Source organism: Streptomyces sp. NPDC045026 (genome assembly GCF_056432625.1).
Genome location: NZ_JBWKIS010000007.1, coordinates 56,454 through 171,796 on the forward strand (window position 1 = coordinate 56,454; position 115,343 = coordinate 171,796).

Genomic DNA, 115,343 nt, shown 5'->3' on the forward strand with positions numbered 1-115,343 from the left:
TCGTCGCGCATCTTCACGTTCGTGTCGATGGAGGACGCGTCGATGACGACATGCATCGCGGACCGCTCGACCCGCTCGGCGATGCGCAGCGCGCCCGCGAACGTGTTGAACCGGCCGTGGATCCGGGCCAGTCCGATGTGCCGCGCCGTGAACCCGACCGATGAGTGCATCGCCTCGATCTCCCAGTCCCCGGCGTCGGGCAGGGCCGGCGGCTGAGCGACCTGGAGCATCACGTCACCGAGCGAGGAGTGCGCGCTCTCGCCGACCGAGGCGTTCCCCCGGTACGGCGTGTAGCCCTCCGCCGTGACCGCGAGCCGGTAGTCGCCGGCGGGCACGGCCGCGACGAACGAACCGAACGGGTCCGCCCCGCCACTGACGACCTTGCGCCCCATGGCATCGCTCACCGCGAACTCGGCGCCGCGCACCGGCTCGTTGACGGGGTCGAGCACCCGGCAGCTGACGAATCCCGCACCGGGCGGCACGCTCACCCCCGCGAGGGGACTTGTTCGTTGAGCCCGGTTCGTACGGTTTCCCAGCCAGCGGCCGAACATGTGCGAGACACCCCAGTGAAGCTTGACACCACCATCAACGAAGATGCATTCGACCACCGTTAGGGCATTCGGGGCAACACGGGCCCACATCGCGGGAATGCCAGAGACTGTTACCCCTGGTACCGAGATGCCCGAATTAGTCGTCCCGCTTACCGTTTCGCCACCGCAGAGGCATTTCTACCGCACGGTAACCGTGCGCTCGACTCTGGAACGTGCACCCGTCATGAAACGTGCACCCGTCATGACCCGCCCGCCACCACCCCGAGCCCCGCCCCCTCCCCCTGACTTGAACGGTCCGCTCCGCGCCTGTCCCGCCCTGATCCGGTGACCGCCAACGCCCCGTCCCGGTCCGTCCGGAGGACCGCCGCTCCACCGGCCCGCAACTCCGCGACCGTGCGGGCCGACGGATGCCCGTACGGGTTGCCCTCGCCGCAGGAGATCAGGGCGAGGCGGGGCGCGACCCGGCGCAGGAGTACCGGATCCTGGTAGGCCGAGCCGTGGTGGGCGACCTTGAGGACGTCCACGGGTGGCAGCGCCGCCGCCACGGGGGATCTCAACAGGGCGCGCTGCGCCGGTGGTTCGAGGTCGCCCAGGAGCAGCAGTGTGAGACCCGCGGTGCGGACCAGCAGGGTGACGCTCGCGTCGTTCGGGCCGTCCGGGCCGGGGGCGGGCCGCGGCGGCGGCCACAGCACCTGCCATCCGAGCCGGCCCGTCCGCCGCTCCTCCCCCGCGACGGCTCGGGTCATCGTGATGTGCCGGGCAGCAGCCAAGCTTCGTACGAAACGGACCTGTTCAGGCGGCTCGTCGAATCCCGTCGTCTCGATCGCCCCCACCTCACGCCCCCGCAGCACCCCGGGCAGTCCCGCGACATGGTCCGCGTGAAAGTGGGTCAGCAGGACGAGCGGGACCCGGGTGATCCCGAGCGAACGCAGACAACGGTCGACCAGCACCGGATCCGGCCCCGCATCCACCACCACCCCGGCCCCCGCACCCGCCGCGAGCACCAAGGCATCGCCCTGCCCGACATCGCACATCACCATCCGCCATCCCGGCGGTGGCCACCCCGTGATCACCCGGGTCAGAGGCCGCGGCTGCATGACCACGAGGATCAGGAGCAGCACACATATCCCCATGGCCCACGAGGACTTGAGCACCTGACGACCCACGAGGACCACGCCTAAGGTGACCACGGCGAGCAGCAGCCCGCCTGACAGGCCACCGGGCCAGTCCACGCCTCCGCCGGGCAGTGCGGCACCCGCGCGCGCGATGTCCGCGATCCATCCGGCGGGCCAACTCGCGCACCATGCAAAGACTTTCGCGACCGGCATCGCCAGCGGCGCGGCGGCCAGCGCGGCGAATCCCAGCACCGTGGCCGGCGCGACCGCGAACTCCGCGAGCAGATTGCAGGGCACCGCCACCAGACTGACCCGGGACGCGATGACCGCAACGACCGGCGCACACACGGCCTGCGCCGCGGCGGCCGCAGCGAGCGCCTCCGCCAGGCGCGGCGGGCACCTCCGCCGACGCAGTGCCGCACTCCAGCGCGGGGCGAGGGTCAGCAGCGCACCCGTGGCCAGGACAGACAGCAGGAACCCGTAACTCCGGGCCAGCCAGGGGTCGTACAGCACCAGCAGCAGTACGACCGTCGCCAGCGCCGGGATCAGGGACCTGCGTCTACCGGTGCCGATGGCGAGCAGCGCGACGAGCCCGCAGGCCGCCGCCCTGAGCACGCTCGGCTCCGGCCTGCACACGATCACGAAGCCGAGCGTGAGCGCGCCGCCGAGCAGCGCGGTCGCCCGCAGCGGGACCCCGAGTCGCGGCGCGAGGCCACGGCGCTCGGACCGGTGCGCGGTGCCCGGCGGACCGATGAGCAGAGCGAGCAGGATCGTGAAGTTCGCCCCGCTGACCGCCGTCAGGTGCAACAGGTCGGTGGCCTCGAACGCCTCGTGCAGCTCGGGCGGGACCCGGGAGGTGTCCCCGACGACGAGCCCGGGAAGCAACGCACGCGCATCTGCCGGCAGCTCCTCGGTCGCCTCCCGCAGCCCGCTCCTCAGTTTCCCCGCGAACCGCTGAGCCGCGGAGGGCGCACCGACGACCCGCGGGTTCTCGTCCCGCCTGACACGGAGCAGGGCGGCGACGCGGCCTCCACCGGCCGACGCGGGCGCCAGCCCTCCGTGCACGACCAGCCGCGTACTGGGCAGGAGCGACAGCCATGGCGTCCTCCCCGCGGCGGCTCGGTCCACGTCGACGAGGACCAGGACCGGCGTACGCACCCGCGTCCCGGCGCCAGAGGACCCGCCGCCGCCCGCCGCCTCGCCGACTCTCAGCACGTCGGCGGCGATGACGACGGAGGAGGGAGCCGCGTGGTCCCCCTTCACCCGGGGGCGCGTCAGCCGCGGATCCGCCGTCACCTCCAACTCGACTGTCACCCGAGAGAATTGCCGGGCAAGCCCGGGAACGGGACCTCGCGTCAGATCCGCACCATGCAGGGCGGCGGAGGCCGCGGACGCGGCAACGCACAGCAGCACGGCGGCCACGGACATACGAGGCCAGAGCGAGAACACTCCACGGCGAGGGCGGGGTGACGGTGACCGTAATTCCGGGGACGGGGACGGGGGTGGAGATGAGGATGGGGACGCGGGGGCGGGCGCGGGCGATAGTGACGCTGAGGGTAGTGGCGCTGGGGGTCGTGGCGCTGGGGACAGCGGCTGAGACCGTGGCTCCGTCCTTCCGTCCCGCCCCCGCGTCGCCCCTCCCAGTAACAACACTCCGGCCACCGCCGCACAGGTCAGCGCCAGAGCCGTCGCCCAGGCCGCCGGAGCGTCCAGGGTCACCGCTGCGGTGGCCCATGCCGCGAGTGCCGGAGGGACGAGCCGGAGGTCCGCCGGTCCCTCCTGCCTGGGGTTCGCGTCGCCCAAGGACGGGTCCGAGGCCGGTGCAACTCGCGTGCGGCTCATGGACGTACGAGATTCTGGAGGTCGGAGAAACGCCGGTCGCCGATGCCGTTGACCTCACGCAGCTCGTCGACGGAACGGAAACCCCCGTGCTCGATGCGGTAGTCGATGATGTGCTGGGCCAGCACGGGTCCGACGCCCGGCAACGTGTCGAGCTGCTCGGCAGTAGCGGTGTTGAGTCCGATCGGCCCCACCGCCGGGGCCCCGGCGCCCGTGCCGGCAGAGCCCGCCGAACCCGCAGACCCCCCCGAGCCGACCCCTCCCGGTGCCGCCGGTGCGCCCACGACCACCTGCTCGCCGTCCGCCAGCAGTCGCGCCCGGTTGATTCCCCCGGGGTCCACTCCCGGACGGATCCCACCGGCGGCGCGCAACGCGTCGGCAACCCTGGATCCGGCCGGCAGCCGATGGATCCCGGGACTCCGCACCTTCCCGCTGACGTCCACGACGATCCCCGCCGCAGCCGCCCCGTCCGTACCCCCCGCAGCCGACGCACCGCCCGACGACGGCGCCAACGGCCCCGCGTCCGCCTCCTGCCCCGCGCCGGACGAACCCGCCGCCTCGTCGGGCGCCGCGGGACGCACCACCTCGGGCGCGCCCACCGGCTGAGCCCGTCCGGCCCAGAAGTGCTGGACGGCGAAGCCCGCCGCGGCGACCAGAACCACGACCAGAGCGATCACGCTTCGCCGCTCGAGCCCGCACCGCGTCTGCGCCCACAGCGGCAGCCGCTCCCGCACGGCAAGCCCAGCCCGCTCCCGCCACGAGGGCGAATCCCTCTCGGCCTCGCCCGCCGGTTCGTCCCGCTCCTCCGTGAACTCCCTGAACTCCCCCGGTGCCGCACCGACCACCCGGACCCCGCCGTCACCGGAATCGACGTAGCCGGAATCGGCGTCGTCGGAATCGGCGTCGTCGGAATCGGCGTCGTCGGAATCGGCGTCGACATCCGCCCGAGCCCAGCGAGGAGGACGTGAAGACACCGTCCCGGCCCACCCTGGTAGAGACGGCCGCACCCACTCAGGCGGATCCGGCGAACTCGGCACACCCGGTGGACCGGGCGAAAGACTCGGCGCGCCAGACCAACCCGGTGGCCCACCTCGCCCCTCCGCGAACAGCGCCTCTGCCCGCAGCCTCAACGCCTCGGCCGAAGCCTGCCGATAGCGCCGCCGCACACGCCTACGCCGCTGCCACGTCCCCGACGCTCCCCCCGGCGCCATATCTCCGGCAGCCGCCTCAAGCGTCTCCGTACGTACTGCTGTCTCTGAAAGTGCTGATCCAAGTGCCATGCCACGAACGCTAGGCACTCCGCCGAATCCGCGGTGATCTTGCTCAATTCCCGGGGACAACCCGCCAGTTGTGGATAACTCCGTCACTCACAAGAACCCCTAGGCTCAGGGCACCGCAAGGCACCGCACCTCAGGGCACCGCACCGCGAGACACCTCACCGCGGGGAGACAACCGCCCCCAGCAACCCCGGCCCCGTGTGCGCCCCGATCACCGCGCCGACCTCACTGACATGCAGGTCCATGAGCCCCGGCACCCGCTCCCGCAGCCGGTCCGCGAACGTCGCCGCCCTTTCCGGCGCGGCGAGATGGTGCACCGCGATGTCGACCTCGCTCGTTCCTGCGCGCTCGGCGACGATCTCCTGGAGACGGGCGATCGCCTTCGACGACGTGCGCACCTTCTCGAGCAACTCGATACGACCGCCTTCGAGCTGCAACAGCGGCTTCACGGCGAGCGCCGAGCCGAGGAGGGCCTGGGCGGCACCGATACGGCCACCGCGGCGGAGGTAGTCGAGGGTGTCGACGTAGAAGTAAGCGGAGGTGGCAGCGGCCCGTTTCTCCGCCGCGGTCACGGCCTCGTCGACCGTGCCGCCGCCGTCGGCCACCTCGGCGGCAGTGAGCGCGCAGAAGCCGAGGGCCATCGCCACCATCCCGGTGTCCACGACTCTGACGGGCACGGGCGCCTCGCGCGCAGCCAGTACCGCGGCGTCGTAGGTGCCGGAGAGTTCGGACGACAGATGGAGCGAGACGATGCTGGTCGCACCCTCTTCGGCCAGTTTGCGGTAGGTGGCGGCGAAGATCTCGGGGCTGGGCCGGGACGTGGTCACCGGCCGGCGCTTCTGAAGGGCTTCGGCGAGTGAGCGGGTGGAGATCTCGGCGCCCTCTTCCAGGGCCCGGTCGCCAAGGACCACGGTCAGGGGGACCGCGATGATGCCGTGGCGCTCCATCGTCCGCTGCGGCAGGTAGGCCGTTGAATCCGTGACGATCGCGACATGGCGGGACATGAGCTGGAGATTACCTGGCCGGGCCGGTGGACGGCAGCCCGGCCCCGGTGGCCCGAGCACGCGTCAAGTCGTGCTCTCCGGACGGGCATTCTTCTGCCAAGGATAGGCCGGGCGCGGGTCGGTGGGCGAGAGCGCGGGCCGGTCGGCCTCGGCCTGTCCGCCCTGCGGAGTCCCCGGCCAGGTCTGCTGCGCGGCAGGGCGCTCCGGGGCCGGGGCCTCGGGCCACGGGGGCGGCGCCTGCGCGGGCTCGGGCGAAGGTTCGGTCGTCCAGTGCCGCAGCGCCCCCGCCTCGATGTCGATCTGGGCGCTCAGGGAATCCAGGTCGTCGTCGGCGATCCGGTGGGCGCGGTCCCTGGCCGCCCGGCGCAGGGAGTCGGCCGACGCGGTGATCTGCTCCGTCCGCTTACGCAGATCGGGCAGGAGTTCGGCGAGGTGCGCCTTGTCCGGCTCACTCTCAAGACGCTTGAGGTCTTCGTCCAGCTCATGCCCGTGCACGCTGAGCCGCCCGAAGAGGTCCAGCGACTCCTTGAGCGAGGCGTCCTCGGCCACGCGCGCGTGGAGCGCGTCCTGCGTGGACCTCATCGACGTACGCAGCTTGAGCCGCAGTTGGGCGAGCTCGCCGGCCGCGCCCGGCTGCACGAACGTCCGCGCCTTGAGCGTGGTGTCCTCGACGGACCGGCGGGCCTGCGCGACCGTGCGGTCCACTCCCCGCTTGGCTGCGCCGACGACCTTCACCGTCACGTACGCGCCCAGGGCCAGGAACAGTACGAACATGAGCGCCACGATCGCGATCACGGCCTCTCCCATGACGCTCCTCCCGACAAGGTCGGCGGTCCGTCCGCCTCTTCCACCGTAAACGGAAAAGGCAGGCCGGAGGTTCCAGCGGAACCCCCAACCTGCCCGTAGGGAACAACCCTGACCCGGCTGAGCGGAGTGGTCGTCCCTCAGCCGTCCCTCAGTCGTCCCTCACCGATCGCCGCTCACGCGGGAACGATGTTCACCAGCTTCGGCGCCCGCACGATGACCTTGCGGATGCCGGCGCCGTCCAGCGCGGCGACGACCCGCTCGTCGGCCAGGGCGGCCTTCTCCAGCTCCTCGTCGGAGATCGACGGGGACACCTCCAGGCGCGCCTTGACCTTGCCCTTGATCTGCACGACGCAGGTCACGGACTCGTCCACGACGTACGCGGGGTCGGCGACGGGGAAGTCCTGGTGGACGACCGAGTCGGTGCGGCCCAGCTTGCGCCACAGCTCCTCCGCGACGTGCGGGGCCAGCGGCGCGACCAGCAGCACCAGGCGCTCGGCCACGCTGCGCGACAGCGGGCCGCCCACCTTGGTCAGGTGGTTGTTCAGCTCGGTGACCTTGGCGATGGCGGTGTTGAACCGCATGCCCTCCAGGTCCTGGCGGACGCCGTCGATCGCCTTGTGCAGGGCACGCAGCGTGGTCTCGTCGACGGCGGAGTCCTCGATGTCGACGACGGTCACCTCGCCGCTCGTCTCGTCGACGATGTTGCGCCACAGGCGCTGCAGCAGACGGAACTGGCCCACCACCGCGCGCGTGTCCCACGGCCGCGAGACGTCCAGGGGGCCCATCGCCATCTCGTACAGGCGCAGGGTGTCCGCGCCGTACTCGCCGCAGATCTCGTCCGGCGTGACGGCGTTCTTCAGGGACTTGCCCATCTTGCCCAGCAGACGGGAGACCTTCTCGCCCTCGTAGTAGTACGCGCCGTCGCGCTCCTCGACCTCGGCGGCAGGCACCGCGATGCCACGGCTGTCGCGGTACACATAGGCCTGGATCATGCCCTGGTTGTACAGCTTGTGGAACGGCTCGGCCGACGAGATGTGGCCCAGGTCGAACAGCATCTTCGACCAGAAGCGGGCGTACAGCAGGTGCAGCACGGCGTGTTCGGCGCCGCCCACGTACAGGTCGACGCCACCGGTCGGCTGGCCCTCGCGGGGGCCCATCCAGTACTGCTCGATGGCCGGGTCGACCAGCTTCTCGCTGTTGCGCGGGTCCAGGTAGCGCAGCTCGTACCAGCACGAGCCCGCCCAGTTGGGCATGGTGTTGGTCTCGCGACGGTACTTCTTGGGGCCGTCGCCCAGGTCCAGCGTGACGTGGACCCAGTCGTCGTTGCGCGACAGCGGGGTCTCGGGCCGGGTGTCGGCGTCGTCCGGGTCGAAGGTGCGGGGGCTGTAGTCGTCGACCTCCGGCAGCTCCAGCGGCAGCATCGACTCGGGCAGCGAGTGGGCGACGCCGTCCTCGTCGTAGACGATCGGGAAGGGCTCGCCCCAGTAACGCTGGCGGCTGAACAGCCAGTCGCGCAGGCGGAAGTTGACGGTGCCGCGGCCGATGCCCGTGCGCTCCAGCCACTCCGTCATGCGCGCCTTGGCGTCGGTGACGCCCAGGCCGTCCACGGAGATCTCGTCGCTCGCGGAGTTGACCAGCCGCGCCTCGTAGGAGGCGAACGCGTCGTCCCACGTGGAGGGGTCGGTGCCGCGGTCGTCCGAGGGCTCCACGACGCAGCGCATCGGCAGCTCGAAGGCGCGCGCGAACGCGAAGTCGCGGGTGTCGTGGGCGGGGACGGCCATGATCGCGCCGGTGCCGTAGCCCATCAGGACGTAGTCGGCGATGAAGACGGGGACCTTCTCGCCGCTGACCGGGTTGGTCGCGTACGCGCCGGTGAAGACGCCGGTCTTGTCCTTCGCCTCGGCCTGCCGCTCGACGTCGGACTTCGAGGCGGCCTGCTTGCGGTAGGCGGCGACGGCCTCGGCGGGGGTCGCGTGGCCGCCCGTCCAGACGTCGTGCGTGCCCTCGGGCCAGGCGGCGGGGACGATCCGGTCCACCAGGTCGTGCTCGGGCGCCAGGACCATGTACGTGGCGCCGAACAGGGTGTCCTGACGGGTCGTGAAAACGGTGATGGCCTCGTCGCCGACGGGGAAGTCGACGCGGGCACCTTCGGAGCGGCCGATCCAGTTCCGCTGCTGCAGCTTGATCGCCTCGGGCCAGTCCAGGGCGTCCAGATCGTCCAGCAGGCGGTCCGCGTAGGCGGTGATGCGCATGTTCCACTGGCGCAGCTTGGCCTTGAAGACGGGGTAGTTGCCGCGCTCGGAACGGCCGTCGGCGGTGACTTCCTCGTTGGCCAGGACGGTGCCCAGGCCGGGGCACCAGTTGACGGGCGCCTCGGAGGCGTACGCCAGCCTGTACTCGCTCAGTACGTCGGCCCGCTCGGCCGCGCTCAGCTCGTGCCACGCGCGCGTGGAGTGCGGTACGGCGCGCTCACCGCTCTCGAACTGCGCGATCAGCTGGTCGATCGGACGGGCCTTCTTCGCCTCGTCGTCGTACCAGGCGTTGAAGATCTGGACGAAGATCCACTGGGTCCACTTGTAGTACTCGGGGTCGATCGTGGCGAACGACCGGCGCTTGTCGTGGCCCAGACCCAGCCGGCGCAGCTGGGACTTCATGTTGACCATGTTGGCTTCGGTGGACGTGCGCGGGTGGGTGCCCGTCTGCACGGCGTACTGCTCGGCGGGCAGGCCGAAGGCGTCGAAGCCCAGGGTGTGCAGGACGTTGTGCCCGTTCATGCGCTGGAAGCGGGCGAAGACGTCCGTGGCGATGTAGCCCAGCGGGTGACCGACGTGCAGGCCCGCACCCGAGGGGTACGGGAACATGTCCATGACGAACTTCTTGGGCTTCGCGGCCAGCGCCCTGTCCGCCTCGGTGTCGCCCGCCAGGTCACCGCTCGGGTTCGGCGCCTCGTACGTGCCGTCGGCGTCCCAGAAGTCCTGCCAGCGCGCCTCGATGTCGGCGGCCATCGCCGCCGTGTAGCGGTGCGGCGCGGCCACCTCGGAAGCGGCAGCGGAATTCGTCTCGCTCATGATCCTCAAAGCTCCATCGATCGTCTCTGCTTACGGAACTGACCGCGCTGGCCAAACAAAAATGCCCCTCGCACAGGAGGGGGCGCCGCGCCGATTCCGATCCGCGAATCCTCAGCGGTCGGGACTGATCAGCGCGGCTCACTAAGCAGAAGGCGTACGGCACGCATGGCGTCAGGGTACCGCAGGGCCCACACAGGCCGCGACGGGCTTCCCGGGGAGGGCCGCGGGACAGCTGCGGGAGGGCTACGGGAGGGCCGAAGGAGGCCTTCGAAAGGTGCATGGGCCAAGGGTTACTCCGCGTACCGACCCCTATCGGGGCAACATAAAGTCCACACCTCCGATAGATAACAACGAGATAACTCAAACCTCGTACTGGCCGGTATGGGTCGACCTAGAGTGCGGCAGCGGGACCACTTTGCCGAACCATTCGGAGTCGCCCCCATGAACCCTCCACCGAACTCCCCGTTGAACTCCCCGACGAACGGGCAGCCGCTGAATCCGTTCCCCCAGTTTCGAAACACCAGGCGCCCCCGGCGCAGGATCCGCCCGTCCCCCGCCCCCAGCCGGACGACCCGAGGGGCCCTGTGCGCGGCGGCGCTGCTGCTGATACCCCTCGTGGTCATCGTCGGGAGCGACGCATTCCGCTCCGCGCTCGACTTCACCACCGGGGTGCTGTCCCTGGTCTCCCTGACGGCGTCCGTCGTCTGGGGCCTGGTCGCCTCCGACCGGCTGTTCCTGACCTCGCGCCAGCGCCTGCTCTCCCAGGGCGTGCACCGGGCCACGGCGGTCGCCTCGATCGGCTTCCTGCTGCTGCACGTCACCGTCAAGCTGGCCCTCGACCACGTGTCCGTGGTCGGCGCGCTGATCCCCTTCGGTCTTGGCGTGACCGGCAGCGCGGGCCTGATCGGCCTCGGCTCGCTCGCCGGGCTCCTGATGGTGACCACCGGCGTCACCGGCGCCCTGCGCAAGGCCTTCGCGTCGCCCGCCCAGATCGCCTCCCGCTGGCGCGCCCTGCACACGCTGGCCTACCCCGCCTGGTGCTCCGCGCTGATCCACGGCCTGTACGCGGGCCGGCAGCCGAAGACCTACGTGGTGGTCCTCTACTGCCTGTGCCTGATCGCGGTGGGCGGTGCGATCGCCCTGCGCGCGGCGCCCGGACCGGTCAAGCGCAAGGTCGCCGCCCGCGTCCTCGCGCTCCTGGACGGTGACGGCAGAACGCAGAACACCCGCCGCAGGGACGTCACCGGATCCCCGCTGCCCGGCGGCACCGGTCGCCCCGCACCGTCCGCACCCCGCTTCGACGTGAACCGCGAGCCCCCGCCGCGACCGCGCGACAACCCGCAACCGATGTCGTCCCCCGACATGCCACCGCGGTACGAGGCTCCGGCGCGCCCCGCGTTCGAGCCGCGCCCCGCGACCGCCGGCATCGGCTTCTCGGCCGCCTACCGCGCGGTCTCGGCCCCGGTGGACCCGCTCTTCGGCGCCCCGCCCCCCGGGGAGCCGCTGACCCTCCTGGACCTCCAGCCCACCGAGGCCCTCCCGTTCGTCGACCCCGAGCCCCCCGAGCGCTGGCCGGCCCCGTCCCCGCCGCCCCCCGCCCCGGCACCCCCCTCGGCGTACGACCCCACGCTCGACACCCCCTACGGCGGCATCCCGAGCTTCGAGGAAGAGTCCGCCACCGATACGCTGCCCGGCCCGTTCCAGGCCCCCTCCGCGGGTGAGCCCTGGAACACGCCGCCCGGAGGCATTCAGTGAACACCGCGCTGCCCGACGTCCCCGAAGTCCGCGTCGTCGGTCTCCCCCAGCTCACCTCGGGCTTCGACCTGGTCGAGCGACTCGATCTCGACATGCATCTGAAAGTGCACGGCCCGCTCGAACCGATGGGCGGCGAGCAACTGGCCGCGCTGGCCGAGCAGATATCCCTGCGCGGCCGGGGCGGCGCGGGGTTCCCCTTCGCCAAGAAGCTGCGCGCCGTCGCCCAGTCGGCGATACGCCGCGGGGTGCGCCCCGTCGTCGTGGTCAACGGCAGCGAGGACGAACCCGCCTGCCGCAAGGACACGGTCCTGATCAACCGTGCCCCGCACCTCATCCTCGACGGCGCGCTCCTGGTCGCCGAGGCGCTCGGCGCCCGCACCCTCGTGGTGGGCGTGACCCGCGACTCCACCGAGGCGTCCATGCAGGCCGCGCTCTTCGAGAGGGGCCTGTCCAACCGCCGTGGCGCCCCGCTACGCGCGCGCGTGCAGCGCAACCCCGTACGCATGGTCACCGGTGAGTCCTCCGCCCTGATCCGCTCGGCGGACGGCGGGCCTCCGGTACCTCCGGGACGCAAGGTGCGCGCCTCCGACTCCGGGGTGGGCGGCGCGCCCACGCTGCTGTCGAACGCCGAGACGTTCGCCCAGCTCGCCGTCGCCGCCCGCACGGGGCCCGAGCGCTACTGCCGCACGGGCCTGCGCGACGAGCCCGGCACGATCCTGCTGACCCTCTCCGGAGCCGTCACCCGCCCGATGGTCCTCGAGGTCCCGGCCGGGGTGCCCCTGCGGTACGTGCTCCAGCTCGCGGGCGCCCCGCCGATGCTCCAAGGCGTGCTCACGGGCGGGTACCACGGGAAGTGGCTCGACGCCTTCGCGGCGCAGGAGGCAGTGGTCTCCCGCGCCTCCCTGGAGGCCGCCGGGGGCGCGCTCGGCGCGGGCGCGATCCTGCCGATCGGCCCGGACACGTGCCCTCTCGGCGAGGCGCTCCGGGTGGCGCAGTGGCTGGCCTCGGAGAGCGCGGGCCAGTGCGGGCCCTGCTATCTGGGTCTGCCGGCGGCGGCGCGCGGCCTGGAGGACGTCCTGAACGGCGGCGGCCCCACCGCCCTGGAAGCCCTCCAGCAGGTCACCAGGGCGGTGAAGCGGCGCGGCGCGTGCAAGCACCCGGACGGGTCGGCGGCGTTCCTGGAGTCGACGATCTCGGCGTTCACGGACGATCTCGCCGCGCACGTCCTGGGCGGCGGCTGCGGGCGCCCGGTGCAGGGCGTGCTGCCCCTGCACACGCAGGCGCCGCAGGGCGAGTCCCCCAGCGGCCGGCGGCTCGCGGTGGACTGGACGCTGTGCGAAGGCCACGGCCTGTGTGCGGACATCATCCCGGAGCTGATCCAGCTGGGCCCCGACGGCTACCCCTCGGTGGCGGAGGCCCCGGTGGCGCGCTATTCGGAGGCGCGCGCCGTACGGGCCGTGCGCCGGTGCCCCGCGCTGGCGCTGCGTATCGAGGAGGACCCGGCGGCGGTTCCGGCCCGCCCGGCCCTGCCGCCCGCGCTCCCGCCGGGCCGCGGGCGCAGAGCTCTGGGCAGCGGGCGCGGCTGACCTCGCGAGCGCGCTCCGCGGGACGCCGTGACGGCATACGAAAGCGGGCCACCCTGTTCAGGTGGCCCGCTTTCCTGTCCATCTACTGTGGAGCTAAGGAGAATTGAACTCCTGACCTCCTGCATGCCATGCAGGCGCTCTACCAACTGAGCTATAGCCCCGCGTGTCCATGCGGTGGAGCCGCATGTTCACCGTGTCGCCCGGTTTCCCCGGCGGCGACGCCAACATTACCGGGCACCCGGTGCATCACCAAATCGTTTCCGCCGTGGTCCGATTTGCCCGAATTTACGCCACCCTCAGGCCGTGGCGAACGAATAGAACCGCTTGAGCGTGCAGTGCTCGTCGAGGAGCCGGCCATAGATCGGCTCGCCCTCCAGCTCCCGATACGTCTCGATCGGATCGCCTTTTATGATCAGCGCCCGCGCGCACTCCTCGCACCAGTATTGGTAGTCGGGGTTGACCGGCTCCATGTCCCTGACGATGGGCGTGCCACTGCCGCACCAGTCGCACTTCCTCCTGTGTGCACCCATCGATCAGCTCCAGCTGTGGCCGCAGGCCGTGCACACGTACGAGATCCCGCCGTTGTCGCCGAGCATCTGCGCGACGTGGAAGGAGCCGCAGGACGGACAGTCGAGGAAAGAGAAAGAAGACGGAGAAGAGGAGGGGGAAGGAACGTGCTGCCCAAAATGAGCTGCTTCGGCCGGTCTCACTGTCACGCCGAGGGGGCGGTCGGCCGCCTCGGTGATGCGCGCGGGCATCGCGTTCTCCCTCCCGTCGGGCCGTCTTCGTCGATCGGACGCGGCCCTCTACCGGCCGTCCGATTCTGCCACGGCCGGAGCGTCACGGTCAGCGACGCAGGCGTACCGGTCCGGACACGGCGCCGAGTCCGCCCGCTCCGGCCAGCAGTTACGCACACACCCACACACGAGGACCACATCCGCAGACCTATACGCCCCGGGACACCAAGCGCCTCAAGGCAGTTGGGAAAAGTGTGCCGGGTAACAAAAAATCCCGCCCTTACCCGGACGGGATCTTTGTGAAGCAGACGCTTCGACTGTGGAGCTAAGGAGAATTGAACTCCTGACCTCCTGCATGCCATGCAGGCGCTCTACCAACTGAGCTATAGCCCCTTGCGTTCTCCCCGCTCTGCGCGGCTGCGAACAAGAAGAACTTTAGCCTGCGACCTGCCGGAAAGTGAAATCCGGCCGTCCGGCCCCCGTCGCAGGCTCAGTCGTCGTCGCCGAGCACCGGCTCCGGGAGCGTGCCCGCGTTGTGCTCGAGCAGCCGCCAGCCGCGTGCCCCCTGACCGAGGACGGACCAGCAGCAGTTGGAGAGACCGCCGAGACCTTCCCAGTGGTGGGACTCGAGACCGAGGAGGCGCCCGATGGTGGTGCGGATCGTGCCGCCGTGGCTGACCACGACGAGCGTGCCGTCCTGCGGCAGCTTCTCCGCATGGCTCAGCACGACGGGAGCGGCCCGGTCGGCGACCTCCGTCTCGAGCTCGCCGCCCCCGCGGCGCACCGGCTCGCCGCGCTTCCACGCGGCGTACTGGTCGCCGTAACGGGCGATGATCTCGTCGTGGGTGAGGCCCTGCCACTCACCGGCGTACGTCTCGCGCAGGCCCTCGTCGTGCGTGACGTCGAGGCCCGTGAGCGCGGCCAGCTCGGCGGCCGTGGCGGAGGCCCTGCTGAGGTCGGACGCGACGATGGCGTCCGGCTTCAGCGAGGCGAGCAGCCGGGCGGCCCTGCGGGCCTGGGCGACGCCGGTCTCGGTCAGGCCGATGTCCGTGGAGCCCTGGAAGCGGCGCTCCAGGTTCCAGGCGGTCTGGCCGTGGCGCCACAGGATGACGCGCTGTCCGCGGGCCGGTCCCCCCGCCGGGCCGGCGCCGGCCCCCGCGGCGGTCAACGCAGCTCTCCGCCCAGTTCGCGAAGCTCCACGGCCTCCTCCGCGGCCTGCGTCTGCTGGGCGTGCTCCGCGGCCTTGCCGCGGGTGGCCTTGGCGTCCTGAGGAAGCTCCAGCTCGGGGCAGTCCTTCCACAGGCGCTCGAGGGCGTAGAAGACGCGCTCCTCGCTGTGCTGGACGTGGACGACGATGTCGACGTAGTCGAGGAGGATCCAGCGGGCGTCGCGGTCGCCCTCGCGGCGGACCGGCTTGGCGCCGAGCTCCTTGTTCAGGCGCTCCTCGATCTCGTCGACGATCGACTTGACCTGGCGGTCGTTGGGCGCGGAGGCCAGCAGGAAGGCGTCGGTGATCGACAGCACATCGCTGACGTCGTACGCGATGATGTCGTGCGCGAGCTTGTCGGCAGCCGCCTGTGCGGCGGTGGTGATGAGCTCGATGGAGCGGTCAGTGGCGGTCACTACAAGGCTTTCCGTCGGCGGGCAGTAATCCCCTGAAGGGATACCCCAAGGGTCTCACGGACCGCCGACGGCCCTTACTGGATTACCCGGCCGGACAGACGCGCCCCCGCGGCCGGACGCGCGCCTACTGTCCGCCCGTGTAGTTCTGGCCGAGGACCACGGACACGTCCGCGTTCGTCACGGTCTTCCCCTTGCGCACCGCGCTCGTCGGCAGGCCCAGGGTCTTGGCGACCTCGACGGCGTCCTGCTTGCGGTCGTCGTCCTGGTACGTGACCTGCGACGCGGCCTGGACCGCGGTGCCCGTCCCGGCGTCGACGAAGGTGTAGCCGCCGTTGACCAGCGTGACCCTGGCCTTCTCCGTGCGGGCCTTCACGCCGGTGGCGTTCTGGATGCCGACGCGTACGGAGGCGTCCTTTCCGGCGTTCTTCACCGTGCCGCCGAGGACGTCCTTGACGACGCTGCCGGTGGCCTGCTCGGACAGGGTGCCGTCCTGCTGCACGGGCAGGAGCGCGGTCTTGTAGTCGCCGCCCTTGGCCCGGTCGGCGAGCTTGGCGAGGAACGCGCCGAGGTCCTTCTCGCCCAGCGAGGGGTCGAGGATCTGGGCGAGGGACTGGACGGTGACGGTGGCGGCGTGCGGGTCGGACGACAGCTTGCGCAGCACGCCCTGCATGACCTGCCCGAACCGCATGAGCTGCGCCGTGTCGGACTCGCCGGGCGCGCGGTAGGTGGCGTACGCGACGGCCATGGGGCCGCTCAGCGTCTGCTGCTTGCCCTTCTTGACCAGCGGGGTCGTCGTCTTCTTCCCGGCCTTCCCGTCCTTCCCGGACTTGGCGGCCGGGTCGGGGACGTCGGCGTTGGTGTCGATGTCGATGTTGCCGACGAGTTCGACGAGGTTGTTGAGGTACGGGGTGTCGAGCCGCCATGTGCCCTCGACGTCCGTGCCGAGGACGGTGTCGATGGCGTCGCGCGTGCCGGAGGACCCGTCGTCGTCGACGGACTTGCCGAGCGTCGTCGTGCTGCCCTCGTCGTCCGTCAGGGCAAGGGAGTTGGGGAGCAGGACGGTGGTGCCCTGGTTGGTGGTGGTGTTGTTGACGAGGAGCGCCGTGGAGGTGCCGCCGCCCTTGGTGTTGTGCAGATGGACGACGATCACGTCGCGGTTCTGGGGGCCCGCGGTGTCGGCGGCGCCCTTGCCGGAGTCCGCGGAGCCGAAGCCGGGCAGCTTGCCCGCGTACCAGAGGTAGCCGACACCGCCGGTCACGCAGAGCACGAGGACGACGACGAGGGCGACGACGCGGCTGCGGCCGCGGCGGCGGGCCTCCTCGCGGCGCTCGGTGCGCGACTCGGTGAACTTCAGCCAGTCGATGACGTCTTCGGAGTTCTCGTCCGGCTCCTCGACGAAGGAGAACTGCTCGGTCCGGTACTCGGGCGCCCCGTCGCGCTCACGCGCCGCGGGCTCGGTCCGGGGCGCGGACTGCGCCGGGATGTGGGCGGTCGCGGTCTGCTCCTCGACCCGCTGCTGCTGCCCCGTTCCCGCGGCAGCCCCGTAGGGGTCGTAGGAGGTGGGCTGTCCCTGCTGTGGTCCCTGCTGCACGGGCGCACCCGCCCCGTAGGGGTCGTACGTGTCGTACGAGGGCACCGGCGGCTGCTGGCCTGTGGCGTACGGGTCGTAGCCGTAGCCCTGGCCCCCATGGCCGCCCTGGACCGGGGTCTGCTGCGGGTACTCGTACTGCGCAGGCTGCTGGGGCACCTGCCGGTACACGGGCTGCCCGTACTCGTCGTAGCCGACGAGCTCGTACTGGTCGGACGTGTTGGACGCGTCCCCCGAGTAACTGCCCGAGTAACCGTCGTATCGGTCGTTCACCGGTGCCCCTCTCGGCTCACTCGCCGCGGTACAGCTCGCGCTTGTCGATGTAGCGCACCACACCGTCCGGGACCATGTACCAGACGGGGTCTCCCTTGGCGACCCTCGCACGGCAGTCCGTGGACGAGATGGCGAGGGCCGGCACCTCGACGAGCGAGACACCGCCCTCCGGCAGACCGGGGTCGGTCAGCGGGTGGCCCGGCCGGGTGACCCCGATGAAGTGCGCCAGGGAGAACAGTTCTTCCGTGTACCGCCAGGTGAGGATCTGGCCCAGGGCGTCGGCGCCCGTGATGAAGAAGAGGTCCGTGTCGGGATTGAGCGCGCGCAGATCGCGCAGCGTGTCCGTGGTGTACGTCGGCCCGCCGCGGTCGATGTCGATGCGGCTCACCGCGAACTGCGGGTTCTCGGCGGTCGCGATGACCGTCATCAGATAGCGGTCCTCGGCCGGGGTGACCTGGCGGTCCGTCTTCTGCCACGGCTGCCCGGTGGGCACGAACACGACCTCGTCGAGGTGGAACTGCGCGGCGACCTCGCTGGCCGCCACCAGGTGTCCGTGATGGATCGGGTCAAACGTTCCGCCCATGACGCCGAGACGCCGCTTGGCGGTGCTGATCCGGGCCCGGTCCGGGCCGCCGGCCGGGCCGTTGACCGGGCCGGTAGGCATGTCCTGCTCTCCCATGCGTGCAGAGCCTACTGGCCCGGTCGGGGTGCCTTCGCCGTCAGGGGTCAGCGGTCCCGGTTGAAACGGGTGACGATCCACAGCATCAGCAGCAGGAGGAACAGGGCGCCGCCGCCGGTGAGGTAGGGGCTGAGGCTCGGGTGGTTGCCGCCGTGCTCGCCGCCCTCGGCGGCGAGGGTGGCCAGCTGGGCAGCGGTGCTGTGGAGGCTCATCGTCAGCAGGACCTATCCGGGTGAGACGGGATGGGGAGTCGGGATCTGGGTGGTGACATGAGGTCTGGATAAAGACTTCCCGCTCATCGTATGCGGGGGTGTCCTCGGCGATCACGCCGACTCTGCCGTATGCGCGTGTGCCCCACGGCCGCGTCAGTCGTCGCGCTTGTAGCCGCGCAGCAGGAACCAGCCCAGGAACACGCTGCCGAGGAAGCCCACGACGATGACGATGCGCAGCAGATTGCCCGCGCCCTGCTGGTCGGAGGCGGCGGCGCTGACGACCTGGGTGAGCCAGGCGGCGTCGGGTGTGTGCTCCATGGCGTTTCGCTCCTTCAGTGTGCTGCCCCGCCACGGTATCTCCGCCTACTGTGGAGACCTCCTCGGGGGCACAACCGAACACGACGGCACACGAACATGGGGGACGCATGCCCGACGTCAACGATGGCAACGACGACCGGCGCGAGCACGTACCGAGCAGGCAGCGCCGGCGCTTCGAGGGAATCTCCTCGCGGGCGTACGAGCACCCGGCGGACCGCTCGGCGCTGGTCGCACTGCGCAAGCTCACCGGTTTCGACACGGTGTTCAAGGCGCTCAGCGGGCTGCTGCCCGAGCGCAGCCTGCGCCTGCTGTTCCTGTCGGACTCGGTGCGGGTCTCCGACGACCAGTTCGCGCACCTCAACGACATGCTGCGGGACGCCTGTTACATCCTGGACCTGGAGAAGGTCCCGCCGATGTACGTCAACCAGGACCCCCAGCCGAACGCGATGTGCATCGGCCTGGACGAGCCGATCATCGTCGTCACGACCGGCCTGGTGGAGCTGCTCGACGAGGAGGAGATGCGGGCGGTCGTCGGCCACGAGGTGGGCCACGCGCTGTCCGGCCACTCGGTCTACCGGACGATACTGCTGTTCCTGACCAGCCTCGCGCTCCGCGTCGCGTGGATCCCGCTCGGCAACCTCGCGATCATGGCGATCGTCACGGCACTGCGCGAGTGGTTCCGCAAGTCGGAACTGTCGGCGGACCGCGCCGGCCTGCTGGTCGGCCAGGACCTCCAGGCGTCGATGCGCGGCCTGATGAAGATCGCGGGCGGCAACCATCTGCACGAGATGAACGTGGACGCGTTCCTCAAGCAGGCCGAGGAGTACGAAGCCGGGGGCGACCTGCGCGACTCCGTGCTGAAGATCCTCAACGTGATGCCGCGTACGCACCCCTTCACCACGGTCCGCGCGGCCGAGCTGAAGAAGTGGGCCGCGACCCGCGACTACCAGCGGATCATGGACGGCCACTACCCGCGCCGCACCGAGGACAAGGACACCTCGGTCACCGACTCGTTCCGCCAGTCGGCCTCGCACTATGCGGACAGCATGCGCAACTCCAAGGACCCGCTGATGAAGCTGGTCACGGACATCGCGGGCGGCGCGGGCGACCTGGGCGGCAAGCTGCGCGGGAAGTTCGGCGGCGGCAACGGCGGCGCGAACACCGGCAACCACGGGACGCCGGAGGACGGCGAGCAGGTCCCGTAGGTCCCGTGGGTCCCCCGGGGCTCAGAGCGAAGGCTGGGCGCTCGGCGCGAGGGCACCGCACAGCGAGGTGGTGCCGCCCGTGTCATACGGGTCGGTGCCGGCCGGGCCGCCCTCCTTCGGCGCCTGCCCCGCGAGCAGCGGGTGCAGATGGGCGGCCGAGTCGGCGGAGCAGGACAGCGGACCGGCCTGCACATAGCTGACGAGGACCTCGGCCTGGTGCATGCGCAGGTCGTCCCGGTTGAAGCGGAAGTGCAGCTCGCGGCGGACGGTGAACAGGGACGCCTTCGCGTCGGAGCCGGCGCCGGCCGGGCGCAGCGCGTAGACGAAGGTGTGGTCGGAGGCGACCTCCAGGGTGTCCGCGTCGGTCTCCGTGGCACGCAGGGTGCCCTGGACGCGGATCCCGGTGCCGGCGAGCTCGGCCTGCTTCGGGTCGAAGCGGACGAGCCAGCCGGTGGCCTCGTGCCGTCCGTCGGCGGCGGGCCGGTCGAAGCTCCGGTCGAACTGGTCGAGCTGCTGCGGGTCGAGCAGGATCCGCACGGGCCGCACGGTCTTCCCGGTGAGCACGTCGGGGTCGAGCGAGGACTCGACGAGATAGTCCTTGACGGTGGTCAGGGCGGCGTAGACCTGGCTCTCGGAGAAGTGCGCGGTGTGCTGCTCCGGGGGCAGGTTGATGCCTCCGGCGGCCGTCCTGAACTCGGCCGCGGGGCTGTGCTTGTAGAGCTGGGACACCGAGGCGGCGCCGGGCACCTTGCCCTGCGGCGAGAGCGGGATGACGGTCATCCGCAGCGGTTCGGGCCGGCGGGCGGCGGTGGCGCCCTGGTACGGGTTGCGCACGCCCATGTAGATCGCGGTGCCGAACGCGATGACGATCAGGATGACGAGGAGGACGGCCTGCCGGGTGAGGCCGCGGTGCAGTCCCGGGCGCCGGCGTACGGCGGGCGCGTGGTCAGTGATGCGCTCCTGAGCGGAGAACTCCTGGAGCCGGGCAGCACGGATGAACGACTCGTCGAAGACGACGGATCGGTACTCGTCCTCGCCACCACCGCCGGGAGCGCTCTCGGGGGTCCCCTCCGGTGGGTCTCCTGGCTCGCCCATACCTTCAGGGTAGGTCTGCTGGGGGTCCGGTAAACGCCCTGGTACACGACAACTTCCGACAGGTTCTCAACCCTGTGCTCACGGGGTGTGCCCGTCCGTGGTCAGGGGGTGCGGGGGGTCGCGGGGACCGGTGGCTGGGAGTAGTCGGCCGAGGCGCTGGGGGCGGACGGGAAGCCCTTCTCCAGCTCGGTCGTCGCGGGCGGCGGAACCCGGTCCTGGCGGCCGCCGGACGAGGCGCCGCGGTAGACGGCGGTGAAGGCGAGCGCGACCATGCCGACGCCCATGACGAGGGCGAGCAGCCAGGCGACAGGGCGGCGCCAGCGCACCTTCGCGGCGCCGGGGCGCGGGTAGCCGTCCTCGTCGACATCGGGGTCGTAGAGGTCGTCGGCGTCCGGGCCGTGGCCGTAGCCGACTCGCGGGTCGGATCCGTAGCCGTCGTCGTAGAGGTCGTCGTCGACCCCGGAGCCACGCGTGCGGGCCCTTCGTGCCTCGGCTTCCTGGGCCTCGGCGCGCGCCTGCGCCGCGGCGAGCAGCCGCTCGACCGCGGAGGGTTCATGGACCTCGGCGGCCTTCACGAAGTCCTCGTCGAAGACCACGGAGGCGAACTCTTCGTCCGCACTTCCGCGGTCGCGGTCGTCGTCGGGCTCCCAGCCGTCAGGGAACGGCGTGCCCCCCACGTCCTCCGGCACGCGTCCAGACTAGACCTGGGGGGTCGTTTTGGGCAGTCGGTGCGGGAATTCCCTTTGTACCCGTCCGCAGGCCCGCGACTACCGGGTGTGGCCGTCGCCCGTGACGATGTACTTGGTGCTCGTCAGCTCCGGAAGTCCCATGGGACCCCGGGCGTGCAGCTTCTGGGTGGAGATGCCGATCTCGGCGCCGAAGCCGAACTGGCCGCCGTCCGTGAAGCGCGTCGAGGCGTTCACGGCGACCGTCGTGGAGTCGACCAGTTGGGTGAAGCGGCGGGCCGCCTGCTGCGAGGTGGTGACGATGGCCTCGGTGTGACCGGACGACCAGAGGCGGATGTGCTCCACGGCCGCGTCCAGGGAGTGCACGACGGCGGCCGCGATGTCGTACGAGAGGTACTCGGTCTCCCAGTCCTCCGCGGTCGCCTCGACGACGGTGGCCTTGGATCCCTCGGCGTACGCGAGGACGCGCTCGTCGGCGTGCACGGTGACGCCGGCCTCGGCGAGGGCCGCGAGGGCGCGGGGCACGAAGGCGTCGGCGATGTCCTGGTGGACGAGGAGGGTCTCGGCGGCGTTGCAGACGCTGGGGCGCTGCGCCTTGGAGTTGATCAGGATGTCGACGGCCATGTCGAGGTCCGCGTGGGCGTCGACGTAGACGTGGCAGTTGCCGGTGCCGGTCTCGATGACGGGGACGATCGAGTTCTCGACGACGTTCTTGATGAGCGAGGCGCCGCCGCGCGGGATGAGGACGTCGACCAGGCCGCGCGCCCGCATCAGCTCGGTGACGGAGTCGCGGCCCTCGCCCGGCACGAGCTGGATGGCGTCCGCGGGGAGCCCGGAGCCGCCGACCGCGTCGCGCAGCACCCGCACGAGGGCGGTGTTGGACTCGTACGCGGACGAACTGCCGCGCAGGAGAACGGCGTTGCCCGACTTGAGGCAGAGGGCCGCGGCGTCCACGGTCACGTTCGGGCGGGCCTCGTAGATGATGCCGACGACGCCGAGCGGGACGCGGACCTGGCGCAGGTCGATGCCGTTCGGGAGGGTGTTGCCGCGGACGACCGTGCCGACCGGGTCGGGCAGGGCGACGACGTCGCGCACGTCGGCGGCGATGGCGCGGACCCGCTCGGGTGTCAGCGTCAGGCGGTCGATGACCGACTCGCTGGTGCCGGCCTCACGGGCGCGGGCGACGTCCTTGGCGTTCGCCTCGACGATTTCGGCCGTGCGCACTTCGAGGGCGTCGGCGATCGCGGCGAGCGCGTCGTCCTTCGCGGCCCGCGGCAGCGGGGCGATCACTCCGGCCGCGGACCTGGCGCGGTAGGCGGCCTGGGTGACGGGGGTCATCGAGTCGTACGGCGAGAGCGAGGTCATATCGGCAGGGTAATGGGCGCGCGAGGACCGTCCGGAGGCTGTTCCGAACCCTGAGATGTGACCTAAAACGGGTGTACGCCGACCGGGGTGGCCGGCAGGGGCCCGTAGCCCTCGGCTATGCGCTGGTGGTACGTGTCGCGGTCGATGACCTCCAGGCCGACGATCTCCCACGGCGGGAGCTGGGAACTCTGGCGGTGCTCGCCCCACAGGCGCAGCGCCACGGCGGCCGCGTCGTGCAGGTCGCGGGCCTCTTCCCAGTAGCGGATCTCGGCGTGGTCGACGGCGTACCGGCTCGTCAGCAGAAAGGGGTGGTCGTGCGCCAGCTGTTCGAGTCCCCGCCGCACCTCGGCGAGGGGCGCGTCGGCGCCGGAGACGCTGAGAGTGACATGCCAGAGGCGGGGGCCTTCCTCTGTCACGACGCTCTCCTCCTGCCCGCTGCCCTGGTACGACTCGCCGGCCGCGACGCTGGTCAGTGCCCGCTCCGCCGACCCTCGGGACGTCGCCCCTGGGCGCGCTCGTCTCACGACGGCCTCCTTTGCGCAATGGTCGTGCGGAACTTCCTGAAACAAAGTTGAGCAGGCCAAGCGCCCTCGTGGGGCGGTTTTGGGGAAGGTCCTCCGGCGGAGGCCCGGCTTTCGGCCGTTTACACGGTTTACGACCGGTGCGGACGCCGGATCTTCACGAGTGCGCCCGGCGGTCAGGCGTGCAGCAGCACCAGATCGTCCCGGTGGACGACCTCTCGCTCGTACGCGGGTCCCAGCTCGCGGGCCAGCTCGCGGGTGGAGCGGCCGATGAGCTGTGGGATCTCCTTGGCGTCGAAGTTCACCAGGCCGCGGGCGATCGCCCGCCCCGTGGTGTCGCGCAGCTCGACGGGGTCGCCCGCGCTGAACTCGCCCTCGACGGCCGCGATGCCCGCGGGAAGGAGCGACTTGCGGCCCTCGACGACCGCCGTCACCGCCCCGTCGTCCAGCGTGAGCGCGCCCTGCGGCGTGGAGGCGTGCTGAAGCCACAGGAGGCGGTCGGCGCTGCGCCGGCCCGTGCGGTGGAAGTACGTGCCCGTGTCGCGGGCGGCGAGCGCGTCGGCGGCGTGCACCGCGCTGGTGAGGACGACGGGGATGCCCGCGGCGGCGGCGATCCCGGCCGCCTCGACCTTGGTGACCATGCCGCCGGTTCCGACGCCCGCCTTGCCCGCGCTGCCGATCTTGACGTGCGCGATGTCGGCGGGGCCGCGGACCTCGGAGATCCGCGAGCTGCCGGGCTTGCTCGGGTCACCGTCGTAGAGGCCGTCGACGTCCGAGAGGAGGACGAGGAGGTCGGCGTGGACGAGGTGGGCGACGAGGGCGGCGAGCCGGTCGTTGTCGCCGAAGCGGATCTCGTCCGTGGCCACGGTGTCGTTCTCGTTGACGACGGGCAGGGCGCCCATCGCGAGGAGCTGGTCGAGGGTGCGCGACGCGTTGCGGTGGTGGGCGCGGCGGGCCATGTCGTCGCTGGTGAGCAGGACCTGGCCGACGCGGACGCCGTAGCGCGCGAGGGAGGCGGTGTAGCGGGCCACGAGGAGGCCCTGGCCGACGCTGGCGGCCGCCTGCTGGCGGGCGAGGTCCTTGGGGCGGCGGCGCAGGCCGAGCGGCGCGAGTCCGGCGGCGATGGCCCCGGACGAGACGAGCACGATCTCCTTCTCGCCACCGCTGCGGACCTTGGCGAGTACGTCGACGAGGGCGTCGACCCGGTCGGCGTCGAGGCCGCCCTCGGCGGTGGTGAGCGAGGAGGATCCGACCTTGACCACGATCCTGCGGGCTTCCGCCACGCCTTGCCTCATGTCCTGCCCTGCCGCTGACACGTGCGTTCCCCATCAGTGCTGACCGGCCGCGGGCCTCGTCCCGGCCACGGCCCTCGTCCTGCAATCTACGTGAGCGGTACGGCGCGGCGCCTCCGGGTTCCGAGGGGCGGACGGCAGGCTCGCGCGAGAGGAATTCCGCCGGAGTCCACGAGAGGAATTCCTGCCCAGAGGTTGCGGGGCCTTTGCCCCTTTATCCGGTGATTGCCGTCACGAAGGATTGCTAGCGAGGGCGCGAAAGTCATACGGTCAGTGGTCGGCCTTCGTCGAAGAACGCCGCGCACCCCCCGCAATTCATTCCCCCCGCCATCCGACCCCCCTGCCAGGAGCCCCGCCCAGTGCCCTCCGCCGGCCTTGCCTCCCGCCGCGTCGTGCAGCTCTCCGCGCTCTTCGCGATGTTCGCGCTCTACGCGGCCCAGCTCGTCAGCGCGCTGATTCCGTACGTCCCGGTGTTCGTCGCCGCGAGCGCCGCGGGTCTCGCGCTCGACACGTATCTCCAGTACAAGCAGCCCGGCCTGCTCTCACTCCTCGGCAAGATCCGCTTCGATGTCACCGTCCGACAGCTGCTGCGCGACATGCTGATCCTGGTCGGTCTCCTGCGCATCGACGGCATCGAGCCGCTGGCCGAGCAGTCCCCCCTCACCATCGCGCTGCTCGCCTTCTACGCCCTGCACTTCGTGTGCCAGGCCGTGGCCGTCCTGGTGCGCCGCACGCGCGCGCTGCCCATCGTGACGCGGAACATCGACGCGTCCGAGCTGCGGCTCTCCGCGGCCCCGCCGCGCATCCTGGCCCGCCGCCAGGGTCACCGCCTGCTCACCTTCGCCGCCCCCGGCACCATCGGCCTGCTGATCACGGCGGCCACCACCGACGCGCTCTGGGGCGGCATCGGCCTCGGCGTCTCGATCGTGCTGCTCGGCGGCGGCACGGGCTATCTCGCGACCTGGCTGCTCCCGAAGAAGCGCGCCCTCAGCGAGCAGAAGGTCATGGCCTGGCTCGACCGCTGGCTGGCCGACTACGAGCCGACCGTCGCGATGTACTTCTCGGGCGGCACGTCGTCCGCGTACCAGGCGAACATGTGGCTCTCCACGCTCTCCCAGGTCGACGGCAAGCCGCTGATCGTGCTACGCGAGCGGTTCATGGTCCAGAAGATCGACGCGACCGACGTGCCGATCATCTGCTTCCCGAAGGTCGCCACGATGTTCTCCCTGGAGAACTCGACGCTGAAGATGGTGCTGCACCCGGCGAACGCCGCGAAGACCTCCCAGGTCCTGCGCATCCCGACGATCAAGCACGCCTTCATCAACCACGGCGAGAGCGACAAGCTGTCCTCCTGCAACCCGTACGCGAAGGCGTACGACGAGGTGTGGGTGGCCGGGCCCGCGGCCCGCGAGCGCTACCAGCTCGCCGACATCGGCGTCGAGGACAAGGACGTCGTGGAGGTGGGCCGCCCGCAGCTGTCGCCCATCAAGCGCTCCACCGGCGCGCCCGCGGGCAAGTACACGACCGTCCTGTACGCCCCCACGTGGGAGGGCTGGGACGGCAACCCGGGCAACACGTCGGTGCCGCTCGCCGGCGAGAACATCGTCAGGAACCTGCTCGCCGACGACTCCGTGCGCCTCCTCTACAAGCCGCACCCGATGACCGGCTCGGTCGACCCGCGCGCGGGCGCCGCGAACGAGCGCATCAAGGCGATGGTCCGCGAGGCGGCCGCGAAGCGGTCCGGCGCGCGACCCGGCCCCGAGGCCGCCACCGAGCTGGCGCGCCGCGCCGCCGAGCTGGATCGGCTGACGTCCACCGCGTTCCGCTCCAGCGCGGACGAGATGGAGCGGATGCTGCTCCAGGGCACGCCCGACGGTGACCGGGAGGCCGCCGTCGCCGAGGCGACCGCCGCGTGGGAGGTCGCGTACTGGGCGTCCTTCCCGGAGTGGGAGCACCTGGTCATCACGGACGCCCGCCCGGCGATCTTCACCTGCTTCAACCAGGCCGACGTGCTCATCAGCGACGTCTCCTCGGTCGTCTCGGACTGGCTGACGAGCGAGAAGCCGTACGCCGTCGCGAACACCTCCGGCATGTCCGAGGGTGATTTCCGCGCCGGGTTCCCGACGGTGAGCGCGGCGACGATCCTGACGCCCGCAGCAACGGAGGTACCCGCCCTTCTCGCGGCCGTACGCGCCCCGGAGACGGATTCCCACGCGGAGGCCCGCGCAGAGCTCAAGGAGCACCTCCTGGGCCCCTCCGACCCGCCGTCCCTGGACCGCTTCAACGGCGCGGTGCGCGCGCTGTGCGCCCGGGCCGACGAGCGTCGCGTCCGCATGGAGTCCCGCCTCGCGACGGAGATCCCCGGCCAGCGCGACACGGACACGGCCGACGAGTTCGCCGAAACGCTGGAATCCGAGCCGGAGTCGGGCGACGCAGTCACGGCGTAGCGCTCCGCGCGCAGGCTGAACATGAAGAAGGCCCCCGGGAGATTCTCCCGGGGGCCTTCTTCATGAGCTGAGCCGGACTTCACGAGCTGGGCCAGACTTCACGGGCTGCGGCAGGACTAGAACGGCTTGAAGTCGCCGTACTCCTGCTCCGCGTCGTCCCGCTCCGCCTGGCTGTCGCGGCGGCGCTGCGCCGCGGGGCGCGAGGCCTCGAAGCGGTGGGCTGAACCTCCCCACGGCAGCCCTCACACCGCTCGGCCGCAAGCGGTCTCCCGGGCTTCGGGACAGCCACGCCGGACTCCGTCCGCCGACCCGGGCACCGCCGCCCGACAACCTGGAGCCGCCCGATGACCCAGGCCGCCTCGACGGGCTAGAACGGCTTGAAGTCGTCGTACTCCTGCTCCGCGTCGTCCCGCTCCGCCTGGCCGTCGCGGCGGCGCTGCGCCGCGGGGCGCGGGGCCTCGAAGCGGTGGTCCTCGCCGCGGCGGCCGAGCATCTCGGCGCCTGCCTTGACCGTGGGCTCCCAGTCGAAGACGACCGCGTTGTCCTCGGGGCCGATGGCCACGCCGTCGCCCGTGACCGCGCCGGCCTTCATCAGGGCGTCCTCGATGCCGAGGCGGTTGAAGCGGTCGGCGAGGTAGCCGACGGCCTCGTCGTTGTTGAAGTCGGTCTGGCGCACCCAGCGCTCCGGCTTCTCGCCGCGCACGCGGAAGAGGCCGTCCGCCTCCTGCACGACCGTGAAGCCCGAGTCGTCGACCGCCTTCGGACGGATGACGATGCGGGTCGCCTCCTCCTTGGGCTTGGCGGCGCGCGCCGCGGCGATCATCTCGGCGAGGGCGAAGGACAGCTCCTTGAGGCCCTTGTGGGCCACGGCCGACACCTCGAAGACGCGGTAGCCGCGGGCCTCCAGGTCGGGGCGGACCAGGTCCGCGAGGTCCTGGCCGTCCGGCACGTCGATCTTGTTGAGGACGACGATCCGCGGCCGGTTGTCGAGGCCGCCGTACTGCTTGAGCTCCTCCTCGATGATGTCGAGGTCGGAGACCGGGTCACGGTCCGATTCGAGGGTGGCCGTGTCGAGGACGTGGACCAGGACCGAGCAGCGCTCGACGTGACGCAGGAACTCCAGGCCGAGGCCCTTGCCCTGGCTGGCGCCCGGGATGAGGCCCGGCACGTCGGCGATGGTGTAGACGGTCGAGCCGGCCGTCACCACGCCGAGGTTCGGAACGAGCGTCGTGAACGGGTAGTCGGCGATCTTCGGCTTCGCGGCCGACAGGACCGAGATGAGGGACGACTTTCCGGCGCTCGGGTAGCCGACGAGCGCGATGTCCGCGACGGTCTTGAGCTCGAGGACGATGTCCTGGATGTCACCGGGCACACCGAGGAGCGCGAAGCCGGGCGCCTTGCGGCGGGCCGAGGCCAGCGCCGCGTTGCCGAGGCCCCCGCGGCCGCCCTGGGCGGCGACGTACGTGGTGCCCTGGCCGACCAGGTCGGCCAGCACGTTGCCCGCCTTGTCGAGGATGACGGTGCCGTCCGGCACGGGCAGGACGAGGTCCTGGCCTTCCTTGCCGGAGCGGTTCCCGCCCTCGCCCGGCTTGCCGTTCGTGGCCTTGCGGTGGGGTGAGTGGTGGTAGTCGAGGAGCGTCGTCACCGACTGGTCGACGACCAGGATGACGTCGCCGCCACGGCCGCCGTTGCCGCCGTCCGGGCCGCCGAGCGGCTTGAACTTCTCACGGTGAACGGAGGCACAGCCGTGGCCTCCGTTACCCGCGGCGACATGCAGTTCGACGCGGTCCACGAAGGTGGTCATGGTTCAGTGCCTCCTGGGGGTTCCCCCGGCGGGAGGGCCGGGAGAGTACGAAATGTCTTTGCTCTGCGTTTATTAGAAACACGCGAAGGGCGGACCTGCTTCCCGATCCGGAAGCCGAAGCTTCTGGCCGGGCAAGCAAGGTCCGCCCTCGCGAAAACGCTCTACGGAGCCTGAGTCCTAGGAACTAGGGGTTTCAGGCGACCGGAACGATGTTCACGACCTTGCGGCCGCGGTGCGTACCGAACTCCACCGCACCGGCGTTCAGCGCGAACAGGGTGTCGTCGCCACCGCGACCGACGCCCGTGCCGGGGTGGAAGTGGGTGCCGCGCTGGCGGACCAGGATCTCACCGGCGTTGACGGTCTGACCGCCGAAGCGCTTCACACCGAGCCGCTGAGCGTTGGAGTCGCGACCGTTCCGAGTGGACGATGCGCCCTTCTTGTGTGCCATCTTGTCTCAGTCCCTTACTTCGCAGCCGTGGGGATCTCAGTGACCTTGATCGCCGTGTACTGCTGGCGGTGGCCCTGACGACGGCGGTAGCCGGTCTTGTTCTTGTAGCGAAGGATGTCGATCTTCGCGCCCTTGTGGTGGTCCACGATCTCGGCCTGGACCTTGATGCCGGCCAGGACCCACGGGTCGCTGGTCACGGCTTCGCCGTCGACAACGAGCAGCGTAGAGAGCTCTACGGTGTCGCCAACCTTGGCAGTGGAAATCTTGTCAACCTCAACGATGTCGCCGACAGCAACCTTGTGCTGGCGACCACCGCTGCGCACGATGGCGTACACGCGGATCTCTCTTTCGCTCGGAACGAAACCCCTGAAGCCAGCCGTTCACACGCGCCCGAGGGCCCGTGGTTTTCCGGAATGGACGAGCGGCCTCCCCCGGTGAACCGGGAGGTGAGGTGCTCAGGGGTGCGGCGCTCAACAGACGCCGACGGTCAAGGTTACGGGGCACCCGCCGAAAGGGTCAAACCAGCCCCCTTCCGCCGGGTGCGCGCGGGCTACGCGGGCGGCTTCTCACCGTCCTGCGGCAGCGGCTTGACGCCCTTGCACAGGTCCGTGGCGTCGGCCGTGCCGGGCCAGGCGACGTTCCACACCCGGTTGAAGTGGTCGCGGTAGGCGTCGTGCACGGAGTCGTCGTCGACCTTGACGATCGCCTCGTCGTTCTCGCGCAGCGCGGGGCCCGTGTAGTTCTGCGACCCGGTGAAGGTGACCTTGTTCCGCTTGCCGTCGTACATGCCGTCCACCAGCAGGTACTTCGAGTGGATGATGTACGGCGTCGTGAGCTTCTTGCCGGGGTTCAGCGGGTCCCGGTCGTCGTTCAAGCAGCGCAGCGAGGGCCCGCCGGTGGAGTGCAGCCCCTCCCACGTCCCCTTGGTGCCGCCCAGGCTCTTGGCGCTGTCGGTCTCCGCGTACATGAGGCTGACGGAGCAGCCCTGCTTCTTCAGCGAGACCAGCTTGTCGGCGATCTGCTTGCGGGTGACCTTGAAGATCGCGGCCCGGATGACGGTCTTCTTCGCGGCGCCGGTCACCGGGTCCTTGTAGGAGCACGCGACGTTGTTGAGGACCGAGTACATCGTGTCGGACTCGTTGACCGTGCCGGCCCGCGGGAAGAAATACGCCTTGTACAGGCCGTTGCTGACGGTGCGGTAGTCCCACGTCGACCAGCTCTTGCCGGTCATGTCCGTGAAGTAGTCCGAGTACGCCTCGTACATGACGCCGTTGTTCGGCAGCAGCAGGGCGTCGTTGTAGAACTTCGTGTGCGCCGACGGCGTCGAGTTCGACGTGGTCTGCACGACGACGTTCGTGGCGCCCTCGACGGCGGAGAACAGCCAGAACTTGTTGTGCATGATCGACTGGCCGTACTTGGGATCGCCCAGGCAGGACTTGTGCGCCGGACAGAGCGTCACGAAGGACGGGCTCGTCCTGCTGGTGCCCAGGGCGGCCTTCAGCGAGGCGTACGAGGTGTTGGTGGGGCGGTCGCTGACGCTGGACTCGTCGAGCAGTATCTGCACGTTCACGCCGCGCTTCTTGGCCGCGACGAGCGCGTCGACGACCGACTGCTCCCACACGTGGTAGACCGCGACCTTGATCACCGAACCGGGCAGCGCCGCGTTCGTCAGCTGGATCAGCCGGGTGCGGATCGCGTACTGCTGGTCCGTCGTGCCGTGCGGGTCGTTGAAGATCGGCCCCTCGGTCCACGTCGGGGTGTCCGCGGCGGCGGTCCCCGTGGACGCGGTGGCCTGGATCCCGGCCGCCGAGAGGACCGTGGCGATGGCCACGACCTGTCTACCGCCCTTGACCGGCTTCACGGCACGGTGACGGCCCGTGCCTCTCAGGCGCGCGTGCGCCATTGTTACCCCTCCCCTGGTTCACGGGCCGCGTGTTCTCCCCAACGCGCGGTCGCGTGATCGTTCATGTTCACTCGTGCGACTCCATGAGTTTTACAGGTAGTTGGCAGCTCTCCAAGAGCAGGGTGCGGCTCAAGTGGCGCGACGTGACCTGTGACACGCCGACGCCCCCGTTGCCGCACAGTGCGGCAACGGGGGCGTCGGATCCGGATCTACCGCATCTACCGCGTTGTTCAGGCCTCGTCGGCCGCGGCGGAGACGGACGGCTGAGCCTGCTGCTCGGCCGCCACGGTCTTCTTCGCGGTCGCCTTCTTGGCGGCGGTCTTGGTCGCCGCCTTCTTGGCCGTCGTCTTCTTCGCGGCCGTCTTCTTGGCCGCGGTCTTCTTGGTGGCGGCCTTCTTCGCCGTCGCCTTCTTGGCCGTCTTACGGGCCGTCTTCTTGGCGGCGGGCGCCTCCTCGGCGGCCTCGGGCTCGGCCGTCTCCGGCTCGGCCTGCGCCTCCGTGGCCGACGGGACGACCATGACGGCCGCCTCCTCGGACGCGGTCGGCGCGGTGGCCTTGCGGACGGCGCGGCGACGCGGGCGGGCCGGAGCCGCGCTCTCGACGGGCGCCTCGGCCTTCTCCTCGGCCTCAGCGGCCTTGGGCTCCTCGGCCACGACGGGCTCGGGCTTGGCGGGCGCCGCGACGGTCACCTCTGCCTCGGCGGCGGCCTTCGGCGAACCGGCCGGGGCCGTCGCCTTACGGGTCGCCCGACGGCGCGTACGTCCCTTGGGAGCGGCGTCGTCGACCGGGGCGGGCTCGGCCACGACGGGCTCGGCCACGACGGGCTCCGGCTCGGCCTGCGGGGCCTCGACCTGCGGGGCCTCTACGGGTGCCTCGGCCTTCGGAGCGCCGGCCGGAGCCGAAGCCCTGCGCGTCGCCCGACGGCGCGAACGGCCACCACGCGCCGCGGCCTCCGCCTCGGCGGGGCTGCTGTAGAGCTCCTCGTCCGGCACGAACTCGGGCTCGGCGAGCGCCACCGGAGCCGCGACCTCGGCGGCGACCTCGGCCTCCGTCTCGACCTCGGTCTCGGCGGTCACCAGCTCGTGCTCGTGCGTCTGCTCAGCACCGCCACGGCCGCGCTTCTTGCGCTTGCCGCCGCCACCGGCGGACGTGGGCTGCTCCATGTGGACGATGACGCCGCGGCCGTTGCAGTGGACGCAGGTCTCGGAGAAGGACTCCAGGAGGCCCTGGCCCACGCGCTTGCGGGTCATCTGGACCAGGCCGAGCGAGGTGACCTCGGCCACCTGGTGCTTCGTCCGGTCACGGCCCAGGCACTCGAGGAGCCGGCGCAGGACCAGGTCCCTGTTGGACTCCAGGACCATGTCGATGAAGTCGATGACGACGATGCCGCCCAGGTCGCGCAGCCGCAGCTGGCGCACGATCTCCTCGGCCGCTTCGAGGTTGTTCCTCGTCACGGTCTCTTCGAGGTTGCCGCCCTGACCGGTGAACTTGCCGGTGTTGACGTCGACGACGATCATCGCCTCGGTCTTGTCGATCACCAGCGAGCCGCCGCTGGGCAGCCAGACCTTGCGGTCGAGCGCCTTGGCGAGCTGCTCGTCGATCCGGTACGTGGCGAAGACGTCGACCTCGGAGGTCCACCTCGAGAGGCGGTCGGACAGGTCGGGCGCCACGTGGTTGACGTATCCGTGGATGGTCTCCCACGCGTCTTCACCGCTGACGATGACCTTGGAGAAGTCCTCGTTGAAGATGTCGCGCACGACGCGGACGGTCATGTCCGGCTCGCCGTACAGCAGGCTCGGCGAGCTCGTCGAGATCTGCTTCGACTTCTTCTGGATGTCCTCCCACTGGGCCTGCAGACGCTCGACGTCGCGGCTCAGCTCCTCCTCGCTCGCGCCCTCGGCGGCGGTACGCACGATGACGCCCGCGTCCTCGGGGACGATCTTCTTGAGGATGGTCTTCAGACGCGCGCGCTCGGTGTCGGGCAGCTTGCGGCTGATGCCGGTCATCGACCCCTCGGGGACGTAGACCAGGTAGCGGCCGGGCAGCGAGACCTGGCTGGTCAGGCGGGCGCCCTTGTGGCCGATCGGGTCCTTCGTGACCTGCACAAGGACGGACTGGCCGGACTTGAGGGCGGTCTCGATGCGGCGCGGCCCGTTGGCCATGCCGAGCGCCTCGAAGTTGACCTCACCGGCGTAGAGCACGGCGTTGCGGCCCTTGCCGATGTCGATGAACGCGGCCTCCATGGACGGCAGCACGTTCTGGACCTTGCCCAGGTACACGTTGCCGACGTACGAGGTCGCCTGCTCCTTGTTGACGTAGTGCTCGACGAGGATGTCGTCCTCGAGCACGCCGATCTGGGTGCGCTCGCCGTTCTGGCGGACGACCATCACGCGCTCGACGGCCTCGCGGCGCGCCAGGAACTCGGCCTCGGTGATGATCGGCACACGGCGGCGGCCCTGCTCGCGGCCCTCGCGGCGGCGCTGCTTCTTGGCCTCGAGACGCGTCGAGCCCTTGATGGACTGCACCTCGTCGGCGCCGGTGCCCCGCTCCTCCTGCTTACGGGGTTCGCGGACCTTCACGACCGTGCGCTCGGGGTCGCTGTCGCCCGGCTCGCTGTCGGTGGAGGAGTCACCCGCGCGGCGGCGACGGCGACGGCGACGACGGCTGCTGCTGGAGCCGGACGGGCCGGACTCCTCGCGCTCGTCGGCCTCGTCGTCCTCTTCGCTCTCGTCGGTGTGCTCGGCGCCCTCGTCGGTGGGCTCGGCCTCTTCGTCGGTCTGCTCGTCGGACTCGGCGTCCGCGGAGTCACCACGGCGGCGACGGCGGCCACCGCGACGGCGACGGCGCGTGGGGCGGTCGCCCTGCTCGTCGTGGTCCTCGTGGTCCTGGTCGCCCTCGTCGGTGCCCTCGGCGTCCTCGGCCTCGGCGGGCTCTTCGACGGCGGCGGGCCGCTGCGGCTCGGCGGCCGGGGCGGCGGGCTGCTCCTCGGCGGCGCGGCCACGGCGGCGGCGACGGCGCGGCGTCTCCTCCGCGACCACGTCGGCGACGGTCACGGGCTCGGTCGCGGCGGGGGCCTCGGCCTCGGCCGGCTCCTCCTCCACCACGGCCTCGGCGGCGGCAGCCGCGGCGGCAGCGCGCTCCGGGGTCTGGAACATCGGCTCGGCGAAGACCGGCGCCTGGAAGACGGCGACGGACGGCCGCGCGGGACGGCGCGAGCCCTTCGTGCCCTTGGCCTCGTCGGCGGCGGGCTCGGCGGCGGCACGCGTGGCGGCCTTCCTGGCGGAGCGCTGCGCGGGCTCGGAGAAGCCGACCGCGGCCTTGCGGGTGGCACGGCGGCGGGGGCGGCGCCCACCTTCGGCGTCCTCGTCGGACGCGGCAGGGGCCTCGGCCTTGGCGGTCCCCGCCTTGGCGGTCTCCGCCTTCGGAGTCTCCGCCTTCGGGGTCTCGGTCGCGGCGGGCGCGGCGGCGGCCACGGGCGCGGCCTGCTCCGTCTGCTCGGGCGCGCCGGCGGGGGCCGTGGAGCGTCGGGTGGCGCGGCGGCGGCCTCGCCCGGCGGGCGCGGCCTCCGGCTCGGCGGCGGGCTCTTCCGCGGCCACGGCGGGCGCGGCGGCGGGCTCGGTCACCGCGGGGGCCTCTACCTGCTCGGGGGCGCCGGCGGGGGCGGAGGCGCGGCGCGTGGCACGGCGGCGCGGGCGCCCGGCGGGCGCGGCCTCCGGCTCGGGCGCGCTCTCTTCCGCGGCGACGGCGGGCGCGGCGACGACAGCGGGCGCGGCCTCGGCGCTCTCGGCTGCGTCGGAAGTCTTGGGCGCGCCGGAGGGCGCGGAGGCGCGGCGGGTGGCGCGCCGGCGCGGGCGCCCGGCGGGTGCGGCGTCCTGCGCGGGGGCCTCGGCGGCTGTGCTCGCCTCGGTCTCTTCGACCTCGTCGGCGACGGGGTCGGCGGCGGCCGTCACGGCCGGGGTGGTGTCAGCGGCGGCACCCGTGGGCGGGCCCGCGGGGCGCGAGGCCGCACGGCGCCGGCGGCGCGGCGGCAGGGTGTCGCTGGGGCTGTTGTTGTCGGTTCCCACGGACGACGACGTCTCAGTGGGTTCGGTCGGCTCAAGCATGCGGGTGGATCTCCCGTCAGGCTCCCGGGCGCCGCGCCTGGTCCGGTGACGTCCGCGGCTCGCGCGTTCATGCGCGGTGCCGCCGTCCGGGGCGCGGGCGCCGCACGGGAGCTCTCTGTCTGTTCTCGTCGGTTCCGTACGCCATGTGTGCGTACGGCCTGGCGAAAGTCCTTGGGTTCGTGCGCTGCCCGACCCAGGTGGCTCCCGAGTACGAGGGCGGCGCTTCGACGACCGTCCTTACGCGGAACCTGGCACCGGCGCCGTCGCGGCGGCAGCTGTGGCGCTCCCCCCGCTTGCGGGAGGTGCGGCCTTGACTGCCTCGCGGTCGGGCGCGAGCGGGTCGGTCACCGTGCCGGTCTCTTCATCGAAAAGCCCCTGCGCCAGCCTGGTCACCGCTGCGGGGACCGGCGGCGCCAGGTCGGCCACAGCTCGGAGACCGGACAGGACGTCGTCGGGTCGAACGGCAGGCGTCACGTGCCGAACAACCAGGCGCAGTATCGCACAGGCCTTGTCGGTCGGCCTATCAGCCCGTTCTTCGTGCACCTGCGGGGCCTCGGCGGCCTCGAGGCTCACGACGGCGGCGCGGGCGTCGAACGTCCGCATCCCGTTCTTGGTCCTTCGCTGGACCTCGACGGTCTCCGCCGCGACGAACGCGTCGGCGGCCGCCTTGGCCTCACTGGCCTCGACGCCGTCGAGCCGCAGCTCCCAGACGGATGCGGTGAGCCTGTCGGCGAGGCCCGAGGTGCGGGACTCGACGGCCTCGATGATGTCGAGCCCGGTGGGGAGCGACTCGTCGAGGAGCTCGCGCAGCGTTTCCGGATCGCGCGCTTCGGTGAGCGCGATCTCCAGATACTCGGCTTCGCTGCCTGTGCCGGTGGGTGCGGCATTGGCGTACGACACCTTCGGGTGCGGCGTGAACCCCGCCGAGTACGCCATGGGCACCTCGGCGCGGCGCAGCGCACGCTCGAAGGCGCGCTGGAAGTCACGGTGGCTGGTGAACCGGAGGCGGCCGCGCTTGGTGTAGCGCAGTCGGATGCGCTGCACCGCGGGTGCGGGCGGCGGGCCTTCGGGCTGTCGCTTGCCCAGTGTTCTAGTCCTTCGTGAGTGCGGTCGTACTGCTACCTACAGTACGTGCCTGAGGCGAGTCAGGTTCCCGCCGGTCCCTGACCAGCGGTTCGGGCTCCGCCCGTTTTGCTCCGAAGAGCGCCCTGCGGACGTCGGCCCTGGCCTGGCGCACGCTCTCGCGTGCCGCCGCGAGGGCCTGGCGCGCGACGGCTCCCGCGTCCTTGACCGCGCGGGCCGCGGGCCGCCATACGGAGTCCCGTACGAGGTGTCCCAGCGGGGTGCACACGGAGCGGTACGCCCAGCGCACCGGGTCCACGAAGATCCGCCGCAGGAGCCGGCCGAGGAACCGTCCGACAGCCCGGGACACGTGTCCGGCGACACGCCACGCGTGCCCGAGCGCGTCACCGATCTCCCGTACGAGGACGAAGACCCCCCGCCCGACGGGCACGAGTACCCAGCGCCAGAGGGCGACGGCGGGCACCACGAAGATCCACCGTACGAGGGTGACGAAGACGGTCCGGAGCCCGCGCCCGAACCACGCGAGCCCGGTCCACACGCCCCGGCCGCACCACGTCAGGCCCGCGCCGACCGCTCGGCCGGCGTGGGCGAGACCGGCCCCAACTACCCTCAGGAGAAGGACAGTTACGCGTCCGACGGGCGCGAGTACGCGGATGTGGAGCCAGACCCAGGGCCAGACGAAGAGGGCCTTGGACAGCCAGCCGACGGCGGTCACCGTGCCGCGGCCGAGTGGGGCCAGGGCGTGTGCGTAGAGCCACACCGCGGGGACGACGACGAGGACACGCAGGAGCGCGGTGACGCCCGCCCCCAGGGCGCGGCCCACCGCCGCGAGCCCCCGAGCCAGCCAGGCGATCCCCTGCCCGGCCGGTGTCATCACGCGCCGGTACCACCAGGCGACCGAGGCGACGACACCCTTCCACCACACCCAGAGGCCGACGGCCCGCACCCCGCGTCCGACGGGTGCGAGGACATAGCGCCACAAAGCAACCCACGGCCAGACGAAGAGCGCCTTGCCGGACCACCTCAACGCGACACCCACCGCCCGCCCGACCGGAACCAGCACCCGCCTCCACAACGCAACCCACGGCCACACGAACAGCGCCTTGCCCAGCCACCTCAGCGCGGCGCCCGCACCCCGTGCCGCCGGGGCGAGTGCGTGCCTCCAGAGCCACGCCCACGGGACCACGAACAGCGCGCGGGCCAGTGGGACGAGGCCGCGACGCCATACGGCGCGGCTGCCGGCGGCGAGGGCGTCCCAGGCCAGGCGGATCGGTACGACGAGGACTAGGACGACGATGCGCACCGGGATGCGGATCGCGGCCACGAGGCAGCCCTCGGGCTGCCGTTCGGCGGTCGCGGGCGTCGCGGGCGTCGGGTGCTTCTCCCAGTCCATGCCTCTTCAGACGCCCGAGCGCGGCATACGGATGCGCGTCATGGGAACTTCACGCACACCTCTGGCCACGGCCACTTCTGTCTCGTATTCATAACGGGTCTGGGCCAAACAGGCCGCTTGCAGAAGGACGTTGGAGGACACCCCCGATGAGCACCAGCTCACCGCACCCCGAGCACAGACCCGAACTCTCCCGCCGCACCCTCATCGGCGGCGCCGCTGCCGCCGGTGTGCTGGCCGCGCTGCCGCTGAGCCTGCGCACCGCGCTCGCCGCGCCGGGCAGGCCCGGCAAGCTGGAGGACATCCAGCACGTCGTGGTGTTCATGCAGGAGAACCGGTCGTTCGACCACTACTTCGGCACGATGCAGGGGATACGGGGGTTCGGTGACCGCGCCGCCGTGCGCGGGATCAACGGCAGGCCCGTGTTCCACCAGCCCGACCCGTCGCGCGCGGAGGGCTGGCTCGCGCCGTTCGCGATGAACGCCGCGCACACCAGCGCGTACCAGCAGGGCGCCGCCGCCTTCGGGTTCGGCGACTCGATGAACGCCCGCAACGACGGCATAGCCGACGGCTACGTGACCCGGCGCGGCAGCGGCTGGCTCGGCCAGGGCTACTACGAGCCCGCCGACATGCCCTTCTACAACGCGCTCGCCTCGGTCTTCACCATCTGCGACCACTACTACTGCTCGACCGAGACCAGCACCAACCCGAACCGCGAACACCTCATGACCGGCACCAGCGGCGGCACGGTCCGCGACATCGCCGTCGTCGACAACCAGGAGCCCGGCTTCGAGTGGACGACCTACGCGGAGCGGCTGGAGGCGGCGGGGATCTCCTGGAAGACGTATCAAGCGCAGGAGAACTTCGACGACAACGCGCTCGCCTGGTTCAACACCTTCCGCGCCGCGAAGCCCGGTGAGGCGCTGTACGAGAAGGGCATGAAGAAGGTCGGCGACCCGGCGCAGACGAACGATCCGTGGGCGATGGGTGACGCGCTGGTCGCCGCGTTCGCCGAGGACGTGAAGAACGACGCGCTGCCGCAGGTCTCCTGGCTCGTCGCGCCGGCCGCCCTGTCCGAGCACGCCAGCTACGCGCCGCCGCACGGGGAGGATCTGACGGCGCGTCTGCTGTCCGCGCTCGCCGACAACCCCGAGGTCTTCGCCAAGACCGCGTTCATCCTGAACTACGACGAGCACGGCGGCTTCTACGACCACCTGGTCGCGCCCGTTCCGCCGGTCGCCGAGGGCCGCGGCCGGTCGACCCTGACGCCCGACGGCGAGGTCGTGGTGCGGGTCAACAAGGGCAGCTCGTCCTTCTACCGTCCCGTCAACCAGCAGGGCCAGTACCGCGTGAAGGGTGCCGACGGGACGCTGACCTGGTCCGACACGCTGCCCGCCGGTGAGACGAAGGCCGCGGGGCCCTTCCCGCTCGGCCTCGGCATGCGCGTACCGATGATCGTCGTGTCGCCGTGGACGCGCGGCGGCGCCGTGGCGTCGACGGTGTGCGACCACACGTCCGTCATCCAGTTCCTGGAGAAGCGCTTCGGAGTGCACGAGCCCAACATCAGCCCCTGGCGCCGTGAGATCACCGGTGACCTGACCGACGTGTTCGACTTCTCCGGCAAGAACCCGTCGTGGCCCACGCTGCCCGACACCAGCGGCAACCGCCAGAAGGTCACCGACACCGGCAAGCTGCCCGCGCCCACCGTGCCCAGGCCGCAGCTCCTGCCCGAGCAGCAGCGCGGCAGCCGCACCGCCCGCCCCACCCCGTACGACCTGCGGGTCACGCCACGCGTGCGCGGCGGCAAGCTCACTCTGGACCTGGCCAACCACGGCCGTCAGGGCGCCGTTCTCGCGGTGTACCCCGAGCCCGGCATCGCACCCAAGCACTACACGCTGAGCCCCAAGTCGAAGCTGTCCGACGTGTGGAGCCCCGGCGACAACGGCTACGACCTGCGCGTCCACGGGCCGAACGGCGCCCTGTGGCAGCTGCGCGGCGACGCGGCCGGCTCGTACGAGGCGCACCTGGACCTCGCCGACGACGGCCGCGGCGCCGACGTCGAGCTCACCAACCACGCCCGCACCGCCCGCACGTTCCTCGTCGGCGACCTGGCCTACGGCGGCGGCACCCGCGAGTTCCGCGTCGGCGCGGGCGCGCACCGCACCGTCCGGATCCGCGTGCCGCGCGAGAGCTGGTACGACGTTGCCGTCACCGTCCGCGACGAGCCCGGCTTCCTGCGCCGGTACGCGGGCCGGGTCCCCGGCAAGCTCGAAGGCGTCACCGACCCCGCGATGGGGCTGCCCGACGCGCTCGGCGTCACGGTGTCCCTGGAGGCGGCGTCGACCACGATCGACGAGGCGATCCTGGTCCCCGGCAAGGCCGCCCGCGTGCGGGCGCGGTTCGACGCGACGGTGGCAGTAGCCGCGATCGAGGCGCACCCGGTGGTGCCCAAGGGCTGGGCGGTGAAGGCGGTTTCGGCGCCGCCCGCCTCGCTCACGGCGGGCGCGTCGGCGACCGCCGAGTGGGAGGTACAGGTCCCCGCCGAGCTGTCGGGCACGGCCGCGTACCGGCTGCTCGTGACGGCGCGGGCCCGGTCCGGCGAGCGGTTCGTCCTGGCCGACGGCGAGGTCTCGGCGCGTACCGCCCCGTCCATGGCGGGCCATCTGCTCGGCGAGGACTTCGAGTCGGTGGCGGATGCGCTGGAGCCGGTCTCGGGCGTCGTCGGCTGGACGGCGAAGGCCCCGAAAGGCTGGTCGGTGGTGAACGCGGCCGGTATGCCGCAGGGCACCGCCCGCCTCCAGGGCTGGACGTTCCACACCAAGCGGGCCTGGTCACCGGTGGGCCAGGACCGTGGCAGCTTCGGCCGTGCGCTCGGTGTCGTCGCGGTCGCCGACCCGGACGACTGGGACGACACGGGATCGCCTTCGTCGAAGGGCACGTTCGACTCGACCCTGATCTCCCCCGCGGTCCCGGTCCCGTCCGGCACATCGAAGCTGTACGTGGCCTTCGACTCGCACTACCGCCAGGAGGCCCCGCAGAAGGCGGCGGTGACGGCGGTCTTCGACACGGGCGAGGAGACGCGTCTCCTCTACTACAGCGCCGACGCGACGGGCAACGACAACGCGGGCCAGGACGCCGAGAACACCTTCGTGACGAAGGAACTCGCGGTGCCGGCGGGCGCGAAGTCGGTCACCCTGAAGTTCCGCATGTACGACGCGGGCAACAACTGGTACTGGGCGGTCGACCACGTCCGCGTGGACGACAAGCCGGTCACGGCGTGACATGAGTGAGGGGCCGGGACGCCATCACGGCGCCCTGGCCCCTCGTCCCTAGTTCCTCGCCTGCGGGCTACTCCACCTCGATGCCGTAGTCCTGGACGAGCTCCTCCAGGCCTCCCGTGTAGCCCTTGCCCCCGAGCACGAAGTCCCAGTCGCCGCTTGACCTGCGTCGGAAGGAACCGAGCACCAGCGCCGTCTCACGGGCACGGCCGTCGGAGACCTCAAGCCGGCCGAGGTCGCTCATCGACGGGTCGAGCAAGCGGATACAGGCATCGGTGAAACCTGAAAGATCCGCATCCGGATTGGTCTCCGGATCCACGGCAGCGACCAGGACGAACCGATCAGCGCCCTGCGACAGCGCGTCGAAGGAGACCCTGATCGCCGCCTTGTCTGGCGCGTAGGCTGGCAGCGCGCGTACCGAGCCGTCCGGGGTCTGCGGGTTGTTGAAGAAGACGAAGTGGTCCTCGCTGAGGACCCTGTTGCCTGTGCAGACAAGGGCGCAGACGTCCAACGCCACGTCGCCGGACCACGTCATGCCGAGCACGTTGTAGTCATCGGACGAAGTCGCGGGGCCGGACGGTTCGGGCGGCGCCGGAGCCGGTCGCCCGCTTTCCCCCAGACGTCCGCGAAGCCCGTGCCGGTGCAGCAAGTCGACGAGTTGGCTGCCTTCGATCAGCTCCAGTGGCTTGCCGCGGGCGAAGGTGTGCGAACCCGGTCCGAATTTCGACGTCGTCACCAAAACACCCTTGTTGGCGCCCGCGTCCTGGACCGTGCCGTACAGGTCGCGCACCGCGGTGGGCGGCACGGTGTTGCGGTAGCGCTTCACCTGGACGACGATCTTGCCGCCCCTGATGGGAGCCGGGTCCAGCGCGTCGACATCCACGCCGCCATCGTTCGAACGCTGTGTGGTCACTGCCTGCATACCCATGGCGCGGAACAGATCGGCGACGAGGGACTCGAAGGCGATCGGATCCATCTCGTACAGGTCCGGCTCCTGCTCCTCGCCCCCGCCGCCATGGCTGACGGCCTGGTTCCGGACCTCCTCGGGCTGCCGGCTCGGCCGCACGGGGGACAGCTGGTCGGGGCGGATCGTGAGTTGCCCCCGCAGCGCTTCCGTCAGGCAACTGGTCGCGCCCACCTGTTCCAGATGAAGCTCGGTGAAGGCTGCCCGCTGGGCCATGACCGTGGCCAGGAAGATCTGGGTCTGCCTGCCCGTCGCCGGGTCGGGGGCGTCCACGAAACCGTTCAACGCCACCGAATCCAGAATGCGGTACTCGTCTGCCGCGAAGAGCTGGTGCAGAACGAGCAGCACGCTCTGCGCCAGCACCTCCCGGTACAGCGCACGGCGCTGCGTCACGGGGCGCGCCGTCTCCTTGTCCTGATCCTGGGCCGGTACGTACCTCACCGACTTGGTCTCCGGCACGACGTCGTACCCGGGCAGCTCCCAGTTCAGTACCAGCTGCCTGGCAGCCGGGTCGAAGGCGGCCGCCAACTGCCGGGGGAAGCCTTCCGGCCAGGCGGTCGAGGCGTAGAGGGCGGCGGAGAAGTACTCGACCACGAGTTCAGGGTCACCCTGCCTGACGCCTTCGGTCACTTCCGTGATGCCCTCGTTGTGCCGTCGTATCTCGGCTCGCTGCGCCTCGGCCCATTGCTCGTAGTCCCGCTGGAAGGCGGCCAGTTGCTGCTGTCGCTGCGCTTCGGCAGTCTGCGCCTGGTGCCAGTCGTGTTCGAAACGGGCCCGCGCCTCGGCCTCCGCCTGTGCACGCCGGTTGGCGGTCCAGCCGCCCTGCGCCTGGTACTGACCCTGATTCGGCATACGCACAGGCCATGCGAGCTGGCCGGGGTCGAACGGCGGGATGTCTTCCACACGCATCAAGGACGTCGCCCTGAAAGCCGACGCCTGGCACCCTTCGGTCAGAAGTCCCTGCAAGGTCGCAATCTGTGCGTCCAGCTCCTCCGTCCGGCGCCTGGCCTCCGCATGGCGGTACTCCCGGTGCCCCTGGGCCGCACGTCGCTGGTAGTCCCGTGCCAGTCGGGCTTCCTCCCGACGCCGCCTCTGCTCGGCCTCGATCTGGCGCTGATACGCGCGCTGCGCCTCAGCCCATGTGTTGACGTAACCAGCAGAGCGACGGCTCATACGCTCGGGCCCCTCCCCAGGCGTCGGCAGCGCCGACCAGACCGTGGTTGCCCCCGCAACCAGTTGTGACAAGCCGACTTTATCCAGCACCCACTGACCTGGAAATCCACTTGCCGAGGGCGGCCAGAATCGGCTGTCCGCGCAGGGTCCCATCGCGTGCACGGGGACTTTGGACTTGGATATACGTTTCCATCTTTGGTTATAAAGAGACGCACCCATATCTGGCCCTGTACGCTCCGCAACCATGAGGACGTACGACATCGAGAGCGAGTGGACCTCTTCGGACCTGGCCCTCTTGGAGCACCTGAAGCAGGCGGAGGCTCTGCTCCCCGACGACGCGCCGCGTGCGCTCCTCTCAGTCCGGCTGTCCGTGTTGACCGAGGACACGACCTCGCCGGTTCGGCAGGAACTCGACCTGCGTGCATTGGCCAGAGAGAAGGGGTATCGCGTCGTCGGCGTCGCCTCCGATCTCAACGTGTCGGCGACGAAGGTTCCGCCGTGGAAGCGGAAGCAGCTCGGGGATTGGCTCAACAACCGGACCCCCGAGTTCGATGCTCTGCTCTTCTGGAAGCTCGACCGTTTCATCCGCCGCGTGACCGACCTGTCCACGATGATCGAGTGGTGCGAGCGGTACGGGAAGAACCTCGTGTCGAAGAACGACACGATCGACCTCAGCACAACCATGGGCCGGGTCATGGTCTCGCTCATCGGCTGCATGGCCGAGATCGAGGTGGCGAACACATCGTCCCGCGTCACATCGCTGTGGGACTACGCGCGCACGCAGGACTCCTGGCTCGTGGGCAAACCGACGTACGGCTACGTCACGACGAAGGTGGACGGCAAGCCGGCACTCGCCATGGATCCGGACGCACGCAAGGCCCTGCACTGGGCTCGGCGCATGGCGCTCCGAGGCGTGTCCGCTCGGCGTATGGCCCTGTGCCTCGTCCGCTCCGGACTCATGTCAGCGGGACTCACCACTTCGACTCTCCTTCGGCGCCTTCGCAACCCAGCGCTCATGGGGTACCGGGTCGAGGAGAAAAAGCAGGGCGGGAAGCGGCGAAGCAGGCTCGTCGTCAGCAACGACGGCAAGCCAATTCGCGTGGGCCCCCCGATCTTCACCGACGAGGAGTTTGACACCCTCCAAACGGCGCTCGACCACCGGGGCAAGAGCCAGCCCACCCGGCAGGCAGGCGGAGCGACACAGTTCCTCGGCGTACTGATCTGCGTCGACTGCTCGACCAACATGACCGTGCAGAAGACCACGAGCAACGGCCGGAGCTACACCTACCTGCGCTGCGGCAAGTGCAAGGGCGGCGGCCTCGGCGCTCCCAACCCCCAGGACGTGTACGACGTCCTCGTCGACGATGTACTGCGCGTCCTCGGCGACTTCCCTGTCCAGGTCCGGGAGTACGCGAAGGGGGCCGAGTCACGCGCCGAAGTAAAGCGGCTCGAGGATGCCATCTCGTACTACATGACGGAGCTCGAGCCGGAAGGCCGCTTCTCGAGGACACGGTTCACTCGCGAGCGAGCGGAGAAGACCCTCGACAAGCTCACGGACGAGTTGAACGCCATCGCTCCCGAGACCACGCAGGACCGTTGGGTCGTCGTGCACAACGGCAAGACTTTCCGGGAGGCGTGGGAAGCGGGCGGCATGGAGGCAATGGCAGAGGACCTGCGCCGCGTAGGCGTCAGGTGCGAGATCGCCCGGAGCAAGGTCAAGGGGGTGCGTGCCCCGTCCGTACGCTTGCTGTTGAAGATCCCGCACGACGTTCGCGAGCGCCTCGTCATCAAGACCGACGACTTCGCACCGACGCTCTGACGGGAGTCACCCGCCAGCACGTGCCACCTCAGGTGTCGCTCGGTGTACCGGTAGGGGTCGGTCGGCCGGACGACCAGAAGTCCGAGTGCACGTTGGGGGTCGCAATGCCCTTTCCCCGAGCGGTGGGTTGCGCCACCTTCGACCTTTCCACGCAAGCCGTTTGAACGTCCAGGAAAAATTGCCCCTTGTACCCGACGGTCAATCCCAGCTTCAATACCCCCCCGCGTCGGCATAGAGAGCCGGGAACTCCTTGCCGGGATTGACCCTGGTGATTTTGTAGCCCGACTTCTTCCATTCGTATTCGATGGACCCGAGAAGTGATCCTCTGTCGGAAACCTGAGTCATGACCACAGCGCGGCGCGTGACGTCACCAAGCCCCGGGGGACGTGCACATGCCGCTATCAGACGGCCCGTGCTCCCAAGCCAGTGAAGGCCGCATGGAAGAGAGCGTGGTGCGGATCAGCCGGTCAGCCTTGTCTGCCGCCTCCTGCATGTTCAAGCCGGAACCTCTTGAAGGAACGTGGGAATTCCCTCCCTCGCCACCGCAGCCCGACAGGAAAGTCAGGGCAAGCACGAGGACGGCGATGCGAGCCAGGACGTACTTCACCGCAACACGTCCACACTCAGGAAATACCCAACCATGAAGGTTGCCACGAATTTCCCCCACTTATCTGTACGAGCAGATAAGCGTCGCCATCGCAAGAAAGGCGCCCAGGCCGATGCCTAGGCGCCTTTCAGCGGCCTATCCCCGGGCCTTGGCCCGCTCCCCCTCGACGGTCACGGCTACTTGTTGACCACCGTCAATGGCAGCAGCTTCTTGCCCGTCGGGCCGACCTGAATCTCGGTCTGCATCGCGGGGCAGACACCACAGTCGAAGCACGGCGTCCAGCGGCAGTCCTCGACCTCGGTCTCGTCGAGCGAGTCCTGCCAGTCCTCCCAGAGCCAGTCCTTGTCCAGACCGGAGTCCAGGTGGTCCCAGGGCAGGACCTCCTCGTACGTGCGCTCACGCGTCGTGTACCAGTCGACGTCGACGCCGAACTCGGGCAGCGTCTTCTCGGCGCAGGCCATCCAGCGGTCGTAACTGAAGTGTTCGCGCCAGCCGTCGAAGCGGCCGCCGTCCTCGTAGACCGCGCGGATGACGGAGCCGATGCGGCGGTCACCGCGGGAGAGCAGGCCCTCGACGATGCCGGGCTTGCCGTCGTGGTAGCGGAAGCCGATGGAGCGGCCGTACTTCTTGTCGCCGCGGATCTTGTCGCGGAGCTTCGTCAGACGGGCGTCCGTCTCGGCGGACGACAGCTGCGGGGCCCACTGGAACGGCGTGTGCGGCTTGGGCACGAAGCCGCCGATGGAGACCGTGCAGCGGATGTCGTTCTGGCCGGAGACCTCGCGGCCCTTCTGGATCACGTTCATCGCCATGTCGGCGATCTGGAGGACGTCGTCGTCGGTCTCAGTGGGCAGGCCGCACATGAAGTACAGCTTCACCTGGCGCCAGCCGTTGCCGTAGGCGGTGGCGACGGTCCGGATCAGGTCCTCTTCGCTCACCATCTTGTTGATGACCTTGCGCATGCGCTCGGAGCCGCCCTCGGGGGCGAAGGTCAGACCGGAGCGGCGGCCGTTGCGCGTGAGCTCGTTGGCCAGGTCGACGTTGAACGCGTCGACGCGGGTGGAGGGGAGGGAGAGGCCGATCTTGTCGTCGGTGTAGCGGTCGGCGAGGCCCTTCGCGATGTCACCGATCTCGGAGTGGTCGGCGGAGGAGAGGGAGAGAAGGCCGACCTCCTCGAAGCCCGTCGCCTTGAGACCCTTTTCGACCATGTCGCCGATGCCGGTGATGCTTCGCTCCCGCACGGGGCGCGTGATCATGCCGGCCTGGCAGAAACGGCAGCCGCGGGTGCAGCCGCGGAAGATCTCGACGGACATCCGCTCGTGGACGGTCTCGGCGAGGGGGACGAGGGGCTGCTTGGGGTAGGGCCACTCGTCGAGGTCCATGACGGTGTGCTTGCTGACGCGCCACGGCACGCCGGACCTGTTCGGCACGACGCGACCGATGCGGCCGTCCGGCAGGTACTCGACGTCGTAGAACCCGGGGACGTAGACGCCGCCCGTCTTCGCGAGGCGGAACAGCACCTCCTCGCGGCCGCCGGGGCAACCCTCGGCCTTCCAGGCGCGGATGATCTCCGTCATGTCGAGGACGGCCTGCTCGCCGTCGCCGATGACGGCGCAGTCGATGAACTCGGCGATCGGCTCGGGGTTGAAGGCCGCGTGGCCGCCCGCGAGGACGATCGGGTCGTCGATCGTGCGGTCCTTGGCCGCCAGCGGGATGCCGGCGAGGTCCAAGGCCGTGAGCATGTTCGTGTAGCCGAGCTCGGTGGAGAAGGAGAGCCCGAACACGTCGAACGCCTTGAGCGGCCGGTGCGAGTCCACGGTGAACTGCGGCACCTTGTGCTCGCGCATCAGCGCTTCCATGTCCGGCCAGACGCTGTACGTGCGCTCGGCGAGGACGCCCTCGCGCTCGTTCAGCACCTCGTAGAGGATCATGACGCCCTGGTTCGGGAGCCCGACCTCGTAGGCGTCCGGGTACATCAGCGCCCAGCGGACGTCGGAGCTCTCCCACGGCTTGACGGTGGAATTGAGCTCACCGCCCACGTACTGGATCGGCTTCTGCACATGCGGGAGCAAAGCTTCGAGCTGTGGAAAAACCGACTCTGCGGCTTCGGCAGGCATACCCGGGACCTTCGTGAGCTGACAGGGGGGACTGTCAAGCGTAACGCGGCCAGGAGACCGCCTTCGCCCACAGCGGCGGCAGCTCCGTCTCGGCCCGCCCGGCGCGCGCCTCCTCGCGCCCGTACAGCAGCCCGTACGTGAAGGCGCTCTCCCCCGCCGCATGCGCCTGCGCCGCCAGGTCGCGCAGCGCCTCACGCGCCATCACGCTGTCCTGGTGCTCGCCGAGCAGGGTCTGGAGCGCCTTCGCGTGGCTGCCGACGTCCGTCGCCTGATCGCCGAGCGCGGGCGCGGCGACCTCGGCTGCGTACCGGGTGCGCTTGGCGGCCTTGCGGGCGTCGTGCAGGGCGAGGTCGCGCGCCGGGCCGGGATCCTCGGCGAGCGCCCCCTCGACATGGCCCGCGAGCCGCTTGTAATCCCGCAGCACAGCCTTGGCCAGGGCGTTCTTCGGCTGCTTGGCGCGCAGCGGAGGCGCGTCGACGAGTGCGTCGAGGGCGGCGAGGAGCGCGAGGTAGCGCTTGCCGTCGAGTACGGCGATCAGATGCCGGCGCGATCCGGAGCGCCGGGCCCGCGACCAGGTCCGCAGCCGGGTGCGGACGGGGCCCGTCGACAGTTCGCGGGGCAGTTCGCCGAGGGCCGCGGTCAGCCGCTCGGTCAGGACCTCCTGATCACGGTCGGCCCCGAGCTCACCGGCGATCCACTTCAGCTCGTCACCGATCGGGTCCGTCACGGCCCGGTCGAGGATCTTGCCGTAAGAGCGCAGCGCGCTGCGCAGCCGGCGGGTGGCGACGCGCATCTGGTGCACCGCATCGGGCAGGTCGCGCCGGACGGCGGGGTCGAGGTCGACGATCGCGTCGCGCTGGACCCTGAGGTAGGCGAGGAGGTGGTCGGCGGGGGTCTCGGGGTCGTCGGCGGGCCGGGGTGGGCGCGGGCCGATGCCGGTCTCCGTGAGCGCCCGCGCGAGCTTCGACACGGCGGCCGAGCGGCTCACGCCCGCCTTGCGGAGTTTCTTCTCGACCTTGCCGAGGAACGCCGGGTCACCGCCGTCCGCCAGCTCGACCTCGATCTCGGTCCAGGCGGCGGCGCCGTCCCCGCCGATCAGCCTCTCGGCCCGTACGCCGTCGACGCTGACCTCGGCGAGGAGCGCGCCGTCGGCGCCGGTGAGATCGCGGACGTCGCGCGAGGAGCGCAGCCGCATCAGGGGGACGAGATCGGCCTCGCGCACCCGGGAGCGCACGAGGCCGGTGAGGTCGCGGGGCACGTCGTCGGAGAGCGGGGCCCGGATCTCGTCCCGTACGCCCTCGGCGAGGGAGACGGGGAGCTTGAGGTGCCAGCCCGCGTCGGCGCCGCCGGTGCGGCGCCGCAGTGTGATCGCGGCGGCCGCGAGGCGCTGGTCGGCCGTGTCGTAGTAGACGGCGTCGAGGTCGACGACGCCTTTGTCGATGACGGCGAAGACCCCGGCGACACGGCTCAGATCCGGCAGCCCGAAGCCTTCGCCGGCCACGGGCGCCTCGTACTTCCGCTCGATCTCGCGCTTCGTCTCCGCCATGAACCGAATTTAGTCGCGAATCCGGATTCTGGGCAGACCCCGTGGCAGACCGCCGGCAAACCAGGCGCTTCCTACGCCGACATGGGCCTTTGCACGCGGATCGACTGGAGCAGCCCGATCGCCACCCAGACGGCGAACATGGACGATCCTCCGTACGACACGAACGGCAGGGGCAGGCCCGCCACCGGCATGATGCCGAGCGTCATGCCGACGTTCTCGAAGGCCTGGAAGGCGAACCAGGCGATGATCCCGGCGGCGACGATCGTGCCGTAGAGCTCGGTCGTCTCGCGGGCGATGCGGCAGGCGCGCCACAGGATGACGGCGAGCAGGAGCAGGATCAGCCCGGCTCCGGCGAAGCCGAGTTCCTCGCCGGCGACGGTGAAGACGAAGTCGGTCTGCTGCTCGGGGACGAACTGGCCGGTGGTCTGGGAGCCGTGGAAGAGGCCGGTGCCGGTCAGGCCTCCCGAGCCGATCGCGATGCGGGCCTGGTTGGTGTTGTAGCCGACGCCGGCCGGGTCGAGGGCCGGGTTGGCGAACGCGGCGAAGCGGTTGATCTGGTACTCGTCGAGGATGTGCAGCCGCCAGACGGAGATCGCGCCGAGCACACCCGCGCCGAGCAGGCCGAACACCCAGCGGTTGGAGGCGCCGGAGGCGAGCAGCACACCGAGCACGATGATCGCCGCGACCATGATCGTGCCGAGGTCGGGCATGAGCAGCACTACGAGCATCGGGACGGCGGCGAGGCCCAGCGCCTGCAGTACCGTGCGGTGGTCGGGGTACTGCTTGTCGCCCGCGTCGACCCGTGAGGCCAGCAGCATCGCCATGCCCAGGATGATCGTGATCTTGGCGAACTCGGCGGGCTGGAGCGACACTCCGCCCGCGGACAGCCAGTTGCGCTGTCCGTTGATCGTGTCGCCGAGCGGGGTCAGCACCAGCAGCATCAGGAAGACCGAGGCGCCGTAGAGGATCGGCACGGCCGTGCGCAGGGTGCGGTGGCCGAGCCAGATCGTGCCGATCATCAGGGCCAGGCCGATGCCGGTGTTCATGAGGTGCCGGAACAGGAAGTAGTACGGGTCGCCCTGGTTGATCGCGGTGCGGTTGCGGGTCGCCGAGTAGACGAGCGCCGAGCCGATGAGGGACAGGGCGAGCGACGACAGGAGGATCGGCCAGTCGAGGCGGCGCAGCACCGAGTCCCTGGCCATGAGGCGGGTCAGGGTGGAGCGCTCGGGGCCGTACCCGGAGACGGAGAAGCCGTTGGTGCCAGCCATGGTGCGTCAGTCCCGCCTTCCGGTCACCGGGGCGCCGAAGACCGCCGCCAGTTCCTGCTCGCCGGGGGACGGGCTCGGCTCGGCGGGCTTGTAGGGCTTGACGGTCGGTGCGTCGATCGAGCCGTCCGGCTTGACCTTCGGCAGGTTCTTCTCCGGCGAGGGCAGCAGGGCCTTCTTCTTGTCGATCGTGCCGTCGTCGGAGACGCCGTACAGCGCGTTGTAGATCTTGCGGACGGCCTCACCGGAGGCTCCGGAGCCCGTACCGGCCTGGGAGATCGTCATGATGACCGAGTAGTCCTTGGAGTACGTGGCCAGCCATGACGTGGTCTGCTTGCCGTAGACCTCGGCGGTGCCGGTCTTGGCGTGCAGCGGGATCTTGTCCTGGGGCCAGCCGCCGAACTTCCAGGCGGCGGTACCGCGGGTGACGACGCCGGCGAGGGCGTCGTCCATGCCCTTGAGGGTCGCCTTGGTGATCGGGAGCTTGGCCTTGACCTGGGGCTTGATCTCCCTGACCGTCTTGCCGTCGGCGCTGATGATCGCCTTGCCGATGGTCGGGACGTACTCGGTGCCGCCGTTGGCGAGGGCCCCGTAGATCATGGCCTCCTGAACCGGCGTGAGGAGGGTGTCGCCCTGGCCGATGGAGTAGTTGATCGAGTCGCCCTCGCGCATCTTGTTGCCCTCGAGGCAGTTCTCGTAGGCGATCTTCTGGACGTAGCTGCCGTTCTTCTTGCCGGTCTTGCACCAGCTGTCCTTGTTGGCCTTCCAGAAGGCTTTCTTCCACTGGCGGTCGGGGACGCGGCCCGTGACCTCGTTGGGAAGGTCGATGCCGGTGGTCTTGCCGAGGCCGAACTGGTGGGCGGCCTTGTAGAAGTAGTCCTTGGGGGTCCCCTTCGGGTTGATGCCGCCGTCCTTCTTCCACTCCCGGTCGGCGAGGCCGTAGAAGACGGTGTCACAGGAGACTTCCAGCGCGCGGCCGAGAGAGATGGGGCCGAAGTTCTCCCCCTCGAAGTTCTTGAAAACCTGGCCGCCGACCGAGTAGGAGCTGGTGCAGGGGTAGCCGCCGTCCCACTTGTAACCGGCTTCGGCCGCGGCGGCCGTGGAGATCACCTTGAACGTCGAACCGGGCGCGGACTGCCCCTGAATGGCCCTGTTGAGCAGCGGGTAGTCGGAGCCCTTGCCGGTGAGCTTCTTGTAGTCCTTGGCGGAGATGCCGCCGACCCAGGCGTTCGGGTCGTACGACGGTGCGGACGCCATGGAGACGATCCGGCCGGTCTTGGCCTCCATGACGATGACCGCGCCGGAGTCGGCCTTGTAGTTCTCGCCGGTGATCTTGTCGAACTGCTGGCGGGCCGCCTTCATCGCCTCGTTCAGCTCGTACTCGGCGACGCCCTGCACGCGCGAGTCGATCGAGGTGACGACGCTCGCCCCGGTCTCGGCCTTGTCGCTCTTCGCGCGTCCGATGACGCGTCCGAGGTTGTCGACCTCGTAGCGGGTGACGCCGGCCTTGCCGCGCAGTTCCTTGTCGTAGGTGCGCTCGAGGCCGGAGCGGCCGACCTGGTCGGAGCGCAGATACGGCGACGTGGTGTCCTTGGCCTTCTCGATCTCGGCGTCGGTGACGGGCGAGAGGTAGCCGAGGACCTGCGCGGTGTTGGAGCCGCCCGGTCCCGCGTAGCGGCGTACGGCCTCGGGCTCGGCGGTGATGCCGGGGAAGTCCTCGGAGCGCTCGCGGATCTGGAGGGCCTGCTTGGGCGTGGCCTCGTCCGTGATCGGGATGGGCTGGTAGGGCGAGCCGTTCCAGCAGGGCTGCGGCGTCTTGGCGTCGCAGAGGCGGACCTTCTCCGTGACGTCCGCGGGCTTCATCCCGAGGACGTCGGCGAGCTTGGCCAGTACGGCCTTGCCGTCGTCGGGCATCTTCATCAGGTCCGTGCGGGACGCGGAGACGACGAGGCGGGTCTCGTTGTCGGCGATCGGCACACCGCGGGCGTCCAGGATCGAGCCGCGCACGGCGGGGCTGACGACCTGCTGGACATGGTTGCCGGAGGCCTCCTTGGCGTACTCGGCGCCGTTGCGGATCTGGAGGTACCAGAGGCGGCCGCCCAGGGTGAACAGGAGGGACAGGACCAGGATCTGGAGGATGACGAGCCGGATCTGGACGCGTGGGGTCCGCCCGGTCTCGGGAATGTTGGTCATGCGGCCTCCCCCTCAGTGCGTGTACGCGGTGGTGTGCGCGGCGGTCACAGGCGCTTGACCCCCTTGATGCGGCCGGCCCGCGCGGAGCGCGACCTGGCCGCCTTCAGGCGGAGTCCGCTGCGCTGGTTGCCGATGCGCAGGCCGGTGCCGGAGGAGAGCCAGCCGGCGGTGACGTCGGTGGCCTTGCCGGAGCCGGGCGTGGACTCGGCGAGCGGATCGTTGTCGGCGCGTCTGGCCAGGGCGATGATGAACGGGACGGTGAACGGCGCGAGGAGCAGATCGTAGAGCGCGGCCGTGAACAGCAGGCTGCCGATGCCCACATGGCGGGCGGCGGTGTCGCCGACGAGCGCGCCGACGCCCGCGTAGAGCAGCGTCGAGCCGATGGCCGCCGCGACGACCACGACCATCGGGCCGAAGGCGGACCTGAGCTGGCCGTTGTCCGGCTTGGCGAGGCCGACGAGGTAGCCGACGACGCACAGCACGAGGGCGTAGCGCCCGGCGGCGTGGTCGGCGGGCGGCGCGAGGTCGGCGAGCAGACCCGCGCCGAACCCGATGAACGCGCCGCCGACATGGCCGTACACGAGGGCGAGGCCGACGACGGTCAGGAGCACGAGGTCCGGCACGGCGCCGGGCAGTTGGAGACGGGCGAGTACGCACACCTGGACGACCAGGGCGACGACCACGAGGGTGGTCGAGAGCAGCAACCGGTTGAAACGCATGAAGTCCAGCTCCTACTGCTGTGTGCCGTCGGCGGCCGTCGGGTCACCGGACGGCGTGGCCGTCACGGTCACGGTGGGCGTGGGCCTGGGCTTCGCCGGCTTGGGCGGCAGCACCTCGTCGCGCGGATCGGTGCGCGGGGCCTGTACGACCACGCCGACGACGTCGAGCTTGGTGAATCCGACGTACGGCTGCACATAGACCGTCCGGGTCAGGTCACCACCGGCCGGATCGACGCGCACCACTCGCCCGACGGGCACCCCGGGCACGAACGGCTTGTCGGCCTGGGACCCGAAGGTCACCAGACGGTCGCCCTTCTTGACCTTGGCCTTGCCGTTGAGGAGCTGTACGCGCAGCGGCCGGTCGCCCTGTCCGGAGGTGAAGCCGAGCTCGTCGGTCCGCTCCATGCGGGTGCCGACGGTGAAGTCGGGGTCGTTGGCGAGCAGGACGGTCGCGGTGTTCGGTCCGACGGTCGTGACGCGCCCCACGAGTCCGTCCCCGTTCAGAACGGTCATGTCGCGCTTGAGACCGTCGCCGGCGCCGGCGTCGATGGTGACGGTCCAGGAGAACCCCTGGGCTGCTCCTATGGCGATGACCTGGGCCCCCTTGATGCCGTACTGGCCTGCGCCGGCGGTCTTCAGCATGGAGTCGAGCTGGCGGATCTTGCTGCGGTTGCGGTCGTCGCTGCCGAGCCTCACCTTCAAGGCGGCGTTCTCGCGCTCCAGTTCGCTGACGCGGCTGTGCCGCCCACCGGAGTCCTTGACGGCAGCTATGGCGTTGCCGATCGGGTCGACTGCGCTGGAGACGCCGTTCTCCACGGGGCCGAAGACCGTGGCGGCGGCCCGGCGGGCACCGTCGACCGGCGAGTCCTCCCCACCGCGGATGTCCACCGTGATCAGTGCGAACGCGATGGCGATCAGCAGCACCAGGAGCAGCCGGCTCTCTCGTGTGTCCCTCACGTGCGGCGGCCGTGCCTTCCTCAATCGGATTCTGCGGAAACCCTGAGGTTCTGCAGGTTATGGGGAATTCTTACGCCTTGCCTATATATCAACGATCCGCCGTACGAAGTGGCAGGCACTCGTACGGCGGACGTTTCGCGTCAGGTCATCTGCGCGGCGATGCGTCCAGCACCTGCTGGAGCGCCTCGAACTCCTCGACGCACTTGCCGGAGCCGAGCGCCACGCTGTCGAGGGGGTCCTCGGCGATGTGGATCGGCATGCCCGTCTCACGGCGCAACCGCTCGTCGAGGCCGCGCAGCAGGGCGCCGCCGCCGGTGAGGACGATGCCCCGGTCCATGACGTCGCCGGACAGCTCGGGCGGGCACTTGTCCAGTGTCGTCTTGACGGCGTCGACGATCGCGTTGACCGGTTCCTCGATCGCCTTGCGCACCTCGGCGGCCGAGATGACGACGGTCTTCGGGAGTCCGGACACGAGGTCGCGCCCGCGGATTTCGGTGTGTTCGTCGGAGTCGAGGTCGTACGCGGAGCCAATCGTGATCTTGATCTGCTCGGCAGTCCGCTCACCGAGGAGGAGCGAATACTCCTTCTTGATGTGCTGGATGATCGCGTTGTCCAGCTCGTCCCCGGCGACCCGGATGGACTGTGCTGTGACGATTCCGCCGAGCGAGATCACCGCGACCTCGGTGGTGCCGCCGCCGATGTCGACCACCATGTTCCCCGTGGCCTCGTGGACCGGGAGGCCGGAACCGATGGCCGCGGCCATGGGCTCCTCGATGATGTGCACCTGGCGGGCACCGGCCTGCGAGGAAGCCTCGATGACCGCGCGGCGCTCGACTCCGGTGATGCCGGAGGGCACACACACCACAACACGGGGACGAGCGAGGTAGCGCCGCTTGTGGATCTTCAGAATGAAGTAGCGGAGCATGCGCTCGGTGATCTCGAAGTCGGCGATCACGCCGTCCTTCAGCGGTCGCACGGCGACGATGTTGCCCGGAGTGCGGCCGATCATCTTCTTGGCTTCGGCACCGACGGCGAGGATGCCGCCGGTGTTGGTGTTGATCGCGACGACGGACGGCTCGTTGAGTACGATCCCGCGACCCCTGACGTACACCAGCGTGTTGGCGGTCCCGAGGTCGACAGCCATGTCACGGCCGATGAACGACATTGAGTTCCCCATCAGGATTCGTCTGGCCTTCCCAAGTGGAGCGTTTGATGGCTTGTTAGGTAGGCGAGGTGGGTGCGAGTGGCGTGGAGGCTTACATCGTAGTCTCGCCTGCACGAACACGGCGCGAGGGTCTTCGCCATTGTCAGCAGATGAATCCCCGCTCCGCTATTGGGGACGTGCCGACGGAGTGTCGCGTTCCCCCGATGGGGGCGCATATGCCAAAAGGCGGCCGAATTTCTCCGGCCGCCCCTGTTCAGCAGCGCTCCGCCACTGACGCGGCGTCAGAAAAAGAACTTTCCGGTCTCACGGACCGGACTACACCTGTCCAGGGAAGAAGATCTTCAGCTCCCGCTCGGCCGACTCCTCCGAGTCCGAGGCGTGGATCAGGTTCTCGCGCACGATGGTGCCGAAGTCGCCGCGGATGGACCCGGGAGCGGCGGCGATCGGGTCGGTCGGGCCGGCCAGCTGACGCACACCCTCGATGACCCGCTCGCCCTCGACGACGAGAGCCACGACGGGCCCGGACGCCATGAAGGCGACCAGCGGCTCGTAGAAGGGCTTGCCCTTGTGCTCGCCGTAGTGCTGCTCCAGCGTGTCCTGGTCCAGGTTCCGCAGCTCCAGCGCACTGATCGTCCAGCCGGCCTTGCGCTCGATCCGGCCGATGATCTCGCCGACGAGCCCGCGGCGGACGGCGTCGGGCTTGAGAAGGACAAGGGTGCGCTGAGTCATGGTGCGGCTCCAAAATCTTCGTGGGATGCCCGCACGATACCGGGCACGGCTACGCGGTGTTACCTCCGGCCTCGGCCTGGGCGGCCCACCGGGCCTTGGCCTCGTCGATCTTGCGCCCGAAGTGGACGGAGGCCCACCAGAGCCCGGCGAAGCAGAGCCCCAGGATGAACATCATCGGCACGACGAACCCGCTGGCGACGAGCGCCGCCTGAAGCACCCACCCCGCCTCGACGCCGCCGCGCCGCCCGAGCATCCCGCACAGCAGCACGGACAGCAGCATGGCGACACCGCACACGCCCCACACGACCCCGGCCGACAGATCGGGGTCCTTCATGGCGACGAGCCCGGCGAAGCCGATGATGAAGAACTCGCCGATCAGGGTCGACGAACACAGCATGCGCACAGCGGATCAGCCCTTCCCCAACAGCAGCCGGGCCTCGCCGACCGTGATCACGGACCCGGTGACGAGCACACCGCCGCCGGAGAACTCGCCCTCTTCCTCGGCCAGCGTGATGGCGGCCTCGAGAGCGTCGTCGAGGCGGGGCTCGACCTGCACACGCTCGTCCCCGAAGACCTCGACCGCGATGGCGGCCAGCTCGTCGGCGTCCATGGCGCGGTGGCTGGAGTTCTGGGTGACGACGACCTCGGCGAAGATCGGCTCGAAGGCCTCGAGCACCCCGCGCACGTTCTTGTCGCCGCTCGCCCCCACGACGCCCACCAGCCGGCTGAAGTCGAAGACCTCACTGATGGCCTCGGCGGTGACGCGGGCGCCGGCGGGGTTGTGCGCGGCGTCGAGCACCACGGTGGGCGAACGCCGCACGACCTCCAGCCGACCGGGGGACGTGGCACCGGCGAAGGCCTTGCGGACGGTGTCGATGTCGAGCAGCCGGGACTGCTCGGCCCCGATCCCGAAGAAGGCTTCCACGGCGGCCAGTGCGACAGCCGCGTTGTGCGCCTGGTGGGCACCGTGCAGCGGAAGGAAGATCCCGTCGTACTCCCCGCCGAGCCCGCGCAGGGTCAACAGCTGCCCGCCCACGGCGACCTGCCGGGAGACGACACCGAACTCGAGCCCTTCGCGGGCCACCGTCGCGTCCACCTCGACGGCCTTCTTCAGGAGCACCTGAGCGGCGTCGACCGGCTGCTGCGCCATGATCACCGTGGCGCCCTGCTTGATGATCCCGGCCTTCTCCTGGGCGATCTCACCAGGGGTGGAGCCCAGCCGGTCCGTGTGATCGAGATCGATGGGCGTCACCACGGCCACCGAAGCGTCGATCACATTGGTGGCGTCCCAGCTGCCTCCCATTCCGACCTCGACGACGGCGGCATCCACCGGAGCATCGGCGAAGGCGGCGTACGCCATCCCCGTGAGCACCTCGAAAAAGGAAAGCCGGAATTCCTCTTTCTGGTCGACCATCTCCACATACGGGGCAATGTCCCGATAGGTCTCGATGAACCGCTCGTAGTCGATCGGCGCGCCGTCGAGACTGATGCGCTCGGTGATCGACTGAACGTGCGGCGATGTATAACGCCCCGTACGCAACTCGAATGCGCCGAGAAGGGCCTCGATCATGCGGGCCGTGGACGTCTTGCCGTTCGTCCCCGTGATGTGGATCGAGGGATAGGCGCGCTGCGGCTCACCGAGCACGTCCATCAGAGCCGCGATACGCGAGACGGACGGCTCCAGCTTGGTCTCGCCCCACCGCCCCGCGAGCTCGGTCTCGACCTCTCGCAGGGCCTCGGCGACCTCGGGGTCCTGCGGCCGGGCGGGCACGCCGTCCCCCTGCGGAACACCCCCCTGCGTCCGGAGGGTACGGCTGCCGGCCTCGATCAGTGCCAGATCGGGGTCACGCTCGGTCTCGGCGTCCACGATGTCGTCGAAGCCGTCGGATTCGCCGCTGTCGCGCGGGGGGAGCTCACTCACACGAGCCAGTCTACGGAGAACCACCGACAGACCCCGGTCCGCACCCCACCCGACAGGTCAGGGACTTTCGGCCCGCCCGTTTCAGGACCTTGGTCCATCCGGACCACAGCATCACCCTGCAAACTTGGCGATCATGGACATAGGGATCGATCTCGGCACCGCCAACACTCTTCTCTACGTACGCGGCAAGGGGATCGTGCTCAATGAGCCATCAGTAGTAGCGGTGAAACAGAACAAGACGACCGTCGCCGTAGGCGCGGAAGCCAAGGAGACGATCGGCCGGACCCCCGGCTCCATCACCGCGATCCGCCCGCTGCGCGACGGCGTGATCAGCGACTACGAGGCGGCGGAGGAGATGCTCCGCCACTTCGTGCGCAAGGCCGTCCCGGGCCGCCGCCCCAGGACCCGCATGGTCATCTGCGTGCCCGGCGGGGTCACGCCGGTGGAGCGCCGGGCGATCGTCCACGCGGCACAACGAGTCGGAGCCCGAGCCGTCCACGTCATCGAAGAGCCCATGGCCGCTGCGATCGGCGCGGGCCTCCCGGTGGCCGAGGCGCGCGGCTCCATGGTGGTGGACATCGGCGGCGGCACCACGGAGGTGGCGGTGATCTCGCTGGGCGGCATAGTCACCGCACAGTCCCTGCGCGTCGGGGGCGACCGCATGGACGAGGTGATCACGGACCACGTGCGCAGGGAACACGGCCTGCTGATCGGCGAACGCACCGCGGAGGCCGTCAAACTGGCCATAGGCTCCGCGGCCCCCGCCGAAGAACTCTCCGAAACGGGCACCTTCACGGTACGGGGCCGCCAGAGACTCGCAGGCCTCCCCCACACCGCCACCCTCACCACGCGGGAGATCCGGGAAGCCCTCAACTCCCCCGTCGAGGCGATCATTTCGGCGCTCAGGGCAACCCTCGAGGAGTGCCCGCCGGAGCTCTCCGGTGATGTCATGGAGCACGGCATAGTGCTGACGGGCGGCGGCGCGCTGCTCCCCGGCCTGGACGTACGCATGTCGGAGGCGACCGGCATCCCGGTCTTCGCGGCAGAGGCCCCCCTGGACAGCGTGGCGCTGGGCTGCGGCAAGTGCGTGGAGGACTTCGACTCGCTCCAGCGCCTGCTGAAAGCGGCGTAAGTGGCCTGAACGGAAGGGTGGGTGGGGGCCGGAAAGGCTGACCCGAACCGGGGACGCAGGCAGACCTCCCGGCGCGGTGCGCCCCCACCCCCGTACGGAGAAGGTCCAATCGGACCATGTGGTACGCACACAACCCCGGCCGCCGCGCCTGCCAACTCCTGGGCGACGGCGCCGCCCTGCTGTGGACGGCGCTGTGGGCAGCGGCGGCGCTGGCCGCGCACCGGCTCGTGCAGCCGTCCTCCCCGCCGGCCGCGCACCGCCCCCGAATCCCGCTCCTGGGCAGCTCGGTGGACGGAGCGCTGCGGGGCGTGGCCCACGCGGGCAACAGGATCGTGAGCGCGGCACCGGCCCCGCAGGAACCCGCGGCCGCACAGGCCCTGGCGGTCCTGGGTGCGATGGCGCTCTTCGTGATCCCGGTGGGCCTGATGCTCACGGTCTGGCTGCCCCGCCGCATCCGGTGGACGCGCCAGGCGGCGGCAGCGCAGGACCTGGCGGCGACGGAGGACGGCCGCGAACTACTGGCGCTGAGGGCGCTGTTGCGCCCCTTGGACGAACTGGCGGCGACGGCGGCACTGCTCCCCGCCCAGCCCGACGGAACCCCGGACCCGGACCCGGACCAGGACCAGGACCAGGAACTTGAGCTGGACCCGGACCTGGACGTACCCCCCGAGACCGGCCCGGGTTCCCTCGCGAAGGGCTGGCGAGAGGCGGACCCGGTGGTGCTGGACGCGTTGGCGGACGCGGAGCTGCAACGCCTTGGGCTGCGCGCGTAGAAGCCCCGAGAGGACCGCGAAGGCCCCCCGGAACCCACAGGATTCCGGGGGGCCTTCACCACGAACTCAGCCCTGAGGCAGCCGCTCCAGCTGCTGCTGGATCCGGGCGATGTCCTCGTCCGCCTTGGCGAGCCGCCCGCGGATCTTGTCGACGACGGCGTCCGGCGCCTTCGCGAGGAACCCCTCGTTGCCGAGCTTGCCCGTGGCCTGGGCCTTCTCCTTCTCGGCTGCGGCCAGATCCTTGGCGAGCCGCTTCCGCTCGGCCGCCACATCGATCGTGCCGGACAGGTCGAGCGCGACCTGCGCACCGGCGACCGGCAGCGTCGCGGTGGCCGAGAACGCGTCGCCCTCGGGCTGCAGCCGCAGAAGCTGCCGGATGGCGGCCTCGTGCGGGGCGAGCGCGGTCCCGTCGAGGTCGAGCCGGGCCGGCACGCGCTGACCGGGCTGCAGGCCCTGGTCGGCACGGAAGCGCCGGACCTCGGTGATGACCTGCTGGAGCGTCTCGATCTCGCTCTCGGCGGCGGCGTCACGGAAGCCGCTGTCCTTGGGCCACTCGGCGATCACGAGCGTCTCGCCACCGGTCAGCGTCGTCCAGAGCGTCTCGGTGACGAACGGGACGATCGGGTGCAGCAGACGCAGCGTCACGTCGAGGACCTCGCCGAGCACGCGGCCGGAGACCTTCGCCTGCTCGCCGCCCTCGAAGAACGTCGTCTTCGACAGCTCGACGTACCAGTCGAAGACCTCGTCCCACGCGAAGTGGTAGAGGGCGTCGGAGAGCTTGGCGAACTGGAAGTCGTCGTAGAAGGCGTCGACTTCGGCGACGGTCTTGTTGAGGCGGGACAGGATCCAGCGGTCCGTCGCCGTCATCGCCTCGGGCGCCGGCAGCGGTCCCTCGACGGTCGCGCCGTTCATCAGCGCGAAGCGCGTCGCGTTCCAGATCTTGTTGGCGAAGTTACGGGAGGCCTTGACCCAGTCCTCGCCGATCGGCACGTCGGCACCCGGGTTGGCGCCGGTGGCCAGGGTGAAGCGAACGGCGTCGGAGCCGTACGCGTCCATCCAGTCGATCGGGTCCACGGCGTTCGGGTTCGACTTCGACATCTTCTTGCCGAACTCGTCGCGGACCAGGCCGGTGAGGGCGACGGTCTTGAACGGGACCTGGTCCTCCATGGCGTACAGGCCGAACATCATCATCCGGACGACCCAGAAGAAGATGATGTCGTGGCCGGTCAGCAGGACGTCGGTCGAATAGAACTTCTCCAGGTCCGGGGTCTTCTCCGGCCAGCCGAGCGTGGAGAACGGCCACAGGCCGGACGAGAACCAGGTGTCGAGGACGTCCTCGTCCTGGGTCCAGCCCTCGGCCTCCGTGCCGGGGACCTGGTCGTCGGGGCCGACGCACACGACTTCGCCGTTCGGCCCGTACCAGACGGGGATCCGGTGGCCCCACCACAACTGGCGTGAGATGCACCAGTCGTTGAGGTTGTCGACCCAGTCGAAGTACCGCTTCTCCATGTCCTTCGGGTGGAGCGCGACGCGCCCGTCGCGGACCGCGTCACCAGCGGCCTGGGCGAGGGTGTCGACCTTGACCCACCACTGGAGCGACAGGCGCGGCTCGACGGTGGTCTTGCAGCGCGAGCAGTGGCCCACGGAGTGGACGTACGGGCGCTTCTCGGCGACGACGCGGCCCTGTTCGCGCAGGGCGGCGACGATCGCGGAACGGGCCTCGAAGCGGTCGAGGCCCTGGAAGGGGCCGTGCACGGTGATGACACCGCGCTCGTCCATGATCGTCATGGACTCCAGGTCGTGGCGCTGGCCGATCGCGAAGTCGTTCGGGTCGTGGGCGGGCGTCACCTTGACGGCGCCGGTGCCGAACTCGGGGTCGACGTGCGTGTCGGCGACGACCGGGATGGTCCGGTCGGTGAGCGGCAGCTTGATGCGCTTGCCGATCAGGTGCGCGTACCGCTCGTCGTCGGGGTGCACGGCGACTGCGGTGTCACCGAGCATGGTCTCGACGCGGGTCGTGGCGACGACCACGGTCTCGTCGCCCTCGCCGTACTTGAGCGAGACGAGCTCGCCGTCGTCGTCCTGGTAGTCGACCTCGATGTCCGAGATCGCCGTCAGACAGCGCGGGCACCAGTTGATGATGCGCTCGGCGCGGTAGATGAGCCCGTCGTCGTACAGGTTCTTGAAGATGGTCTGGACGGCCTTCGACAGGCCCTCGTCCATCGTGAAGCGCTCACGCGACCAGTCGAGGCCCGCGCCGAGGCGGCGCAGCTGGCCGAGGATGCGGCCGCCGTACTCGTCCTTCCACTGCCACACGCGGTCGGTGAACGCCTCACGGCCGAGGTCCTGGCGGGACTTGCCCTCCTCGGCGAGCTGCTGCTCGACCTTGTTCTGGGTCGCGATGCCCGCGTGGTCCATGCCGGGCAGCCACAGCGTCTCGTAGCCCTGCATGCGCTTGCGGCGCGTGAGGGCGTCCATGAGCGTGACCTGGAAGGCGTGGCCCAGGTGGAGCGCACCCGTGACGTTCGGCGGGGGGATGACGATCGTGTACGGCTCCTTCTCGCTGTTCGCGTCAGCGGTGAAGTAACCCCGGTCCACCCAGCGCTCGTACAGCGCCCCCTCTACCTCGGCCGGCGCGTACTGGGTCGGCAGTTCGGTGGTGGGCGCTGGATTCTGCTGCTGAGTGTTCTCGGTCACGGGCCCAGTTTAGAGGCGCGGGAGGGGTGCCCCGAAACCGGATTCCCGTGCGACGGCGGTGCCGGCCCCGCCCACTGGAACAACCTTTCAACAACATGGCACCGATCCGCCCCCGGGTTCCCCACACACGGCCACCTTCCGCCAGGATGTTCGGAACGCGTAAGCATCGGGAGGGAACCCCAGAAATGAGTTACAACCAGCCGGGCCCGTACGGCGGGCAGCAGCCTCAGCAGCCCGGACCCTACGGCCAGCCGCAGCCGGGCCCCTACGGGCAGCAGCCCCCGGCCGCGCCCCAGCCCGGCTACGGGTACCCGCAGCAGGCCCCGCAGGGCGTGCCGCCGCAGCAGCCCCAGTACGGCCAGCCGGGCGGCTACAGCCAGCCCCAGCAGCCGGGCCCCTACGGGCAGCAGCCCCAGGCCCCCTACGGCCAGGTCCCGCCGCCCCCCGGTCCGCCCCAGGGCGGCAAGAAGAAGACGGGCCTGATCATCGGCGCGGTGGCCGTGGTCGCGGCGATCGGCGTGGCCGCGTACTTCGTGTTCGGCGGTGGCGGCTCCTCCGTCGCGGACGACGGCCCCCACAAGCTGACGACGCCGGCGACGGTGCTCGGTGAGTACAAGAAGTCGGCGAGCAGCGAAGACTCCAGCGACGAGGACGTCAAGGACGCCGAGAAGAACGGCGTCAAGAACGCCCAGGGCGTCGGCGCGGACTACGAGGCCGGCGACGCCAAGACGAACCCGCTCGCGGCCAAGTACCTGAAGTTCATGGGCGTGTACGGCGAGATCTCCGACCCGGAGAAGGTCGTCGACGGGATGTTCGCCCAGATGAAGAAGAAGTCTTCGGCGGACAACTCCGACACCGGTCAGCTGGTCGGCGACCCGCAGACCTTCGACTCCGACGGCGCAGTGATGAAGTGCCAGGAGACCAAGATCAAGAACGACGCACCCAGCAGCGGCGAGACTCCCTCCGGTCCCAAGGAGATGTCGATTCCGGTCTGCATCTGGGGTGACCACAGCACGCTCGGCGTCGTCATGCCGATCGAGCTGGCGGCGGCCATGTCGGGCAAGAGCGCGGATCTGCAGAGCGCCGCCGACACGGCGACCAAGCTCCGCGGCGAGGTCCGCGTCAAGTCCTGACCTCGCACCGCACCTGAGACACAGCACCTAGGCACAGCACCTGAGAACCGCATGAAAGAAGGGCCCCGGTCACCGACCGGGGCCCTTCCCATGTCTCGCGTATGCGCTACGCCGACTTCTGCTCGCCGCTGCCCGAGCCGCGGACGTCCCGCGGGATCAGCGTCGGGTTCACGTTCGAGAGGACGGCCTCTGCCGTGATGACGACCCGGGCCACGTCCTTGCGGGAGGGGACCTCGTACATCACGGACTGGAGGACTTCCTCCATGATCGCGCGCAGGCCGCGCGCGCCGGTGCGGCGCAGGATGGCCTGGTCGGCGATGGCCTCCAGGGCCTCGCGCTCGAAGTCCAGCTCCACGCCGTCGAGTTCGAAGAGGCGCTGGTACTGCTTCACGAGGGCGTTGCGCGGCTCCAGGAGGATCTGGAGGAGCGCCTCGCGGTCCAGGTTGTGGACCGAGGTGATGACGGGGAGACGGCCGATGAACTCGGGGATCATCCCGAACTTCACCAGGTCCTCCGGCATGACCTCCTGGAACTGGTCCTTCTCCTCCAGCTCGCGCTTGGAGTGGATCGTCGCGCCGAAGCCGATGCCCTTGGCACCCGCCCGCGACTCGATGATCTTCTCCAGGCCGGCGAACGCGCCGCCCACGATGAACAGAACGTTCGTCGTGTCGATCTGGATGAACTCCTGATGGGGGTGCTTGCGGCCGCCCTGGGGCGGGACGGAAGCCGTGGTCCCTTCGAGGATCTTGAGCAGGGCCTGCTGGACGCCCTCACCGGACACATCGCGCGTGATCGACGGGTTCTCGCTCTTGCGGGCGACCTTGTCGATCTCGTCGATGTAGATGATCCCGGTCTCGGCCTTCTTGACGTCGTAGTCGGCCGCCTGGATCAGCTTCAGGAGGATGTTCTCGACGTCCTCGCCCACATAGCCGGCCTCCGTGAGCGCCGTCGCGTCGGCGATGGCGAACGGAACGTTCAGCATGCGGGCCAGGGTCTGGGCCAGGAGGGTCTTGCCCGAGCCCGTGGGGCCCAGGAGCAGGATGTTGGACTTCGACAGCTCGATCGCGTCGTCGCGTCCCTGGGCTCCGCCGTTCTCACCGGCCTGGACCCGCTTGTAATGGTTGTACACAGCGACCGAGAGGGCTTTCTTCGCGGCCTCCTGGCCGACGACATAGCCCTCGAGGAACTCGTAGATCTCGCGAGGCTTGGGAAGTTCTTCCCAGCGGACCTCGCTCGTCTCCGCGAGCTCTTCCTCGATGATCTCGTTGCAGAGGTCGATGCACTCGTCGCAGATGTACACACCGGGGCCTGCGATGAGCTTCTTGACCTGCTTCTGGCTCTTTCCGCAGAACGAGCACTTGAGCAGATCGCCGCCGTCACCGATGCGTGCCACGAGGTGCTTCCCCTTCGCCTGGGAGACGCTCGCGTAAGCGACTCCTGGTGCCTGTATCCGACGGTACCTTGCCGGGCCCCCCATTCGGGCCCCCCTTGGCACGGTTCACTTTGACGTGAACCGTGCCAAGGAGCGGCAGACGATACAGCGGTACGTCACGCGATAGCGTCGCTGTTCATCTTCCGGGTGGAGATGATCTGGTCGATCAGGCCGTACGCCAGGGCGTCCTCGGCCGTAAGGATCTTGTCGCGCTCGATGTCGTCGCGGATCTTCTCGATCGGCGTCGTGGAGTGCTTGGCCAGCATCTCCTCGAGCTGCTCACGCATCCGGAGGATCTCGTTGGCGGCGATCTCCAGGTCGGAGAGCTGCTCACGGCCCGTGCCACCGGAGGGCTGGTGGATCAGGACGCGGGCGTTCGGCAGCGCCATGCGCTTGCCCGGCGTACCGGCGGCGAGGAGCACGGCGGCCGCGGAGGACGCCTGGCCCATGCAGACCGTCTGGATGTCCGGCTTCACGAACTGCATCGTGTCGTAGATGGCCGTGAGGGCCGTGAACGAGCCGCCGGGGCTGTTGATGTAGATGGAGATGTCACGGTCCGGGTCCATCGACTCCAGGCACAGGAGCTGCGCCATGACGTCGTTGGCGGACGCGTCGTCGATCTGCACGCCGAGGAAGATCACGCGCTCCTCGAAGAGCTTCGCGTACGGGTCGTACTCACGCACGCCCTGCGAGGTGCGCTCGACGAAGCGCGGGATGACGTAGCGGTTGTCGACCTGCGGGCCGGTGTACAGACCGCTGCCGGGGATGTTGTTCATGGTCGGTGTTCCGTCCTGGTGAGGTGGGCTGGGTTGACCGCGTAACCGGGGTTTCAGGCCCCGGTGCCGCCGCCGCCCGGAACACCCGTAGCGGCACTGATGATCTCGTCGATGAGGCCGTACGCCTTGGCCTCTTCGGCGGTGTACCAGCGGTCGCGGTCACCGTCACGGATGATCGTCTCGACGGTCTGCCCGGAGTGCCGGGCCGTGATCTCCGCCATGCGCTTCTTCGTACGCAGCAGGTACTCGGCCTGGATCTTGACGTCCGAAGCCGTACCGCCGATGCCGGCGGAACCCTGGTGCATCAGGATGTCCGTGTTCGGAAGCGCGAAGCGCTTGCCCGGGGTGCCGCCGGTCAGCAGGAACTGGCCCATAGAGGCGGCCATGCCCATGCCGATGGTGACGACGTCGTTCTGGATGTACTGCATGGTGTCGTAGACCGCCATGCCGGCCGTCACAGAACCGCCGGGGCTGTTGATGTAGAGGTAGATGTCCTTGTCCTGGTCGGCAGCGGCCAGGAGGAGCATCTGGGCAGTGATCTTGTTGGCGATCTCGTCGTCGACCTGCTGGCCCAGGAAGATGATGCGGTCGTTGAGCAGTCGGCTGTAGACCTGGTCGCCGAGGCCACCACCGAGGGACGGCTCACCGGCGGCGGAAGGCATCAGATTCGTCACGTATCCACCTGCTCGTCTCTGACGGCAACGCGCCGTCTCGCGTCTTATCCGGAGGGCCGGGGAGCCGCACCTGCGCACCGCCGTTCGGCGGCGGCACGGGGACTCATCTGCCCTCGTATTCATGGACCCTAACGCGCGGGTCCCTTCGGTGAATCCCGCAAGGGGAACTGTTCGCTGTGAGCGCATGTCGCGCCCTGCCCCGCAGCTACGACTGGGCCCCGGGACGATGTCGTCCCGGGGCCCAGCTGCGTAGATGAGATCAGACCGAGGCTCAGGCCTCGTTCTTCTCCTCGGCGTCGGCGGATGCCTCCGCCTCGACGGTCTCGCCGGCGGCAGCCGACTCGTCCTCGTCGTCCTCGAGGTCGACGATCTCGCCGTTCGTGTCCTTGACCGTGGCGGCCTCGACGACGACCGCGAGGGCCTTGCCGCGGGCGACCTCGCCGACCAGCATCGGGACCTGGCCGCCTTCGACGACGGCCTGGGCGAACTGGTCGGGGGACATGCCGGAGGACTGCGCGCGCCGCATGAGGTGCTCGGTGAGCTCCTCCTGGTTGACGTTCAGCTTCTCCTTGTTGACGAGCTCGTCGAGGACGAACTGCGTCTTGATGCCCTTGACGGCCTGCTCGGCGGTCTCGGCGTCGAACTCCTCGGCCGTCTTGCCCTGGATCTCGAGGTACTTCGCGAGGTCGAGGCCCATCTGGCCGAGCTGGTGGTGCTCGAGGTTGTGCTTGCGGGTCTGGACCTCGTCCGCGAGCAGCTTCTCGGGAACGGGGACCTCGACCAGCTCGAGCAGCTTCTCCAGGACGCGCTCCTGGGCCTGCGTGGCCTGGTCGTACTGCTTCATGTTCTCGAGGCGCTTGCGGCTGTCGGCCTTGAGCTCGTCGAGGGTGTCGAACTCGGAGGCGAGCTGCGCGAACTCGTCGTCCAGGGACGGCAGTTCACGAGCGGCGACCTGGGTCACCTTGACGGCGACCTCGGCCTCCTTGCCCTCGGCGGAGCCGCCCTTGAGCTCGGAGGTGAAGGTGGCCTCGCCACCGGCCTCCAGGCCCTTCACGGCCTCGTCGATGCCCTCGAGGAGCTCGCCGGAGCCGATCGTGTACGAGACGCCGGACGCGATGCCGTCCTCGAGCACCTCGCCGTCGACCTTGGCCTCGAGGTCGATCGTGACGACGTCGCCGTCCTCGGCGGCCCGCTCGACCGGGGAGGTGGAGGCGAAGCGCTCACGGAGCTGCTCCACCGACTTGTCCACGTCCTCGTCGGAGACCTCGATGGCGTCGACCTCGACCTCGATGCCGGAGTAGTCCGGAATCACGATCTCGGGACGGATGTCGACCTCGGCGGTGAAGTTCAGCGTCTCGCCGTCCTTCAGCTCCGTGATGTCGACCTCGGGCTGGCCGAGCACGTTGAGCTCGGCCTCGTTGACCGCTTCGGTGTAGAACTTCGGGAGCGCGTCGTTGACCGCCTCCTCCAGGACCGCACCGCGGCCGAACCGCTGGTCGATGACTCGGGCCGGGATCTTGCCCTTGCGGAAGCCCTTCACCGTGACCTGCTGGTTGATCTTCTTGTACGCCGCGTCGAGGCTGTCCTTGAGCTCCTCGAAGGGCACCTCAATGCTGAGCCGAACCCGGGTCGGGTTCAGGGTCTCCACGGCGCTCTTCACGGTTCGGTCTCCTTGGGGGCTGACTTCTGGGTTCCTGCCCGGTTAAGAGACACACGGGCACGCAGCTTGCATAGTAACGGCAAGCCGGAGCCGACCCACAACGCGATCTTGAGGAGACGTTTAACTGCTTGAGACGCTGCTGTTGCGACGCTGGTCGGGGTGGCGGGATTTGAACCCACGGCCTTCCGCTCCCAAAGCGGACGCGCTACCAAGCTGCGCCACACCCCGTCGGTGCGACACGTAGGGTACATGCACGCGGCCGGTGCGGCTCCCGCATTACGAGCGGCGTGAATGCGGTGTGCGGCGAGGGGCTCCGACCCGCTACGATGCTTCCCGTTGCCGCGGTCACCGACCTGCGGTGCGAACTGTGCGGGCGTAGCTCAATGGTAGAGCCCTAGTCTTCCAAACTAGCTACGCGGGTTCGATTCCCGTCGCCCGCTCTTGTGACCCCGGGCCCGGTTCTCACGAACCGGGCCCGGGGTTTTTCACGTCCAGAGCCGGACGGTCTCTCGAGCGGTCAGAACTGGATCGAGTTGATCGTGTCCGCTATCGAGTTCAGGAATCTCTGGATGTCGTCGGCCATTCCGGTCGAGGCCAGGAAGAACCCGAACAGGACCGCCACTACGGCAGGCCCGGCCTTGATCGACCCTCCCCGGATCAGCACCACGAGAATGATCGCCAACAGCAGTACGACTGACAGCGAAATGGCCACACTGATCACACCCTAGGTCGGTCCGCTCTCCCGGCCCGGGGGGTACGACCCCGCACACCCCCGCCAGGACCATCGTGCCACCAACACGGCCCCCGTATGCGGCTGGTGACGCATCGTCGGCCACTCCCGCGCGACGGCCCGCCGGCCGCACGCCCTTGGGGCACATGATCGGCGCGCGTTCCCCGGGCAATTTCACGGGTTCCCGTGGCCGGCAATTCGGCCTGATCGTTTCCATGCACACACAGCATGTCCACATGGTGAGCACGCGAGGTCACGCATGTGTTGTTCGCTGTGAATTCGAATTGTCGCGGGGGCCACACCCGGGGCGGTCGAGTGCGGCCGATATGCACTATTTAATCAGGATGAGAGTGGTCATAACGGACTCATCTGGATGCCTCCCGAAGTCTTGCCGGAAGACCTGCGAAAACTTCGCCATCGCTATGCCGACTTCTCCGAATCGGGGGTACACGCGCGGTAAGGAGGATTTGACGTGAGGGTTTTACGAAATACAGCGGGCGCCGCTAAGGTGCCTCAGATGTTCCGCGCTGCCCCCACCCGAGCCCCGCTCCCTGCGGCACAGACGGCCCCCGCCCATCAGCCACCGAACACGGCAGCCGCTTCCCCCACACCGGCCGCCAAGCCCGCGAAACAGCGGGACGCGTTCTTCGACAACGCCAAGTACCTGGCCATCGTGCTCGTCGCGATGGGCCACTCCTGGGAACCGCTGACGGATCACAGCCGCGTCGCCGAGGCGCTGTACATGATCGTCTACACGTTCCACATGCCGGCGTTCATCGTCATCTCCGGCTACTTCTCCCGCAGTTTCGACATGCGGCCCGACCGGCTCCGGCGGCTCATCACCGGGGTCGCCGTGCCGTACGTGATCTTCGAGGTCGCGTACACCTTCTTCAAGCGCTGGGCGGACGACGATCCGACACAGCCGATCAGTCTGCTCGATCCCTGGTTCCTGACCTGGTTCCTGATCGCACTGTTCATCTGGCGGCTCACCACCCCGCTGTGGAAGATCGTCCGCTGGCCGGTGCCGCTCGCGGTCGCGATCGCCGTACTCGCCTCCGTCTCCCCCGACATCGGCGACGACCTCGACCTCCAGCGCGTCCTGCAGTTCCTCCCCTTCTTCGTCCTCGGCCTGTTCATGAAGCCCGAGCACTTCCAGCTGGTGCGCCGCCGCGAGGTGCGGATCCTGTCCGTGCCGATCTTCGCGGCCGCGCTGGTCCTCGCGTACTGGGCCGCTCCGCGGATGACGTCGGCGTGGTTCTACCACCGCGACAGCGCGCAGGAGCTGGGTGCTCCGTGGTGGGCCGGTGTAGTGATGACCTTCGCGCTCTTCGGCTGCTCGGTCGTGCTCACCGCGTGCTTCTTCGCCTGGGTGCCGCGGCGGAAGATGTGGTTCACCGTGCTGGGCGCGGGGACGCTGTACGGCTACCTGCTGCACGGCTTCATCGCGAAGGGCTCGCGGTTCTGGGGCTGGTTCGACGACTACGCCTGGCTGCACAAGCCGCTGGGCGAGGTGTTCGTGACGGTCGTCGCGGCCTCCCTGATCACGGTCCTGTGCACTCCCCCGGTCCAGCGGATGTTCCGGTTCGCGATGGAGCCGAAGATGGAGTGGGCGTTCAAGAAGGACGCGGCCGAGGTGGCGCGGAATCGTGGGCGGGCCCGCGTTTGAGGGTGGCGCGGGGGCTTGTCGCGCAGTTCCCCGCGCCCCTCATAGGGGCGCGTTCACAGGGGCGCGTCGTCTACGGGGTTTCGTTGATGCCCAGTAGCGATCTCATCCCTGCGTACTTCCTTGTCAGGCGCTCTCTCGTCGGCGCGTCCAGGACCGCCAGGCGGGTGGGGTTCGCGTTGTGGGCCAGGTCCGACTCCTTCACCAGCAGCGCGCCCGGAGTGGCCAGAATTCGTTGCGCGTAGGCCTCTTGAGGCTCTCCGGGGCGCTTGGTGAGGGCGAGGACGACGGCCTTCGTGCGGTCCGTGAGGTCCGCCGCGGCCAGCCACCGGGGCGAGAGCGCGTCGTCCTCGATCGCGTCGTGCAGCCAGGCCGCCGCGATCTGCTCGTCGTCGCCGCCCCGGGCGCGTACACCTTCGGCGACCGCCTCCAGGTGCTCCGCGTAGGGGCGTCCGGCCTTGTCCGTCTGGTTGGCGTGGGCCCTGCGTGCCAGGGCCTCCACCTCGGCGAGGGTCAGCATGCGGCCGACCCTACGGGCTGCGCGGGGGCGCCCGGGTGCACGGGTGTACGGGCGGGGGCCGTCAGGGCCGTCATGCGGGCGGCGATCGTCTGCACGGACCCGCCGTTCAGCTGATCCACGATCCGGCCGTCGGCGAGGAACAGGACGCGGTCGGCATGGGCCGCGGCGGCCGGGTCGTGGGTGACCATGACGACGGTGGCGCCCATGCGGTCGACGGCGGTGCGCAGAAGCCCCAGGATGTCGGCGGCCGTTGTCGTGTCCAGGGCTCCGGTCGGCTCGTCCGCGAAGACGACGTCGGGGCGGGTGATCAGGGCGCGGGCGATGGCGACGCGCTGCTGCTGGCCGCCGGAGAGTTGGCCAGGACGCCACCCGCCCTTGTCGCCGAGGCCGACCTGGGCGAGGACCTCGGCGGTTCGGCGCCGGTCGGGGCGGTGCCCCGCGAGGCGCATGGGCAGGACGACGTTCTGCTCGACGGTGAGCGAGGGCAGCAGGTTGAACGCCTGGAAGACGAAGCCGAGTCGGGTGCGGCGCAGGGCGGTGAGCTTGTTCTCGCCCATGCCGGTGATGAGGGTGCCGCCGAGGTGGACGGTGCCGTCGGTGGGGCTGTCGAGGCCGGCCGCGCACTGGAGGAACGTGGACTTGCCGGAGCCGGAGGGGCCCATGACGGCGGTGAAGGTGCCGCAGGGCAGGGCGAGGTCGATGCCGCGCAGGGCGTGCACGGCGCCGCCGCCGCGGCCGTACCGACGGCGGACTCCGCGCAGCTCGACGGCCCACCTGTCGTCACGCGGCACCTCGTCGTGCCGCTTCTTGCCCAGGCCCATGGTCGCCCTCTCGTACGGTGCCGGATCCGATGTCCCGAACGTACGGATCGAGGGCCTGGGCCGGCCATGAGGGCCGCTGGCGAAACGGGGGTGGGGAGAACCCCACCCCGGCCGCGAAATGGTTTGGTAAGCTAACTATTGACGCGTTCTTGACCTTCTCTTGACCCAAGCGGGTCATCCGACCAAGCCAAGAAACGAAAGAGGAGCGGGCCCATCGGACACGCAGACACGTTGATAGCCATGGGCGGCGCCTTTCTCGCCGCCGCCGTCCTCGCCCGCCTCGGCGGACGCATCGGACTTCCCACCATTCCCCTGTTCATCCTGGCCGGGATCCTCCTCGGCCCGCACACACCCGGCATCGTGCTGGTCGCCGACCCGCACGACCTGGAGATGCTCTCCGCGCTCGGCCTGGTCCTGCTGCTCTTCTACCTCGGCCTCGAATTCCATCTGGACGACCTCAAGACCGGCGGCCGCAAGATGGCCGCCGCCGGCGGGACGTACCTCGCGCTGAACGTCGGCGCGGGCCTCGGCTTCGGATTCGCCCTCGGCTGGGGCACCTCCGAGGCTCTGGTCCTCGCCGGGGTCCTCGGCATCTCCTCGTCGGCGATCGTCACGAAGGTGCTGGTCGACACCGGCCGCCTCGGCAATCCGGAGACCAGGCCGATCCTCGGGATCATCGTCGTCGAGGACATCTTCCTGGCCCTCTACCTGGCCGCGCTCCAGCCCATCCTGTCCGGCGCGGACAGCCTGGCGTCGGCGGTCATGGACGGCGGCAAGGCGTTCGGCTTCCTCCTGCTGCTCGCCCTCGCGGCACGCTTCGGCACCCGCATCGTGGGCCACCTCTTCAACACGAAGGACGACGAGCTCCTCGTCATCTCGTTCCTCGGCGCGGCGGTGTTCGTCGCCGGGGTCTCCGAGTGGTTCGGGGTCGCGGACGCGATCGGCGCGTTCATGGTCGGCCTGATGCTCGGCTCCACCACATCGGGCGAGCGCATCCGCAAGCTCGTGCACCCCCTGCGGGACGCGTTCGGCGCGATCTTCTTCTTCGCGTTCGGCCTCTCCATCGACCCGGGCGACCTGCCGACGGTGCTGTGGCCGGTCCTCGCCGCCGTCGCCGTGACGCTGGTGATGAACGTGCTGGCGGGACTCGGCGCGGCGCGCGTGTACGGGTTCGGGCCCGGCCCCGCCGCGAACATCTCGACGGCGCTGCTCGCCCGGGGCGAGTTCGCCCTGATCCTCGCGACGATGGCGGCGGCCGCGGGGCTCGACTCCCGCCTCTCCCCCTTCATCGCGGGGTACGTGCTGGTGCTCGCCGTGCTGGGGCCGTTGGCGGCCGGGCAGTCGCGGTGGCTGGCCCGGATCCTGCCGGGCGGGCGGGCCCCGGATCCGGCTGCGGCCCCGGATCCGGCTGCGGCCCCGAATTCGGCTTCGGCTTCGGCTTCGGCTTCGGCTTCGGCTTCGGCTTCGGCTTCGGGGGAGGAACGGATCGGCGCGGGCAGGTGAGCGGTGAGCCGCGGTGCGGGGTCACTCCCCGGACCGCGGCCACCCGGCGGCCGGTCCGACGATCGGGGGTTCCTCGGGCGGCTCGGCACGGGGCGGGGCCACCGCGGCGGGCGCACCATCCGGAAAGGCGGGCGCACCATCCGAAATGGCGGGCGCACCATCCGGAAAACAGTGGGCCTGTGCCTCCCGCAGCGCCGGGAAGTCATCCAGCGCCCGCGAGAACAGCAGCGCGTACTCCTCGCCGTACGTCCCCGCTGCCGCCCAGAGGGAGTCCAGTGCCGCCCGCAGCGGATCCGGGTCGGCCGCGGCGTACAACGCCGGGGTCGCCACCGCCTGTTGCAGCAGCCGCGGAACGCTGCCGTGCACCAGTGCCGCGACCCGCACCATGGTGTGCTCGATCGCGGGATCGCTCAACAGCCTTTCGACGACGCCCTGTTGAGACGGGAGCGGAGCCTCCCCCTCCCCTTCCACCGCCCTCATCAGTTCCACGAGCCAGTCGACCCGGTCGAGGCCCGCCCGCACGAAGGCGCGGCGCATCGCCCAGTGCGCCACGCTCCGCTGCGTCGCCGCGTCCACCGCGTCGACGGCGTGCACGAGCGCGGGCGCGACCTGACTGATCCCCGCGATGTCGCCGCCCACGGCGCGCAGCTGCGGGGTGGGCAGGCGGCCACCCCATTCCCGCTTCTCGTACGCGATCTCCCGGTCCCGACGCTCGCGCTCCTCGCGCTCCCTGGCCTCCCGCTCGGCCGCGGCCCGCTCCTCGGGGGCCGGCGGCGGGGGCAGGCTCCGGGCGAAGTCGTGCCAGTAGGCCGCGTCCTGGGACGTCTGCCTCAGGAGGCGGTCGGGGGCGTGCGGTGCCGGCCAGAACTGGAGCAGATGACGTTCGAGGGATCCGGCCAGGTCCAGGTCGACGGTCTCGGCGTTCCGGGACTCGTCGAGGCCGCTGCCGCAGTAGCGCACCCGGTGGCAGACCCGGTCCAGGCCGAGCGGAAAGGAACCATCGCCTCCCCACAGGTCCAGCGACACGTCGTCGCCGACGGGCGTGAAGGAGACCTCGACGATCTCCTCCCACGCGTCGTACGACCCGTCGAGTGCCGGTGCCGACTCGTGGACCTCGACGGTGAACGGGATGTGGCCCGTGTGCAGGCCGGTGGACAGGTACAGGAACCCCGGCAGTGCGGCTCCGGCGAGGCCCTGCGTCTGGCCCGCCATGGTCTCGTGCGGTCCGCCGCCGGAATCCCGGCCAGGGTCACTGACGACGTACAACTGGCCGTAGCTGACCGAGAGGCGCTCGCTCAGCACGGTCCGCACGGCTCACGCGTCCCGGCAGATCACGAGCAGCGCCCGGTCGTCGTTGACGTCCTTGGCCACCGCTTCGATGAGGTGCCAGGCCGCGCCGTGGAAGCCGCCGGAGACATAGCGGTCCGCCTCGCCGGTGAGGCGGTCGATGCCCTCGGTGATGTCGCGGTCGGACGTCTCGACCAGGCCGTCCGTGAAGAGCATCAGGACGTCGCCGGGCCTCAGGGAGCCCTTTATGGAGTCGAACTGGGCGCCGTCGTAGACGCCGAGGAGCGGGCCCTCGGCGGCCTTCTCCTCCCAGCGGCCGCTGCCCGCGCTGAGCTGGAGGCCCGGCGGGTGCCCCGCGGAGAAGAGTTCGTAGTCACCCGACTCCAGGTCGAGGACGAGGTGGATGGAGGTGGCGAAGCCCTCGTCCCAGTCCTGGCGGAGCAGATAGCCGTTGGCTGCGGTCAGGAAGGCGTGCGGCGGCAGGGAGCCCAGGAGTCCGCCGAAGGCTCCGGACAGGAGCAGCGCCCTCGACCCCGCGTCCATGCCCTTGCCCGAGACGTCGGTGAGGACGGCCTCCAGCGTGCGGCCGCCGTTCGTGCGGGCCGCGACGACGAAGTCGCCGGAGAAGGACTGGCCGCCGGCCGGGCGCAGCGCCATCTCGCGGTGCCACCCCTGGGGCAGCTGCGGCAGCTTGCTCTGTACGCGGATGCGTTCGCGCAGGTCGAACAGCATCGTGCCGCCGCGCCGCCAGGGCACGCCGACCCGGCTGCGGAACTGGGCGATGAGCAGACCGAAGAAACCGCAGGCGGCCACGACAAGGACGGTGCCGGGGGTGACCCGGGCGGCGCCCTCCGCGTACGGGCCGAGCCTGACCGATTCCACGATGAGGGCCGCCGCGGCGGCCGCGTACAGGCCGAGGAGGCTGGCCGGGCGCAGCAGCAGGCCGCCCGCCACGATCGGCAGGACGAGCGCCGTCGGGGAACACCAGACCGGGTTGAGGAGGGTGCCGCAGGCGATGACCGGGACCGTGAGGAGCAGGCCCACCAGCGCGACCCAGTCGGAACCGTCGCCCCGGAAGTAGTCGACACCCGATTTGCGCAGGCCGATGCGGGCCCGGTGCAGTCTCATCTTCATCCGGGCCGGAAACGTCTCGGCTTGCGCGCGTCGTCCTGCCATTGCTCGTGGACCTTATCCATCGGGCCAGGGGCTTCGCACGGGAGGTCCCACTTGTCCCTCTTCCCGGCGGCCCCGGGCGGTTCCCGGGGCGCCTTCCCGGGCGGGGAAATTCTCTCGCTTCGCCCACGGTGTCCTGGTAGGGATGGCTTATGACGATGGACGTACGGGTGCTGCGCCAGGACGAGTGGAACGAGTGGTACGCGAAGCTGGAGCTGGCCTTCGGTGGCGTCCCCGAAGCGCCTGAGGAGCGCGCGCTCTACAACGACCTCACCGAGTTCGACCGGTCCATCGGCGTGTGGGACGGCGAGCGTTGCGTGGGGACGGCGGGGGCCTTCTCGTTCCGGGTGACGGTGCCGGGCGGGGCACAGGTGCCGGCGGCGGGCGTCACGATGGTGTCCGTCGCAGCGACGGACCGACGGCGCGGGGTCCTGACGTCGATGATGCGGCGCCAGCTCGACGACGTACGGTCCTGGGGTGAGCCGCTCGCCGTGCTCACCGCGTCCGAGCCCGCCATCTACGGCCGGTTCGGGTACGGGATCGCGACGCGGCAGGCGAGCGTGGAGATCGACTCGACGCGGGTGCGGATCAACGCACCGGCGGGCACGGACGACGTACGGCTGCGTTTCGTCGACGTCGCCGAGGCCGCCGCCCGGTGCGAGGCCGTGTACGTGCGGACGATCGGCACCCGGCCCGGCATGTTCGCCCGCAGGCCGGGCTGGGAGCGGCTGCCGCTGCTCGACCCGCCGTCGGAGCGCGAGGGCGCGTCGCCGATGCAGTGCGTGCTGGCCGAGCGGGACGGGGAGACGGTCGGCTACGTCCGGTTCCACAACAAGCCCGAGTGGGACGCGGCCGGCCCCAAGGGCCGGATCACGCTGCGGCACATCGACGCGCTCGACCCGGCGGCGTACGCGGCGCTGTGGCGCTTCCTCCTGGACATCGACCTGACGTCGACCGTCGAGGCACGCAACCGGCCGGTGGACGATCCGCTGTTCTCCCTGGTCAGCGACATCCGGCGGTGCCAGGTGCAACTGCGGGACTCGATGCACGTACGGCTCGTGGACGTCGGTCTCGCGCTGGAGGCCCGCACGTACCAGGCGCCGGTCGACATCGTGCTGGACGTGACGGACGAGTTCTGTCCGTGGAACGCGGGGCGGTGGCGGCTGACCGGGGACGCGAAGGGGGCGTCCTGCAAGCGCACGGGGGACGGCGAGGAACCAGCCGATCTCGCCCTGTCCGTACGGGAGTTGGCGGCCGTCTACCTCGGTGACACGTCGCCGACGGCGCTGGCGGCGGCCGGCCGGGTGCGGGAGCTGCGGCCGGGTGCGGTCGCCGAGGCGGCGCTCGCGTTCGGTTCGACGGTGGCGCCGTGGCTGCCGCACGGGTTCTGATCGGGTTCCGAACGGGTTCCGAAGGACGGCAGGGTGCGGGCGGCGGTCAGCGCGGTGGCTGGCACCTCGGGCACCAGAAGAGGTTGCGGGCCGCGAGGGAGGCCGTGCGGATCTCCGTGCCGCACAGGTGGCAGGGCATCGTGGCCCGCCGGTAGACGTACACCTCGCCGCCGTGGTCGTCCACGCGCGGCGGACGCCCCATCGCCTCGGGGGTGTGCTCCGGGCGGACGGTGTCGATGCGGTTGTGCCGGACGCCCTCGCGCATCAGCGCCACCAGGTCCGTCCAGATCGCCGTCCACTCGTCGGGCGTGAGGTCCTTGCCCGGGGTGTACGGGTCGATGCCGTGCCGGAAGAGGACCTCGGCGCGGTAGACGTTGCCGACGCCCCCGATGACCTTCTGGTCCATGAGGAGCGCGGCGACGGTGGTGCGGCTGCGGGAGATACGGCGCCAGGCGCGGTCCGGGTCGTCGCCGTTCCTGAGCGGGTCGGGGCCGAGGCGGTCGTGTATCGCCTGCTTCTCGGCGTCCGTGATCAGGGCGCAGGTCGTGGGGCCGCGCAGGTCGGAGTAGTACGTGTCGCTCAGCAGCCGCAGCCGGACGGTGTCCGTGGGCGGCGGGGCGGGGGTCTCCCCGATGGCGTATTTGCCGAAGAGGCCCAGGTGGATGTGGATCCAGCCGGTGTCCGCGAAGCCCAGGAAGAGGTGTTTGCCGTGGGCCTCCGTGGTGTCCAGGACCTGGCCGTCCAGGAGGGCGGCGCTGTCGGAGAACTTTCCCTGGGGGCTTCTCACCGTGACCGGGCGGCCGGTGAAGCGGTCCGCGTGGTCCTGGGCCAGGCGGTGGATGGTGTGGCCCTCAGGCACGGCTTTCTTTCTTCTGGGATGGGTGGGGGCGGGCGTCGGGGGTTTCCTCCCCCGGCCCGCCCCTTCCCGAAAGACCGGGGCTGAATCAGCCCTGCGGGTGGTGGGCCGGAATCGCGGGGAGTTCGCCCGTCTCCTCGTAGCGCGACAGCATCTCGATGCGGCGCGTGTGGCGCTCCTCGCCCGAGTACGGGGTGGAGAGGAAGATCTCGACGAACTTCGTCGCCTCTTCCTGCGTGTGCATGCGGCCGCCGATGGAGACCACGTTCGCGTCGTTGTGCTCACGGCCGAGGGCGGCGGTCTGCTCGCTCCAGGCGAGGGCCGCACGGACGCCCTTCACCTTGTTCGCGGCGATCTGCTCGCCGTTGCCGGAGCCGCCGATCACGATGCCGAGGGCGTCCGGGTCCGCCGCCGTGCGCTCCGCGGCACGGAGGCAGAACGGAGGGTAGTCGTCCTGGGCGTCATAGATGTGGGGCCCGCAGTCGACGGGCTCGTGGCCGTGAGCCTTGAGCCATTCGACGAGGTGGTTCTTGAGTTCGTAGCCGGCATGATCCGAGCCGAGGTACACGCGCATGGGTCCGAGTGTGGCACGTCCCACCCGGACACGGCGCGGTCGGGTCGTTGTCGCCGTTCGTTTACGGGCAAACGTCTCGGAGTCGAAAATCACGATACGGAGTCAGGTCTTCCGTCCGGTACGTCCCTGGGTTTGAATGCGTGGGCTCGTGACCCGAGACTTAAGGATTCGTCCATGACCTCGCAACCCTCCCTTGCGAAGGCCGACCAGGCGCCCCACAATCCTGGAGATTCACAGCCCGAGAACGGTTCGACCGGCACCAACGGTCCCGACGGGCTCAAGGCCGGCCTCAAGAACCGGCACCTTTCGATGATCGCCATCGGCGGTGTCATCGGCGCCGGACTCTTCGTCGGCTCCGGTTCCGGCATCGCCGCCGCCGGTCCCGCCATCCTCATCTCGTACGCGCTCGTCGGCCTGATGGTCGTCCTCGTGATGCGGATGCTCGGCGAGATGGCCGCGGCCCGGCCGACCTCCGGCTCCTTCTCCGCGTACGCGGACCGGGCGCTCGGCCGCTGGGCGGGCTTCTCCATCGGCTGGCTCTACTGGTTCTTCTGGGTCGTGGTCCTCGCCGTCGAGGCGACCGCCGGCGCCAAGATCCTCAACGGCTGGGTGCCCGGTGTCCCGCAGTGGGGCTGGGCCCTGATCGTGATGATCGTGCTCACCGCGGCGAACCTGGTCTCGGTCGGCTCCTACGGAGAGTTCGAGTTCTGGTTCGCGGGGATCAAGGTCGTCGCGATCGGCGCGTTCGTCGCCATCGGCGTGCTCGCCGTGTTCGGAGTGCTGCCGGGCTCGGACAACCCGGGTGACGGGGTCGCACACCTCACGGATGCCGGCGGGTTCATGCCCAACGGCGCCGGGTCGATCCTCACCGGCGTCCTCATGGTCGTCTTCTCCTTCATGGGCAGCGAGATCGTCACGCTGGCGGCCGGTGAGTCGGAGGACCCGCAGAAGGCCGTCACCAAGGCCACGAACAGCGTCATCTGGCGCATCGGCATCTTCTACCTGGGCTCGATATTCGTCGTTCTGACGCTGCTGCCCTGGAACGACAAGTCGATCGTCGAGGACGGCTCGTACGTCGCCGCCCTGAACTCCATCGGCATCCCGCACGCCGGTGAGGTCATGAACGTCATCGTGCTGACGGCCGTGCTGTCCTGCCTGAACTCCGGGCTCTACACCGCCTCCCGCATGGCCTTCTCGCTCGGTCAGCGCGGCGACGCCCCCAAGGCGTTCGCCCGCACCACCAGGCGTGGTGTGCCGCAGGCCGCGATTCTCGGCTCCGTCGTCTTCGGCTTCCTCGCCGTCTGGTTCAACTACCAGTGGCCGGACACCGTCTTCAACTTCCTCCTGAACTCCTCCGGCGCCGTCGCCCTCTTCGTCTGGCTCGTCATCTGCTTCACGCAGCTGAAGATGCGCGGCATCATCCTGCGCGAGGAGCCGGAGAAGCTCGTCGTGAAGATGTGGCTCTTCCCGTATCTGACGTGGGCCACGATCGCCGGCATCTCGTTCGTGCTCGTCTACATGCTCACCGACGACGCGGGCCGCGAGCAGGTCGTCCTGTCGCTGCTCGTGGCGGCCCTGGTGGTCGGTATCGCGCTGGTGCGCGAGCAGGTGCAGAAGCGGAAGAAGATCTCCGCCTGACCGTTCCCGGACGGTTTCGCCCAGCGGCCCGACATCGCCTTCGCGGCAACCTCCGCGGATGATGTCGAGGCCGCTGTCGCGTATGTGGACCGGGTGCGGTTACGCGGGCTGGGTGCGGAGGGGCTTGTACGACGCACAAACGCGGAAGAGGTTCGCCGGTATAAGGGCCGCATGCGACCCGGCGAACCTCTTCCGGAGGAACTACAGCGGGCGCCGAGCGCCCGTTGCGCGAACTACTTGTCGGCGAACTTCCAGGCGGTGGGCAGCACGCCCATCGCCAGGGCCGCCTTCACCGCGTCGCCGATGAGGAACGGCGTGAGGCCCGCGGCGACCGCCTGCGTGAAGGTCATGCCGGTGGCGGCGGCGAGGTAGGGCACGCCGACCGCGTAGATGATCGCGGAGCCGAGGACCATCGTGCCCGCGGTGCGCAGGACCGAGCGGTCGCCGCCGCACCGCGCGAGCGCGCCCACGACGGTGGAGGCGAGCAGCATGCCGACGACGTAGCCGAAGGAGGCGCCGCCCGCACCGGAGGTGCCCTGCGCGAACCACGGCATGCCGGCCATGCCGACGAGCGCGTACACGGCGAGGGAGAGGAAGCCGCGGCGGGCGCCGAGCGCGGTGCCGACGAGGAGCGCGGCGAAGGTCTGCCCGGTGACCGGGACCGGCGAGCCGGGCACGGGCACGGCGATCTGGGCCGCGATGCCGGTGAGGGCGGCGCCGCCGAGCACGAGCGCGATGTCGCGGGTGCGCGAAGCGGGGAGCAGGTCGGCCAGGACCTTGCCGGGGCGGGTGGAGACGGCAGCCGTACTCATCGGGACTCCGCGGGGGTGAGGGCAGGTTGGGACACCGTGACGCTATCCCAGGGGCCGATCCCCGATCACGGTCACTGCTCGACAAAGGGGGACGGCGGGTGTTGGTGGGCTCCTCACAAAGGGCGTCACTCATGCGCGACTTGGCGTGATGCTCGTCACTGAGGCCAGCGCCGAAACGGCCCGTTTTGCTCCCGGGGGCGGCCGCCGGGGAGACTGTAGGTTCCTGCCAAACCCGCGCGAGCCCCGAAAGCAGTCTGAACCGCCGATGCACGACCAGCTCCCGTCCGAACCTGAACCGCTCGGAGGCGGACTCAAGCAGCGGCATCTGACGATGCTGGGCCTCGGCGGCGTCATCGGGGCGGGCCTCTTCGTCGGCTCGGGCGCCGGGATCGCCGTCGCGGGGCCCGGCATCGTCGTCTCGTATCTGATAGCGGGCGCGCTCGCGATGTGCGTGATGCGGATGCTGGGCGAGATGTCGGCCGCGATGCCGGCGTCGGGTTCGTTCTCCGTGCACGCGGAGCGGGCGCTCGGCCGCTGGGCCGGGTTCAGTGTCGGCTGGCTCTACTGGTTCCTGCTCGTCGTCGTCCTCGCCGTGGAGGCGACGGGCGCGGCGCAGATCGCGAACGGCTGGGCGCCGGGCGTGCCCCAGTGGGCGTGGGTACTGGTGTTCATGCTGGTCTTCACCGGGGCGAACCTGGCGGCCGTGAAGAACTTCGGCGAGTTCGAGTTCTGGTTCGCCGCCCTGAAGGTGTTCGCGATCGTCGCCTTCCTGGTCCTCGGCACGCTCGCGGTCTTCGGGCTGCTGCCGGACACAGATCCGGTCGGCTTCACGAACCTCACCGGGCAGGACGGCGGCTTCCTGCCGCACGGCTGGCAGGGCGTCATCTCCGGTGTGCTCGCCGTCGTGTTCGCGTTCGGCGGCCTGGAGGTCGTCACCATCGCGGCCGCCGAGTCCGACGACCCGGTGCGCGCGGTGTCGCGGGCGGTGCGCAGCGCGGTCTTCCGCATCCTGTTCTTCTATGTCGGCTCGATGCTGGTCATCGTGACGGTGCTGCCGTGGACGGCGCAGAAGGCGGGCATCAGCCCGTACGTCACCGTCCTCGACGCGATCGGGGTGCCGGGCGCCGGCCAGATCATGAACATCGTGGTGTTCGTGGCGCTGCTCTCGGCGCTGAACGCGAACCTCTACGGCTCGTCCCGCATGGTCTTCTCGCTGGCCGAGCGCGGTGAGGCACCCCGCGCGCTGCTGAAGGTCAGCGGCGGGGGCGTGCCGCGCCGGGCCGTGCTCGCCTCGGTCGCGTTCGGCTTCGTGTCGGTGCTGCTCAATCTGAAGTGGCCGGACTCGGTGTTCCTCTACATGCTCAACTCGGTCGGCGCGGTGCTGCTGTTCGTGTGGGCGCTGATCGCGGCGTCGCAGCTGCGTCTGCGGCGGCTCGTCGAACGAGAGGCGCCCGAGCGGCTCGTGCTGCGGATGTGGGGGTTCCCGTGGCTGACGTGGGTGACGCTCGCCGCGATGGCGGCGGTCATCGGCCTGATGCTGACCGACGAAACGGCCCGGCCGCAGCTGCTGTGGTCGACCGGCGCGACCGCACTCGTCGTGGCCGTCGCGGGAGTGCGGGAACTGCGCGCGCGGCGTTCCTGAACCTTCACGATGTGTGAGCGTCGTGTCCGTATACCGGTCACGTGTTCCCTGTGGGCGGTGTCGCTGCTCAGACTGTGGGCCTTTCCCCGTCTCAGCTAATGAACAGGGCACATCCATGTCTCGGACGTCCGCGCAGTCGCCGGTCGACGCGCAGCCGATCGATCAGTCGCCGGCCGAGCCGTCGCTGTCGGGCGGTCTCAAGCAGCGCCATCTCTCCATGATCGCGCTCGGCGGAGTGATCGGCGCCGGCCTCTTCGTGGGCTCCGGAACCGCCATCGCGGCCGCCGGCCCGTCGATCATCCTGGCCTACGCGATCTCGGGCGCGCTCGTGATGCTCGTGATGCGCATGCTCGGCGAGATGGCCGCCGCGTATCCCGCCTCCGGCTCGTTCTCCGTGCACGCGGAGCGGGGCATCGGCCCGTGGGCCGGGTTCACCTCGGGCTGGTCGTTCTGGTTCCTGCTGTGCGTGGCGGTGGGTCTTGAGGGCATCGGCGCGGCGCAGATCATGCACGGCTGGGTCCCCGGTGTGCCGGAGTGGGCCTGGGTCGCGCTGTTCATGCTCGTGTTCACCGCCACGAACGTCTCGGCCGTGAAGAACTTCGGTGAGTTCGAGTTCTGGTTCGCGACGCTCAAGGTCGCGGCGATCGTCGCGTTCCTGGTCATCGGCGTGCTGGCGATCACCGGCCTGCTGCCGGGCACCGACGCGCCGGGCACCGAGAACCTGTCCGGGCACGGCGGCTTCATGCCCAACGGCACCGAGGGACTCATCGCCGGACTGCTCGCCTCCGTCTTCGCCTACGGCGGTCTGGAGACGGTGACCATCGCCGCGGCGGAGTCCGAGCACCCGGTGCAGGGCGTCGCGAAGGCGGTCCGTACGGCGATGTGGCGCATCGCGCTCTTCTACGTCGGCTCGATGGTCGTGGTCGTCGCGCTCATCCCGTGGTCCGCCAAGGCACTGGTCGACCCGGACAAGGGGTCCTACGTCGCCACGCTGGAGTACCTGGATCTGCCGGCCGCCGGTCTCATCATGAAGATCGTCGTCTTCATCGCCCTGCTCTCGGCGATGAACGCCAACATCTACGGCGCCTCGCGCATGGCCGGTTCGCTGGTCGCCCGCGGCCAGGGCCCCAGGATCATCGGCAAGATCCAGGGCGGGGTGCCGCGCGTCGCCGTCCTGCTGTCCACGGTCTTCGGCTTCGTCTGCGTCCTGCTCAGCTACTGGCGGCCCGACGACATCTTCCAGTGGCTGCTGAAGACGATCGGCGCCATCATCCTCGTCGTCTGGTTCTTCATCGCCGCCTCACAGCTGCGACTGCGCCGCAGGCTGGAGCGGGAGGCACCGGAGCGGCTCGTCGTGAAGATGTGGGCCTTCCCCTACCTGACCTGGGTGGCCCTCGCCGGCATGGCCGTCATCTTCGTCCTCATGGCGCGCGAGGAGGGCACCCGCGAGCAGCTCTACTACGCGGGCGGCCTGACCGTGATCCTGGCGGCCGTGGGTTACACCCGCCAGAAGCTCGCCGAGAAGAACGGGAAGAAGGAGTAGCGCTCCCCCGCACCGAAGCAACGCGAAGGACCCCCGGGCCATTTGGCCGGGGGGTCCTTCGCGTTGCACCACCCACTACTGCTGTTAGCCTGCACTTGCACATCACTTGCAATAAGCTCGCAGTACGCAGTCGGAGGGCTCGGACATGGCCATTTACACGCTTCCTGAACTTCCGTACGACTACGCGGCGCTCGAACCGGTCATCAATCCGCAGATCATCGAGCTCCACCACGACAAGCACCACGCGGCATACGTGAAGGGGGCGAACGACACCCTGGAGCAGCTGGAGGAGGCCCGCGACAAGGAGTCGTGGGGCGCCATCAACGGCCTGGAGAAGAACCTCGCGTTCCATCTCTCGGGCCACATCCTGCACAGCATCTACTGGCACAACATGACCGGCGACGGCGGCGGCGAGCCGCTGGCCGCGGACGGCGTGGGCGACCTCGCGGACGCCATCACCGCCTCCTTCGGCTCCTTCGCCGGGTTCAGGGCCCAGCTGACCAAGGCCGCCGCCACGACGCAGGGCTCCGGCTGGGGCGTCCTCGCGTACGAGCCGGTGAGCGGGCGCCTGGTCGTCGAGCAGATCTACGACCACCAGGGCAACGTCGGCCAGGGCTCGGTCCCGATCCTGGTCTTTGACGCCTGGGAGCACGCCTTCTATCTCCAGTACAAGAACCAGAAGGTCGACTTCATCGAGGCCATGTGGCGCGTCGTCAACTGGCAGGACGTCGCCAAGCGGTACGCGGCCGCGAAGGACCGGGCGTTCAACCTGCTGGTCGCCCCCTGAGCACCTGAGCACCTGAGCCGTTGAAGCGTCCCGCCTCGTGATCGTCTTCTCAGCCTTCGCGACGGCGGGCGGAAAAAGGAAGGACCCCCGCGAGGACATGACTCGCGGGGGTCTTTCGGTTCACGTGCTTCCGGGGCACCGTAGGCCCATGACGGACCCCTCCAAACGCTGCCAGAACTGCCACGACGAGCTTCAGCTCTTCCGCCGGCTCGAGCCCGAGGAACTCAAGTACGTCGCCACCTGGGCCAAGAAGGGTGAGGCGAACAACTACCGGCGCTGCACCAACGGCACGTGCCGACGCGTGCAGCACCACTTCCGGTACTGGCACGGCGACACCCTCCCCGACACGTTCGCCTAGTCGAAGACCGGCCCCTGCGTCCGCGTGCGCTTGATCTCGTAGAAGCCGGGGACCGAAGCGACCAGGAGCGTGCCGTCCCAGAGCCTCGCGGCCTCCTCGCCCTTGGGGGCCGGGGTGACGACCGGGCCGAAGAACGCGATCTGCTCGCCGTCCGCGCCGGGTACGGCGATGACGGGCGTGCCGACGTCCTGGCCGACCTTGTCGATGCCCTCCTTGTGGGAGGCGCGCAGCTCGGGCTCGTACTTCGTGCCGTCCCAGTGGTCGAGGAGGGAGGCGGGCAGGCCGACCTCCTCCAGGGCTGCGGCGACGGCCTCCTTCGTGGGGCCCTCGCCGCCGTTGTGGATGCGCGTGCCGAGCGCGGTGTAGAGGTCGCCGAGGACCTCCGCGCCGTGCTCCTCCTGCGCGGCGATGACGACGCGGACCGGTCCCCAGGCCTTCGTCTCCAGGAGCTCGCGGTACTCGTCGGGCAGGTCGTCGAGCTTGTCCTCGTTCAGCACGGCGAGGCTCATCAGGTGCCACCTGACCTCGATGTCGCGGACCTTCTCCACTTCGAGGACCCACCGTGAGGTCATCCAGGCCCAGGGACACAGGGGGTCGAACCAGAAGTCGACGGGGGTCTTCTCGGACATGGTTCTCCTCGTGTAATCCGTGTCGTTGACTCCCCTCGGCAACGTCCCGCACGCGCGTGCCATTCCCGCTGTCCGCCGTCAGGAGCACATGGCAGGATCGGTCCTGATCGCACCACAAGTGCAGCCAGTCGAGTCACAAGGGAGTGCCACCCGTGCCCGGAGAGAATCTTTCCCGCGACGAGGCCCGCGAGCGGGCGGGTCTGCTGTCCGTCGACGGGTACGAGGTCCAGCTCGATCTGCGGTCCGCGATCGGCGAGACCGAGGGCGAGGGTCCCCGGACGTTCCGCTCGGTGACCACGATCCGGTTCCGGGCCACCGAGCCCGGCGCCGCCACCTTCGTGGACCTCATCGCGCCCTCCGTGAACGCGGTGACGCTCAACGGCGAGGACCTCGACACGGCGGCCGTCTTCGACGGGACGCGGATCGCGCTCGACGGCCTGGCCGCCGAGAACGAGCTGGTGGTCGACGCCCAGTGCGCCTACAGCCGCACCGGCGAGGGCATGCACCGCTTCGTCGACCCCGAGGACGGCGAGGTCTACCTCTACACGCAGTACGAGCCCGCCGACTCGCGGCGCGTGTACGCCAACTTCGAGCAGCCCGACCTCAAGGCGCCCTACCGCTTCAGCGTGCAGGCGCCCGAGGGGTGGACGGTCTGGTCGAACGGCGCGGGTGAACTCGTGGACGGCGTGTGGCAGTTCGCCGAGACCAAGCCCATCTCGACGTACATCACGGCGATCGTCGCGGGCCCGTACCACTATGTGACGGAGTCCTACGAGCGGGTCTTCGAGGACGGTACGAAGCTGGAGATCCCGCTCGGCGCGCTGTGCCGCAAGGGGCTCGCCCCGCACTTCGACGCGGACGACGTGTTCCTGGTGACGAAGCAGGGGCTCGACTTCTTCCACGACCACTTCGACTACCCGTACCCCTTCGGGAAGTACGACCAGGCGTTCGTGCCGGAGTACAACCTCGGCGCGATGGAGAACCCGGGCTGTGTCACGTTCCGCGAGGAGTTCATCTTCCGCGGGAAGGTGACGCAGGCGTCGTACGAGCGGCGCGCGAACGTCATCCTGCACGAGATGGCGCACATGTGGTTCGGCGACCTCGTCACCATGCAGTGGTGGGACGACCTGTGGCTCAAGGAGTCCTTCGCGGACTTCATGGGGACGTTCTCGATGGTCGAGGCGACGCGCTTCACCAACGGCTGGATCACCTTCGCCAACAACCGCAAGGCGTGGGCGTACCGCGCCGACCAGCTGCCCTCCACGCACCCGGTCACGGCCGACATCCGTGACCTGGAGGACGCCAAGCTCAACTTCGACGGGATCACGTACGCGAAGGGCGCGAGCGTCCTGAAGCAGCTCGTCGCCTACGTGGGGCGCGAGGCGTTCCTCGAAGGCGCGCGGCGCTACTTCAAGCGGAACGCGTACGGGAACACGCAGCTCGGTGATCTGCTGTCCGTCCTGGAGGAGACCAGCGGGCGCGACATGGTCGGCTGGTCGCGGGCGTGGCTGCAGACGGCGGGCGTCAACTCCCTCACCCCGCAGGTGACGTTGAGCGCCGACGGGCGCGTCACCGAGCTGGCCGTCCTCCAGGAGGCCGCCGAGTCCCACCCCACGCTGCGGCCGCACCGCGTCGCCGTGGGCCTCTACCGGCGCGACGGCGCGGGCGGGGCGCTCGTGCGGTACGCGCGCGCCGAGGTCGACGTGGACGGACCGCGGACCGTGGTGGACGAGCTGACCGGCGCGGAGGCGCCCGAGCTGGTCCTCGTCAACGACGACGACCTCACGTACTGCAAGATCCGCTTCGACGAGAACTCCCTGGCCGCCCTGCGCGAGCACCTCGGTGACATCGAGGACCCGCTGGCGCGTGCGCTGTGCTGGTCCGCGCTGTGGAGCCTGACGCGGGACGGGCTCATGCCCGCGCGTGACTTCATCGGCCTCGTGCTGCGGTTCGCCGGTCGCGAGAGCGACATCGGCGTCCTCCAGATGCTGCACACCTGGGCGAACTCGGCGGTCACGCACTACGCGGCGCCCGAGTGGCGCGCCGAGGGCAGCCGGCAGCTCGCCGAGGGCGCCCTGCGGGAGCTGCGGTTCGCCGAGCCGGCCAGCCAGAACCAGCTGACGTGGGCGCGGTTCTTCGCCTCCGTCGCGTCCACCGAGGCCGACCTCCAGCTGCTGCGCGGCCTGCTCGACGGGACGGCGAAGATCGACGGGCTCGATGTCGACCAGGAGCTGCGCTGGTCGTTCGTGAACGCGCTCGCCGCCACTGGCGCGGCCGACGAGTCGGTGATCGACGCGGAGCTGGCGCGCGACGACACCGCGTCCGGCAGGCGGCACCAGGTGCGCTGCCTCGCGGCGCGCCCGTCCGCCGCGGTGAAGGCGCAGGCCTGGGCGCAGGTCGTCGAGTCGGACGCGCTGTCGAACGCACTGGTCGAGGCGACGATCGCGGGCTTCCAGCAGCCGGCGCAGCGCGAGCTGACCGCGCCGTACGCACAGCGGTACTTCGCGGCGATCGAGCGCGTCTGGGCGGAGCGGTCCATCCAGATCGGCATGGACGTGGTGAAGGGCCTGTTCCCCTCGCTCCAGGACTCGCAGGGCACGCTCGACGCGACCGACGCGTGGCTGGCCGCGCACGAGGACGCGGCGCCCGCGCTGCGCCGTCTCGTCCTGGAGGCCCGCGACGACCTGGCCCGCGCTCTGCGCGCGCAGGTGTGCGACGCGACTGCCGGGATGTAGTCCTTCGGAGCACAACTCGGCGGCTGCGGCCGGGAGTTACCGAACGCGGGTACTTCCGGCCGTAACCCGCCGCCCCGCCTGCCCTTCTCGGCAGTCGAACGCCCGTACTTTAGGGCAGGCTTGTCCCTCTTTGTCGACGGGCGTGTAACAGCGGTTAGAGGCCCGGCCGGTGCCGGGAATGGCCGGGTCATGAACCACAACACCCCGCTGTCCCCCCGCCCCCTCCAGCACCTCGACGACTGCCGGCAGCGCGTGCTGAGCGCCGCCCAGCTCAAGGCGCACGGGGTCAACTCCGCGGCCCTGAACGAGCAGTGCAGGCCGGGCGGCTCCTGGCAGCAGCTCCTGCCCGGCGTGTTCCTGCTCCACCCCGGCCCGCCCACCGCCGACGAACGGCTGCACGCGGTCCTCCTGTACGCGGGCCGACCCCAGACCCGTACCGCTGTCGCCGTGCCCACGCAGACCACCCCCAACGAGCCGCACCCCCCGCAGGCCGCGCCGCAGGCCCCCTACGCCAACGCGATGATCACGGGCCTCGCCGCGCTCGCCCTGCACCGCTTCGTGTCCGTTCCCCCGCTGCTCTCCCTCGACCGGATCGACGTCATGGTGCCGCGCACCCGGCGGCTGCGCTCGACCGGGTTCGCCCGGCTCGTGCGCAGTCACGGGATGCCCGCGCCGCAGCGGATCGCGGGGGTGCCGGTGGCGCCGGTGCCGCGCGCCCTCGCGGACGCGGTCGCCCAGCTCGCCGACGCGGGGGCGGTGCGGCGCCTGCTCACCGAGGCCGTCCGCGGCGGACACTGCGAACCAGCCGCCGTGGTACGGGAGTTGAACCAGGCCCGGCTGCTCACCCGCCCGCACGTCATCGACGCCGTGGACTCGCTGCTCGCCGAGGGGCGCGCCATCGCCGAGGAACGTCTGTACGAGATGGTGCGCGAGTACGGCCTGACCGACCCGCTGTGGAACGTGGACCTGCGCCTGCCCGGCGGCCCGCACCTCGGCGGCATCGACGCGTACTGGCCCGACCAGGCCGTCGCCGTGGAGCTGGACACCCGGGCACCCCGGCAGGATCTGCGCCCCGAGCTCCAGGAGGAGAGCGACGGCCTGGAGTGGTCCGAGTACGCCCGCAAGCGCGAGCACCTGGAGCGCCTCGGGATCACCGTCGTCCACATCACGCCGCGCAAGCTGCGCGAGTCCCTCGAACAGCAGGCGACGGTCGTACGGACCGCGCTGATGGCGTCCGTGGACCGCGAACCGGCGGCGTACGTGATGGTGCTGCCGCGCTGAACTCCGGCGGCCAACGGCCGCTCAACCGGTCGGCCGTATCGGCTACTTCGGGCAGAACTCGGCCTCGATGACGGACTGGCTGTCGCCCGTCCAGTCGCCGTTGAAGTTGAACGAGAGGGTGTGGCGGCCGTCGCGTGTGGTCACGGCATCCGAGCTGGAGCCGTGGATGCCGCCGCTGTGGCCCCAGATCTCCTTGCCACAGCTCAGCTTCTGCCGCATGAGGGCGAGACCGTAGCCGACCTCGGGCTCGCCCTTCCCCGTGGGCACGGGGACCGTCTTCTTCATCTCGGCGAGCTGCGCGGCGGGCAGCAGCCGACCGCCGAGGAGCGCCGAGTAGAAGCGGTTCAGGTCCGCCGAGTCGGAGATCATCTCTCCGGCCGACGAGGCGAGGCTCGGATTGAGCTCGGTGACGTCGTACGTCTTCTTGTCCGGGTCGTCGGGGAACTTGGAGTAGGCGCGGCTCGCCGGGCGCGGCACGGTGACGGTGGTGCCGGGCAGGCTGGTGGCGCGCAGGTGGAGGGGCTCGATGATGCGGTGGCGGATCTCGTCGGCGTAGGAGTGGCCGGTGACCTCCTTCACGATCATGCCGGCCAGCACGTAGTTGGTGTTGGAGTAGTTCCAGGACGTGCCGGGCGCGAAGTCGGGCTTGTGGGCCATGGCTACGGACACGAGCTCGCCGGGTGTCCAGGTGTCGTAGCGGTGCTTCAGGAAGCCGTCGCGGCTGAAGACGGTCTGCTGAAAGCCCTTGTCCTCCGTGACGTTGTAGATCCCGCTTGTGTGGTTGAGCAGCTGGCGGACGGTGATCTTCCGGCCGTCGTGGCCGTGTCCGGTGACGACGCCGGGCAGCCACTGGTCGACGGTGTCGTCCAGGCTCAGCCTGCCCTCGGCCTCCAGCTGGAGGAGGACCGTCGCGACGAACGTCTTGGTGATGCTGCCGACGCGATAGCGGTCCTGGTCACCGCGCGGGGTGTCCGTCCGCAGGTCGCCGAGGCCCGAAGTGCCCTTCCAGGTCCCGTACTTGTCCGTCGCCTGCCCCGTCACCCCGGGCACGCCCGCCGCGACGGCGGCGTCCATGGCCCGCTGCGTCGCCCGGTGTCCGTCTCCGTTTGCGCCCCGCGCGTCGGCGAGAGCAGGGGTCGCGAGCGCCCCCGCCGTCACCGACGCCATGACGGCCACACCCACCAGTCCGGTACGTACTGACATCTCGTGTCTCCTTCGCCGACGTTCGACAGCTGTGTGCTGCGGTCGGCCTGGGGGACTCAGGTGTCACGGGGAGGGGTTGAGGGCCGTGTGCGGGTTGGGCGGGATCAAGCCGTTCTCAGCCCGTGCGCCTCAGGCCTTGCGCAGGACGAGTTCCGTGTTGCGGTCGCCGGGGGTGCCGGAGAGGGTGGCGCGGGATCCGGGGGCGTTGAAGGAGAGCTCGCGGTAGAGGGCCGCGAGGCCGGTCTGGCTGAGGTCGGTGAAGTCGGTGCGGTGCGGGGCCGCGGACTCGATGAGCGTGGTGAACAGGGAGACCGTGCCGTCGTGGTTGTCGGTGATCTCGATGACGCGGGCCAGCTGCGGGAAGTCGACGTGGGACGCCGTCGAGATCTCCCAGAAGGAGCGGCCTTCGGGGCCCGCGTGCGGGGTGATGGCGTTCTTGTGGCTGTGGCCGTTGATCCAGGCCAGGACGCTCCGGTGGCGGCCGAGGAGCGCGAGGAGCTCGTCGCCGCCGTGCCGGGCCTCACCGGGGTGGTGCGGGTCCTGGCGGAGGTTGCGCATGGTCTTGCTGGTGTGGTGGCTGAAGACGAGGACGTGGGAGCCGTCGTTCTTCTCGTGCTCCTTGAGGGTGCGCTCCAGCCAGTCGAGCTGGGCCGTGCCGATGGAGCCCTCGTAGTGGCCGCCGGGGTCCGTCGTGTCGAGGCTGATGCCGAGGATGTCGTCCGAGACGCGGAAGGCGTAGTGCTGGGTGCCGGCGTCGACGTTGGCCTGCGTGTAACCGTGGCCGTGCGGGCCCGGGCCCGTGTGCGCGGGGTCGAGGTGGGCCTTGAGGTACTCGGCCGGGGTGAAGGGGGCGCGGGACTCGTCCGGGGTGACCGAACGCATGTGGCGGGCCCGGGACTTGAGGAGTTCCTTGAAGGCATGGCCCTTGGGGTCGCCGCCGTTCTTCACGTTGTCCCAGATCGCCTTGCCGGCGGAGTCCGGCAGCTCCATCAACTTCCGTCCGCCCACGGCGAATTCGGCGAAGAAGGAGTCGCCGGGCGCGTAGCAGCCGCCGGGCAGCGCGTCGTGATTGCCGACGGTCGAGTACCAGGGCAGGTTGAGCCCCGGGCTGCGCAGTTCACCGATCGCGGCGTCCAGGAAGCCGTCGATGCGGGGGAAGCCGAGCTGCTTGTCGGCGTCGCGCAGGGCGGCGTCCGGGTGCCAGTACAGCTTGAGGCCGCTGTCCTGCACGCCTTCGTAGCGGCGCGGGTCGCCGGTGTTCGGGGTGATGCGGCCGCCGCTCATCGCCTTCAGGAACCAGTCCAGCTCCGACTTGGCGTTGTTGTCGGTGTTGTCGCCGGTCGTCATGACGAAGTGCAGGGGCTGTGCGGTGACGGGCGCCCCGCGCAGCGCGTTGACCCGCTCCACGAGGGAGACCGCCCCGGCGACCGAGAGGGACTCCTGGGGGCGCCAGGCGCTGGCGGTCCGGGAGCGCAGGTACTCGTAGCGCAGGGGGTGCTGTACGTCGACCAGGTGCAGGTCGGTGAACTGGACGAACGCGGCGAGCGCGGTGCGCCGGCTCTCCCGCCCGGACTTGGCGGACGCGAGGTCGCCGCGGACGACGCGCTGCCAGGCGGGGCCGTCACCGAGGCGCCGGTAGCCCGCGCCGGCCGGGGCGGAGGCGACGGAGCCGAGGGTGGTGCCGCGCGTGTAGGGCGCGAGCGGGGCGGCGGGGGCCCGGCGGGAGACGGCGGCCAGGACCGGTCCCGGCGCGGGCGGCGCCGCGGGGCCCGCGGCCGCGCTGCCCGTGGCGGGGCCGCCGAGCGCGTAGCCGATCCCGGCCGTCAGGGAGACGGCTCCGGACGCGGCGAGGAAGGTGCGGCGGTCGAGTGCCGAGGCGATGGAGGCGGCCTTGGCGGCGGTGGCTGAGGCAGCGGTGTCGGCGACAGAGCGTATGCGCGGCATGGCGCGATCTCCCCGAGTGCGAACGCTTCGGCAGTGGTCGCGGGGCGCTCGCCGTGGCAGAACTACCCGCTCGTACTGGATCGTTGACATCGGGGATGACCTGCGCGTTAACGCGGCGGCAACGGGCAGCGCCGATCACGCCACGTGGATCACCGACCACCCTGCGCGGTCACGCACGCCTCGTGTGCCGGAGAGGAGCCGGTCACTCCACGTTCACTTTTCGGGGAAGACGTGGCCCGCGGGGGGCCTGTCGCGCCACAGTTCGAGGCCCACGTCGACGAGTTCGACGCGGGCGAGGTGGGGCACGTCGTCGAGGGCGTGCCAGGCGGCCAGGTCGGTGGAGCCGTTCACCTCGTGGCGCAGCTCGCCGCCGGTGATCCGGCCCTCGTAGACGAGGCGCAGGCCGTGGAAGTCGGCGACGGCTCCCAGGGTGCGCGGGTAGCGGCGCAGGACGGAGTGGACGCCGATCAGGGTGACGGGCTCGACGGCATAGCCGGTCTCCTCGTCGAGTTCGCGGACCACGGTGTCGTACGGGTCCTCGCCGTGGTCCATGCCGCCTCCGGGCAGCGTCCAGCGTCTGGTGCCGTCGCCGGCCACCCAGCGGGCGAGCAGCACCCGCCCGTCCCGTACGCAGACTGCGTAGGCCGCGACCCTCAGTTCCCTGTGCACACGGTGACGTTATGCGGTCGGCGGTGGGTCGGGGTGGTGAACGTGCGGGTCGGTGCCCCGGCGCCCACGATTCCCCGTATGCGGCGCTTTGTCCGCGGTGGCGTATGGCGGAAGTACGCCACGGCCTGATCACGTCACGGGCAACTCTCCCCAAACAGGCGTCACTTACGTAAAGCTGACCGGTCATCCGGCACCGAATTCCGGACCCTTTCCGACCTTTACGTACAGGGATGCTGATGACCCTCGATCCCCAGCGCGCACCGATATCCGGAGCGAGACGGGCGGCCCGGCTCGCGGCCGCCGCCGGCCTCGTCGCAGCGCTCACCGCAGCCGGGCCGATACCCCTGGCCTACTCCGCGGACACGGACACCACTCCGGCGGCCGACGCACCCGTCAAGTCGGCCGGTGACAAGCTCGGTTCGGCCGACGCGCAGCTCCTCGACCAGGCCGAGGCGTCCGGCGCGAAGAACGTGACCATGATGGTCGCCACCGCGCCCGGCGCGACCGAGCAGGTCGCGCACCAGCTCGACGCCGTCAAGGGCGGCTCCGTCGGCCGGACCTACGACAAGCTCGGCTACGTCCGCGCCACCGTGCCGACCGCCCGGGCGGACGCCGCGATCAAGGCGGCCGAGAAGCTCTCGTCCGTGCACGGCATCGACCTGCGCCACGAGATCGAGCTCGACGACCCGACCCCGGCCGGCGACACCGCCAAGGGCTCGACGGGCGCCGCGGGCTCGTACGCCGCACCCGGCAGGAACACCCCGGCGAAGAACCCGTACAACCCGTCCTTCGAGACGGGCGCCGTCGACTTCGTGAAGGACAACCCGAAGGCCGACGGCCGCGGCGTCACGATCGGCATCCTCGACTCCGGTGTCGACCTCGGCCACCCGGCGCTCCAGAAGACCACCACCGGCGAGCGCAAGATCGTCGACTGGGTCACCTCGACCGACCCGCTCGTCGACGGCGACGCCACCTGGCGCGCGATGGTCACGAACGTGTCCGGCCCGACGTTCACGTTCGGCGGCCGGACCTTCAAGGCGGCGGCCGGCTCGTACCAGGTCTCGACGTTCAAGGAGTCCGCCACCACCGGCGGCGACGCCAAGGGCGACCTGAACCGCGACGGCGACACCACCGACTCCTGGGCCGTCCTCTACGACGCCAAGGCCGGCACGGTCACCGTCGACCTGAACGACAACGCCGACTTCACCGACGACACCCCGATGAAGCCGTACAAGGACGGCTACCAGATCGGGTACTTCGGCAAGGACAACCCGGCGACCGACGTCGTCGAGCGGATCCCGTTCGTCGTGGAGATCCGCAAGGACGTCCCGATGGACCCGCTGGGCGGCGACTGGACCGGCAAGAAGGCCGACTTCGTCAACATCGGCGTCATCGAGTCCGAGCACGGCACGCACGTCGCGGGCATCACCTCCGCCAACGGCCTGTTCGGCGGGAAGATGAGCGGTGCCGCGCCCGGCGCGAAGATCGTCTCCTCGCGCGCGTGCACCTGGTCCGGCGGCTGCACCAACGTCGCGCTCACCGAGGGCATGATCGACCTCGTCACCAAGCGCGGCGTCGACATCGTCAACATGTCGATCGGCGGCCTGCCCGCCCTCAACGACGGCAACAACGCGCGCTCCGAGCTCTACAAGACCCTCATCGACACCTACGGCGTCCAGCTCGTGATCTCCGCGGGCAACTCCGGCCCCGGCGCGAACACCATCGGCGACCCCGGCCTCGCCGACAAGGTCATCTCCGTGGGCGCGTCCATCTCCAAGGACACCTGGGCCGCCAACTACGGCTCCGGCGTGACGAAGCGCTACGCCATGATGCCGTTCTCCTCCCGCGGCCCGCGTGAGGACGGCGGCTTCACGCCGACCATCACCGCGCCCGGCGCCGCGATCAACACGACGCAGACCTGGCTGCCGGGCTCCCCGGTCGCCGAGGCGGGCTACACCCTGCCGGCCGGCTACTCGATGCTCCAGGGCACCTCGATGGCGTCCCCGCAGGCCGCGGGAGCCTCGGCCCTGCTGCTCTCCGCCGCGAAGCAGAAGCACATCGCGCTCACCCCGGCGAAGCTGCGCACGGCGCTCACCTCGACCGCGAAGCACATCAGTGGCGAGCAGGCGTACGCCGAGGGCTCCGGCCTCATCGACATCGTCGACGCGTGGAAGTCCATCAAGCGCGGCGCGGACGCGCACACCTACACGGTGAAGGCCCCGGTCGACACCGCGATCGACTACGCGCTCAAGGACCCGGGCTTCGGCACCGGCATCTACGACCGCGAGGGCGGCCTCAAGGCCGGCCAGAAGAAGACCTACGACGTCACGGTCACCCGCACGTCGGGCCCGGACCGCGCCGTCCGCCACGAGCTGTCCCTCAAGAACAACTCGGGCTCCACGTTCCGCATCCTCGGCGACGACACCGTCTCGCTGCCGCTGAACAAGCCGGTCACCGTCAAGGTGCAGGCCGCGCCGAAGAGCGCCGGTCTGCGCAGCGCCGTCCTGGAGGTGGACGACCCGCGCACCGAGGGCGTCGACCAGCAGGTCATGGCGACCGTCGTCGTCTCGACGCCGCTCGCGAAGCCGTCGTACACGTTCTCCGACTCCGGCTCCGTGCAGCGCAACAGCACGAAGTCGTACTTCCTGACGGTCCCCGAGGGCGCGAAGTCCCTCGAGGTCGCGATGGGCGGTCTGAAGGACAAGAGCCAGACCCGCTTCATCTCGATGCACCCGTACGGTGTCCCGGTCGACGACACGGCGACGCCGAGCTGCTACCCGAACTACAACCCGGACAACGTCTGCCGCCCCGACCTGCGTTCGTACGCGGACCCGCAGGCCGGCGTCTGGGAGATCGAGGTCGAGGCGCGCCGCACGTCGCCGCAGCTCGACAACCCGTACAAGCTGGACGTCGCCGTGCTCGGCGCGGCCTTCGACCCGGCCGTGCAGACCGTCCCCGAGGCCAAGGTCGGCACCCCGGCCGCCGTCTCCTGGAAGGTGACGAACAAGTTCGCTGCGCTCGACGGCAAGCTGAAGGGCGGTCCGCTCGGCTCGTCGAAGACGGCGCGTCCCTCCCTCAAGGAGGGTGAGACGCAGACCTCCACGGTCGTCGTCCCCGCGGGCGCCGAGCGTCTGGACGTCGCCATCGGCGGGGTCTCCGACAACGCCGCCGACCTGGACCTGACGGTCTACGACCAGGACGGCAACCAGGTCGGGCAGTCCGCCGACGGCGACTCCGAGGAGGCCGTCAGCATCAGCAAGCCGGCCGCCGGCACGTACACGGTCGAGGTCGTGGGCTACTCGGTCCCGTCCGGTTCGACGGAGTACGACTACCGCGACGTGTTCTTCTCCCCGACGCTCGGCCAGGTCAAGGTCGACGAGGCGAAGTCCGTGAAGCTCGGCAACGGTGACACGACCCAGGTCACCGCCGACGTCGTCGCCGCGGCGGCCGCGCCGGAGGGCCGCGAGTTCTTCGGCGAGGTACAGCTCCTGAACGGGCGCGGCACGGTCGCCGGGCTCGGCAGCGTGAAGATCGAGAAGGTCACGCCGTAACGGTGACCGGATGACAGGAGGGGCGGGCGTCCGTACGGGCGCCCGCCCCTTGCCGTCGGCCCGTGGCTCACGCTCCGGGGCCGCCGCCCTGGCCGCACTTCAGGCCACGGGAGCCGGGGAGCGCCTTGACGATCATGTCGCGCAGGGGCTTGATCTCCTTGCCAGTGGCCCAGCTGTCCGGCTCGTTCGTGCGCTTGGGCACGGTGATCAGCGTGTGGTCGCCCGGCTTCAGGCGGGGGTCCACGTCGCGATCCATCAGGAACGTGACCTTCCCGGATCCCGAGGCCGGTTTGTAGTAACGGGTCACGGTCAGCGTGATGCGGTCGGCCCTCCCGCCGGGCTCGGGCGTGACCCGGTCGACCGTGCCCTCCACCATGAGCCGGGAGCACGCCACGAAGCCCTCCGGGGTGAGGTCCCCGCCCTCCTGTGCGCCTGGCTTGGCGTTGCCCTTGGCGTCGCTCGCGGACTTGTCGCTCGCGGATTCGCTCACCCCGGGGCCGCCGTCCACCGCGAGCCACGCGAGCCCGCCGAGCATCCCGGCCGCGCACACCGCGGCGAGCGCCTTGAACGCGACGGCGACGGGCCGCCGCCGGGGCCGCGGCACCACCACCGGACGGGGCGCGGGCACACGGCCCGGCCCGGTCCGCGCCGCCAGCGCGTCCCCGATCCCCCGCAGCTGGTCCCCCAGCAGCGCGACATCCGCCTCGGCCGCCGCGTGCACGGCCACCGACTCCGGATCGTCTCGGTCGTCCGGCGGCAGCGGCTCCCCCGTGAGCACCAGCATCAGCATGCGGTCCTCGCGCTCCATGTCACACCACCTCCCCTTCGCGCAGCCGCGCCCGCAGCATCCGTACCGCCGTGTGCAGCCTGCTCTTGACCGTGCCCTCCGGGATGCCCAGCTCCTCGGCTATCGCCCGGACCGGCAGATCCGCGTAGAACCGCAGGACGACGACCTGACGCTGGGTGTCCGGCAGCTCGTCCAGGCCCTGTGCCACCGCCAGCGACAGGACCCGCGACTCGGCGCCGTCCTCCGCGCGCTGCTCCTGGCGCAGCGACGCGAGCCGCTCGCCGAGCCGTTCCTGGCGGCGGCGGGCCCGGTGCCAGTCCATCGCGAGGTTCGAGGCGACGACGGCGGCCCAGGCCGACACGTCGCGCGGCGCCTCGTCGCCCCGCGCGGCCCGCTCCAGCAGTCGCAGCCGCACCTGCTGCACGCCGTCCTGAAGGTCGCCGTGCGGTACCCCGCCCAGCGACAGGACGGCCCGCACCCGGTCCTCCTGTGCGGCATCCAGCGGATCGGCCGCCTCCGCGCGGCGCGTTCTTCTGCGCAGCAATGCCCCTCCCCTCCCCCTGGCTCGCCCGCGTTTCCCCTAGGACGCCGGGACCGGGTGAAACGTTCGCACCGTGAGACGGGGATGAATGTGGCGCCCCGCACCACGGACAATGGATTGGACAAGGCGGACGGGGACAGACGCATCATGGAACGGCACCCCCGCTTTTCTGTTCGTGTATGTCGTGTATGTACGGAGGAAACCCCTGTGAAGGTCGGAATCGTCGGAGCCACCGGTCAGGTCGGCACGGTCGTGCGCAAGATCCTCGTCGAGCGGGACTTCCCGGTCGACGAGCTGCGCCTGTTCGCCTCGGCCCGCTCGGCCGGGACGGTCATCGACGGTGTGACGGTGGAGGACGCCTCGACGGCCGACTACACGGGCCTCGACATCGTCATCTTCTCCGCGGGCGGCAGCACCTCCAAGGCGCTGGCCGAGAAGGTCGCGGGCCAGGGCGCGGTCGTGATCGACAACTCGTCGGCCTGGCGCAAGGACCCCGAGGTCCCGCTGGTCGTCTCCGAGGTCAACCCGCACGCGATCGCGAACCGCCCCAAGGGCATCATCGCCAACCCGAACTGCACGACGATGGCCGCGATGCCGGTCCTGCGTCCGCTGCACGAGGAGGCCGGCCTCGAAGCGCTCGTCGTCGCCACCTACCAGGCGGTCTCCGGCTCCGGCCTCGCGGGCGTCGCCGAGCTGCACGGCCAGGCGCAGAAGGTCGTCGCCGAGGCGGACAAGCTCACGCACGACGGTTCCGCGGTCGAGTTCCCCGAGCCGCAGGTCTACAAGCGGCCCATCGCGTTCAACGTGCTGCCGCTGGCCGGCGCCATCGTCGACGACGGTCTGCACGAGACGGACGAGGAGCAGAAGCTCCGCAACGAGTCCCGCAAGATCCTGGAGATCCCGGGCCTCAAGGTCTCCGGTACCTGTGTGCGCGTGCCGGTCTTCTCCGGGCACTCGCTGCAGATCAACGCCCGCTTCGCGCGTCCCCTGTCCGTCGAGCGCGCCACGGAGCTCCTGTCCGGCGCCCCCGGCGTCGAGCTCTCCGACATCCCGACGCCGCTCCAGGCCGCCGGCCAGGACGCCTCGTTCGTGGGCCGCATCCGCGGCGACGAGACCGTGGAGAACGGCCTGTCGCTGTTCGTCTCGAACGACAATCTCCGCAAGGGCGCCGCGCTGAACGCGGTGCAGATCGCGGAGCTGGTGGCGGCCGAGCTCAAGGGCTGACGCCCGCCCCCTTACGGCTGCGGCCTGCGCACCTCGAACTGGAAGCAGCCGTACTCCAGGGCCCGCACGTGGACGAGCGCCACGTGCGGGTCTGCGAACGCGTCGGCGAACGCCGCGTCGAAACCGGCCGTCGCGTCCTCGGGAATCTCCAGGAGGCGCCCGCCGACGATGTGCCCGTCGGCGTTGTAGCGGCGCACGGTGCGCAGAGCGCCGGGCCGGCCGAAGGGGTAGCCGCCGGCGTGCGGCGCCGGCCCTTCGCAGTCGTCGGCGTGGATGAAGACCGGACCCTGCTCGTCGTACGCGCCCGGGTACGCGCCCGTGGCCTCGCTCCAGCGCCGCAGCGGCGCGTACGAGACGAGCGCGACCCTCTCGCCGGGCTCGACGGAGCGCAGACAGCAGCGCAGCGGGGAGCCGATCGCCGCGTCGTCGGCGGCGGTGAACGCGACGCACGGGCGCCCCGCGTCGTCGGCGTCCCGCAGTTCCTTGAGGGTGGCCGGTGCGATGGGCCGTGCCGTGTACCTGGTCATGTCCTCCAGGCTGGTCCCGCGCGCGCGGGTTCACCGGCGGAAAACGGACATCGCGCTCGCCGCTTCCCTCGTGGAAGGATGACCGGAACGTCACAAACGTAGACCGGATCTAGGAGATGACCGCGTGCCTGGCACCAATCTGACCCGTGAAGAGGCGCAGCAGCGGGCGAAACTGCTCGAAGTCGAGTCGTACGAGATCGATCTCGACCTCTCGGGAGCGCAGGAGGGCGGCACCTACCGGTCCGTGACCAGCGTGCGGTTCGAGAGCGCAAAGGCGGGCGCTCACACGTTCATCGACCTGGTCGCCCCGGCGGTCCACGAGGTCGTCCTGAACGGGCATTCGCTGGACGTGGCCTCCGTGTTCCGCGATTCGCGGATCGAGCTCAAGCACCTGGAGGCCGGGCCGAACGAGCTGCGGGTCGTCGCGGACTGCGCGTACACCAACACGGGTGAGGGCCTGCACCGCTTCGTCGACCCGGTCGACCAGCAGGCCTATCTGTACACGCAGTTCGAGGTCCCGGACGCGCGCCGCGTCTTCGCCTCCTTCGAGCAGCCGGACCTGAAGGCGACCTTCCAGTTCACCGTGAAGGCGCCGACGGGCTGGACGGTCATCTCCAACTCCCCCACCCCGGAGCCGAAGGATGACGTCTGGCACTTCGAGCCGACGCCGCGCATCTCCACCTACATCACGGCCCTGATCGTCGGCCCGTACCACTCGGTGCACTCCTCGTACGAGGGCGCGAACGGGCAGTCCGTGCCGCTGGGCATCTACTGCCGGCCCTCGCTCGCCGAGTTCCTCGACTCGGACGCGATCTTCGAGGTGACGCGGCAGGGCTTCGACTGGTTCCAGGAGAAGTTCGACTACGCGTACCCGTTCGCCAAGTACGACCAGCTCTTCGTGCCGGAGTTCAACGCGGGCGCGATGGAGAACGCGGGCGCGGTCACCATCCGCGACCAGTACGTGTTCCGCTCGAAGGTGACGGACGCGGCGTACGAGGTGCGTGCGGAGACGATCCTGCACGAGCTGGCCCACATGTGGTTCGGCGACCTCGTGACGATGGAGTGGTGGAACGACCTCTGGCTGAACGAGTCGTTCGCCACGTACACGTCGATCGCCTGCCAGGCGTACTCGCCGGACAGCCGCTGGCCGCACTCATGGACGACGTTCGCCAACTCCATGAAGACGTGGGCGTACCGGCAGGACCAGCTGCCCTCCACGCACCCGATCATGGCCGAGATCCGCGACCTCGACGACGTCCTCGTCAACTTCGACGGCATCACGTACGCCAAGGGCGCCAGCGTCCTCAAGCAGCTCGTCGCGTACGTCGGCATGGACGAGTTCTTCCAGGGCGTGCAGGCGTACTTCAAGCGCCACGCGTACGGGAACACGCGCCTGTCCGACCTGCTCGGCGCGCTGGAGGAGACCAGCGGGCGCGACCTGACGGCGTGGGCGAAGGCCTGGCTCCAGACGGCCGGCATCAACGTCCTGCGCCCGGAGATCGAGACGGACGCGAACGGCGTCATCACGTCCTTCGCCGTCCGGCAGGAGGCCCCCGCGCTCCCCGCCGGCGCCAAGGGCGAGCCGACGCTGCGGCCGCACCGCATCGCGATCGGCTTCTACGAGCTCGATGACGACAGCGGCAAGCTGCTGCGTGCCGACCGCGTCGAGCTGGACGTCACGGCCACCGAGCTGACCCAGGTCCCGCAGCTGGCCGGCAAGCGCCGCCCGGCCGTGATCCTCCTCAACGACGACGACCTGTCGTACGCGAAGGTCCGCCTGGACGAGGAGTCGCTCGCGTTCGTCACCGAGCACCTCGGCGACTTCGAGTCGTCCCTGCCGCGCGCCCTGTGCTGGGCCTCGGCCTGGGACATGACGCGCGACGCCGAACTGCCCACCAGCGCCTACCTGGAGCTGGTCCTGTCGGGCATCGGCAAGGAGACCGACATCGGCGTCGTGCAGTCCCTGCACCGCCAGGTGAAGCTGGCCATCGACCTGTACGCGGCCCCCGTGGGACGCGACGGGGCGCTGGCGAGCTGGACCGAGGCGACGCTGGCCCACCTGCGGGCGGCGGCGGCGGGCAGCGACCACCAGCTGGCGTGGGCCCGCGCGTTCGCGGCGACGGCCCGCACGCCGGAGCAGCTCGACCTGCTCGAGGCGCTCCTCGAGGGCACGCAGACCATCGAGGGCCTGGCCGTCGACACGGAGCTGCGCTGGGCGTTCGTGGAGCGGCTCGCGGCGGTCGGCCGCTACGACGAGCCGGAGATCGCGGCGGAGTACGAGCGGGACCGGACCGCTGCGGGCGAGCGCCACGCGGCGACGGCCCGCGCGGCGCGCCCCACCGCCGAGGCCAAGGCGGAGGCCTGGGCGTCGGTCGTGGAGTCCGACAAGCTCCCGAACGCGATCCAGGAAGCGGTCATCGGCGGCTTCGTCCAGACCGACCAGCGCGACCTGCTGGCCCCGTACACGGAGAAGTTCTTCGCCGCGGTCAAGGGCGTCTGGGAGTCGCGCTCCCACGAGATGGCCCAGCAGGTGGCGATCGGCCTCTACCCGGCGATCCAGGTCTCCGGGTCCACCCTGGACGCGACGGACACCTGGCTCACCGCAGCCGAACCGAACGCGGCCCTGCGCCGCCTGGTCTCGGAGTCCCGCGCGGGCGTGGAGCGCGCGCTTCGGGCGCAGGAGGCTGACGCGTAGTCCGGCGCCGCCGAGCCAGCCCGCAGGGGCGTCCCGCCAGGTGCGGGGCGCCCCTGCGGCTTTCTCACGCCCGTGCGCCTACGACCTCGAGCATCGTCTGCGTGTGCAGGTTCGTCTGCACCGTCAGCGGCACCCAGCGGGGCTCGTACTGCCGCTCCATGTCCTGGCACCAGTCTCCGACCAGGCCGTCGAGCCGGGCCGCGACGGCGGCGTCCGCGTGCGCGGGCCGCTCGCCGAGGGCGCCCCGCAGCATGGCCGCGGCGCGCAGCGGGGTGCGGCGGGCGGAGATGCCCAGGGAGACGGAGTTGCCGACGGTGGCGGCGAGTTCGGCGGCGCCGAGTTCCCGCGCGTCGTACGACGTCCAGGTGTCGACGATGCCCGGGGCGACCTCGATGAGTTCCTGGGCCGCGGCGAGGAAGGGCAGGCGCTCTTCGGGCACCCGGGACGTCCACTCCCCGAGCACCGCTTCGAGCTGCTTGGTCCGGCTCAGCAACACCTCGGCGAGCCGGGCGAGTTCACGCTCGCGGCTGCCGGCCGTGGGGCGCGCGTCACTCACCGCGGACACCGCCCAGTACGGCGTCTCGACGACGGCGGAGACCGTGCCGTGCCGCATGGCGTACGTCCAGGTGGCCTCGGACGTGAAACCCGTCGGATCGCGTTCGTCGGCGGCCTGCGCCCCGGGCAGCACCAGCACACCGGGGACATCGACGTACCAGCCCATGCCGTCGAAGGGGCGCAGCTCCAGGGGGACGCGCTGACGGGCCGCGACCTGGCGGAACGCCTCGGCCACGCCGGGGGTCTCGCGCGTCAGCTGCAGGAAGGAACCGCCGACTTCGACACCGTGCAAGGAGAACTGGACAGCGGGGCGCAGCTCGTCGATGAGCCGCACCAGGGCCTGCGACTCGGGCATCGGGGCCCGGTCCTCGCCCTGTACGGGAAGGAACTCCGGCTGGCTGGTGAACGCGGGCCGGTAGAAGTTCCGGAAGTACCCCTCCACGGAGCGCGGCCCGTGCAACCAGCGCTCGGCCAGCCGCATCCCGTCCGGATCGAGGCAGAGCAGGAAGTGCCACGTGCTGCCGGTCCGCGCGAGCACGTCGGGGTCGAGGGCGAAGTACCCGGCGAGAGCGAGCGCGGAGGCCCCGCCCGCCGGTTCGTTCGCATGCGCGCCGGCCACGACGAGAACGTCACGCGGCCCATGTCCGGCGGTGAGCAGCCACAAGGGGCGCCCGCCCCGCGAGACCCCGACGGATCTCAGCCGCAGCAGACCGGGTCGCGCCGCCACCAGCGCACGAGCGCGCGACTCCAGCTCACCGACAACGGGACACGGGCCACGCCACATCACGACCGTCCGGCTCCCCTCGGTCAACTTGCGTTTACCGTACGGAACTTGGTGAACCAGCCACGCCGAAGTGGCGCGTGTTCCCAGGCTCACCCCGACGGGCGGGAGCGTCAAGAACGCGCTTCCGGGAGCGAAGGTGCCGGTGCGGCTGCGCACCTGGTGGCGACGGCGCCGCGCGACGCGGCGGGGCCGGTCCGATGCCCCGCCGCGTCCCGCCGGTCAGGACTCGCCGCGGCCGTAGCGTTCGCGCAGTTCGTCGCGCCCCTGCTCCGTCAGGGATCCGTGCAGGCGCATCCGGGCCACGCCGCCGTCCGGGAAGGCGTCGAGGCGTACGTGGGTGGCTACGGCCTGGGCGTGGAGCTTGAAGCGGTGGAGGGTGTCGGGCTGGAGGCGGGTGCGGGGGATGATTTCGTACCATTCACCCGTGTCGCCGTTGCGGCCGCTCAGGGCGATCCAGCCGGCCGAGTTCCCCTTCAGGTACGCCGTGTCGATCTCCACCGCACGGATCGCGCCCTGCGCGGCGAGGCGGAACCGCACCCAGTCGTTCGTGCCGTGCACCCGGCGCCTGCGGTTCTCCCAGCCGTCGTCCATCTTGCGGGACGTGCCGGGCAGGATGATCTGCGTGGGCGAGGAGTAGAACTTGTCCGACGCGTCCTCGTACACACCGCCGTTGAGGACCGAGATCAGGTCGAACGTGCCGAGCAGGTCGAGCCACTCGGGGTCGGGGACGACCTCGCCGTGCACGCGCAGGCGGGCCACGCCGCCGTCGGGGTGCTGGCAGAGGCGGAGGTGGGTGTAGCGGCGTTCCGAGGTGATCGTGAAGCCGTTCGCCGCGTGGCCGCGCACCGGGGTCGGAGCGATGAGCTCCTCCCACTTCACGTCGTCCGCGAGGACGCCCTCGGGGCTCGGGGCGCCTGCCACGCACGCCGCCTGGACGCTGATGCGCTGCGGGTAGTTGCCGCGGAAGTGCGCGGTGTCCACGACGATGCCGCGGATCACGCCGGGCGCGCCGAGCCGGACGATCGCCCAGTCGTGGTCCTCGGGCGCGGGGAAGGGGGAGTCGGCGGTGCCGCGGCGGCGGCGGGTCTCCCAGCCGTCCATGATCTTGCCCTTGTGGCCGAAGTGCTCGGGGTCGAACACGGCGGGCTCGCGCACGAGGAGGTTCTCGCGCTGGGCGAAGAACTCGTCGTTCGCCGCGATGACTCCCGCGCCCAGGCGCCGGTCGGCGAGGTCCACCAGCTCCGCGTAGCTCTCGGTGTCACCGAAGTGGCGGTAGTCGGCGTACGGGTCGCCGCCGGAGTAGGGGGCGGCGTCGTTGGCGTGGGGGTCCTCGTGGGCGTCCTGCGGCGTGGCGTCAGATGTCGTCATACGTCCACTGTCGGACCCGCCGAGCCCTTAGGTCCATCGAAACTTTTCGACATGTACGTTCAGCTGAGCTGAATGGTGATGGTGGGTGAACGGTGGCGGGCGGACGGTGGGCGGTGGGCGGTGGCCGCCTCAGCGTTCCGCCGCCGCTTCCCTCAGCGCGTCCAGCACCCTCGACACCGCCGGCGCCTCCTCCGACCCCCTGCGCACCGCCGCCACCACGTGCCTGACCGGGCGGTCCTCGCCCAGCGCGCACATCACGACGCCCTCACGCCCCGCCGCCGCCATGCGCGGCACGAGGGCGATGCCCATCCCCGCCTCGACCATCGCCAGGATCGCCGTCCAGCCGGCCGCGCTGTGCGCCTGCTCGGGCACGAACCCGGCGGCCTCGCACGCGGCCCGCGTGATCTCCGACCAGGGTCCGGAACCGCCGAAGATCCAGTGCTCCCCGGCCAGCTCGGCCAGGCGCGGGCCCGCCGCTCCCGCCGCTTCCGCCAGCGGATGCCCGGCGGGCAGGGCCACGTCGAGCGGGTCGGCCAGCAGCGGCACCCGCGTGAACTTGGGGTCGCGCGCGGTGGGCGCGTGCGCGGCGAGCGACAGGGCGAGGTCCACGTCACCGGCCGAGAGCAGCTCGTACGCCTCCGAGGCTTCCGCCTCGCGCACCCGCACCGTGATCCCGGGGTGGCCGGTGCGCAGGGCGCGCACGGCGGGCACCACCAGGGCGGGCACGGCGGTGGAGAACGCGGCGACCCGCACCTCCCCGGACTCGCCCTGCAGATAGGCGTCCAACTCCGCGTCGGCACGCTCCAGTTGGGCGAACACGGCTTCGGCGTGCCGCAGGACGAGGTGGGCGGCGTCGGTGAGGCGCACGCGCCGCCCGTGCGCCTCCAGGAGCGGCACGCCGAGCTGTCTGGCGAGGTTGGTCAGCTGCTGCGACACGGCCGACGGGGTCATGAGCAGCGCCTGCGCGGTGGCCGTGACGGTCCCCCGGTCCCGCAGGGCCCGCAGGATCGCGAGCTTCTTGATGTCCCAGTCGGCGGTGCGCATGGGGTCAACGTATCCGGGTCCCGCTCCGGGTCGCGGAGCCGAGGGCCACCCCCGCCAGGATCAGCGCCATGCAGAGGATCTGCAGCCGGCCCATGGCCTCGCCGAGGACCGCGTACGAGAGCAGGGCCACGCACACCGGCTGGAGGTAGTAGATGACGCCGGCGCGGGCCGCGCCGATCTGGGCGATCGCCTTGTTCCAGGCGAAGAACGCGACGGCGGACGAGACCACACCCACGTACAGGAGGGGCGAGACCGTCGCCGCCGTCGGCTCGAAGCCGCCCTGCACGGCGAGGCTGACGAGGAACACCGGCAGCAGCATCAGCGCGCCGAGCACGAACGTCGCGAAGAGGAACGCGGGGCCGCTGATCTCAGACGGCCGGCGCCGCAGCAACGCGCTGTACGAGCCGAAGCAGACCGCCGCCGCGACCACCCACAGGTCGCCCACCGTGAAGTCCGGCGCCAGGGAACCCTTGCTCACCAGGAGCAGCACACCCGCGCACGCGATGACCGTGCCGGTCACCCGGCGGGCCCCGAGCCGCGTGCCGCCCATACGTTCGTACGCCGCCATCAGGACCGGCGACGCGGCCATGATCATGCCCATGTTCCCGGCGGACGTCGTCATCGCCGCCTGGTTGACGAGCGTGTTGTAGACGGTCACGCCGAGCAGCGCGGCGAGCAGGAGGAAGCGCAGGTGGGCGCGGAGCAGCGCCCGTTGCCGCCAGGCGGAGCGCGCCGCGAACGGCGCCACCGCCACGATCGCGATGATCCAGCGCCAGAACGCGTGCTGGATCGGGGGCACGCTGTCGTGCAGCGCGCGGGAGGTGACGAAGCTGCCCGACCAGACCACCGTGGCGAGCAGCGCGAGCGCGAGACCGGTGCCGAGCCCCGCGCCTGCGCGACGCTCTCGCTCCCCTCCGTTCCCCGCTGCGGGCTTCTCGGCGCCGGTGGATGTCCGATCCAGGACTGCCATCTCGTATCCCCTCCTGAGCTGCGGTCGCACTACGACCCGACTACCGTCGCAGCCCTCCACCCATCAGGTCCATCGAAACTTTTTGGTTGCTCTCTTCAGTAGAACTGAAAGGTCGGGACTGAGTGACAGGGGCGACGGGGGAGACAGGGGCGACAGCGGTGACCCGGGACGGGCGCTGACCCAGCAGCGTCGCGCCGAACGCCAGCGCCATGCCCGCCACCTGCACCGGCGACAGGGCCTGCCCGAGCGCCGCCCAGCCGATCACCGCCGCCGTCAGCGGCGAGAGCGGGCCGAGGAACGTGACCTGCGTCGCGCTCAGGCGGCCGATGCCGCGGAACCACAGCCAGTACGCGACCGCCGTGTTGGCGAGTGCCAGGTACGCGTAGCCCGCGACGGCCGGGCCGTCCAGCGCCGGCGGCGCATCCTCGACGAGGAAGGCGATCGGGGCGATGAGGAGGCCGCCGGCCGTGAGCTGCCAGCCGGTGAGCGCCAGGGGACCCACGCCCTCCGGGCGGCCCCACCGCTTCGTGAGGACCGTTCCCGTGGACATCGACGCCGTGGAGGCCAGCGCGGCGAGCGCGCCGACCGGGTCGAGCGCGCCCGCCGCCTTGAGCACGACGAGGCTGACGCCGAGGGCGGCCGCGATGCCGGTCAACAGCGTGCGCCGCGTGGGGCGTTCACCGAGCAGGAGCGTAGCGAGGCCCGCGACGAACAGCGGGCCGATCGAGCCGACCACCGCCGCCATGCCGCCGGGGAGGCGGTACGCGGAGAGGAAGAGGAGAGGGAAGAACGCGCCGATGTTCAGCGCGCCGAGGACCAGGGCCTTCTACCACCAGATGCCGCGCGGCAGCGTGCGCGCCATCGCCAGCAGGAGGAGGCCCGCGGGCAGCGCCCGCATCAGCCCGGTGAACAGCGGGCGGTCGGCAGGCAGCAACTCCGTGGTGACCGCGTAGGTCGAACCCCAGGAGATCGGGGCCAGGGCGGTCAGTGCGATCACGGCACCGTTGCGCTTGTTCGTCTTCATCGGGTGCTCCCCCCGGGGCGAAGTAGGTTGACGGAAAGTAGCTTAGTCGCAAGTTACTTTTCGTCAAGTCGCTTTTCCTCAAGTTACTTTCAGTCGAGCTACTTTCTTGCGGTCGAGCGACCCGCGTCGCATACTCGCCCCATGAGCAGCGACAAGGACGCCGTCGACGCGATCGCCGACCAGTGGGCCGAGGTCAGGCCCGACCTCGACACCACCGCGATGGAGGTCTTCGGCCGGGTGTACCGGATCGCGCGCGCCATGGGCGACCGCATCGACAAGACATACGCGCGCTTCGGCATCGCACGGGGCGAGTTCGACGTCCTCGCCACACTGCGCCGCTCCGGCGACCCGTACACCCTCTCGCCGCGCCAGCTCTCGGCGACGCTGATGCTGACGACCGGCGGCATGACCGGGCGGCTCGACAAGCTGGAGCGGCGCGGCCTGCTGCGCCGCTCGCCCGACCCGCACGACCGCCGCGGTCTCCAGGTGACGCTCACCGACGAGGGCCGGGCGCTGGTCGACGAGGCGGTCGGTGCCGGGCTCGCCGTGCAGACCGAGGCGCTCGCCTCGCTCGACAGCGAGCAGGCCGGCCAACTGGCCGACCTGCTGCGTCAGTTGATGGCGGGCACGCAGGCCCCCTGAGCCCGCGCGGCCCGCCCGGACCTACGCCCCGAATGCGTACGGGTCGATGCCCGCCGGGAGATCCGCCGCCTCATCCGACGCCCAGGCGACATATCCGTCGGGGCGCACCAGGAGCGAGGTGCGGCGGTCGCTCGCCCAGTGGGTGACGGAGTAGCGGTCGTCGCCCTTGTCGCGGGTGCCCTCGGGGACGATCAGGACGAACGTGCCCCGGCGCAGGGCCTCGTAGAGCCGACCTTCCTTGAGCGTGACGTCGGGGACGCGGGTGCCGACGAGGCGGTGCGCGCCGCGCGGGGCCGGGTAGGCTACGCCGATTCCGGTGAGCCGGCCGACCACGCGGGTGCGGGCGGGGCGGACCCGGCCGAGGAACGCGGTGAGGGCCGCGCGGGCCGCAAGGGTCCAGGGGCGGTGGGCCATGGCGAGCCTGGCGATGCCGCCGCTGCTGCGCAGGACGGCCTTCCCGACGGGATGACGCTCGGCCTCGTAGGTGTCCAACAGGGCTTCTCCCGCACGGCCGTTGACGACGGCGGCGAGTTTCCAGCCGAGGTTGGCGGCGTCCTGGAGGCCGGTGTTCATGCCCTGGCCGCCGGCCGGGGTGTGGACGTGCGCGGCGTCGCCGGCAAGCAGGACGCGGCCGACGCGGTAGGCGGGCGCCTGGCGCTCGTCGCTGTGGAAGCGGGACATCCAGCGGGCCTCGTACATCCCGTAGTCGCGGCCGAGCGCGCAGCGGGTGACCTCCTTGATCTCGTCGAGGTCGAGGGGCGCGGACTCGGGGACGTTGCGCGCGCGGTTCCAGCCGATCACCCGGTAGTAGCCGTCGCCGAAGGGGGCGATGAACGCGAAGGCGTCGCCGACGGCGTTGACCGTGAGGACGCTCCCGGGCTCCTCCGCGAGCTTCACGTCGGCGAGGACGACGGAGCGGATGACGGACTTGCCGGGGAAGGGCAGCCCGACGCTCTCGCGCACGGCGCTGCGCATGCCGTCGGTACCGACGACGTACGCGGCCCGCAGCGTCGAGGACTCACCGTCGCCCGTGCGGACCTGGAGTGTCACCCCGTCCGCGTCCTGGGTGAGGCCGGTGACCTCGCTCTCGTACGAGAACTTCACGCCCGCGTCGGTGGCACGCTGCTGGAGAGCGGCCTCGACCTCGTACTGCGGCAGGACCAGGACGTGGCGGAAGCGGGAGGGGAGGCCGGTCAGGTCGACGGAGAGGCGGTTGAAGAGCTGGAGCCTGTCGAGGGCCTGGCCCTTGGCCTCGACGCGGTCGGCGAGGCCGCGGGCGTCGAGCTGCTCCAGGGTGCGGGCGTGCAGGACGAAGGCCCGGGAGAGGTTGCTGACCTTGTGGGGGCGCTTCTCGACGACGGTGACGGGGACGCCCGCGGCGGCGAGGTCGCCGGCGAGGAGCAGGCCGGTGGGGCCGGAGCCGACGACGATCACGGTGCGAGGAGTGGTGCCGTTCATGGTGGCCTCCCGGGTCCGGACGCTCATGGCCGACGCTTGCCGGTCAACGCTTGCCGGTCAACGCTTGCCGGCCAACACCTGTTGGTCAACGCCCGTTGGTCAACAGTTGTTGGTCAACATCTGTTGGCAAACTTAGAGGACCAGCCCTGGACTGTCAACAAGTGTTGGCCTACGGTTGTTGGCATGACAGGAGCCACCCAGCAGGCACGCCGCTCGGACGCCACCCGCACCGCGATCCTCGCGGCCGCCCGCGAACGCTTCGCCGCCGACGGATACGAGCGGGCCACGATCCGCGCCATCGCCAAGGACGCGGCGATCGACCCGTCGATGGTCATGCGCTACTACGGCAACAAGGAGGGGCTCTTCGCCGCGGCGATCGACCTGGACCTGCGGCTGCCGGACCCCGGGAAGATCGCGGTCGACGACATCGGCCGGACCCTCGTACGGCACTTCCTCGACCTGTGGGAGGAGAACGAGGTGCTCACCGCGCTGCTGCGCGTGGGCGCCACCAACGCCGCGGGGGCCGAGCGCATGCAGGACATCTTCAAGGAGCAGACACTGCCGCTCGCCCTGCGCGTCTGCCCCGACCCCGCTGAGGCCCCGATGCGGGCCGCGCTCTGCGCGTCACAGGTCCTCGGCCTCGCGCTCACCCGCTACGTTCTGCGCTTCGGCCCCGCCGTCGGGCTCGGCCGCGACGAGATCGTGGAGTGGCTCGCGCCGACCCTCCAGCGCTATCTGACGGCCGAGCGTCCGTAGAACACACCGGAAACACCCCGGTAAAAGCACCGGGAGCACCGGGAACGCACCGAGGGCGCCCTCGGTGCGCGGTGCACACGAGGACGCCCTCGATACAAAGACGTATGAAGTTCAGAGGTGCGGCGGTCAGCCCTGCTTCTGCGGCTTGCGGGACTTGTCACCGACGATCACAAGGCCGGCGATCACCAGGAACAGCACGATCGGCGCCGCGACAAAGAGGCCAAGGGTCTCGATGACGGAGAGGCCCTTACCGGGGTCGTCGCCGTCGTCGCGCGCCAGGGCGAGCGCGGGGGACGTCATGAGCAGCATCATCAGCGTCGTACCGGCAGCCAGGGCGCCGGCGCGCAGGGCGTTCTTCTTGTCCACGGTGCAAACGTAGCGAACACCTAAACGGGCCGCGCGCCCGGGGGTGCCGTACGGGGCAGTCCGGACCGCAGGACGTCGATGAGCGCATGCGCCCTCGGCGAGGCCGTGAGCTCCTCGAAGGGGACCGGACGGCCGGTGGGATCGGCGATCGGGAGCCGCCAGTTCGGATACTCGTCCCAGGTCCCCGGCAGGTTCTGCGGGCGCCGGTCACCGACCGCGTCGGGCAGCCAGACGCCGACCATGCGGGCCGGGGTCAGCAGCAGGAAGCGGTGGACGGCCCGGATCTCCTCCTCCTCGCACAGACCCCCTCCCCCGCCGCCGGGCAGCAGTCCGAGGCGCGCGAACAGGGCGGTCCACTCGGCGACTTCCGCGGTGGCCTCGGCCTCCTCCCGTGCGAGCGGCCGCCCGAGGAGACCGAGGCTGTCGCGCAGCCGCACATGGTCGCCGGTCAGCCGGGCCGCGGTGGACGGCAGATCGTGGGTGGTGGCGGTGGCGACACAGGCCGTACGCCACTGCTCCGGCGGCACCGGGTGGCCCGTCCCGTCCCAGTCCCGCTCGAACCACAGCACGGACGTGCCGAGCACCCCGCGCGCGTCCAGGGCCTCGCGGACGCCGGGCTCGACCGTGCCGAGGTCCTCGCCGATCACCAGGGCGTCGGCGCGGCCGGCCTCCAGGGCGAGGACGGCGAGCATCGCCTCCGCGTCGTAGCGGACGTACGCCCCCTCGGTCGGCGGCTGTCCGGCCGGCACCCACCAGAGCCGGAACAGGCCCATGACGTGGTCGATGCGGACGGCTCCGGCGTGGGCGAGCAGGCCGCGCAGGAGCGCGCGGTACGGGGCGTAGCCCGCGGCGGCGAGCCGGTCGGGGCGCCAGGGGGGCAGCCCCCAGTCCTGGCCGCGGGAGTTGAAGGCGTCCGGGGGCGCGCCGATGGACATGCCCGCGGCGAAGATGTGCTGCTGGGCCCAGGCGTCGGCGCCCTCCGGGTGCACGCCCACGGCCAGGTCGTGGACGAGCCCGATGGGCATACCGGCGTCGCGTGCGGAGCGCTGCGCGGTGGCCAGCTGGGCGTCGGTGAGCCAGGCGAGGTGGCTGTGGAAGTCGACGCGGTCCATCAACTCGGCGCGGGCGCGGGCGGTTTCGCGCGATCCGGGGTCGCGCAGGGGCTCGGGCCAGGTGTGCCAGTCGGGGCCGTGCCGCTCGGCGATGGCGCACCAGGTGGCGTGGTGGTCCAGGTCCGCGCCCTGCTCGGCGAGGAAGTCCCAGTAGGCGGCGCGGCGGCCGGGGCCGAGCGGGACGCGTACGACGAGTTCGAGGGCGCGGCGCTTGAGGTCCCACACGGCGTCGCGGTCGATCAGGGCGCTCTTGTGCAGGACGCCGTCGCGCAGCCTGGCGGCCTCCACGAGCAGCTCGCGCGCGCGGTCGCGGTCGGCGTCGGGCAGATAGGCGTATTCGGGGATGTCCTCGACGCGCAGGTGTACCGGGTCGGGGAAGCGGCGCGACGACGGGCGGTACGGGGAGGGGTCCGTGGGCCCTGCTCCGCCGGGTACGGCCGCGTGCAACGGGTTGACCTGCACGAACCCGGCACCGGCGGTCCGGCCCGCCCAGGCGGCGAGGTCGGCCAGGTCACCGAGGTCGCCCATGCCCCAGGACTTCGCCGACAGGAGGGAGTAGAGCTGCACGAGCAGCCCGTACGCGCGCTCGTCCGGGGTGCGCACGCGTGGCGGGGCGACGATCAGGTGGGCGTCGGCCGCGGCGCCGTCGGGGGCGGTGGCCCGCAGCCGGTGCACGCCGAGGGGAACGGGCCCCGGCGGTCGCCAGTCTTCGACGCGTTCGCCCTGCTCGGTGACCAGCTGGAGTGTCACACCTTCGGGTAATTCCCGCGCCCAGGCCGGGGCGGGCTCACCGGACCACAGGACGACCGTCGGCGGCAGCAGGCGCGCGGCCTCCGCCTCGCGCGCGGCCAGCGCATCCCGTACGGACTCCGGGGTGCCCGCGTCGACGCCGAGGGCGGCGAGGACGGCGACGAGCGCGGCGTCCGGGGCCTCGACCGTGCGGCCGGGGGAAGGGGAGTAGGACGGGGCGACCCCGTGCAGCGCGGCGAGCCGGGCCAGCGTCACCTAGACCCCCAAGGAGTCCAGGCCCGCGACCGGACCCGAGGGGGTCGGCTCGCTCGTGAGGGGCGCTACGTCGATGAGGGCGGGCTCGCTGGTGAGCGGCTGCGCGTCGGCGAGGGGCGGTTCGCTGGTGAGGGGCAGTTCGGCGCCGAACGCGAACTCGTCCGGCAGCGGCAGGGCGGGTGCGGGCAGGATGACGTCCGCCTGTTTGGACAGGGCCGAGAGCAGAAGGTGCGCTGATGCGGCCATGAAGGCCTCCTTTTCGCGGTTCTTCGCGGGTCTTGTCGTCGATCTTTTCGTGAGTGACGGTCTCGGCAGCTCTACCCAGCAAGCACGGCCCCAGACATGAACGACCCGACAACGTGTTACTGGTCACATTCTGTTCCATGGGTGGGACTCGGCCGGTGAGCGGCGCGAATCACCCCCTCCCACCACTCCCGGCCGGGCAATTGCGGCACAACGGCCACTCCCGTTGACACTCCGACCCGGTCAGTGGTGGGCTCGGCTGCCACCCTGTGACACCCATGACCGGTCCCACCGCCGTGCCGAGACCGACCGAGACCAACGAGGAGTGTGCCGTGCAGCTCCGGCGCCACAGGAAGGGGGCGGCGGCGATCGCTGCCGCCGTCATCGCCAGTGCGCTCGGGGGAGCCTCCGGTGCGGTGGCGGCCCCGCCC

At 70.5% G+C, this 115,343-nt stretch carries 90 protein-coding genes, 4 tRNA genes and 1 pseudogene (2 of these 95 cut by a window edge); 26 read left to right on the top strand and 69 right to left on the bottom strand.

Features of this window, described 5'->3' with window-relative positions:
* The 6 genes from AC07EJ_RS17430 to leuS form a co-directional block, all read right to left on the bottom strand.
* A protein-coding gene (locus tag AC07EJ_RS17430; protein WP_389486125.1) for a YceI family protein crosses the window boundary here: on the bottom strand, positions 1-551 show its 5' portion. It extends 331 nt beyond the left edge of the window; 551 of the gene's 882 nt are visible here — the first part of the coding sequence; the start codon lies at positions 549-551; its stop codon lies beyond the left edge, outside the window.
* 239 nt (positions 552-790) lie between these two features.
* On the bottom strand, positions 791-3,508 hold the full coding sequence (locus AC07EJ_RS17435) for a ComEC/Rec2 family competence protein (protein ID WP_478884465.1): 2,718 nt from the start codon (positions 3,506-3,508) through the stop codon (positions 791-793).
* Positions 3,505-4,479 carry a ComEA family DNA-binding protein gene (locus AC07EJ_RS17440; RefSeq protein ID WP_478884466.1) on the bottom strand — a complete coding sequence of 325 codons (975 nt, stop codon included), beginning with the start codon at positions 4,477-4,479 and terminating at the stop codon, positions 3,505-3,507. The genes AC07EJ_RS17435 and AC07EJ_RS17440 overlap by 4 nt, the downstream gene beginning before the upstream one ends.
* Positions 4,480-4,940: 461 nt before the next feature.
* Entirely contained in the window at positions 4,941-5,786 is an 846-nt protein-coding gene (locus AC07EJ_RS17445) for a DegV family protein (RefSeq protein ID WP_389486130.1), read from the bottom strand.
* Between the two features lie 63 nt (positions 5,787-5,849).
* The gene (locus AC07EJ_RS17450; RefSeq protein WP_478884467.1) at positions 5,850-6,593 is read right to left on the bottom strand and encodes a hypothetical protein; all 744 of its coding nucleotides are present in this window, start codon (positions 6,591-6,593) and stop codon (positions 5,850-5,852) included.
* A gap of 173 nt (positions 6,594-6,766) precedes the next feature.
* Positions 6,767-9,661, bottom strand: a complete 2,895-nt coding sequence (gene leuS / locus AC07EJ_RS17455) for a leucine--tRNA ligase (protein WP_478884468.1) — start codon at positions 9,659-9,661, stop codon at positions 6,767-6,769.
* A 615-nt stretch (positions 9,662-10,276) separates the two neighbouring features.
* On the opposite strand from leuS, the gene AC07EJ_RS17460 reads away from it, so the two are divergent.
* The gene (locus AC07EJ_RS17460) at positions 10,277-11,416 is read left to right on the top strand and encodes a ferric reductase-like transmembrane domain-containing protein (RefSeq protein ID WP_478884469.1); all 1,140 of its coding nucleotides are present in this window, start codon (positions 10,277-10,279) and stop codon (positions 11,414-11,416) included.
* Complete coding sequence (locus AC07EJ_RS17465) at positions 11,413-13,002, top strand: NADH-ubiquinone oxidoreductase-F iron-sulfur binding region domain-containing protein (protein ID WP_389486138.1); 1,590 nt, start codon at positions 11,413-11,415, stop codon at positions 13,000-13,002. The genes AC07EJ_RS17460 and AC07EJ_RS17465 overlap by 4 nt, the downstream gene beginning before the upstream one ends.
* An 88-nt stretch (positions 13,003-13,090) precedes the next feature.
* On the opposite strand, the gene AC07EJ_RS17470 is transcribed toward AC07EJ_RS17465, so the two are convergent.
* The 10 genes from AC07EJ_RS17470 to AC07EJ_RS17515 all read right to left on the bottom strand — a co-directional run bounded on the left by AC07EJ_RS17470 (position 13,091) and on the right by AC07EJ_RS17515 (position 18,432).
* Positions 13,091-13,163, bottom strand: a tRNA-Ala gene (locus AC07EJ_RS17470).
* Between the two features lie 135 nt (positions 13,164-13,298).
* Positions 13,299-13,532 carry a hypothetical protein gene (locus tag AC07EJ_RS17475; RefSeq protein WP_016643127.1) on the bottom strand — a complete coding sequence of 78 codons (234 nt, stop codon included), beginning with the start codon at positions 13,530-13,532 and terminating at the stop codon, positions 13,299-13,301.
* 3 nt (positions 13,533-13,535) lie between these two features.
* Entirely contained in the window at positions 13,536-13,760 is a 225-nt protein-coding gene (locus AC07EJ_RS17480; protein ID WP_362902562.1) for a hypothetical protein, read from the bottom strand.
* 299 nt (positions 13,761-14,059) lie between these two features.
* Positions 14,060-14,132, bottom strand: a tRNA-Ala gene (locus tag AC07EJ_RS17485).
* A 97-nt stretch (positions 14,133-14,229) separates the two neighbouring features.
* Positions 14,230-14,907, bottom strand: a complete 678-nt coding sequence (locus AC07EJ_RS17490) for a histidine phosphatase family protein (RefSeq protein ID WP_389486140.1) — start codon at positions 14,905-14,907, stop codon at positions 14,230-14,232.
* Complete coding sequence (gene rsfS, locus AC07EJ_RS17495; RefSeq protein ID WP_389486142.1) at positions 14,904-15,362, bottom strand: ribosome silencing factor; 459 nt, start codon at positions 15,360-15,362, stop codon at positions 14,904-14,906. Before rsfS ends, AC07EJ_RS17490 begins: the two co-directional genes overlap by 4 nt.
* A 124-nt stretch (positions 15,363-15,486) precedes the next feature.
* On the bottom strand, positions 15,487-17,223 hold the full coding sequence (locus tag AC07EJ_RS17500) for an LCP family protein (RefSeq protein ID WP_478884470.1): 1,737 nt from the start codon (positions 17,221-17,223) through the stop codon (positions 15,487-15,489).
* A 16-nt stretch (positions 17,224-17,239) separates the two neighbouring features.
* Positions 17,240-17,902, bottom strand: a complete 663-nt coding sequence (gene nadD, locus AC07EJ_RS17505; RefSeq protein WP_389486147.1) for a nicotinate-nucleotide adenylyltransferase — start codon at positions 17,900-17,902, stop codon at positions 17,240-17,242.
* A gap of 47 nt (positions 17,903-17,949) precedes the next feature.
* Positions 17,950-18,114 (bottom strand): hypothetical protein, encoded by a 165-nt coding sequence (locus tag AC07EJ_RS17510; protein WP_199841792.1) that lies wholly within the window; start codon positions 18,112-18,114, stop codon positions 17,950-17,952.
* Between the two features lie 153 nt (positions 18,115-18,267).
* Entirely contained in the window at positions 18,268-18,432 is a 165-nt protein-coding gene (locus tag AC07EJ_RS17515) for a hypothetical protein (RefSeq protein WP_389486148.1), read from the bottom strand.
* A 107-nt stretch (positions 18,433-18,539) separates the two neighbouring features.
* Here AC07EJ_RS17515 and AC07EJ_RS17520 point away from each other — a divergent pair, with 107 nt between their 5' ends.
* On the top strand, positions 18,540-19,637 hold the full coding sequence (locus AC07EJ_RS17520; RefSeq protein WP_478884471.1) for a M48 family metallopeptidase: 1,098 nt from the start codon (positions 18,540-18,542) through the stop codon (positions 19,635-19,637).
* A 21-nt stretch (positions 19,638-19,658) separates the two neighbouring features.
* On the opposite strand, the gene AC07EJ_RS17525 is transcribed toward AC07EJ_RS17520, so the two are convergent.
* The 5 genes from AC07EJ_RS17525 to proB form a co-directional block, all read right to left on the bottom strand.
* A complete protein-coding gene (locus AC07EJ_RS17525; RefSeq protein ID WP_478884472.1) occupies positions 19,659-20,732 on the bottom strand; it encodes an SCO2583 family membrane protein in 1,074 nt (357 codons plus the stop codon).
* A 101-nt stretch (positions 20,733-20,833) separates the two neighbouring features.
* On the bottom strand, positions 20,834-21,421 hold the full coding sequence (locus tag AC07EJ_RS17530) for an SCO2584 family spore wall biosynthesis protein (RefSeq protein WP_389486154.1): 588 nt from the start codon (positions 21,419-21,421) through the stop codon (positions 20,834-20,836).
* A gap of 78 nt (positions 21,422-21,499) precedes the next feature.
* Entirely contained in the window at positions 21,500-22,783 is a 1,284-nt protein-coding gene (locus tag AC07EJ_RS17535) for a glutamate-5-semialdehyde dehydrogenase (RefSeq protein ID WP_389486156.1), read from the bottom strand.
* A 62-nt stretch (positions 22,784-22,845) separates the two neighbouring features.
* Positions 22,846-23,307 carry a hypothetical protein gene (locus AC07EJ_RS17540; protein ID WP_116513011.1) on the bottom strand — a complete coding sequence of 154 codons (462 nt, stop codon included), beginning with the start codon at positions 23,305-23,307 and terminating at the stop codon, positions 22,846-22,848.
* A 173-nt stretch (positions 23,308-23,480) separates the two neighbouring features.
* Positions 23,481-24,587: a glutamate 5-kinase gene (gene proB / locus AC07EJ_RS17545; protein ID WP_393586515.1), complete on the bottom strand. Its 1,107-nt coding sequence runs from the start codon at positions 24,585-24,587 to the stop codon at positions 23,481-23,483.
* Between the two features lie 368 nt (positions 24,588-24,955).
* On the opposite strand from proB, the gene AC07EJ_RS17550 reads away from it, so the two are divergent.
* A complete protein-coding gene (locus AC07EJ_RS17550) occupies positions 24,956-27,043 on the top strand; it encodes a hypothetical protein (RefSeq protein ID WP_389486160.1) in 2,088 nt (695 codons plus the stop codon).
* Positions 27,044-27,410: 367 nt separating this feature from the next.
* On the opposite strand, the gene obgE is transcribed toward AC07EJ_RS17550, so the two are convergent.
* From obgE to AC07EJ_RS17585, 7 genes are all read right to left on the bottom strand, one after another.
* Positions 27,411-28,847 carry a GTPase ObgE gene (gene obgE, locus AC07EJ_RS17555; protein ID WP_393586517.1) on the bottom strand — a complete coding sequence of 479 codons (1,437 nt, stop codon included), beginning with the start codon at positions 28,845-28,847 and terminating at the stop codon, positions 27,411-27,413.
* Positions 28,848-29,040: 193 nt separating this feature from the next.
* Positions 29,041-29,295, bottom strand: a complete 255-nt coding sequence (gene rpmA / locus AC07EJ_RS17560) for a 50S ribosomal protein L27 (RefSeq protein WP_100594223.1) — start codon at positions 29,293-29,295, stop codon at positions 29,041-29,043.
* Positions 29,296-29,309: 14 nt separating this feature from the next.
* Positions 29,310-29,630 (bottom strand): 50S ribosomal protein L21, encoded by a 321-nt coding sequence (gene rplU, locus AC07EJ_RS17565; RefSeq protein WP_383884827.1) that lies wholly within the window; start codon positions 29,628-29,630, stop codon positions 29,310-29,312.
* Between the two features lie 215 nt (positions 29,631-29,845).
* Positions 29,846-31,198, bottom strand: coding sequence for a phospholipase D-like domain-containing protein (locus AC07EJ_RS17570; RefSeq protein WP_393586520.1), 1,353 nt, complete (start codon positions 31,196-31,198; stop codon positions 29,846-29,848).
* 230 nt (positions 31,199-31,428) lie between these two features.
* The gene (locus AC07EJ_RS17575; RefSeq protein WP_478884473.1) at positions 31,429-35,301 is read right to left on the bottom strand and encodes an Rne/Rng family ribonuclease; all 3,873 of its coding nucleotides are present in this window, start codon (positions 35,299-35,301) and stop codon (positions 31,429-31,431) included.
* A gap of 237 nt (positions 35,302-35,538) precedes the next feature.
* Positions 35,539-36,345, bottom strand: coding sequence for a TIGR03936 family radical SAM-associated protein (locus AC07EJ_RS17580; protein ID WP_393586524.1), 807 nt, complete (start codon positions 36,343-36,345; stop codon positions 35,539-35,541).
* Positions 36,346-36,391: 46 nt separating this feature from the next.
* A complete protein-coding gene (locus AC07EJ_RS17585; RefSeq protein WP_478884474.1) occupies positions 36,392-37,777 on the bottom strand; it encodes a hypothetical protein in 1,386 nt (461 codons plus the stop codon).
* Between the two features lie 146 nt (positions 37,778-37,923).
* Between AC07EJ_RS17585 and AC07EJ_RS17590 the strand changes: the two genes are divergently transcribed.
* Positions 37,924-41,055: a phosphocholine-specific phospholipase C gene (locus tag AC07EJ_RS17590; protein WP_478884475.1), complete on the top strand. Its 3,132-nt coding sequence runs from the start codon at positions 37,924-37,926 to the stop codon at positions 41,053-41,055.
* Positions 41,056-41,122: 67 nt separating this feature from the next.
* On the opposite strand, the gene AC07EJ_RS17595 is transcribed toward AC07EJ_RS17590, so the two are convergent.
* A complete protein-coding gene (locus AC07EJ_RS17595) occupies positions 41,123-43,189 on the bottom strand; it encodes a restriction endonuclease (RefSeq protein WP_478884561.1) in 2,067 nt (688 codons plus the stop codon).
* 244 nt (positions 43,190-43,433) lie between these two features.
* On the opposite strand from AC07EJ_RS17595, the gene AC07EJ_RS17600 reads away from it, so the two are divergent.
* Positions 43,434-45,008, top strand: a complete 1,575-nt coding sequence (locus tag AC07EJ_RS17600) for a recombinase family protein (protein WP_478884476.1) — start codon at positions 43,434-43,436, stop codon at positions 45,006-45,008.
* A gap of 783 nt (positions 45,009-45,791) precedes the next feature.
* Here the strand turns inward: AC07EJ_RS17600 and AC07EJ_RS17605 are convergent.
* From AC07EJ_RS17605 to folC, 10 genes are all read right to left on the bottom strand, one after another.
* A complete protein-coding gene (locus AC07EJ_RS17605) occupies positions 45,792-47,729 on the bottom strand; it encodes a TIGR03960 family B12-binding radical SAM protein (protein WP_389477492.1) in 1,938 nt (645 codons plus the stop codon).
* Between the two features lie 34 nt (positions 47,730-47,763).
* Complete coding sequence (locus AC07EJ_RS17610; RefSeq protein ID WP_389477490.1) at positions 47,764-49,275, bottom strand: CYTH and CHAD domain-containing protein; 1,512 nt, start codon at positions 49,273-49,275, stop codon at positions 47,764-47,766.
* A gap of 71 nt (positions 49,276-49,346) precedes the next feature.
* Positions 49,347-50,543, bottom strand: a complete 1,197-nt coding sequence (rodA, locus tag AC07EJ_RS17615) for a rod shape-determining protein RodA (RefSeq protein WP_389477488.1) — start codon at positions 50,541-50,543, stop codon at positions 49,347-49,349.
* A gap of 6 nt (positions 50,544-50,549) precedes the next feature.
* Positions 50,550-52,733, bottom strand: coding sequence for a penicillin-binding protein 2 (gene mrdA / locus AC07EJ_RS17620; protein ID WP_389477486.1), 2,184 nt, complete (start codon positions 52,731-52,733; stop codon positions 50,550-50,552).
* A gap of 44 nt (positions 52,734-52,777) precedes the next feature.
* Positions 52,778-53,452 carry a rod shape-determining protein MreD gene (mreD, locus tag AC07EJ_RS17625; RefSeq protein WP_389477484.1) on the bottom strand — a complete coding sequence of 225 codons (675 nt, stop codon included), beginning with the start codon at positions 53,450-53,452 and terminating at the stop codon, positions 52,778-52,780.
* A gap of 12 nt (positions 53,453-53,464) precedes the next feature.
* Positions 53,465-54,409, bottom strand: a complete 945-nt coding sequence (gene mreC / locus AC07EJ_RS17630; protein WP_389477482.1) for a rod shape-determining protein MreC — start codon at positions 54,407-54,409, stop codon at positions 53,465-53,467.
* 145 nt (positions 54,410-54,554) lie between these two features.
* Positions 54,555-55,574, bottom strand: coding sequence for a rod shape-determining protein (locus tag AC07EJ_RS17635; RefSeq protein WP_018531437.1), 1,020 nt, complete (start codon positions 55,572-55,574; stop codon positions 54,555-54,557).
* 315 nt (positions 55,575-55,889) lie between these two features.
* Positions 55,890-56,303: a nucleoside-diphosphate kinase gene (ndk, locus tag AC07EJ_RS17640; protein ID WP_362902515.1), complete on the bottom strand. Its 414-nt coding sequence runs from the start codon at positions 56,301-56,303 to the stop codon at positions 55,890-55,892.
* Between the two features lie 49 nt (positions 56,304-56,352).
* Complete coding sequence (locus AC07EJ_RS17645) at positions 56,353-56,706, bottom strand: DUF4233 domain-containing protein (protein WP_389477479.1); 354 nt, start codon at positions 56,704-56,706, stop codon at positions 56,353-56,355.
* 6 nt (positions 56,707-56,712) lie between these two features.
* A complete protein-coding gene (folC, locus tag AC07EJ_RS17650; protein WP_389477477.1) occupies positions 56,713-58,224 on the bottom strand; it encodes a bifunctional tetrahydrofolate synthase/dihydrofolate synthase in 1,512 nt (503 codons plus the stop codon).
* Between the two features lie 133 nt (positions 58,225-58,357).
* Between folC and AC07EJ_RS17655 the strand changes: the two genes are divergently transcribed.
* Entirely contained in the window at positions 58,358-59,356 is a 999-nt protein-coding gene (locus AC07EJ_RS17655; protein WP_389477544.1) for a rod shape-determining protein, read from the top strand.
* A gap of 116 nt (positions 59,357-59,472) precedes the next feature.
* The gene (locus AC07EJ_RS17660; protein ID WP_478884477.1) at positions 59,473-60,129 is read left to right on the top strand and encodes a hypothetical protein; all 657 of its coding nucleotides are present in this window, start codon (positions 59,473-59,475) and stop codon (positions 60,127-60,129) included.
* A 66-nt stretch (positions 60,130-60,195) separates the two neighbouring features.
* Here the strand turns inward: AC07EJ_RS17660 and AC07EJ_RS17665 are convergent, their stop codons facing one another.
* Entirely contained in the window at positions 60,196-62,826 is a 2,631-nt protein-coding gene (locus tag AC07EJ_RS17665) for a valine--tRNA ligase (RefSeq protein ID WP_389477473.1), read from the bottom strand.
* Positions 62,827-63,011: 185 nt separating this feature from the next.
* Here AC07EJ_RS17665 and AC07EJ_RS17670 point away from each other — a divergent pair, with 185 nt between their 5' ends.
* Positions 63,012-63,959, top strand: coding sequence for a hypothetical protein (locus AC07EJ_RS17670; protein WP_393586536.1), 948 nt, complete (start codon positions 63,012-63,014; stop codon positions 63,957-63,959).
* 106 nt (positions 63,960-64,065) lie between these two features.
* Here AC07EJ_RS17670 and clpX read toward each other — a convergent pair whose 3' ends face one another.
* The 5 genes from clpX to AC07EJ_RS17695 form a co-directional block, all read right to left on the bottom strand.
* Positions 64,066-65,352, bottom strand: a complete 1,287-nt coding sequence (gene clpX / locus AC07EJ_RS17675; protein ID WP_389477468.1) for an ATP-dependent Clp protease ATP-binding subunit ClpX — start codon at positions 65,350-65,352, stop codon at positions 64,066-64,068.
* Between the two features lie 155 nt (positions 65,353-65,507).
* On the bottom strand, positions 65,508-66,167 hold the full coding sequence (locus tag AC07EJ_RS17680; protein WP_100594205.1) for an ATP-dependent Clp protease proteolytic subunit: 660 nt from the start codon (positions 66,165-66,167) through the stop codon (positions 65,508-65,510).
* A 53-nt stretch (positions 66,168-66,220) separates the two neighbouring features.
* Positions 66,221-66,829, bottom strand: a complete 609-nt coding sequence (locus tag AC07EJ_RS17685) for an ATP-dependent Clp protease proteolytic subunit (protein WP_356278867.1) — start codon at positions 66,827-66,829, stop codon at positions 66,221-66,223.
* A gap of 283 nt (positions 66,830-67,112) precedes the next feature.
* Entirely contained in the window at positions 67,113-68,501 is a 1,389-nt protein-coding gene (gene tig, locus AC07EJ_RS17690; RefSeq protein WP_478884478.1) for a trigger factor, read from the bottom strand.
* Between the two features lie 151 nt (positions 68,502-68,652).
* Positions 68,653-68,729 (bottom strand) — tRNA-Pro (locus AC07EJ_RS17695).
* A 141-nt stretch (positions 68,730-68,870) separates the two neighbouring features.
* Here AC07EJ_RS17695 and AC07EJ_RS17700 point away from each other — a divergent pair.
* Positions 68,871-68,941, top strand: a tRNA-Gly gene (locus tag AC07EJ_RS17700).
* A 77-nt stretch (positions 68,942-69,018) separates the two neighbouring features.
* On the opposite strand, the gene AC07EJ_RS17705 is transcribed toward AC07EJ_RS17700, so the two are convergent.
* Complete coding sequence (locus AC07EJ_RS17705) at positions 69,019-69,213, bottom strand: hypothetical protein (protein WP_100594330.1); 195 nt, start codon at positions 69,211-69,213, stop codon at positions 69,019-69,021.
* A gap of 535 nt (positions 69,214-69,748) precedes the next feature.
* Here AC07EJ_RS17705 and AC07EJ_RS17710 point away from each other — a divergent pair.
* Positions 69,749-70,897: an acyltransferase family protein gene (locus AC07EJ_RS17710; protein ID WP_393586538.1), complete on the top strand. Its 1,149-nt coding sequence runs from the start codon at positions 69,749-69,751 to the stop codon at positions 70,895-70,897.
* A 70-nt stretch (positions 70,898-70,967) separates the two neighbouring features.
* Here the strand turns inward: AC07EJ_RS17710 and AC07EJ_RS17715 are convergent, their stop codons facing one another.
* Together AC07EJ_RS17715 and AC07EJ_RS17720 are read right to left on the bottom strand one after the other, a co-directional pair.
* Complete coding sequence (locus tag AC07EJ_RS17715; RefSeq protein ID WP_389477460.1) at positions 70,968-71,414, bottom strand: HD domain-containing protein; 447 nt, start codon at positions 71,412-71,414, stop codon at positions 70,968-70,970.
* Complete coding sequence (locus AC07EJ_RS17720; RefSeq protein ID WP_389477458.1) at positions 71,408-72,235, bottom strand: ABC transporter ATP-binding protein; 828 nt, start codon at positions 72,233-72,235, stop codon at positions 71,408-71,410. The genes AC07EJ_RS17715 and AC07EJ_RS17720 overlap by 7 nt, the downstream gene beginning before the upstream one ends.
* A 240-nt stretch (positions 72,236-72,475) precedes the next feature.
* Between AC07EJ_RS17720 and AC07EJ_RS17725 the strand changes: the two genes are divergently transcribed.
* Positions 72,476-73,738: a cation:proton antiporter gene (locus AC07EJ_RS17725; protein WP_478884479.1), complete on the top strand. Its 1,263-nt coding sequence runs from the start codon at positions 72,476-72,478 to the stop codon at positions 73,736-73,738.
* 21 nt (positions 73,739-73,759) lie between these two features.
* Here the strand turns inward: AC07EJ_RS17725 and AC07EJ_RS17730 are convergent, their stop codons facing one another.
* Both AC07EJ_RS17730 and AC07EJ_RS17735 read right to left on the bottom strand, forming a co-directional pair.
* Complete coding sequence (locus tag AC07EJ_RS17730) at positions 73,760-75,049, bottom strand: hypothetical protein (RefSeq protein WP_478884480.1); 1,290 nt, start codon at positions 75,047-75,049, stop codon at positions 73,760-73,762.
* 3 nt (positions 75,050-75,052) lie between these two features.
* Positions 75,053-76,201: a PP2C family protein-serine/threonine phosphatase gene (locus AC07EJ_RS17735; protein WP_393586545.1), complete on the bottom strand. Its 1,149-nt coding sequence runs from the start codon at positions 76,199-76,201 to the stop codon at positions 75,053-75,055.
* A gap of 149 nt (positions 76,202-76,350) precedes the next feature.
* On the opposite strand from AC07EJ_RS17735, the gene AC07EJ_RS17740 reads away from it, so the two are divergent.
* Positions 76,351-77,589: a GNAT family N-acetyltransferase gene (locus tag AC07EJ_RS17740; RefSeq protein ID WP_389477449.1), complete on the top strand. Its 1,239-nt coding sequence runs from the start codon at positions 76,351-76,353 to the stop codon at positions 77,587-77,589.
* Positions 77,590-77,635: 46 nt separating this feature from the next.
* Here the strand turns inward: AC07EJ_RS17740 and AC07EJ_RS17745 are convergent, their stop codons facing one another.
* Entirely contained in the window at positions 77,636-78,448 is an 813-nt protein-coding gene (locus AC07EJ_RS17745) for an Fpg/Nei family DNA glycosylase (RefSeq protein ID WP_393586547.1), read from the bottom strand.
* An 85-nt stretch (positions 78,449-78,533) separates the two neighbouring features.
* The gene (locus AC07EJ_RS17750; protein WP_227294665.1) at positions 78,534-79,019 is read right to left on the bottom strand and encodes a ribose-5-phosphate isomerase; all 486 of its coding nucleotides are present in this window, start codon (positions 79,017-79,019) and stop codon (positions 78,534-78,536) included.
* A gap of 174 nt (positions 79,020-79,193) precedes the next feature.
* Here AC07EJ_RS17750 and AC07EJ_RS17755 point away from each other — a divergent pair, with 174 nt between their 5' ends.
* Positions 79,194-80,657, top strand: a complete 1,464-nt coding sequence (locus tag AC07EJ_RS17755) for an amino acid permease (RefSeq protein ID WP_389477445.1) — start codon at positions 79,194-79,196, stop codon at positions 80,655-80,657.
* 233 nt (positions 80,658-80,890) lie between these two features.
* Here the strand turns inward: AC07EJ_RS17755 and AC07EJ_RS17760 are convergent, their stop codons facing one another.
* Positions 80,891-81,469, bottom strand: coding sequence for a biotin transporter BioY (locus tag AC07EJ_RS17760; protein WP_389477443.1), 579 nt, complete (start codon positions 81,467-81,469; stop codon positions 80,891-80,893).
* A gap of 265 nt (positions 81,470-81,734) precedes the next feature.
* On the opposite strand from AC07EJ_RS17760, the gene AC07EJ_RS17765 reads away from it, so the two are divergent.
* The 4 genes from AC07EJ_RS17765 (at position 81,735) to AC07EJ_RS17780 (ending at position 85,799) form a co-directional block, all read left to right on the top strand.
* Positions 81,735-83,111: an amino acid permease gene (locus AC07EJ_RS17765; RefSeq protein WP_478884481.1), complete on the top strand. Its 1,377-nt coding sequence runs from the start codon at positions 81,735-81,737 to the stop codon at positions 83,109-83,111.
* A gap of 115 nt (positions 83,112-83,226) precedes the next feature.
* Positions 83,227-84,654, top strand: a complete 1,428-nt coding sequence (locus AC07EJ_RS17770) for an amino acid permease (RefSeq protein ID WP_389477439.1) — start codon at positions 83,227-83,229, stop codon at positions 84,652-84,654.
* 145 nt (positions 84,655-84,799) lie between these two features.
* The gene (locus AC07EJ_RS17775; protein ID WP_393582032.1) at positions 84,800-85,441 is read left to right on the top strand and encodes a superoxide dismutase; all 642 of its coding nucleotides are present in this window, start codon (positions 84,800-84,802) and stop codon (positions 85,439-85,441) included.
* Between the two features lie 148 nt (positions 85,442-85,589).
* Positions 85,590-85,799, top strand: coding sequence for a hypothetical protein (locus tag AC07EJ_RS17780; RefSeq protein ID WP_389477435.1), 210 nt, complete (start codon positions 85,590-85,592; stop codon positions 85,797-85,799).
* Here AC07EJ_RS17780 and AC07EJ_RS17785 read toward each other — a convergent pair.
* Positions 85,796-86,428 carry a mycothiol-dependent nitroreductase Rv2466c family protein gene (locus tag AC07EJ_RS17785; protein ID WP_389477433.1) on the bottom strand — a complete coding sequence of 211 codons (633 nt, stop codon included), beginning with the start codon at positions 86,426-86,428 and terminating at the stop codon, positions 85,796-85,798. The two genes, AC07EJ_RS17780 and AC07EJ_RS17785, sit on opposite strands and share 4 nt — an antisense overlap.
* 152 nt (positions 86,429-86,580) lie before the next feature.
* On the opposite strand from AC07EJ_RS17785, the gene pepN (AC07EJ_RS17790) reads away from it, so the two are divergent.
* On the top strand, positions 86,581-89,163 hold the full coding sequence (pepN, locus tag AC07EJ_RS17790; RefSeq protein ID WP_393582033.1) for an aminopeptidase N: 2,583 nt from the start codon (positions 86,581-86,583) through the stop codon (positions 89,161-89,163).
* Positions 89,164-89,352: 189 nt separating this feature from the next.
* Positions 89,353-90,444: a hypothetical protein gene (locus tag AC07EJ_RS17795; RefSeq protein WP_478884482.1), complete on the top strand. Its 1,092-nt coding sequence runs from the start codon at positions 89,353-89,355 to the stop codon at positions 90,442-90,444.
* Between the two features lie 42 nt (positions 90,445-90,486).
* Here the strand turns inward: AC07EJ_RS17795 and AC07EJ_RS17800 are convergent, their stop codons facing one another.
* The 3 genes from AC07EJ_RS17800 to AC07EJ_RS17810 all read right to left on the bottom strand — a co-directional run bounded on the left by AC07EJ_RS17800 (position 90,487) and on the right by AC07EJ_RS17810 (position 94,260).
* On the bottom strand, positions 90,487-91,647 hold the full coding sequence (locus AC07EJ_RS17800; protein WP_393582034.1) for a serine hydrolase domain-containing protein: 1,161 nt from the start codon (positions 91,645-91,647) through the stop codon (positions 90,487-90,489).
* 129 nt (positions 91,648-91,776) lie between these two features.
* Positions 91,777-93,591 carry a TIGR03767 family metallophosphoesterase gene (locus AC07EJ_RS17805; protein ID WP_478884483.1) on the bottom strand — a complete coding sequence of 605 codons (1,815 nt, stop codon included), beginning with the start codon at positions 93,589-93,591 and terminating at the stop codon, positions 91,777-91,779.
* Between the two features lie 213 nt (positions 93,592-93,804).
* Positions 93,805-94,260, bottom strand: coding sequence for an NUDIX hydrolase (locus tag AC07EJ_RS17810; RefSeq protein WP_389477422.1), 456 nt, complete (start codon positions 94,258-94,260; stop codon positions 93,805-93,807).
* 236 nt (positions 94,261-94,496) lie between these two features.
* Between AC07EJ_RS17810 and AC07EJ_RS17815 the strand changes: the two genes are divergently transcribed.
* On the top strand, positions 94,497-97,811 hold the full coding sequence (locus AC07EJ_RS17815) for a S8 family serine peptidase (RefSeq protein WP_389477420.1): 3,315 nt from the start codon (positions 94,497-94,499) through the stop codon (positions 97,809-97,811).
* A 67-nt stretch (positions 97,812-97,878) separates the two neighbouring features.
* On the opposite strand, the gene AC07EJ_RS17820 is transcribed toward AC07EJ_RS17815, so the two are convergent.
* On the bottom strand, positions 97,879-98,619 hold the full coding sequence (locus AC07EJ_RS17820) for a hypothetical protein (protein WP_389477418.1): 741 nt from the start codon (positions 98,617-98,619) through the stop codon (positions 97,879-97,881).
* 1 nt (position 98,620) lies between these two features.
* Positions 98,621-99,142: a sigma-70 family RNA polymerase sigma factor gene (locus AC07EJ_RS17825; RefSeq protein ID WP_100594182.1), complete on the bottom strand. Its 522-nt coding sequence runs from the start codon at positions 99,140-99,142 to the stop codon at positions 98,621-98,623.
* Positions 99,143-99,346: 204 nt separating this feature from the next.
* Here AC07EJ_RS17825 and AC07EJ_RS17830 point away from each other — a divergent pair, with 204 nt between their 5' ends.
* Complete coding sequence (locus tag AC07EJ_RS17830) at positions 99,347-100,363, top strand: aspartate-semialdehyde dehydrogenase (RefSeq protein WP_389477416.1); 1,017 nt, start codon at positions 99,347-99,349, stop codon at positions 100,361-100,363.
* 11 nt (positions 100,364-100,374) lie between these two features.
* Here the strand turns inward: AC07EJ_RS17830 and AC07EJ_RS17835 are convergent, their stop codons facing one another.
* Positions 100,375-100,890, bottom strand: coding sequence for a DUF1203 domain-containing protein (locus AC07EJ_RS17835; protein ID WP_478884484.1), 516 nt, complete (start codon positions 100,888-100,890; stop codon positions 100,375-100,377).
* A 124-nt stretch (positions 100,891-101,014) separates the two neighbouring features.
* Between AC07EJ_RS17835 and pepN (AC07EJ_RS17840) the strand changes: the two genes are divergently transcribed.
* Positions 101,015-103,585 carry an aminopeptidase N gene (gene pepN, locus AC07EJ_RS17840; protein WP_478884485.1) on the top strand — a complete coding sequence of 857 codons (2,571 nt, stop codon included), beginning with the start codon at positions 101,015-101,017 and terminating at the stop codon, positions 103,583-103,585.
* Positions 103,586-103,649: 64 nt separating this feature from the next.
* Here pepN (AC07EJ_RS17840) and AC07EJ_RS17845 read toward each other — a convergent pair whose 3' ends face one another.
* The 5 genes and pseudogenes from AC07EJ_RS17845 to AC07EJ_RS17865 all read right to left on the bottom strand — a co-directional run bounded on the left by AC07EJ_RS17845 (position 103,650) and on the right by AC07EJ_RS17865 (position 109,330).
* Entirely contained in the window at positions 103,650-104,867 is a 1,218-nt protein-coding gene (locus AC07EJ_RS17845) for a M14 family zinc carboxypeptidase (protein WP_478884486.1), read from the bottom strand.
* A gap of 276 nt (positions 104,868-105,143) precedes the next feature.
* Complete coding sequence (gene alc / locus AC07EJ_RS17850; protein ID WP_478884487.1) at positions 105,144-106,292, bottom strand: allantoicase; 1,149 nt, start codon at positions 106,290-106,292, stop codon at positions 105,144-105,146.
* Between the two features lie 129 nt (positions 106,293-106,421).
* Complete coding sequence (locus AC07EJ_RS17855) at positions 106,422-107,336, bottom strand: LysR family transcriptional regulator (RefSeq protein ID WP_389477406.1); 915 nt, start codon at positions 107,334-107,336, stop codon at positions 106,422-106,424.
* A gap of 4 nt (positions 107,337-107,340) precedes the next feature.
* Entirely contained in the window at positions 107,341-108,306 is a 966-nt protein-coding gene (locus AC07EJ_RS17860) for a DMT family transporter (RefSeq protein ID WP_478884488.1), read from the bottom strand.
* Positions 108,307-108,346: 40 nt separating this feature from the next.
* Positions 108,347-109,330: pseudogene (locus AC07EJ_RS17865) on the bottom strand (EamA family transporter).
* A 141-nt stretch (positions 109,331-109,471) separates the two neighbouring features.
* Between AC07EJ_RS17865 and AC07EJ_RS17870 the strand changes: the two are divergent.
* Positions 109,472-109,972 carry a MarR family winged helix-turn-helix transcriptional regulator gene (locus AC07EJ_RS17870; RefSeq protein ID WP_389477400.1) on the top strand — a complete coding sequence of 167 codons (501 nt, stop codon included), beginning with the start codon at positions 109,472-109,474 and terminating at the stop codon, positions 109,970-109,972.
* A 21-nt stretch (positions 109,973-109,993) separates the two neighbouring features.
* Here the strand turns inward: AC07EJ_RS17870 and AC07EJ_RS17875 are convergent, their stop codons facing one another.
* Entirely contained in the window at positions 109,994-111,457 is a 1,464-nt protein-coding gene (locus tag AC07EJ_RS17875) for an FAD-dependent monooxygenase (protein ID WP_478884489.1), read from the bottom strand.
* A gap of 156 nt (positions 111,458-111,613) precedes the next feature.
* Here AC07EJ_RS17875 and AC07EJ_RS17880 point away from each other — a divergent pair, with 156 nt between their 5' ends.
* Positions 111,614-112,186, top strand: a complete 573-nt coding sequence (locus AC07EJ_RS17880; protein WP_478884490.1) for a TetR/AcrR family transcriptional regulator — start codon at positions 111,614-111,616, stop codon at positions 112,184-112,186.
* 126 nt (positions 112,187-112,312) lie between these two features.
* Here the strand turns inward: AC07EJ_RS17880 and AC07EJ_RS17885 are convergent, their stop codons facing one another.
* From AC07EJ_RS17885 to AC07EJ_RS17895, 3 genes are read right to left on the bottom strand one after another with little or no spacing between them, the layout of a single operon-like run.
* Positions 112,313-112,552 (bottom strand): hypothetical protein, encoded by a 240-nt coding sequence (locus AC07EJ_RS17885; RefSeq protein ID WP_389477395.1) that lies wholly within the window; start codon positions 112,550-112,552, stop codon positions 112,313-112,315.
* Positions 112,553-112,572: 20 nt separating this feature from the next.
* Positions 112,573-114,669: a 4-alpha-glucanotransferase gene (gene malQ, locus AC07EJ_RS17890; protein ID WP_389477393.1), complete on the bottom strand. Its 2,097-nt coding sequence runs from the start codon at positions 114,667-114,669 to the stop codon at positions 112,573-112,575.
* Positions 114,670-114,915, bottom strand: coding sequence for a hypothetical protein (locus AC07EJ_RS17895; protein WP_389477390.1), 246 nt, complete (start codon positions 114,913-114,915; stop codon positions 114,670-114,672).
* Positions 114,916-115,244: 329 nt separating this feature from the next.
* Between AC07EJ_RS17895 and AC07EJ_RS17900 the strand changes: the two genes are divergently transcribed.
* Positions 115,245-115,343, top strand: the beginning of a protein-coding gene (locus AC07EJ_RS17900) for a beta-N-acetylglucosaminidase domain-containing protein (RefSeq protein WP_478884562.1). It continues 2,889 nt past the right edge of the window; 99 of the gene's 2,988 nt are visible here — the first part of the coding sequence; its start codon is at positions 115,245-115,247; its stop codon lies off the right edge, out of view.

Bases quoted from the DNA above. Each gene is read 5' to 3' on its own strand.
- AC07EJ_RS17870 (WP_389477400.1), top strand. From the start codon at position 109,472: ATGAGCAGCGACAAGGACGCCGTCGACGCGATCGCCGACCAGTGGGCC.
- AC07EJ_RS17480 (WP_362902562.1), bottom strand. From the start codon at position 13,760: ATGCCCGCGCGCATCACCGAGGCGGCCGACCGCCCCCTCGGCGTGACA.
- AC07EJ_RS17520 (WP_478884471.1), top strand. From the start codon at position 18,540: ATGCCCGACGTCAACGATGGCAACGACGACCGGCGCGAGCACGTACCG.
- AC07EJ_RS17750 (WP_227294665.1), bottom strand. From the start codon at position 79,019: ATGCGCGTGTACCTCGGCTCGGATCATGCCGGCTACGAACTCAAGAAC.
- AC07EJ_RS17680 (WP_100594205.1), bottom strand. From the start codon at position 66,167: ATGAACAACATCCCCGGCAGCGGTCTGTACACCGGCCCGCAGGTCGAC.
- leuS (WP_478884468.1), bottom strand. From the start codon at position 9,661: ATGAGCGAGACGAATTCCGCTGCCGCTTCCGAGGTGGCCGCGCCGCAC.
- AC07EJ_RS17450 (WP_478884467.1), bottom strand. From the start codon at position 6,593: ATGGGAGAGGCCGTGATCGCGATCGTGGCGCTCATGTTCGTACTGTTC.
- AC07EJ_RS17600 (WP_478884476.1), top strand. From the start codon at position 43,434: ATGAGGACGTACGACATCGAGAGCGAGTGGACCTCTTCGGACCTGGCC.
- obgE (WP_393586517.1), bottom strand. From the start codon at position 28,847: ATGACCACCTTCGTGGACCGCGTCGAACTGCATGTCGCCGCGGGTAAC.
- AC07EJ_RS17770 (WP_389477439.1), top strand. From the start codon at position 83,227: ATGTCTCGGACGTCCGCGCAGTCGCCGGTCGACGCGCAGCCGATCGAT.
- AC07EJ_RS17710 (WP_393586538.1), top strand. From the start codon at position 69,749: ATGTTCCGCGCTGCCCCCACCCGAGCCCCGCTCCCTGCGGCACAGACG.
- AC07EJ_RS17780 (WP_389477435.1), top strand. From the start codon at position 85,590: ATGACGGACCCCTCCAAACGCTGCCAGAACTGCCACGACGAGCTTCAG.
- AC07EJ_RS17445 (WP_389486130.1), bottom strand. From the start codon at position 5,786: ATGTCCCGCCATGTCGCGATCGTCACGGATTCAACGGCCTACCTGCCG.
- AC07EJ_RS17785 (WP_389477433.1), bottom strand. From the start codon at position 86,428: ATGTCCGAGAAGACCCCCGTCGACTTCTGGTTCGACCCCCTGTGTCCC.
- AC07EJ_RS17570 (WP_393586520.1), bottom strand. From the start codon at position 31,198: ATGGCGCACGCGCGCCTGAGAGGCACGGGCCGTCACCGTGCCGTGAAG.
- AC07EJ_RS17575 (WP_478884473.1), bottom strand. From the start codon at position 35,301: ATGCTTGAGCCGACCGAACCCACTGAGACGTCGTCGTCCGTGGGAACC.
- rpmA (WP_100594223.1), bottom strand. From the start codon at position 29,295: ATGGCACACAAGAAGGGCGCATCGTCCACTCGGAACGGTCGCGACTCC.
- AC07EJ_RS17595 (WP_478884561.1), bottom strand. From the start codon at position 43,189: ATGAGCCGTCGCTCTGCTGGTTACGTCAACACATGGGCTGAGGCGCAG.
- AC07EJ_RS17605 (WP_389477492.1), bottom strand. From the start codon at position 47,729: ATGCCTGCCGAAGCCGCAGAGTCGGTTTTTCCACAGCTCGAAGCTTTG.
- AC07EJ_RS17795 (WP_478884482.1), top strand. From the start codon at position 89,353: ATGAACCACAACACCCCGCTGTCCCCCCGCCCCCTCCAGCACCTCGAC.
- AC07EJ_RS17590 (WP_478884475.1), top strand. From the start codon at position 37,924: ATGAGCACCAGCTCACCGCACCCCGAGCACAGACCCGAACTCTCCCGC.
- AC07EJ_RS17475 (WP_016643127.1), bottom strand. From the start codon at position 13,532: ATGGGTGCACACAGGAGGAAGTGCGACTGGTGCGGCAGTGGCACGCCC.
- AC07EJ_RS17535 (WP_389486156.1), bottom strand. From the start codon at position 22,783: ATGACCTCGCTCTCGCCGTACGACTCGATGACCCCCGTCACCCAGGCC.
- AC07EJ_RS17820 (WP_389477418.1), bottom strand. From the start codon at position 98,619: ATGGAGCGCGAGGACCGCATGCTGATGCTGGTGCTCACGGGGGAGCCG.
- AC07EJ_RS17610 (WP_389477490.1), bottom strand. From the start codon at position 49,275: ATGGCGGAGACGAAGCGCGAGATCGAGCGGAAGTACGAGGCGCCCGTG.
- AC07EJ_RS17725 (WP_478884479.1), top strand. From the start codon at position 72,476: ATGGGCGGCGCCTTTCTCGCCGCCGCCGTCCTCGCCCGCCTCGGCGGA.
- AC07EJ_RS17855 (WP_389477406.1), bottom strand. From the start codon at position 107,336: ATGCGCACCGCCGACTGGGACATCAAGAAGCTCGCGATCCTGCGGGCC.
- AC07EJ_RS17670 (WP_393586536.1), top strand. From the start codon at position 63,012: ATGAGTTACAACCAGCCGGGCCCGTACGGCGGGCAGCAGCCTCAGCAG.
- AC07EJ_RS17875 (WP_478884489.1), bottom strand. From the start codon at position 111,457: ATGAGCGTCCGGACCCGGGAGGCCACCATGAACGGCACCACTCCTCGC.
- AC07EJ_RS17765 (WP_478884481.1), top strand. From the start codon at position 81,735: ATGCACGACCAGCTCCCGTCCGAACCTGAACCGCTCGGAGGCGGACTC.
- AC07EJ_RS17685 (WP_356278867.1), bottom strand. From the start codon at position 66,829: ATGCCTTCCGCCGCCGGTGAGCCGTCCCTCGGTGGTGGCCTCGGCGAC.
- AC07EJ_RS17880 (WP_478884490.1), top strand. From the start codon at position 111,614: ATGACAGGAGCCACCCAGCAGGCACGCCGCTCGGACGCCACCCGCACC.
- AC07EJ_RS17835 (WP_478884484.1), bottom strand. From the start codon at position 100,890: ATGACCAGGTACACGGCACGGCCCATCGCACCGGCCACCCTCAAGGAA.
- rodA (WP_389477488.1), bottom strand. From the start codon at position 50,543: ATGGCTGGCACCAACGGCTTCTCCGTCTCCGGGTACGGCCCCGAGCGC.
- alc (WP_478884487.1), bottom strand. From the start codon at position 106,292: ATGACGACATCTGACGCCACGCCGCAGGACGCCCACGAGGACCCCCAC.
- AC07EJ_RS17660 (WP_478884477.1), top strand. From the start codon at position 59,473: ATGTGGTACGCACACAACCCCGGCCGCCGCGCCTGCCAACTCCTGGGC.
- mrdA (WP_389477486.1), bottom strand. From the start codon at position 52,733: ATGACCAACATTCCCGAGACCGGGCGGACCCCACGCGTCCAGATCCGG.
- AC07EJ_RS17435 (WP_478884465.1), bottom strand. From the start codon at position 3,508: ATGAGCCGCACGCGAGTTGCACCGGCCTCGGACCCGTCCTTGGGCGAC.
- AC07EJ_RS17760 (WP_389477443.1), bottom strand. From the start codon at position 81,469: ATGAGTACGGCTGCCGTCTCCACCCGCCCCGGCAAGGTCCTGGCCGAC.
- AC07EJ_RS17860 (WP_478884488.1), bottom strand. From the start codon at position 108,306: ATGGCAGTCCTGGATCGGACATCCACCGGCGCCGAGAAGCCCGCAGCG.
- mreD (WP_389477484.1), bottom strand. From the start codon at position 53,452: ATGCGTTTCAACCGGTTGCTGCTCTCGACCACCCTCGTGGTCGTCGCC.
- AC07EJ_RS17635 (WP_018531437.1), bottom strand. From the start codon at position 55,574: ATGTCGTTCATCGGCCGTGACATGGCTGTCGACCTCGGGACCGCCAAC.
- AC07EJ_RS17735 (WP_393586545.1), bottom strand. From the start codon at position 76,201: ATGGCAGGACGACGCGCGCAAGCCGAGACGTTTCCGGCCCGGATGAAG.
- AC07EJ_RS17720 (WP_389477458.1), bottom strand. From the start codon at position 72,235: ATGGGCCTGGGCAAGAAGCGGCACGACGAGGTGCCGCGTGACGACAGG.
- AC07EJ_RS17815 (WP_389477420.1), top strand. From the start codon at position 94,497: ATGACCCTCGATCCCCAGCGCGCACCGATATCCGGAGCGAGACGGGCG.
- AC07EJ_RS17755 (WP_389477445.1), top strand. From the start codon at position 79,194: ATGACCTCGCAACCCTCCCTTGCGAAGGCCGACCAGGCGCCCCACAAT.
- AC07EJ_RS17805 (WP_478884483.1), bottom strand. From the start codon at position 93,591: ATGCCGCGCATACGCTCTGTCGCCGACACCGCTGCCTCAGCCACCGCC.
- AC07EJ_RS17515 (WP_389486148.1), bottom strand. From the start codon at position 18,432: ATGGAGCACACACCCGACGCCGCCTGGCTCACCCAGGTCGTCAGCGCC.
- AC07EJ_RS17715 (WP_389477460.1), bottom strand. From the start codon at position 71,414: ATGCTGACCCTCGCCGAGGTGGAGGCCCTGGCACGCAGGGCCCACGCC.
- AC07EJ_RS17740 (WP_389477449.1), top strand. From the start codon at position 76,351: ATGACGATGGACGTACGGGTGCTGCGCCAGGACGAGTGGAACGAGTGG.
- AC07EJ_RS17775 (WP_393582032.1), top strand. From the start codon at position 84,800: ATGGCCATTTACACGCTTCCTGAACTTCCGTACGACTACGCGGCGCTC.
- AC07EJ_RS17895 (WP_389477390.1), bottom strand. From the start codon at position 114,915: ATGGCCGCATCAGCGCACCTTCTGCTCTCGGCCCTGTCCAAACAGGCG.
- AC07EJ_RS17510 (WP_199841792.1), bottom strand. From the start codon at position 18,114: ATGAGCCTCCACAGCACCGCTGCCCAGCTGGCCACCCTCGCCGCCGAG.
- nadD (WP_389486147.1), bottom strand. From the start codon at position 17,902: ATGGGAGAGCAGGACATGCCTACCGGCCCGGTCAACGGCCCGGCCGGC.
- AC07EJ_RS17585 (WP_478884474.1), bottom strand. From the start codon at position 37,777: ATGGACTGGGAGAAGCACCCGACGCCCGCGACGCCCGCGACCGCCGAA.
- AC07EJ_RS17525 (WP_478884472.1), bottom strand. From the start codon at position 20,732: ATGGGCGAGCCAGGAGACCCACCGGAGGGGACCCCCGAGAGCGCTCCC.
- AC07EJ_RS17655 (WP_389477544.1), top strand. From the start codon at position 58,358: ATGGACATAGGGATCGATCTCGGCACCGCCAACACTCTTCTCTACGTA.
- AC07EJ_RS17800 (WP_393582034.1), bottom strand. From the start codon at position 91,647: ATGTCAGTACGTACCGGACTGGTGGGTGTGGCCGTCATGGCGTCGGTG.
- ndk (WP_362902515.1), bottom strand. From the start codon at position 56,303: ATGACTCAGCGCACCCTTGTCCTTCTCAAGCCCGACGCCGTCCGCCGC.